The organism is Roseobacter sinensis (assembly GCF_025755255.1).
GTDB classification, from domain to species: Bacteria; Pseudomonadota; Alphaproteobacteria; order Rhodobacterales; family Rhodobacteraceae; genus Roseobacter; species Roseobacter sinensis.
In genome coordinates this window covers 1-113,454 of record NZ_JALIEB010000004.1, presented here as the reverse complement: position 1 = coordinate 113,454, position 113,454 = coordinate 1, and the positions used below count along the sequence as shown (strand labels likewise).

Below are 113,454 nucleotides of genomic sequence, written 5' to 3'. Positions count from 1 at the left end.
CGATGAAGCTGGTCGATGTGACCCTGACCACCGAATGGCAGGTGGGCACGGCCTCGCCGTCCTTCGGCTCGCGCGAGCTGAGCTATCTGCCCTACCCCGGCGAGATGGTGACCGAGCGCACCAACATGGGCTTCGTCTATGTCTCGCTCGAGGCAAAGCAGGTCACGGACCTGCGCAGTTTTCTCCAAACCCACCCTGCTTCCGGAAAGGACACCACATGAAGCACCTCTCCTTCCTTCTGGCGCTTGTCGCCACACCGGCCCTCGCACACCACGAGCCGGAGGTCGCTACCGCCTCGCCGGCTGGCCTCGTCGCCGGTCTGGTGCTCATGACCCTCGCGGCCACCGTCGCACTGCGCCTGCGTCGCGTACGGTAGCGCATGCCGCCGCCAGCCCGATCCGGCTGGCGGCAATTGCGGTTCACTCAGAACACCACGTTCATCATCAGCAGCGAGACGACAAGGAAGAGGATCGTCATGATCCCGCCGCTCTTCATGAAATCCGTCACCTTGTAACCGGCCGGCCCCATGATCAGCGCATTCACTTGATGCGTGGGGATCAGGAAGGAGTTGGACGTGGAGATCGCAACGGTCAACGCAAAGATCGCAGGATCGCCACCCGCCGCAACGGCAATGGAGACCGCAAGCGGCACCAGCAGCACCGTCGCCCCGACATTCGACATGATCAGGGTGAAGGCGGTGGCCAGCACTGCAATCCCGGCCTGCAAGGACCAGAGCGGCCAGCCGTTGAGCAGGGTCAGGATCTGCTGTGCGATCCACTCGGCGGTGCCCGTGGTCTGCACCGCCTGACCCAGCGGGATCAGACTGGCCAGCAGAAACACCGTGCTCCAACTGACGGCCGCATAGGCGTCGTCGATATCGAGGACACCGGTCAGGATCATGCCCACCGCCCCGGTGAGCAGGCACAGCGAGAGCCGCAGATCCGTAAACAGGATCAGCGAGATCGAAATGATGAAGAACAAGAGCGCCCAGCCCACCTTCTTGGGACGCAGCTCTTCCTGCGGGAAGTTGGTTGTGACCACCACGAAATCGCGGTCGCGGGTCAGCCGGGTCAGCGCCTCCCAGGTGCTGTGAATGACCAACGTGTCGCCTGCGTGAAAAGGCACCTCGCCTACGGCGGTGGGCGCATGGTCGTCGGTCTCCACATAGCTCATGGTCTCTTCGTCACGGTGGATGGCCAGAAGGCTGGCACCATAGGTCTTGCGGAACACCAGATCATGCGCGCATTTGCCGATCACGGACGAGCCGGGCGGGATCACCATCTCCGCCACTCCGGATTTGGTGGGGGCATAATCCTCGGCAAAGACGTCGAGTTGCGGGTGCAGAACATAACCGCCCTCGGCCACCATCTGGTCGATGACCTTCTTGCGTCCGAGGATCGCCAGCCGGCAGGGCGCGGTGATCTGGGTCTGGATGACCGGCGCGAACCAGCGCTTTCCCCGGTACGCGCTGCCAATGATATAGACGTGATAGCGCTGCATCACGTCGTCGAAGGTTTCGCCGACGCACGGGTGGCCTTCGGGTACTGAGATTTCAAAGATGTCCGTTTTCAGCCCGTAGATGTTCTTGAGGTAGTCCTTCAGGGAGGTTGCGCTGGTCGCCTCGCCCTCCTTGCGGCCTGCGGGCAGCACCCAGCGCCCGAAGACGACGAAATAGAGGATCCCCGTGATCACCAGCGAAATCCCGACGGGTGTGACCGAGAACAGCCCGAAGGGCGCCATCTGCTGGTCCTCGGGCAGCGCCTCGTTCGCGCTCAGCAGCAAATCGTTGAGCAGGATCAGCGGCGAGGAGCCCACCATCGTCATCGTCCCGCCGAGAATGGCGCAGAAGCCCATGGGCATCAGCAGGCGGCTGAGGGGCAATTCCGTCCGGACCGAAATCCGGCTGACCACCGGCAGGAAGAGCGCGGCCGCACCCACGTTCTGCATGAAAGATGAGATCACCCCCACGGTTCCAGAGATGATCGGGATAATCCGCGTTTCCGTCTTGCCGCCATGCTTGAGAATGACCGAGGCGACCTTGCTCATCAGCCCGGTCTTGTCGAGCCCCGCACCGATGATCATGACTGCGATGATCGACACCACCGCGTTCGAGGCCAGACCGTCGAAAAGGCGGCTGACATCGGCCAGAGAGCTCAGCGCAGGCAGCTGGCTGAGCAATCCGAGCAGCACCATGACCATGATCGCAGCCAAGTCGATGCGGACGATTTCGGAGACAAACAGGAAGACCGTAAATGCCAGCAGGCCGAGCACCACCGACATCTCCAGCGTAAGGCTTATGGGTTCCACTGCTCAATTCTCCCTTGATTTTTGTTACCATCCAAAGGTCGGTTTGCGCAATAATATGTCCGGGTCAGTACTCTTTTGCTGCGAATGGCCTATCTTGTGCGCCTCGGGTCCCTTCGGAGCATTGGGAGTACGCATACGTATGTTGTGTCCGATGGCTCGACCTGCTGAACCACTTTTGCCCGGAAGGCATGCAAGATGTTGAGAAAGATACTGGTTCCCGTGAGGGGAGATGGGCTGGTCGAGACAGTCCTGAGGCACGCCGCAACACTGGCGCAGTACCATCGGGCCCACATCGTTATCGCGCATTGCCGGGCGCGCGGGGAGGACCTGATGCCCTATGGCGTGCCAATGCCCTCCTTCGCCCGCAAGACGATGATGAAGCAGGCCCAGGAACTTGCCGACCAGCAGGAGCAGGCTCTGCGCGAGGATCTGCACAGGCTTGCCCAAACGCTGGATCTGGACGAGACCAAGGCGGCGACCGAGGCAGTCACAACCGTGGAATTCATCGAAGAGCACGGGCGCATGGCGGATGTGATCAAGCACAACGGCCGGTTGGCTGACCTGATCGTCGTGGCCAAGCCGGACCGGGACAGGAACCTGGGCACCAACTCTCTCAAGTCCGCGCTGTTCCAGACCGGGCGCCCGGTTCTCATGTGCCCGACCGGCGGCGCGGTCCCGACCGACTTCGGCGACCGGGTTGCCATTGCCTGGAACGGCTCGCTTGAGGCGTCGCGCAGCGTGGCACTCACACTGGACCTTGTTGCGGCTGCAGGCTCGGTTGTCATCCTCGCCGGCGGCAGCGGCGAGCCGCACGGCGCCACCGCGGAAGAGCTTGTCGACTACTACAAGCTGCGCAACATCTCGGCTGAGATCCAGCGCTTCGATGCGCAGTCACCGGGGGCAGTTTTGCTCGACAAGGCGAAGGCCTCAGGCGCGGGCCTTCTGGTGATGGGCGCCTATAGCGCGAGCCACGAACGCGAAACTCTTTTTGGCGGAAATACACAAGAGGTTGTAGATCAAGCTGACATTCCCGTTGTGCTGGCGCATTAAGACCTCAAGCGCAATAAAATAATGGTTGAAATCGGGATGGCGCAAGATAGTTACTTTCTCATCAGTGGCGCGGAGGGGTTTGGCGCCAACAGGCCAGGCCCAACAAGATAAATTGGAGGAGCTGATATGAGAGTCACGAAACGTCATCTTTTGGGTGGTCTTGCGGCCGGTCTTCTGGTCACTGCGCCGGGGTTTGCCTTTGCCGACGGATGGCAGCCAAGAAAGCCGATCGACTTCACCATCATGGCCGGGCCGGGCGGCGGCGCCGACCAGATTGCACGTTTCATTCAGTCTGTGGCCGAGAAGAAGGACCTGACAAACCGGCCATTGGTGCCCAACAACAAGGGTGGCGGCTCTGGCGCCGAGGCTCTGATCCATGTCAGCGGCACAAACGACCCCGACCACACGATCCTCGTCACGCTGAACTCGTTCTTCACCACGCCGCTGCGGCAGGCGAACCTCGGCATCGATATCCAGACCTTCACACCGATCGCCATGATGGGCGTCGACCCCTTCGTGCTCTGGGTGCATAAGGATTCTGGCATCACGACCTTCGAGGAATACGTCGAGGAAGTGAAATCCATGAACGGTGAATTCGTCATGGGCGGCACCGGAGCGGGTCAGGAGGATTCCATCGTGATCGCCTATATGTCCGACGCCTTCGATCTCGACATCAAATACATCCCCTATGACGGCGGCGGCGCCGTCGCCAAGGATTTGGCAGGCAAGCAGATCATGGCGACCGTGAACAACCCCGCCGAAGCCAAGGGTTTCTACGAGGCCGGCGACTTCGTGCCGCTGCTTGCCTTCTCGGACGAACGCATGCCGGCCTATCCGGATGTGCCAACGATCAAGGAGAAAGGGCACGATTTCTCGTACTATAACCAACGGGCGGTTGTGGGTGCCCCGGGCATGTCGGAGGACGCCGCGGCCTACTACCGCGATGTCTTCACCCAGATCTTCGAAAGCGAAGAATGGCAGGGGTATCTGGAGTCCGAAAGCCTGTCGCCGCTGTGGATGAACGCCGCAGAGCAGCAGGACTACTGGGGCCTTCAGGTCGAGAACCACAAGAAGCTGCTGGCCGCCCTCGGCGAGTAAGCCGGCCATAGTTTGACCACAAGAAGACGAGGGCCAGATGCGTAACGGCGAGATCGTAACCGCGGGCATTCTGGCCCTTTTCTCGCTCTACCTGATGTGGAAGAGCACAGAGCTGCCGGTGGGCTACATCGCTGGTCAAGGCCCCGGCGGCGGGGCCTGGCCGTTTTGGCTGTCGCTCATCATGCTGTTGTGCTGTGGGATGATCGCCTTCAACTGGTGGCGCGGGACCAGCCCGCCATCGCAATCAACCGAGCCGGTGCTGGACGCGCATGGCTGGCGCATGCTGATCATGGTGGGTGGCGGCATCGTGGTATTTGTCGGCCTCGTCAACATCATCTCGATGTATGGGGCGGTCGCGGTCTTCCTGCTGTACTACGTCAAATATCTGGGACGGCACGGGTGGGGCCTGAGCCTTGCGCTGGCGCTGATCACACCGCTGGTCTTTTTCTTCTTCTTCGAGGGCGCGATGCGGATCACCATGCCAACAGGCATGCCGTTCACCGACCCCGTGTTCGATATCCTCTACGAGATCATCTACTGACCGCCCCGCTTGTTAAGGACCTCGGCTGATCATGGACATCCTTGCGCTTCTCGCTGACGGCATGCTGCTGGCCTTGCAGCCCCTGAACCTCACCATGATCGTGATCGGTGTCAGCGTGGGCCTGCTGATCGGTGCCATGCCGGGTCTGGGTTCGGTCAACGGGGTGGCGATCCTGCTGCCGGTGACCTTTCTGGTTCCGCCCAACTCGGCGATCATCTTTCTCGCCGCGATCTACTATGGCGCGATGTACGGCGGGGCGATCTCCTCGGTGACCTTGGGCATTCCGGGCGCCTCTACGGCGGTGGCAACCACTTTCGACGGGCGGCCCCTGGCGCGGCAAGGGCGGGCGAGCCTCGCGCTGGTCACAGCCGCACTCGCCTCCTTCGTCGGCGGCACCATCGCCAATATGCTCTTCACGCTCTTCGCGCCCGCCCTCGCCTCCGTTGCACTGTCCTTCGGCCCGCCCGAGGTGTTTGCGCTGATGCTGCTGGCCTTCGCCACCTTCGTGGGTCTGGGCGGCGATGACATTCCGAAGACGATCTTCTCAATCTGTTTCGGCCTCGTTCTCGGCGCGGTCGGATTCGATCAGATTTCAGGCGCGCCCCGCCTCGTTCTCTTCGAGATGAACGGCTTTCTTCAGGGCATCGGCTTTCTGGTGCTCGCCATCGGCGTCTATGGGATCGGCGAGATGCTCTGGACGATCGAGCAGTCCCGCGGCGAGGTGAGCAAGACGACCCCGAAAATGACCGTGAAGGGCATGGCCGCGGACGCCAAGGAAGCCACGAAACGCGGTTGGAAGGGCACCTTCGTCGGATCTTTCCTCGGCTTTTTCGTCGGCGTCCTACCCGCGGCAGGTGCAACGCCGGGATCGCTCATGTCCTACGGGGTGGCCAAGATGATCTCGCGCAAGCCCGAGACCTTCGGGCAAGGCAACCCCGATGGCGTGGCAGCCCCCGAGGCCGCCAACAACTCCGCGTCGACCGGATCCATGCTGCCCATGCTGACGCTCGGCATTCCCGGATCGCCCACAACCGCGATCCTACTGGGTGGCATGGTGATCTGGGGGCTGGTGCCCGGGCCGCGGCTCTTCGTGGATGAGACCGAGTTCGTCTGGGGTCTGATCGGGTCCTTCTATGTGTCGAATGCGGCGGCGGTGCTGATCAACCTCGCCTTCATACCTCTTTTCATCTGGATGCTGCGGATGCCGTTCACGGTGCTCGCTCCGATGATCTTCGTGCTCTCCATCGTCGGCGGCTATGCCGCCACGCGCGACATGTTCGACATCTGGCTCATGGTAATTTTCGGGATCGGCGCCTTTTTCCTGCGCAAGTTCGACTATCCGCTGGCCCCCGCCGTTCTCGCGATCGTTCTCGGGCCTATCGCCGAGCCGACCCTGCGCCAGTCGCTGCTGCTGTCCTCGGGCGATCCGTCGATCTTCTTTACCCGGCCCATCGCCGGGCCGATCACGGTGATCGCGCTGATCCTGATCTTCCTGCCCGCGTTCAAACTGCTCCGCCGGCGGCGCACGGCAGATCAGGTATAGAGGCCGGCAACCCGCCCCCGCAGCTGGATCAGCCCGAGCACGGTGTCGATGGTCGGGGTCGGCGTGTCGGTGATCCGGCCCAACTCCTGCACCGAACCCACCAGTGCGTCGATCTCCATCGGCCGCCCGGCGTCGAGGTCCTGCAGCATCGAGGTGCGATGCGCGCCCACATCCGCGCCGCCCTGAATGCGCCGGTCCACGTCGATGGGGAACTTCACGCCCAACTTCTCGGCGATCTCCTGCGCTTCCAGCATCATGTTCCGCGCGACTTCACGCGTGCCGGGATCGGTGCAGAGCACGTCCAGCGTGGCATGGGTGAGCGCCGAGATCGGGTTGAACGACAGGTTGCCCCAGAGCTTCACCCAGATCTCGTCGCGCAGCTTGGGCCGCACCGGTGCCTTCAGGCCGGCCGCGCTTAAGGCTTTCGAGAGCGCCAGCGCGCGCTCGGATTTCGACCCGTCCGGTTCACCCAGCGAGAAGCGATTGCCCTCTATGTGCTTGACCACGCCCGGCTCGCTCACCTCGGCGGCTGGATAGACCACGCAGCCCAATACCCGGTCGGGGCCGAAGCCGTTCCACTGCGCGTCGCCCGGGTCGACAGTAGCCAGGCGCGTACCTTCCAGCGGCCCGCCGATCTTGTGAAAGTACCACCAGGGCACGCCGTTCACGCCCGAGACGACGGTCGTTTGCGGCCCGATCAGCGGCTGCATCCGGTCCACAACCGGCGGCACCGAATGCGCCTTCAGCGTCACGATCACATAGTCCTGCGGGCCCAGATCGTTCGGGTCTTCCGAGACGGTGACGGGCACGTTGGTCTGCCCGCTCTCTTCGATCAGCGTGAGCCCGTTGGACTGCATCGCCGCCAAGTGCGGGCCACGGGCGACGAGGCTGACGTCCGCCCCGGCTTGCGCGAGCTTCGCGCCCATGTAGCCGCCGATGGCACCCGCGCCGAAGATACAGATCTTCATGACGCCGCTTCCTTGACCAGCCCGAGCTTCTCGGCCAGGCCGATGCGTTGCAGCTTGCCCGTGGCGCCCTTGGGGATCTCATCGAGGATCACCACCTTACGCGGCACCTTGAAATCAGCCAGCCGTTCGGAGGCAAAGTCCCGGATCGCGCGCTCGCCGATGTCGGCCCCATCCCGCAGCACGATGGCGGCGGCGACCTCTTCGCCCAGCTTGTCATGCGGAACCGCGAAGGTGAGCGCCTGGGCCACATCTGGGTGCGCAGAGAGCACATCGTCCACCTCCAGCGGGCTGACCTTCTCGCCGCCGCGGTTTATGATCTCCTTCAGGCGCCCGGTGAGCGCCAGATAGCCATCCGCATCGAACGCCCCTTGGTCGCCTGTGCGGAACCAGCGCTTGCCCTCCGCCTCGAAGAAGGCGCCGGCATTGGCGGTCGGGTTGTTCTCGTAGCCCGGTGTCACGTTCGGCCCCGAAATCACCACCTCGCCCACTGCTGCAGTGTCGAGCAGCTGCGGCTCGGCCTCATGTGCAATGCGCACCTCGGGGCCGGCGGGCAGCCCGACGGCGCCGGGCTTCTGCACGCCCGGCGGCAGGGGGTTGGAACACATCTGATGCGCGGCCTCGGTCATGCCGTAGCCTTCGATCACCGGCGCGCCGAAGGTTTCGGCCAGCTTGGTCATCACCGGGCCCGGCAATGAGGCGGAGGAGGACCGCAGGAAGCGCAGCCGCGCAGCCTCGATCACATCGGTATTGCGCCCCGCACGCGACAGGATCGCCTGATGCATCGTCGGCACGGCGGTGTACCATGTGGGGTCGGCATCGCGCATCCAGCCGAAGAACTTGAGCGCATCGAAGCCGGGCGCGCACCAGACCTGCCCGCCCGACGCGAAGGTGGCGGAGACGGCCGCAACCAGTCCGTGGATGTGAAAGAGCGGCATCACGTTGAGACACCGATCCTCCGCCGTCAGCGCCAGGGAGGCCGCGATATTGCGCGCCGAAGCCGCCACATTCGATTGCAACAGCGGCACGATCTTGGGCCGGGAGGTCGTCCCGGAGGTGTGCAGGATCAACGCGATGTCGTCGGCACCCGGTTTCGGACCGCCGCGCGCGGTGGATGAGGCGTCCGCACGAAGCTGGAAGCTGCCCGCAGGTGCTGTCGCGTCCGCCTCCAGCCTCAGGATGGCGACGCCCAGCTTCTGGGCCGCAGCACAGGCCGGTCCATTGTCTCCATCCAGAAGAACGATTGCCTTGGCGTTCAGATCCTCGAGATAGAAGGCGAACTCCTCCTCGCGATAAGCGGGGTTGAGCGGCGCGGTCACGGCAGATTGCGCGATGGTGAAGAAGGCGGCGGCCATTTCCGGCCCGTTCGGCAGCACGATTGCCACCCGGTCACCCGTGCCGATGCCTGCCTCAGCGAGTGATACGCCGACCGTCGCCGACAGGTCGCGCAGGCCGTCATATGTCAGCCACGCCCGATCGGGCGCGCCGAGCGCGGGGGCATCGCCCGCATGGTCCGAAATGAGATCGCTTATCGTTTCCGGCACAGTCGTCCTCCCAAGATTGCCGCGTGTGTCGACATAGCCTGATGGTCACGAATCGCAATAGCTGCGTGCCGGATCGACGCCCGGCCGGGCTCGAGTCGCATGTCTCTCGCACTGGACGAATCGTGCAGATATGGACATATCTTCCAGGTTTCGCTAAGCCTTTCCTGATCAGACCTGAGAGGTCATCGCCCATGAGTCCATCGCCTTCCGTCTTGCGGCAAGCCGCGCTGTCCGTGGCAGCGCAACGCCGGATCGCCCCCTACCTGGCCGAGACGCCCTGCATTCCGTCGCGGCGCCACTTTACCGACGGCACGGGGCTGGTCTTCAAGGCCGAGAACCTGCAGCGCACCGGTTCGTTCAAGTTTCGCGGCGCACTGTCCAAGCTGACGGCGCTCGGCCCGGACACCCCGATCATCACCGCGTCATCCGGCAACCACGGGCTGGCGCTGAGCACCGCAGCGCAGATAACGGGCCACGCGTTGAGCGTTGTTCTGCCACACACCGTTGCACGGGAAAAACGCGACAAGATCGAGGCGCTGGGAGTAAGGACGATCCTTCACTCCGACGATTCAGGGCTGGCCGAGCAGCACGCGAGAGCCCTCGCCGAGACCGACGGAAAGATCTATGTCTCGCCCTACAATGACGAAACGGTCATTGCCGGTCAGGGCACCATCGGGCTCGAGCTTCTCCAGCAGGTGCCGAAGCTCGATGTCGTGTTCATCTCGATGGGCGGTGGCGGCCTGATCTCGGGGATCGGATCGGTGTTGAAAGCCTTTTCGCCAGAGACCCGGGTGGTCGGCGTCAGCACGGCAAACTCGGCCGCGCTTGATGCCAGCATCGGAGCAGGTCGGGTGGTGGAGGTGCGCCACCAGGAGACACTGGCCGATGGCTGCGCCGGCGGGATCGACGAGGGCACACTCACGCTGCCCCTCGCCACCGAAGTCATCGACGAGAGGGTCACCTGTTCCGAAGACCAGATCGCCGACGGTGTGCGGGCCCTGGCGTGGGAGGAAAAGATGCTGGTGGAAGGCTCGGCCGGCCTGGCGCTTGCCCCATGGCGTTTGGATCCGGCTCGCTATGCGGGGCTGGCCAGCGCGGTCGTCCTCTGCGGCGCGAATTTCGACCGAGACACGATCCTGCCCGTGATCGCCGCCGGCACATGATGCGCCGGTCCGGTTCGACGCACGCGAGCGTCGTGGACGCGGCCCGCGGGATCGCGCGGCTCTTCTCGCCCTTCTGCGAGGTCATCCTGCATGATCTGCCCTCCGGAACCATCGCCTCGATCGATGGCGCACAGTCGGGCCGGCAGGTGGGCGAGCCATCCTACCTCGAAGAGCTCGGCATCGCGGATTGGACGGAAAATGTGCACGGGCCCTACCGCAAGGTTCTGCCGGACGGCCGCGCGATCAAGTCGATCAGCGTGGTTCTGCGAGACGCAGGCGGCACGCCCGACGCGCTGCTGTGCGTGAACATGGATGTCTCTCAATTCGAAGGGGCACAGGGGCTCCTGGCTGCGCTGACCTCGATCCCTGCAACGGCCGCCACGCATCCACTGGCCAACGACTGGCTGGAGGATTTGCACCAGTTCATCGCCGAATGGTGCGCCCGGCAGGGCGTCCTGTTGAAAGATCTGCGCCATAGCGACCGCAAGGCGCTGATCTCCGAACTGCAGGGGCGGGGCATTTTCGACCGCAAGCGCGCGGCACAGGCAGTCGCGCGGGCCGTGGGCGTCAGCCGCGCCACCGTCTACCAGGATCTGAAGTCAATCTCGGCCGGGACACCCCGGCCAGAGTGAGAGGTGGCAAGGCGAGGTCGGGGCATCTGCGGATACGACGCCCCGACCTGTGACTCAGCGCTCCAGCGCGCCCACGCCGGAGAAGCGGAAGGCCTCCTGCTCCAGCGCGTCGATTTCTTCCAGGCTCATCTGATCATGCGCCACCGTGATCCGGCCAAGGAACACGAAGGGAAGCTCGTCGGCACGCCCTTCCATATCGGCCTTGATCGCCTCGGCGGTGGCAGCACCCACATCGTCACCCATCCGCATCGGTGTGGCGTCGAGCTCACCGCGGCGGATGGCTTCGAGCTCCAGCCCGGTCCCGCCCCAGCCGGTCGAGAAGATGTCCTTCTCCTTGCCCATCGCGATCTGCGCCTCGACCGAGCCCATGGCCATGGCCGTATTGGCGTTGTGGATGATCGTGGCCTCGGGATAGGCCTGCATGATCAGCGATGTGCCCTCGAAGCCGCCTTCGCGCTGGTACTCGCCATAGTGCTCATAGACCGTGGTCCAGCCGGCTTTCTCTTCCACGCAGGCTTTGAAATCACCCGAACGCTGGTTGTCGGTGATGCCGGGGATCCCGCGGTTCATCGCCATCGTGATGCCTTCGCCCAGACGGCCGATCATGTAGTCGCACATGGTCAACGCACCGGCAGCCGAGGAGAAATCGAACCACGCGTCAGGCTGGTTGGTGAGGTCCTTCAACGGCGTATGGAACGCCCAGACGTAAGTGCGGAACCCGTCATTGGCCGACAGCTTGTCGATGTTGTCGGCCTGAATGGCCAATTCGGAGGGGCCGAAGATGACGTAGTCATAGAGATCCGCATCCTGCTCGACCTGGTTTGCATAGGTCGACTGCAAGGAGTGCTCGATCTGGCGGCTGGCAAACTCGGTGGTCTCGTATGTGATGCCGAGCTCGTCGAGCCGCTTGGTCAGCGCCAGATAGTTGCGCGCCCAGAAGTCCGAGGTATCCGCCGACGGGTAGATCAGCGCGATCTGAATCGGCGCGTCCTGCGTGCCGGAGAAGGGCTGGGCAGCGGAGCCGACAACCTCTTGCAGCGCGTCAAGCTTGCCGTCCGCGTTCACCTCATCAGGCACCCAATAGTCGCGCTCGGCGATGTCGGGCAGCTCCTTCAGCGGCAACGGGCCTTGCGCAAGGGCTGCGCCCGTCAAGGCCAGGCCCGCCACGAGCGTGGTGCTCATCAATCGTTTCATTATGGTTCCTCCCTTTCAAAGAATGTGCGGAGCCGCCCGTCAGCGGGCACCTCCGCGAGTCCTGCCGGTCATCCGCTTGGGTTGGGATCACCGGCGAGCATTGCCCCGAGCGCCAGCAAAGCGATCAGGATGCCCAGCAAAGCGGCGCTGAAGCGCAGCATCTTTTGCCCGTCCGGCGTGCGCAGGCCGGACAGCCAGCCGCCTGCCCCGTCACGGTCCTTCTTCTGCATCCAGGCATAGAGCGCGACAGAGCTGACGATCACGACGCCCGACGCGACCGATTGCCAGAAGAACTCGATCCGCAGGGTCACCAGCGCGTTGATCATCATGCTGAGCAGAAGCACCCCCGCAAAAGAGCCCAGCATCGAGGCGCGCCCGCCAAAGAGCGACGTGCCACCGACGACAACCGCGGCAATGACGTGCAGGTTGAAATAGGGTGCGGACGTCGCCTGAATCGCGTTGAGCTTGCCCGTGAGCATCACGCCCGCGAGCGCTGCACAGGCCCCGCAGAGCACATAGGCGTAGACCTTGTGCCGGTTCACCGCGATACCCGTCAGCTCCGCTGCTTCGGGGTTCGACCCGATGGCAATGGTGTAGCGGCCAAAGTAGGTGCGGGTGAGCAGCACGTAGCCCGCGATCATCGTGGCGATCCCGATCAGCACCGGGATCGGGACGAAACCGGGGATCTGGCCCCGCCCCATCTCCGTCAGGAACTCAGGAAAACGCGCGAGAACCAGCCCCTTGGCGAGCACCAGCGCAAAGCCGCGATAGACAAGATCCATCGCCAGGGTGCCGATGAGATCGGGTACGTTGAAGCGCGTGATGATCAGCCCGTTGAGCAGCCCCATGAGCGCCCCCAGCATGATCGCGATGGGCACGGCGACATAGACCGAGAAGCCATACTGCTTGATCAGAAAGGCCATCAGGATGCCGGAGAGCGCGGCAATCGACCCGATTGACAGATCGATGCCGCGCAGCGTGATGACGAAGGTCATCGCCATCGCCATCGGCATGTAGAGCGCTGCATCCAGCAGGATGAGGTTCAGGTTCGTGGCGCGGAAGTACCGCGCAGGCTCGGCGATCCCCATGAAGACCAGGATCGCCAGGATCATCACCATCGGGCCGATGATCGCGATGTAGGGTTCCAGCCGCTCGGTCAGCGGCGCTTTTGCGGTTGCGGTTGTCATCAGGCGGCCTCCTCTGCGCCGACGATCAGGCCGAGCACCTCTTGCGTGTTGCTCTGGGCCGTCACCACGCGCCCGACGCATTGCCCGCGCCGCTGCACATGGATGCGATCCGAGACGGCAAAGACATCGTCGAGCGAATGGCTGATCAGGATCACGGCGAGCCCCTGATCTTTCAGGGTCTGGATCAGTTTCAAGGTTCGCGCGGTCTCTTGCGGACCGAGCGCGGCTGTGGGCTCGTCCATCACCAGCACACGCAGCCCCTCGTGGTAGACGGCGCGCGCGATGGCGACGGCCTGCCGCTGCCCGCCGGAGAGGCTCTCGGTCGGCGCGTCGAGCGACTTGAGCGTCACACCGAGCCGCTCCATCAGCACGCGTTCGGTCTCGCTGCGCATGCGCTTGTTGTCGAGCATGGGCACACCGAAGACCGTCTTGGTGAGCTCGTTTCCGAGGAACATGTTGGCGGCCGGGTCGAGGTGATCGGCCAGCGCGAGGGTCTGATAGACCGCGTCGATGCCCATCTCGATGGCTTCGGCGTGGCTCGCGAAATCCACCTTCTGCCCGGCCAGGAAGATCTCGCCCTCGGTGGGTTGATAGACGCCGGTCAGCACCTTGATGAGCGTGGACTTGCCCGCGCCGTTGTCTCCCACGATGGCCAGAACTTCGCCAGCATGGGCGTCGAGATCGACGTTCGACAGCGCGGTCACACCGCCGAAGCGCTTGGTGATCCCACGCATTTTCACAAGAGGGTCAGACAAGGGTGTCTCCTTGATCTTGATCGGATTTCAGTCGCACGGCGCCCCATGGTCCGCGATGTCGGGCAAGAGCAGGGTCTCCATCCGCAGACAGAGACCCCCTGGGAGTTGGAGCTTACTTGCCCCAAATCTCGGCGTAGGCTTCGCGGTAGGGAATGTCCGGATCGAAGGCATTGCCGTCACCCAGCTTAGCCAGACCTTCCGCCGTCACCAGCGCAGGCGCGGTGACGTAGCCCGAGCAAGCTTCGCCCTGGATCGCGCGGTTCAGCTCATCCACCAGCTGCCAGCCTTGCAGATTCAGCGGCTCCGCCACCGTGATCGCCTGATAGCCGCCCGAGCGAATCCGCTGGAAGGCCGCTTCCGAGCCATCCCCGGCCGAGCCCGCCTGCGGCCCCTTTTCCGGCGCAAGACCTGCCGCGGCGAGCGACGGGCCCATGAAGTCGAAGTAGAGGTCGTTGATCGCCAGCGCATGGGTCCAGCTGTCGCCGTACTTCTGCAGGAGGCTGGTGGTCAGCGGGCCCATCCGGCTCGATGTATCGGCGATGGGAGTGTCAACGTACTCCAGCACCGTTCCGCCCGCAGCCTCGACCGTCTCTTTCAGGCGGTCCGCCTTGTCGATCGCGATCTGGTAGGTGCTGTCGGTGAAGATCACCACGCCGATCTCCTCGCCGCCGTCTTCCAGCGCCCATTTCGCCGCCACTTCGGACACGGTCATGGCGTCGGTGGAGACATTGGCGAAGATCCCGCCCGGCGCGTCGCAGCCGATCTTGGGGCCGGAGTGCCAGGCGACCATCGGGATGCTGGCGGATACGACGCCTTCCAGGGCCGCCTGTTGTTCAACCGCATCGAAGCCGTTGATGATGATCCCATCGGGTTGCAAAGCCAGTGCCTGGCCGATGGCACCCGTACGCCCCTGGATGGAGCCGGCGCCATCGAGCACCCGCACCTCCCAGCCGATCCTCGCGGCGGCTTCTTCGACACCTTCGGTCACACCGAGAATGCCGCCGTTCTTAAGATCGCCCGCGACCACGACGATCGACTTGCCCTCCGCCGCCGCCGGCCCGGTTGTCGGACCGTCCCAGTCGGCGGCCAGACCCGGCGCCGCCGTCAGCATTGTGGTTGCGGCCAGTGCGGCCAGGAATGTTCTCTTCTTCATGGTTTCCTCCCTTGAAACAAAAAGACTTGGTTCAGCGCTTCTCGGCTCCCTTTCGGCGCTGTGCGTAGCCTGCGATCCCGATGGCGATCAGCAGGGTCACCCCGTTGAAGAGCGGCTCGACCCAGAAGGAGCCGCCGAATTGCTGGATGCCGGAAATGCCCACCGCAAGGATGGCGACGCCCACGATGGTACCCCAGACGTTCACGCGGCCCGGCTTGATCGTCGTGGAGCCGAGAAAGGCACCCACAAGCGCAGGCAGCAGGAATTCCAGCCCGACGCTCGCCTGCCCGATCCGCAGCTTCGCGGCCAGCAGAACACCTGCGAGCGCGGTCATCGTGCCTGAGGCCACGAAGGCGCCGATCACGTATTTCCGCGTCGGAATACCGTTCAGCTGTGCGGCGCGCTGGTTGGCCCCGATCGCATAGAGGTACCGGCCGAGGGGTGTGTATTCGAGCACCAGCCACATCACGACGGTGATCCCAAGCAAGTAGTACCCGGTGATCGGCAGGCCGAAGACGAAGGTGTTGTTCAGTGCGTAGAACCCATCCGGCAGCACGCCCACCATCTGCCGGCCACCGGTGTGCCACAGCGCGAGGGCATAGAGCACCGTCCCCGTGCCCAGCGTTGCGATGAAGCTGTCGATCTTCGCGACCTCGACGAGCAGACCGTTCAGGAACCCGGTCAGCGCCCCCAGCAGCAGCACCATGGCCACGGCAATCGGCCAGGGCAGGCCCAGCAGGGTCTGGAGGCTGATCGCGAGGATGTGCCACAGCACGATCCCGTACCCCACCGTCAGGTCGATCCGGCCGGCAGCCATAGGGATCATCGCGCCAAGGCTCAACAACGCGATGATGGCCTTGTCGCTTACGATGGCACGCAGGTTCAACATCGTGGGGAAGGTGTTGGGCAGCAGGATCGAGAACAGACCGATCAGGAAGATCGTCAGGATCACCAGCCCGTAGACCGGCAGGAACCGCATCAGCCGCTTGCCAAACGGCAGCCCCCGCAACTCGGCCTTCGTCGGCTCAAGCGCATTCGAGTCAAGCGATTGCATGGGGCGTGTCCTTTGTCTTGGTCATGTTGCCAGCCGAGGCCGACTGGATGAGGTTTTCGGTGCTGAGCCGGGTGCCGGACAGCTCGTCCACGATGGCGCCCTGGCTGAACACCACGGCGCGGTGACAGATGGTGGCGATTTCTTCGAAATCGGTGGAGACGACGAGGATGCCAACACCATCCGCAAGCGCACGGTTGAGCAGCGCATAGATCTCGGATTTGGCGCCGACATCGACGCCCGCGGTTGGATCTTCGCAGAGCAGCAGCGTGCGTCGTGTCGCCAGCCACCTGCCCAGAACAACCTTTTGCTGGTTTCCGCCCGACAGCGCCTCGATCGCCAGTTCGGGATCGTTCGGTGACAGGCCCAGTTCCGCACCGATGATGGCGGCCTGTTCCGCCTCGGCCCGCGGCGCCAGCATGTTCAGCAGCGGGCGCCCGAGGCCCGCGGGGTTGAGAAAGGTGTTCTCGCGGATGCTGAGGCTCATCGCGACGGATTCCTCCGTCCGGTCCTTTGCGACCAGACCGATGCCCGAGGTCATCGCGGTTTGTGGCGTCGACAGATCAGGCGTGGCACCACCTAGCGTAACCTCGCCCGAGAACGGCTTGAGCCCGAAGAGCGCGCGCGAGATCGCCTCGTGCCCGGCGCCGCGCAGCCCGACGAGCCCGACGATTTCATTCTGCCGCAAGGAAAAGTCGAACGGCCCGACCCCGCCGACACGAAAGTCTTTCAGCGCGAGGATCTCGGCCCCGGGCGCCTCTTCGGCCCGCACCGTCTCGCGCGTCTTGCGGCCCACGATCTTCTGCACAAGCTCCTCCGGGGTGGTGTGCTCGATGCTGCGGACACCGACCATTTCGCCATCGCGCAAAACGGCCACACGATCCGCGATCTCGAAGATCTCGTCGAGCCGGTGGCTCACGTAGATCATCCCCACGCCACGGTCCCGCAGCGGGCGGATCGCTGCAAAAAGGCGCCCGACCTCGTCGGCGGGCAAGGAGGCCGTCGGCTCATCAAGCACCAGAAACTCGCTGTCGACCGCCAGCGCGCGGGCGATGGCCACAAGCGACTTCTCGGTACGGCTGAGGTTTTCCACGCGGGTCGTTGGCTCAAAGTCGCAATCGACCCTCTTGAGGGCTTCGGTCGCGAAGCGCTCCACCTCGCCCCAACGGATCATCCCGTTGCGCTTGGAAAATCCGAGGGCAAGTGCGATGTTCTCGGCAACCGTCATCCACTCGATCAAGCCGAGATCCTGGTGGATGAAGGCCACCTTCTGCCGTTCGCCGAACCCGGCGGGCCGGTGCTGGTAGGGTGTGCCGTCGATGAGCACCCGCCCGGCGTCGGGCGTATGGATTCCCCCGAGCACCTTGATCAGCGTGGATTTCCCCGCCCCGTTCTCACCAAGCAGGGCCACAATCTCGCCCCGTCCGACCGAAAGCGACACGTCCTTCAGGGCGTAGGTCCCACCGAAGTGTTTGTCGATACCGTCGAAGAACAGACCCGCTTGCAGGTTCTGCATCTTAAGCTCCTCCCACGCCCGGACAGTTGAGTTACCCGTAACGTTCCGCTAATGCTTGTCCCAACGCTGAAATCTGTCAAGCCCGAAGTTACCCGTAACGTAGATCCGAGCTCATGAGCGAAAAGAAAAGCAAAACCAATAAGGTAAGCCTTTCTGAGGTCGCCCTGGCCGCGGGTGTGTCCAAGATGACGGCAAGCCGGGTTCTGCGTGGGGAAGGCGGCTATTCCGAGCGGACCCGCGCCACAGTGATGGAAAAGGTGGATGAGCTTGGCTATCTGCCGAATCGGCTGGCCACCGTCTTTGCCGGCGACAAGACCTCGACCTTCGTGGGTGTCTCGATCCCCGATCTCGGCAACGAGGTCTTCGCGCAAGTGCTTGAGGGCATCGACCGCAAACTTGGCGCCTTCGGTCACCAATCCGTCCTCGGGCTGACACAGCATACGCTTCGCGAGGAGGAGAACTGGATCCGGACGGTGCTGTCCTGGCAGCCGGCGGGGCTGATCCTGACCGGTCGGTACCACTCAAAGCGCGCGCTCGACATGCTGCGGAATGCGAATGTGCCGGTCGTCGAAATCTGGGATCTCAACTCCAGTCCGATGGATATGAGCGTTGGGATCAACCACTTCGACAGCGGGTTCGAAATGGGCCGGTTCATCGTGAGCCGGGGCTATCGCAAGGTCGGCTACGTCGGCACGTCGCATGACACGGCCAACGCGGCCTCTGCGCGGCTCGATGGGTTCTGCAAGGCCGTCGAAGGCAGCGGCGGCAGTGTCGCCCGCCAGCTCTGCCTGCATGACACTGCGACCTACTATCCCGGCTATTACGGCACCGAGCAGCTTCTTGGATCGACCCGGGGGATCGAGTGTATCTACTACCAGAACGACGCGATGGCCTTCGGCGGTCTTCAGTTCTGCGATGCCAAGGGCATGCGGGTGCCCGACGACATCGGTGTGGCGGGTTGGGGCGATCTGCCGGTTGCAGCGGTGATGCGGCGGCGTCTGACGTCAGTGCATGTGCCACATCTGAAGCTCGGGCAGGTCGCGGCAGAGATGATGCTGGCACGGCTCTCTGACGAGCCGGTAGAGGCCTGCCGCGACATCGGATTCCGCCTGATCCCCGGATCGACCGTCAAATCTGCGGAAACGCGCTAGGTCGGGGCGGCGACCAGGCTTGTGCCATCATGCCATGAGAGACCCCGCCCGGATCTAGCCGAGCTTCTCGACGTCGGCGGCATCGACAATCATCGCGATCTTCCAGAAGCGTTTGATCTGCTCCTCACAGACAGCGCGCTCCTCTGCCGTCGCGCCGCTGACATGTTCCACACGAAAGCCGAATCGCAGCATTTCGCTTGCCGCAGTATGGCTCAGGAAGATCGGCAGCACCCGCCGTTCGACCGCGATCGCGGCCAACCGGGAGGCGACGAACGCCGGGTCGTCCAGCGGCGCACGAATACGTATGCCGACCCGCGAGATGCGCTTGTCGGAGAGCGTCCAGAGCGCTGTCGCAGGTGCGCGCATGGCCGGGTCGAACCCGCCGCTCTCGGCCTTGGCCCCAGCGCCGAAGAGAGACGGGTCAAGGTCGCGCGGGGTGTGGGGCGACACATTCGCGAGAATGCGGGCGTAGTCTTGCTCCAGGATCATGCGGCAACCTCATTCTCGATCAGTTCTGCGGCATCGCGATTGCCCGGAGTCTGCAGGTTCGCCTCGCGCAGGGCGGCGCGGACCTCGTCAGCCTTTGAGCCGTCGAGAAACGCGCTGACTTCGCGCTCGAGCATCAGGAGTTCTTCGTCCAGTACCAGGGCGGCCAGATGACGGTCAGCGGCCGCCCGGGCCCTGCGTTCCTGATCGTCGAGGAACGGGGCCGACTGCGGAATGAAAATGGCGGGCACCCCGGCGTAGAGGATCTCGTGGAAGGAATTGTAACCGACGGCGGAAACGGTCAGATCGGCGGCCTGACACAGGTCGAGCGTATGCGCGGTTCGAACGACATGGCTGTTCTGCCAGCCAAACAGCCCATCCGCGACCATGGCATTGGGCCAGGCCACGATGAGGTGCAGGCAATCGGGCCGCCGCTCGAGCAGGCTGCACAGCCGTTGGGCCTGTGCGGTGCGTTCTGAGGCGACCCCTCCGCCGAGCATGGTCAACACGAGCGTCTTCACCGACCGGTCGAAATGCCGGCCCAGACGCTCGCGCAGCCCAGCGACCTCATCCGACGTCAGCCGCCCCTCCCGGACGATGGGGCCGACATTGCTGATATGCGCGCCGGTGGAATAGTCGGTATTGAGTTCCGGGAAGCACTCTTGCGGCACGATCACGCGCGAAAAGGCGCGCTCGCGTTCAAGCGCAGTTGGGTTGATCTGCCCGGCTTGCCACAACCCGCGCCGAATCCAGACGGCCGGAATCTGCAGATCGGAAATCGTGCGATAGACGGAATCAAACACGTAGCCGCCGTCAAAGACGAAGCCGTCGCCACGCTTCAACACGTTGCGCAGCCTCAGATAGTTTACGAGATCGGCGGCGAAGTCGTCTTCATGCTCCGTGCTGCGCGATATCATCGGAACACAACCAAACCCGCGCCGCTCGAGCAGGTCGATGCAGCTCGGGAACGCCGCGAACCGTCGGGTAACAGCGTCGGACATCGCCTCGGCGATCAGCGCGCAGCGCTGCGCGTGACCGAGGCCGTTTCCGTTTGTCGGAAAAAAGAGCGTCTGCGGCGCCTGCGGAACCGCCGCCGGCTTTGGCGGTGCGAGCTTCAGATCGCGGTCGAGCGCAGCCCCGTCGAACTGCGCAAGCCAGGGACTCTTCAAGGTACGGCGGCCGATCTCGAGCCGTTGGTCCAGAACCACATCGCTGAGATAGCCCAGCAGGCTGGCCAGATGGCTTGGCCCCTTCAGGACCGGAGCACCCGAGGTGGCGAAGCTGGCAGCGGTCGTACAGTCGATGACGACCTTCCCCGCGCCGGCCGCTAGAAGCGCCAAGGCAGCCATCCGCTCGCCGGGCACATTCGGCCCGAAAAACGCAACCACATCGACGTAGTTGATGATCTGCGCGGGTGGCAGCTCCACATACCCGATGACGGACAGCTCGGCATGACTAGACCGCCGGATGATGCCCTTTCCTCGGGCATTGGTCAGCACATGGAGATCGATCTTGGGGCTGTAGTTGAGCTCGGCAAGCCGGCTCAGCGCCTCGCCCGGCTCAAGCTCTTCGGCCGGCACAAAAACGAGCAGCCGCGTGACAGCGCCATCGCGCTGATCCGGTTCCGCACGCAGCGGCGTGCTCAGCGGTGCAGCCTGCCCGTCGAGCAGTAGGGGCCTTTGCGGGCCGATCAAATTGAGCACCTCGGGCTCCTGACCGGTGGCATAAGCAATCTTGGTCCGGGCGCTGATCTCTTCCTGGTAGGTCCGGAAATGCCCCAGGGCCCAGATGCGCGTTTCTGCGCCGCACTCCAGTGTCCGCAGCAGGTGCTGGCAGTCATCGCTGATTGCCTCCGACCCGATGACCAGAACGGTATCGGCGTCAATGTCCTCGTCATCGGTCAGCCACGGCGCGATCTCGTACTTCTGCTGTTGAAGCACGTCCTCGGGCAAGGCAGCGGGATGGATCGCAACAGGATGCCCGCGGCCTTCGAGCTGTGCCGCGAAGAGCAGCAGCGCGTCAAACTGCTTTGCCGAGACCTGACCGCTGCACAGTAGGATCATGCGTATACCCTCGCCGGGCCTGTCAGAAGCGTGCCGAACCGGTCCGCGAAGCAATCGGGCGAGAACTGCTTCAAGTGCTCCTGCGCCGCGCGGACGTCCGCCTCGTAGTCTTTGGGATGCGCGATGTAGGAGGCGATGATGTCATTCACCTGCTCCGGTTGGGCGGCGATGGCGGCTCCCGAAAACGTCCTCGCCGTCTCCGGATCGGTGATCGCGATCTTTCCTGCGGCAATGGCTTCGGCCAGAACACGACCGAAGCTCTCGCGCCAGGTCGGTGCGGTGAAATACACGAAGAAATCGATCTGATCGAAGTAGTCGGCCACCGGCATCGCGCCGAAGGGCCGTGCATCCCAGTGTTCCGGCACGAGGCCGGCCTTCAGAAAGGCATCCGCGCCCAGGATCAGGTTGCGCCTCGCCGTCTCTGGGAAGCACTGCAGCATGGCTGCCGGCCCTGGAAACTTCTCGAAGCCCGGTCTGGAATGGCGACCCCGCCTGTCAGCGGGGGCCGGATTGGGCGGCAGAAAGTCGAAGGCGCAGATGTTGAACCAGTCCTCCTCCAGCACCTCCCAACCGTGGGCAGGGCTGTGCTTCGCCGACCATTGCAAAACGGTTTCGCGGTTCCATGCCGAGATCGGCGCGAGCTCCCGGCGCAGGGCAACGGATGCGCGCGCGATCTGATCGAGGCATGTGGCGACGTCGAACCCCTCATGCCCGCCCGGCCTGACAAAATTCTCATGTGTCACCACGATCAACCGATCGGTCAGAATCCGCGTTCCCAAGCGGTCCTGAAACTTCAGGCAAGACGGGTTGTGCAGGATCACGAGATCAGCGCTGATGTCCACCGGATCCCACGTCAGGGGAATGTTCAGCCGCGCGCAGGCGCGGGCCAGTTGTGGCGCCACCGCCTGCCCCGAGAACATCGCGGTCGACAAGGCATAGACCTCGACTTTCGCAAAGGCGCTCACCACCTCAAGCTCTGCTGCAACAGCCGATGATGTCCCCCCGCGAAACCGCGGATCGATGACATAGGCAATCTTTGCCGGTGTGCTCACAGGCTGCACGGCCCCCTGGTCAATAGATGCTGGACGCCGTCCGGTCCGCCTCACCTGTCGTGCGATCCGGATCGGCATCGAAGGTGTTCAGGAAGCCGCGCTTGGTATCATCGACAAAGGACCGAAGCTCGACGGCCAGAGGGTCGTTCCCCGCGGTGAATTTGGGATTGGCCACGACATAGGTGTAAAGCGCCCGCCAGTCTTTGCCCGAGATCAGGCTTTCGATCGCCCGCAACTCCTGCAATGAGATATCATCCTGTGCACTGCCGGAAGATCCCATGAGAATGAGCATTGTTACAACGGCCACCAAACGATTGTTCGCCATACTGGAAATCCACAGCTGAAAAAACTTCGATCAAAGACTTTGTCGTCAATGCCACCACCAGCGGCATCGCAACGAATTAACACATCGTCGGGGCGCAACGCAAATCACGGTTAACGGCCCTTAACGCAGATACTCCTTGCTTCTCAAACTGTCCACGAGCCGGTTCTTGAGTTGCGTCCGTACGCGCGCCTGTTGCTCGGCCTTCAAGGCCGCCCGGCGCTGCGGACTCGCCGCCACTGTCCTTGGTTTGGGTGCGCCGACACGGGTCCCGGCCATCCAAACCTCGATACGCCCCGCAGGAGCCGCAATCCTCTCGCGCGTGAAATCCCGCGCGGCCCCGCCCAACTCCGCCGCGATCGCCCGGGCGACGGTTTCATCCGCGCGCGTGTAGTACCGGACATGGGTTTTCGAGACCCGGAAATTCACGCGGCTGGTCTCGGCCAGAGGAAACCCGGTTGTCGCCAGATCTCCGAGTTTCTCGTTCAGAGCGTCGGCGCTCACACTTGTCGGCGCATAAGCAAAAAGCGCGATCTGGCTTACGTCTTCGCCCGCGCCGCCGAGTTTTGCTGCGAGTGTCAGCGGGCGCTCCACCGGGCCGCCGATCTGCGGCAGACCGCGGAGCGGCTTCGGCTGCGCGAGCAGCGCCGCTGGCTGTACAACGCGCGGCACGGCGCCGAATTGGTCAATGGGCGCGACAGCCGTGACGGGCGCGGAAGCCGATGGGCTCAAGCTGGCGCGCAGCAGTGGCTCCAGCACCGGTCTGCCCATCGGAGCCTGCTGCACCTCGGGGCGCTGGTCTTCCTGAACATCAAAAAGAGCAACGATCGGGCCATGATCGGGCGGCACGACGGCTTGAGCCGGCAGCGCCGGCAGAGCAGCTTCGATCACCGGCCCGGACAGGGAGACGGCCAAGGCGCGCGCTCGGACGGGGCTGCGCTCCAGCACAGCTGGCATGGCTTCGGGAAAGGGCCGCGCAAGAGCCTTGGGCGGCTTGGACCAAACCGCGGGCGCGGGATTGGCGCTCACGGGCGCAAGCGACTTGGGCGTCTCCTGTGGGAAAGAGGTCCAGACGATGTTGGTGAGCGCGGCCTCGACCTGGGGGGCCGGCGACATGACGGCAGCCAAAGTGCCATCGCCGCTTTCGCCCAGCTGCGGTATCGCCGAGGGCTGGCTCGCAACGACAGCGGCCCTTGGCGTCGGCCTGGCGACATCGATGCCCGAAGGGACATCGGCATAAGCATCGACAGCGAGCGCGGCGGGTGCGACGGGAGAAACCTCCGGCGCCGTGTTAGACACTGCGGGGCGGTTCAGGTCGGACACCGACACCCAGCCCAGACCCACGACAAGCCCAAGGCTCGCAACCACACCGAAGCCAAGGCCAAAGAAACAGGCAAAGGCGATCATCACCGACAGCGGGACCGCGCGCCGCCGCCGCTGTTCAGGCTCGGCCATCTGCTCGGCGATGATGGGCACAGCAGGCACCGAAATATCCGGACGCACCCGGCCTCGTGGGACCGGTTTGGGTATATCCGATGGCTTGCCTGTCGAGAGCGGTGGCTTGCCGGTCGCGGGTCCCCCCTGCGGAACCGGCTTGTTTGTCTGTTCGAGGTTCGCTTTCTTCTTGGCCAGCTCGCGCGCGGCGAGGACTTTGGCCCGCTGGATCCGGGCCTCGGCCAGGCGCTCTTCCAAATCGGCCTGAAGCGCCGCCCGCTCGGCCGCCGTCGGTGCTTCGTTTTGCTTCAGCGATGAGTCAGATGTGTTGGGCCCTATACTGGCTGACATACACTACAGCCCCCAGACTGCACGTTAGTTAACAATAAGCGAATCTATTAATTTATTGTTCAGGTTTACAACCATTCCGATTGTTTTGCAAAGTCTGCGAGGAGGTCTTGCGGGGTCGGCCCCCCGACATCTGGCCGCGTCCAATTCGTGCCTTCTGCATCAAGCCTCTGATACAGTTCGACTTTCGGGTGTGGAGACAGATGGCGATCCCCGGCCTGACCTTTGTCAGACAGGTTTGTGGCACCACGGCTTTGCCCTGATGGCGCGGCAGATGCGGCGCATTAACGTGATGGATTGGTCGCGGCCAGCGAGATCTCGAACGCGCAGGTGTCACACCCTGGCTGCGCCCCGCAGCGGGTCTCGACACAGCGGCAAGCGGGATGAACCAGGGTTCGGTAAAGCCCTTCGAAGACCGCCGCATGCCAGGCGCAGAGCGGCGTGGTGCTGACCTCGCCTCGGATCACCGGATTGCTGAGGATCTCGAAACGCCAGGGGCTCTGTGCTGAAAACTCACCCGAGCCGGCAAAGGTCCACGCATGTGCGGCAATGGCTCGGGAGAGCAAGCGCACCGCACCCCAGGCCGGCAGCACGCGCATGAGATGTTGCGCGGCCTTCGGGATCCGATGGGCCAGAATGTACCGCGCCGTTGCGTCTCCGGCGGCGGCTGCCAGTTCGGGGGCGAGCACCGGTTCCTCTGCACGAATGAGACGGTGCAATCGCGCTGCGTCACCCTCAGGGATCATCGCGCTGCCATCCGGGACCTCGAGAATGCCCGCGGCTGCAAGCATCCGGTCAACCCGGTCTCGACCGCCAAGCCGCTCGATCTGGGGCAGCATCTGCAGCACCGCATTTGGCCCGATGAGGCCCTCTGCAGCGCCCGCCATGATCAGGTCTCCTTCATTTGCGCGTCGCTCCCGCCACAGGCCCGCACCTGGGCGCCATTGGGCATCTGAAAGCTCTCGCGCCGCACCACAGCCCGGTCTTTCATTTGGTCACGCACGGCTGCGCGCCGTTCGGCCGCGCGCGCGGCACGGTCCGCCGAGGCCTCCCAATCGTCCAGCTGCGCCTCGGCCAATTGCCGGGTGTCATCGAAATGAAAATCAACGGTGTTCTTGGTTTGTGGGCCCCAGTAGCCCGCCTTGCCCAGGTCGTAGAAGGTGCGCTGAAACCCGGCCTTGAGGAAGGCATAAAGGCAACCAAGCAGGTATCTCCGCCGAAACCCGGTGCCCCGCCAAGGATAATGGAAGAGCGCCTTGCGCGAATAGAACCGCCGATAGTTGTTCATCACGCCGTCCAGCAGCTCCCCTCGGTCCATCGCAGCCGGCTTCATGATGGGCGTGACGAAGTTATACTTCGAGAAATCGTATATCTGGACCTGGTCCTTCAACTCCTGAAACAGAGGCGTGAAGGGCCAGGGGGTATACATCGACCAGTTCGCGAGATCCGGCTGCCAGTCCCAGGCCATCCGGAAGGTCTCTTCCAGCGTCTCCGGCGTTTCATTGTCGAGGCCAACGATGAACTGCGCCTCGACCAGAATATCCGCTTCACGCAGCAGCCGGATCGCGGTCTTGTTCTCCTCGACCTTGGTCTCCTTGTTGAATTGATCGAGCTTCATCTGGGCCGCGGCTTCGGTGCCCAGCGACACATGCACGAGGCCCGCCGCGCGGTAGAATTTCAGCAAATCCCGGTCCCGATAGATGTCGGTGACGCGAGTGTTGATGCCCCATTTGACACGATCAGGCAGCCCGCGGTCGATCAGTTCCTGACAGAAGGCGACGAATTTCTTCTTGTTGATGGTCGGTTCTTCGTCCGCCAGGATAAAGAAGCCGACACCGTGGTTTTCGACCAGATCCTCGATCTCGTCGACCACGTCCTTGGGATCGCGCACGCGGTAGTCGCGCCAGAATTTCCATTGGCTGCAGAAGGAGCAGGTGAACGGGCAGCCCCGCGCGAGGTTCGGGATGGCCACGCGCGTGCCCAAGGGGATGTAGATGTACTTCTCCCAGTCGAGCACCGTCCAGTCCGGCTTGATCGCCGCGAGGTCCTTGACCGTGGAGGCGGCCGGTGTGGCCACGATCTCCTCGCCGTCCCGGAACGCCAGCCCGTTGATCTTGCGCCGGTCGGCAGGCCAGCGCCCGTCGCCGATGGCCAGCATCAGTGCGGTGCAGATCTCCTCGCCTTCGCCGCGGACGATCACGTCGATCCACGGGGCTTCCGAGAGCACCTGCTTGAACATGAATGTGGCATGAACACCGCCCATGACGCGCACCGCATCGGGCACACTCTCGCTGGCGATCTTGAGCACATCTTCGGCACGGTAGATCGACGGCGTAATGGCGGTCACGCCGACAACATCGGGCCGCAGCGCCTCCATCCGTTCCGCGAGGTCGGCGTCGCACAGATTATCGGTCATCGCGTCGATAAAGTGAATGTCGTCAAAGCCCGCTTGCCTGAGGTGACCTGTCAGATAGGCCACCCATGCCGGAGGCCACGTGCCGGCGATCTCGGCGCCGCCGGACCGGTAATTGGGGTGAACGAAGAGAATGCGCATGCTGAGCTCCCATATGTCAATTCAACTTGACATATTGAACGTCAGTTTTAGTTGACATAGATCAAACTCGCTTGGCTCCGCGTCGTGCGCCGATCATCCAAGCCGCATCAGACGACGCTGTCAGGCATCCCGCAAGCGCAGCACCGCAATCCAGGGGTAGTCCTCTCCGCGCTGGCGCCGCGGGTTCAACAGCCCGTTTCCGTCAACGCTTGGTCGCTTTGCCTTGACGGAATTCTCCACATTGCCGCCGACGGTCGTGATCACCCCCTCGTCCAGATCCACATCGGTGACGAAATCGGAGTGCGAGGGGTAGTAGCCGTCGATCTTCAGGTGATCGAGCGCGGCGGGAAGGTCGAAGCGCGAGGCCGTCCCTCGGCCATAGTGCACGATGTCTCCGGGCCGCGGCGGATAGAGCCGCGGATCCATCACTTCGAAGAGCGGAGAGTCGAGGCGGTTTTCGACGATGTCCTCGACATACTTCCAATGGGCCTGCGCGCCCTTGAAGCGCTGCGCGCTTACCGCCTGCTGGGAGATCACCCAGCTGATGAAAGCGGCCGACCAGGCCGGATTACCGGTGCTGCCATCAGCGAAGGTGACAACGGAGCGACCGTGATAGGGCAATCCCAGTACGGTCCAATAATCACCGATGCGTGCGAAATGCGTCTCTTCGTGTTCCTTGTGCTTGCCATTGTCGAACCGCGCAAGCTCTGCGGTCAGGGTCGCGATCAGCCCCGCGCGCAGGCCTTTGGCCTGGATTGCACCGGGTGCCGCGCCACGCGCGTCGAACACCGGGGAGCCGCCTTCGAAATGGATGGTATAGGGGCGCGGCAGCGGTGTTCCCGGTGCGAAGCCATGATAATGCACGTCCTCCCGGCTCTCATCGCCGAAGATCGCGACCGCATTCGCCACCACGTGGTTGCCCCACTGCGACAGGGCCGTCATGGACGACAGGAAGGGGTTGAGAAAATGCGTGGCCCCGCCCAGCAGACCGCTGCGCCCATTCACGCGACCCTGCAGATAGTCGCGCACGATCCCGGCGACCTGCGCCTCGGCCGGCTTCAGACCGGACCAGCTCCCCGTGGCATTGATCGCGGAGAACTGGAATGGCTGATCAACCACTGCTTGAATGCTCTCGGGAAAGGCCTTGTGAGCGACGCGGTTCAGGACCGTTTCGACGACCGCGCCCAGGCCGCCTGTCAGCTGGTCGTTGCCGTACTTTCCAAAGTGGCCCACTTCGCTTTGCGCAACACGGGCCAGCGCGTCGAAGTCCTGCGGCGTGATGTCGATGCGAAGATGATCACCGCTTGCCGGGGCGGCAGGTGTGATGGGTGCAGCAGGCGGTGGGGTTTGCGTCGCCTCCGGCTGGGCTGAGGGCTGCTGCGGCACGCCCTGGCTCTCCAGCATGCGCCTGAGACGGGCCACGACCCGCGCCTGCTTCGCCAATTCCGATGCGGCCAGCTCCTGCAAGGCGGTGACCGCCTGGGTGAGCCGGCCTTGGCGCCAGGCGTCGGACTGGGCCTTCAGCTTGATCGCAACCTCGCTCTTGGCGTTCAGTTCCTGCTGGAGCTGCTCGCGCTCGGCCCCGCTGCGCGCAGCAAGCTCCATCTGCAAGTCGATGATGGCGGTTGTGATCTGCGTGATTTCAGACCGATACGGATTCTCTGACATTGCCCTTCCCCCAAAGTCACCCCTTTAAAATCGCCTTAAAAAACACCCACGAGGGCCGTGTAGGCCGCGTCGATATCGGTGACGTGCCGGTCAATCCGGACTGCCGACTCCGAAAGCAGGCTCAGCCCGCTCTGCCCATCCGCCCCCGCCTCGACCCGAAGTCTGAGGATATCCAGGTCCTTGCGCGTCTGATCAATCAGCAGAACCCAGGTCGCCAACATGCCCCGGAAGGTTTCGAGCTTTTCAACGCTGCCACCCGAGAGGGCCGTGGCGAGCCGCGCGGTCTGGTACATGTCGGCCGTGTCATCCCGGATAATCTTCAGGAAAGCATCGACCGTCGCGGTGTTCTCCCGCACGTTTCGCACAAAGGCGTCCCGGTCAGCACGCGCCTGCGAGAGGTTTGCCAGCACCTGGGTCGCACCGATCACCGCGCGCACCTGGCCACCCGCACCGGGCCCGGCAACCAGCGTGGCGGTATTTGCCGATGCGGCGTTGAGTCGTTCGATCTCGTCCTTCTGCAAGCGCAGCGTGTCGTTGTCCGCATAGCGCGCCAGCACCTCGTTGAAGGTCGTGGCCGCTGCAAACCCTTCCGTGATGGTCAGGCTGATCGGCGACAGTGCCGTCGGCGCGTAGACATCAGCAAAGTCCGGATCGAAGGTTGCAGGGTCCGTTTGCCGGCGCCGGGACATCTTGTCGTATTGGTTGTAGGCATCCACAACTTGGAGCGACGCCTCGCGCGCAGCGTCATAGGATTCCGCATAGTCCTGAAATGCAGCTGATCCGGGAACGGTGCATCCGATTGCAAGAATGCAGACCAGCAACGTGGCCCATCGACGAATATCGACCATCTGAAAACGCCTAAAAATAGCTCAAACAATGTGTGGATGGTGACACAGCCCTGCGTTTCCCGTCAAGCGAGCGGACGTCTCCGGCCCAGCAATCGGGAGTGGCAGGCGTTGTCCGAACCCATGGCACCTGAAGCGTTCGACGCGCAACCGAGGTCCGTGTGGTATCTACCTATCACATTGAAAATAAGAGATTGTACCGCGCTGTTACGGCGCGATCGCGTCGAACCTCGGGCGCGTATTCAGCACAGTTTTCGCACCCCCACAGGCGCATACATTGGCCCAGCCGCAGCTGTCGCCGCTCGGACGACTCACCGTCAGACAGGGCGCACTAAACCGGCAGGACGGCAAGGTCGCGCCAGATGGGACCAGCGCTGTCAAACAGCAGCTTGATGCCCGCCAGCAGCAAGAATCCATAGACCAGCCGGGTGAAGACCGCTGGCGCGATCGCGTGGTGCAGGCAAAGGCCCAACCCAATACCAAGAAAGAGCATCGGCGCCAGCGTGAGGCTGACCGCAAGAGTGTCGCTTGTGAATTGGCCCATCAAACCGTACGCAACCGTCTTGACCGCATTCATGACGAAGAAGAACATCGTGTTGGTCCCGACGAAAACCGATTTCTCCATGTCCTGGCGCAGAAGAATGCCCTTGACCGGCGGCCCGCCCGCATGGGCGACAAAGCTGGCGAAACCGGACAGCGCGCCGAGGGCGAACACGGTGCCGGGCCGAGACCGCGTCACGGGCCTTGCGCGCCATCGGCTCACGGCGAACTGCGCCACGAAGAGAACCGCCAACACGCCAATGGCAAAGCGGATCACATCGGCACTCATCCACTGGAACGTGATACCACCTGCGATCAGCCCGACCGCCGCGCCCGGCAGCAACATCCCGACCACCCGCCCGTTCCAGAGCATCCGATACTTCCAAACGACGATCACATCCATCGCAAGCAAGACCGGCATCAGGATTGCAACGGCGAGTTGGGGCGGGATGTAGAGGCTCATCAAAGGCACCGACATCACGCCAAGCCCACCGCCAAATCCACTTTTCGACAGTCCGGTGATCAGAACTGCCGCGCCTGCAACGAGATAGAAGGAGGTGCTCAGATCCATCGAGGTCTCCATGCCATGCTTTCGACCTAAGCAATCGGCTGGAATACCAAAAACGGTTTTCTACGATAGAAAAAATCGTAAATTCAGATCAATGAAAGATTTGAACGCCCTTGAAAGCTTTGTGGTCGCCGCCGAAACGCTGAACTTCTCCGCCGCCGCGGATCGGCGCAACACGGTTCAATCCGCCGTCAGCGCGCATATCCGCAAGCTGGAGGAGGAATTGGGCTGCGCGCTCTTCAATCGGGGCCGCGGGAGGGCGATGTCACTGACGGCCGAAGGCGAAGCCTTTGTCGTCTATGCACGCCGAATCCTCGGGCTCTCCGACGAGGCGATCAGGGCTGTCCGGGCAGCTCGCACGCCCCGCCGCGTTCGGCTGGGCACCACCGTGACCCTCGCCATGTCCGCGGTCACCAAGGCCTTGCAAAGCTTCGCGGCACTTGAACCGGACGTGCAGATCCACATCCAATGCGAACGCAGCGATGCCCTGCTCGCGCTGCTGGACGCGGGCGAGATCGACATGGCCTTCATGATGGATCAAGGGCGCCGTCCGGGCCGTGAGTTCGTGGAAGCGACGGCGCTGGTCTGGGTGGGCACCGACGAGGTCCCGGGCACAACGACGGGGGACGTCCCGCTCGTCTTTCTCACCGATGGTCGGGACTTGCGCGGCTATGCCTTCGAAGCGCTGGACCGGACCGGGCGCGTCGGATATCTGGCACACCTGAGCCCGCATCCAATCGGTGTGCGGGCCTTCGTGCTCGCCGGTCTCGCGGTCACGGTGATGCCGGCCACCGCGGTGACCCCTCCGCTGGTCGATCTGGGCCACAGGCTGGAGCTGCCCCCGCTCAAGGACGTGGCCCTGTCGCTCTATTGCGATCCAAAGACCGCATCGTCCGAGGTCAAGACACTGGCCGCTGTTCTGAAGGAACAGCTGGTCGAGCCCCAACCCGTGGCATAGAGCTGTCCGTCGCCTGTGCCCTGTCAGGTCCCGGTCGCCTTTATCTCGGCCACATGGCGCGCCACCAGGTCCTTGTAGAGCGCACGGATGCGGCACGTGACCGGTCCCGCGCCGATGCCCTCACCAACAGGTTTGCCATCGATTTCGGCCACCGGTGTCTGCGCCCCGAACGTGCCGGTCAGAAAGGCTTCCTCGGCGCCGTAGGCCTCGTAGAGCGAGAAGTTTTTCTCGCGCACCGGGATGCCGTTTGCATGGCACAGGTCAATCACCTTCTGCCGGGTCACGCCGTTCATGCAGTAGTCGCCCGTCGAGGTCCAAACCTCGCCGCGGCGCACGATGAAGAAGTTGCACGCGTTGGTCGTGTTGACGAACCCATGTGGGTCCAGCATCAGCGCCTCGTCGGCACCGGCCTGCTCGGCCTGCAAGCAGGCGATCACACAGTTCAGCTTGGAATGGCTGTTGTATTTCGCATCCTGAGACATCGGCAGGCCGCGCACCTGCGGCACGGTCGCCAAACGGATGCCCCGGCTCTGTAGGCTGTCCACGGGCTTCGAGTGCTCGACGATCGCAACCACCGTGGGCCCGGATCGGCTGAGGCCGGGGTGCTGGAACGGTTTGGCCTTCACCCCGCGCGTGACCATGAAGCGACAATGCGCATCGGTTGTCATGCCATTCGCAGCCGCCGTGGCGTCCAGAGCCCGTCGGATCTCGTCCCGGCTCATCCCGATCTCCAGCGACACGGCTTTACAGGAGTCGAACAGCCGATCCATATGCGCATCAAAGAAGGCCCATACCCCATCGTACATTCGCAACCCCTCCCACATGCCGTCACCCAGCATGAAGCCGGAATCGTAGACCGAGACGCGGGCCTCCTCGCGGGGGACCAGGCTGCCGTTCAGGAAAATCTGCAGGCTGGCGTTGCGCGGATCATCCTCCGCGTCATGGGTCGAGTGGCTCTCAAGGGGCGGCATCATATCCTGGGGACCTCTCTGCGATGTCGGCTGCGGCGCGGGACTGTTCCCAGCCGCAGGCTTAGCCGATCATGTCGAGGTCGGGAAAGCGTGATTTCTCGCGGGACCGCATTCGCGCGCGCCTTGGGCCGGGATCTGCGCCGAAGAACCGCCAGCGACCCCGGATGCGGATCGCTGGCGGCCTGGGGGGTTCTGCGGATGTGCCTCAGGCGGCGCGGGCGGTCATATCCCGACCCTACAAGCGCATGCCGACGATCATCATGCGCATCGCATCCTCGGCCGCGCGGCGCAGCAGCTTCTCCCCCTTGTGGATCGCCTCGTCGAGCGAACAGGGGCGTTTGATGATCGAGGCAAAGGCGTCGATCCCATTGTCCAGCGTCTCCCGCACACCCTTGCCCAGGGTGCCGGCCAGCGCGATGGTCTGGATGCCCCGCTCTCTCGCGCGGCGCGCCACCTCACAGGGCACCTTGCCGTAGGGTGACTGGCCGTCCAACGACCCCTCGGCCGTAATCACGAGGTCGGCCTCGGCCAGCATCTCGTCAAACCTCAGATACTGCATCACCACATCAAACCGCGGGTGCAACGTCGCCCCGGCAAAGGCGACGAGACCTGTTCCCAGCCCGCCGGACGCGCCGGAGCCATTTGCATGCGCCAGATCGAGGCCTGTCTGCGCGCGAATGACCGAAGCGTAGCGCGCAAGCCCCGCCTCCAGCGCATCGACCTGCTCGGGTGATGCGCCCTTCTGCGGCCCGAACACGCGAGCGACCCCTTTAGGCCCCAGCAGGACATTGTGCCAATTCACGGCGACGTCGATCGTGACCTGAGCGAGCCGCGGATCAAGCCCGCTGGTGTCGATGTGGCTGAGCCGCGACAGCTCGTACCCGCCTAGTCCGATCTCTTCGCCCGCACAGTCGAGAAGACGCGCGCCGAGCGCCTGTGCCATGCCAGCGCCGCCATCGTTGATGCCACTGTCCCCGCACCCAACAAGGATCCGGTCCACGCCCTGATCGAGGGCGCGCAGGATCAACTCGCCCACACCGTAGCTGGTTGTGCGCCCGGGATCGCGCATGGTCTTGGGCACGAGGCTCAGCCCCGCTGCCGCCGCCATTTCAAGCACCGCGGTCCGGGGGCCCGGCCCGCCCATGATCCCGAAGAAGGATGAGACCGGGGCACCGACCGGGCCGGTGACCGTGGCCTCGTGCAGCCTTCCCCCGGTGGCGTTCACAAGCGCTTGCGTAAAGCCTTCGCCGCCATCGACCATCGGCGCTTCGAGCACCCGGGCGGCGGGCAGCGCGCTGCGGACGCCCTTACTGATAGCGCGGGTGACGTCATCAACCGAAAGCGATTCCTTGAAGCCGGATGGCGCAACCAAGATCGTGAAAGTCATTTTCTTATCTCCTTGTATTCGTGTCACAAAAGGAGAACGGTGAGGGCGCGTGTTTATTCCCCGCCCGACATATTATCTGCCTGTCCGGCGGGGTTTCGCCGCCTACCGCAGCCCGAGTTGATCGCCCAGACGGCGCATGCCGCGATTCACACCACGGGCGACGGTGGAGAGGTCCGCTTCCAGCTGTTCAAGGTGGTGCGAGACGCCGCTGCCCTGCCGGGGTCGAACGGTGCTTGCTGTTGCAGCCACCGGCTGCGGTTGCACCGGACGCATCACGGGCCGCAGGCTTGCCGTCGGGATCGTGGCTGCGCGACCAGCTGCGACCGGCTCGGCCATCGCAGGCTGCACGACGTTGAACGCTGTCGCTGTGGGCATCGGCCGATCAAGCTGTGCAGGCCAGAGGGTCAGCGCAACGAGGCACAGCGGACCTGCAACCGCCGGCATCAGCGGCAGAGCCAGGCGGAACAGATCCTGCTGGGTAAATGTGGGCTGATCGAGCGAGCCGTAGATCGCGACAGGTTTCGCACTCGCCATCATGGTCTGGCAGAACCCCGTGCCAAGAACAGCGACCATCACGATGAGCGCCGGGTCGTGTCCGAAGGCTGCAATGGGCAGCGCCACGGCGGGGATCAGCACGGCGGCCCGCGCGCTGCGCGACGTAATCACCAGATGGCAGAGCACGGCAACGCCGGTCATCACCATCACCGCGATCACCCGGTTTCGGACCAGTGCCTCGGGCAGAACGCCGAGCAGACCATCGGCCAGCCATTTGTCCACCCCGGTGCCGATCACCGCATCCGCGATCACAATCGTCGCGGTGAGATAGAGGATCAGCTCCATATCGACATCGCGGAAGATCTCCTTCGTCTTCCGGTCCGTGAACGGTCGCGACAACAACACCAATGCGCCGCCGAGCGAGATCACCACAATCGAAAGACCGTGCAAGTCGGTTGTCGTCCAAAGTGCAAGCAGCGCAACCAGAACCAGCGCCAGCCGCTTCTGCCGAACGGTCAGCGGATCCGTCGGAGGTGCAAGCGTCAGGGGCGTGTGGCACAGCTCCGCGGGCGTAAAGAGCCGGAGGATCAGTGCGGTGGCCAGCAGGCAGGAGACGAGCGAGACCGGCAGTCCGAGCAGAATCCACTCCAGATAGCCGATCTTCGGACCGCCCGCCGCTGCGATGGCATCGACCGCAATCAGATGCGCGCCTGCGCCCAGCAAAGAGCTGCCCGCCGAGAGCAGGATCACCGTTGGAAAGAGCAGCGCAAGCGGGCGGACAAGCCGCGGGTCCGGCACCTGACTGGAGACCGCTAGGAAGACCGGCAACAAGAGCGCGGCGCGTCCTGAGGTCGACGGGATAAAGAAGGCGGTCGATGCGATCAGGCAGGTGAGCGCATAGGCCATCGCCGCAAAACTGCGAAACGGAACCAGCGCCCGGCCGACGAGATGCTCCATCAGCCCGCTCGATTTCAGGATCGAAGCGATCACGAAGGCGCTCACCAGAAGCCAGACAAGCTCGCGCCCGAGCGCTGCAAAAAGCTTTGGTTCGGGGACGGTGCCGGTGAGCACCAGCCCCAGCGCCGCCGAGATCGCCACGAGAGAATCCGGCACGCGCGTCATCGTCCAGCCGAGGATGGCCAGCACGGTGATCGTAAGGGCCATGCGGCCCGCAGGGGCCAGCGCGTCGGGCGCGCTCCAGAGCAGGAGCGCCGCCGTGGCGGCCAGCGGAAGGGCAAGCAGCTCCGTCCGCGTCAGTGGGCAGATGGTCCCAAATGTCGGGGAGAGAGCGAGGCCGGTCATAACATGTCCTTCCGAAAGAGGTTGCGCGATGGACGGACAACGGGACGGACCGCCAATTATTCCGGCAGGCGCTACAAGACCGTCATAGGGTGGGCGCGCCTGGGCAAGCCTTCGCGCATCAGCGGTAAGCTGGTTCTGATCGCCCCCAACCGCGTGGCAGACGGCGTCTTGCGTGTGGTCTACTCCAGCAGCAAGGGCGGTGTGCCCGATGGTCCGCTACAGATCGGCGCAAACTGTACAAGACCCGACCCAAAGACCTCGTCCGGCCCTTCGTCGCCCAGATCGAGCGCGGTGGTCTTGAGGAAGGATTTTACCTCTGCAACCGTCAACTCAGGTCGCGAAGAGATCAGCATGGCGGCGGCGGCCGTGGCGAAGGGCGCGGCGAAGGAGGTGCCGGTTTTGGACCGCACGCCGCGGATCGACGCGGCCGTCCAGACCTCGACGCCGGGGGCCGCAAGATCCAGGTGGGGCCCGCGCCCCGCCCGACGATAGACGCGCCCCGACGCATCGACCGCCGTGACCGTCAGCACCGGTGCATAGCCGCCGGGAAACACCGGATCGGCGCGCGGTCCCTCGTTGCCGGCGGCGGAGACGATCAGGATCTGCGCCTCATGGAGGCGCATGACCATCTGTTCGAGAAGGACGTTATGCGGCCCGGCAAGGCTCATGTTGATGACGCGCACCTCCGCGACCGCGAGCTGATCCATGGCCTGCACCAGGCTGAAGACATCGCTCCGTTCGTCCCGCCCTGCCCGATAAAAGGCATCGACCGCGACAAGCTCCGCCTCTGGCAAGAGACCGTGCGCGCGGCCCGCGCGCGACCCGATAAGGATAGCTGCAACAGCAGTGCCGTGTTGCGCGCCCGAGGCCTCCTCATCCCCCCCGTCGAACGCGAGCACCGAGAGCCGCCCGCCGTCGAATGCCTCGTGATCAGGGTTGATGCCGGTGTCGATCAGGCCGATCCGCGCGGTGATCTGGCCGCAGCCCGCTGCCGTTGCACCCGATGGACGCAGACCGACAAGATCGAAAGACGCGCAATGCAAGCCTTCGCAGGCGCCGACAATGCCTTCGTTGGCCCGGTAGAAATGATTGAAATCCGCCGATTGGCCAGTCGGCAGCTGCTGGATCTGGTCAAGCGCCGCCTCAAGCGCGGTACCGGGCGGCACACGCAACCGGCGGACAGTGCTGCCGAGGGTCGCGATCTGAGCTTCCCGCAACACCTCATAGCCCAGCCCCGTCAAGGTCGCGAGATCGGCCTCCGAGAGATCGAGCACCACGATCTCATCCGCCGCCCGCTCGGGAAGCGGCGGCGCGGGTGCCGGGCGCGGGGCCTGTTGGGCAGGCGCTGGACGACCGAATAGACGGTCGAGGAAGTTGCCACCGCCCGATCCGCTGCGCTGCTGCTGGCTTCGGTCATCCCGGTCGTCATCGTCCCGGTCGTCATCCCGGTCATCATCATCGTCGCCGTTATCGCCGTTATCGCTGTCGCCATTGTCGCTATCGCCCCCATTGTCACCGTTGTCACCGTTGTCGTCATCGGCCCAGGCGATGGCTGATATGGGGCTGCCGACCCAGAGCGCAGGTAGGACAAAGGCGAAACCGCAGGATAGAAGGAGCAGGAAGAGGTACTGTCGCATTCTGGGTCTCCATCTCAGCCGCAACTTGCGGGTTTGGCATGCCTCATACGGCGCGTTGTTGCACCGCAGTTCGGGATTGCCTTAATGATAACGGGGCGCGCGACCCAATTATTCCACGATTTTTCGCTCGGGAGTCTAACACGGATGTCAGATACCTTCGCAGATGGCATCATCGCGCTGCTCCCGAACCTCCGAAGGTTTGCGCTGTCGCTGTGCCGGGCGCCGGATACGGCCGACGATCTCGTTCAGATTACGGTCGAGCGGGCCTTCGCCGCGCGGCATCAGTTCGATCCGGAGACACGGCTTGATGCCTGGTTGTTCCGCATTCTGCGCAACGCCTGGATCGACATGACCCGCCGCAGCAAGACCCGCGGCACTGAAATCGACATCGATGACGCGCCGGATGCCAGCACTGTCGACGGCACCAAGGTCACGGAAACCGCCCTGATGCTCAAGGCGGCCAAATCGGCCATCGACACGCTGCCGGAGGCGCAGCGCGACGTGATCATGCTGATCTGCGTGGAAGAGATGAGCTACAAGGAAGCTGCGGAAGTGCTCGAGACGCCTGTCGGCACCATTATGAGCCGTCTCTCGCGCGCGCGGATTGCCCTTGCAAAAAAACTCGGAATAAACCAGGACCCGGCACGTTCTTCTGAGAGCCATGGAGAAAGCTGAGATGCAACATCCTGAATTCACTGATGAAGAACTGATGGCCTACGCGGATGGGGAGCTTGCGGAAGAGCGGGCGACCGAATTGGACCTTGCCTTGGCGGAGAGCCCGGCGCTGTCCGACCGGCTGGCGCTTTTCGTCACCACCCGCGCTGTGGCCAAGGACGCCTGGACCCCCAGCCTGGAGGATCCGGTGCCCGCCCACCTGGTCGAGCATGTGCGCGCGCTTGCCGCCGAAACAGACGCGCCGCCGGCATCAGACGATACGGTTGTGGCCTTTCCGAAGCGGTCCGAAACGCCGGCCGCGACGCCCTTCTGGCGGCTACCCCTCGCTGCCGGGCTGGCAGCGGCCATCGGGCTGGGCGCCGGTCTCGGCCTCGCACCGCAACCGAACACCGGCACCGGCGGTATTGAGATCGCGGCCCTCACCGACAGCCGCATCGTTGACGCGCTCAATACGCTGCCGTCGGGCGCAGATCTGCGTCTCGACGACGGGGCGCGGATCGCGCCGATTGCGACGTTCTTCGATGGGGCGCAAAGCCTGTGCCGCGAGTTCGAATTTGATCGCGCGGATGGCATGACGGTCGTGTCTGTCGCCTGCCAGCGGGAGGGCCAGTGGGATGTGCAGATGGCCGTCGCCGCTACGGCCGCGACCGACACCGGCTATGCGCCAGCCTCCTCGCTCGATGTGCTCGATGCCTATCTGACGGCGAATGAGGCCGGTCCGCCGCTTGATCCAGACGCCGAAGCCGCAGCACTCGACGCACTGCGCTGATCCTCTAGAGAGGTTTGAAACGATCCAGCCGAGCCTCTGCTCGGCCGATTTTTTTATGTTTAAAAACAATGCGCTGAACGTTCATCTGGTGTTCATCTTCTTTTATCGAACCGTTCACTGGGCCAACAGGAAGCCGACAGACAGGCGTCTTAGATTGATTATCGAACGCACTAAACCAGAAGGATGACTGACATGACCGTTCACAGTTTCGATTTCGATCTGACGATGCTTCACTTGAATGCGAAGTGGGCCTTCACGACCCGCCGGGTCAACCACGAGGATGTGGCCGGCCTTGACCCCGCCGTCGACCTTGGCGTCGCCGGTGATCTGGTGCTCTGCGAGATCACCGAGATCAATCAGCATCAGAAGATTCAGCTCGCCAGCGGGCGCGCGTCGACCAGCTATCTCGGCGACAAGGTGGTGCTGTGCATCGGCGATCGCTACGCGCCCGACCAGTTCGAAGGAGCGGCCCGCATCACGAGCGGCGGCGCAGACCTGCTGGCAGGCGGCGGCGTGGTCGGCACGATGGAACACGCGCATGCCCGCATGGCAGAGCCGACGAAGCTGCGGCCCATCGCCCTGCTGACCGATCGCAGCGGCGAGGTCATCAACATCGCGCGCTATGGTCTGTCCGAACGGAAAATCCCCGAGCATGTCACCGTGATCGGCGTCTTTGGCGCATCGATGAACGCCGGCAAGACAACCGCGGCTGTCAGCCTGGCGCACGGTCTCGCACAAGCGGGCTTCGGCGTGGCTGGCGTGAAGGCCACCGGCACCGGTGCGTTCAGCGATTTCAACGCCTTCGAAGATGCCGGCGTCAGCGCCATGGACTTTACAGACGCCGGGATGCCCACCACCTACCGCATGCCGATGGACCGGATCGAAACAGGCTTCGAAACCCTGGTTGGCACGGCCGCGGAGAATGGCGCCGACATTGTCGTCGTTGAGATTGCCGATGGCGTCTTTCAGCAGGAGACACGGGAAATCCTCGCGGGGTCGCGGATCCGCGATCGGTTGGACGCGATCCTCTTTGCCACGCCGGACGCGCTCGGCGCGGTGGGTGGCACGCGGGTTCTTGCCGATCACGGTCTGAAGCCCTTCGCCATATCCGGCAAGCTGACCCTATCGCCGCTGGCGGTCATGGAAGCCCGGGCGGCGACCGGCATCCCGCAACTGTCGCGCGAAGACCTGTGTAATCCATCCGCGGTCATGTCCGTGGTAGGGCCTTTCCTGCGTCCCCAACAGGCTGCGGCCGCGGAAGACCCCCCGCTGATCCAGAAGATGACAGCCGCTTGATCGGGGCTCTGGGATCGGAGAGTGGGGGCCGCATTGACCGTGCGGCCCCCAAAGCTGCGCGCCTGCACCTCAGGAACGGGCTGGGCAACACGCGCAGCAGAACGCATAATCCCCCGAACATCGTGCAGTCCGAAGCATCGGAGACAGGATCATGAGCATCGCCATTTTGCTGCGCGGCCTCGCCGCCCTGATGCTGGTCATCGCGCTTGGCGGCACCGCCTTGGCGTATTGGAGCGCCCAGCGCGCCGCCTTCTTCAACGAGCGGATCAACCTGGCCCATGAATCCTACGAGTATCACCTCAAGCTGACCAGCAATACGTACCAGCTCTTCAAGCAATATGGCGACGCGATGCTGATCGGCGACAGGGACCAAGGCGCGGGCGAGGCCGAGCTGATCCGGCTGATCCGCCAGAACATCCGTTCGATCCGCGCGCTGATCGGGCGCGAGATCGACCTCGTGGGCGACGAGGAGATTGAGGAGCTTCAGCTGCTCGCCGAAATCGAGCGCAAGATCGAGGATCTGATCGCCCGTTTCGAAGTCGTGCGTCTGGACACTGGAGCCGAGCAGTTCGGGCACAACTGGGCCGGGATGTCGGTGATGCTCGACGACGACATCGACCGGGACTTTCACTCGATGATCGAAGCCGCACTCGCCGAGGAGCTGGAGGAAGTTCAAGAGACCCGGATCGCCGCCCAACGGCATCTGAAGACGGCCAACAGCCTGGGGCTCTTCCTCGCGGTGCTGGCACTGGGGGTGGTTGCGGTGGCGCTGTGGATCTACACGCGGCAAATCGTCCAGCCGATGCAGCAGCTCATGACCGGCGTGAACGCACTCGCCCAAGGACGGTTCGATCACCGCATGGCCCTGCCTGGCCGCACCGAGATCGCCGAGATCGGCGGCGTGATGGACGATATGGCCGCCATGGTCGAGGCACGGACCAAATCGCTCACCTCGCAGAACACCGCGCTGGAAGAAGCGGTACACGCCCGTACGGCAGAGCTTGAAAGCCTGCTGCAGAAATCCCGCCTCGCGGAAGAGGCGCGCCGCCAGATGCTCGCCGATGTAAGCCATGAGTTGCGCACGCCCCTGACGATCATCCAGGGGGAAAGCGATGTCGCCCTGCGCGGGGGCGACAAGACACCCGAGGAATACCGCGAAGCCCTGCGCCGCACGCGCGAGACGGCGAAACACACCAATCTGCTGGTCAACGACCTTCTGTTCATCTCGCGCGAGGAAGCCGGGCAGACCAAGCTCAAGCGCGAACGCGTTGACCTGAGGACTCTACTCGAGGAGGCGGTCGCCGTCTTTGGCCCCGATATCCCGGTGATCACTGATCTGGATCAGGCGGAGATATCTCTCGATGTGGCACGAATCCGTCAGTGTATCGCCGCGATGATCCAGAACGCGCGCCGCTATGGTGGCCCCGAGATCGTCGTGCGGCTGTTGCGGACCGGTGCGGGGTATCGCCTCAGCGTCGAGGACAACGGCCCGGGATTGCCCGATGGCGAGAAAGAGAAGGCATTCGAGCGCTTTTTCCGCGGCTCGAACGCCGCCGACCGATACGAAGACGGCGCCGGGCTCGGCCTGCCGGTCGTGCGCTCCATCGCGCGGGCCCACGGCGGAAACGCGCTGCTTGCTGACCGCGACGGCGGCGGACTTTCGAGCATCATGGACTTGCCGATCACGCCGCCCTTGCGCGTTGTTTCACAAAACTGAAACCGTCTCAAAAAAACGACCATACGACTGTGAACGGGGAATAACCTGCGCTGTCGCCCGTTTGCATGATAGAACGGGCGACGGCCGCGCGCCCGCAAGACACTGGAAGGCGCAGAGACATGAATATTCTATTGATCGAAGACGAACTGCGGGTCGCGGATTTCATTCGCCGTGGGCTCAAGGCCGAAGGCTGGGTGGTCGAACATGCAGAAGACGGCGAGACCGGGCTTGAGATACTTCAGGATCGCGGCTTTGACGTGATCGTTCTCGACTTGATGCTGCCCGGCATCAGCGGTCAGCAGGTCTGCCAGAAGCTGCGCGCACGCGGCAGCAAGACACCCGTCCTGATGCTCACCGCACTTGACAGCACCGACGAACGCGTTGCCGGACTTCGGCTGGGCGCGGATGACTACCTGCCGAAGCCTTTCGATTTCGACGAGTTGATCGCCCGCATCCACGCGCTGCACCGGCGGGTCACAGGCTATGCCAGCGACGATGACGACGGCAAGCTGCGGCACGAAGGCCTTGTTTATGACAGCGTCGCCATGGTGCTGACGGTGGATGGAAAGGTCGTCGACCTCTCTGCAAAGGAGCGCGAGTTGATCGCGATCCTGATGGGGAGCAGGAACCGCGCCCTCAGCCGCGAACGCATCCTGAATTCGGTCTGGGGAACACATGAAGACCCGATGACAAATGTAGTTGATGTCTACATCGGGCGCCTGCGCAAGAAGCTGGGCCCCTACGGCTCGCTGATCACGACCGTGCGCGGTGCCGGCTATCGCTTCGGCTGAGCCGGTCGGTCCACATTCTTACACGCAAACAAAAGCGCGTCTCGGGGATGGGAGCCTACCCCGAGACGCGCTGGTGCCCGCATCAGCTAGGTCAGATCCGTGTCGACCAGCAGATCGTCCGGGGCACCGGTCTCGACGATGCGACCGTCCTCGACACGCCACAGCACATCCATCATCCGCGCGATCCGCATGTTGTGGGTGATCAGCAAGGTGGTCGCATCGCAGTCTTCGATCAGCTTCTGCACCAGCGCTGGACCATCCTGGTCGAGCGCATCATCAGGTTCATCCATCAGCAACAGCCGCGGCTTGGACAGCGCGGCGCGGGTCAGCAGCACCCGGCGCAACTCGCCCGCCGAAAGGTTCCGCCCGGCTTCGGCAACAGTTCCGTCGAGGCCACCGAGGCGGCGAACAACCTTGCTCAGGCCGAAGTCGTCCGCCAGTTCGAGAATTTGCGCATCGCTGGGCCGTCCCTGCACGCCCATCGTCAGCGCGCGGCGCAGCGATCCCTTCAGCACCGGCGACCGCGCACCGATGAGCGCAATCGTCTCGCGTCGCTCCCGCGGGCTGAGGGCTGCGGGTGAAAGATCACCCATCAAAACCTGACCGGCCTCCGGGTGTTCGAGTCCTGCCGCGAGGCTCAGCAGCGTGGATTTGCCGGCCCCGTTCCCACCGATGATCCCGATCCGCTGACCGGGGAGCGCTGTTGCCGTCATATCGGTGAGCGCGCCTGCAGAAACATCTGCGAAGATCAGGTTGGGCAGGGCCGGCGGCAAGGTCACGTCCTCATCCCGCTCGATCTCGAGCTTCGGCACCATCAGCAGGTTGAGACACTTCTCGCGCGCGATCCGCCAGGCGCGATGACGGTCCCAAACCCCGGCGAGCGCGCGCATCGGTTGCAGCATCAGACCCACTGCCGCCAGCGCCCCTGCCGCCTCCGCGGCCGGCAAATCGCGCCAGAGCGCCACGCCGAACACACAGGTGGCCGCTATGCCCGAGATCACATCGGGGATCGCCCGCAATAGTGCAGCACCGCGCGCACGGATCAGGGCAGCATCGACGAGCTTCTCTGTCCGGGTTTGAAGCCTGCGGGTTTCGATCTGCATTCGACCCAGAAGGCGCAGCTCCGGCGCGTGCGGGATCCGCTCGCTCATGTCAGCGGCCAAACGGGCGCGGCGCGACCGCAACCGCCGGTGCGCGGGACCAAGCCGCGGCCCGAGGAGGGCCGAGAGCACGAGCCCTGCCGCAACCGGCACCGCCACTGCGAGGCCGATCTCGGGGTTCATGTAAAACAACACACCGGTGGCAATCGGCAGCACGATCAGCGCCGAGATCAGCCGTGCGAGACCCAGGCTGACCCAGGCGCGCACGGCCGTGAGGTCGCCCACGAACCGCAATGCCAGCGCCCCGTTGCGCCGCGCCGCAAGATCACGCGCCGAGACCCGCGCCATATGCTTGAAGAGTTTCATGCGCAGGGCCGCGGCAAAGTGCTGCCCCACTTTCTCGGCGGTCAGCCGTTCGTAGAAGCGCAGCGCGCCAATGATGAGGCCGGTTGCTGCCAGGGCGCAGAGCGCCAGCCATGGCAACGCGGCAGCAGGCGCGCGAAAGGCGGCAAAGACATCGCGGGTGGCGAAGGCGGCAAGCCCTGTGGCCGCGGCCTGCCCCAGGGCAAGCACAACCAGCAGCGCAACGCTGCGACCTCGACCGCCGCCGAGAATCCTGGGAAGCGCGCTCATGACACCACCTCCAGTCGGCCTTGCTGATGCGCGCAAGCCCGGCGTTCGGCTGGGGAACAGGTTCCGGTGCAAGCGGCGGGCTCTGGCACCTCTGGGAGGACGATCCGGTCGAGGCCGCCGCGCCGCACACAGGTTTCGAAATCGTGACCGCAGTTTGGCAGCACGTGCAGCTCGATATCGGGACGAACCTTCAGCTCTTCGGCGGCCTGCCGCACCGCCCGGGTCCAGCGAGCGGCCCGCGCGCGGCGATGCAAGCCTTGCTGCGCATCAATGGCCGGTCCACTGCGGGTGTTCTTGTCGCGCGCGCAGTCCTTTTCGCCAACCGTCACCCGCATTGGGATCGCGAGAAACCGGTCGAGCCCGGCCACCATCCGATAGCTCCACTCGTCCGCGTGATCCGGCCGCGGCCACAGGCCGTAGAGGTAGGATTCCGCATCGGGGAAGGTATACCAGCCGGGAGACGCAATGCTCAGCCGCGCCACCCGCTCAGGGTGCAGCAGGGCAAAGCGATGCGCGAACTGAGCACCACCAGAGAAGCCGAAAAGCGCGATCTGTTCGGTCCGGACCACGCCCTCTCGCCGCAGCCGGAGCAGGAGGTCGAGAAGCGCGAGGTCAGCCCGCCCGCAGAGAACCGCCTGCTGATAGCCCAACCAGTTCTCCTTGTCGAAGATCGGTGCGATCACGGGCCGGCCCTGCACCGCAGCGCGGCGCGCAAAGAGCGTCGCCTGCAGATCGGCGCCGCGCCGGATGCCATGCACCGCCACAAGCGGGGTTGCATCCGGCGCGATGACCTGAGGAAGCGCCAGCCAGCACGCCAGACCTGACGGGCCGGTCGGCGGCCGATAGACCAGCCGGTAGGCCTGCGGATATCTGAGCATGGTGTTGGATCGAATACACATGGGTGGCACTCCCTTTTTTGCCTGACCGTCAGGCGGCGCTGCCCAGAACATCCTCGGCGAGGTGTGACGGCAGCATGTCGAAGATCATATGGACGCGGTCCTGATCCCCGTCGTTGTTGGCTTCATGCATCTGGTCGTTGTCGAACCACCACAGCTCGCCCTGCTGCATGCGCACCTCTTCGTCACCGGCCTTCATCCAGGAGCCGTGGGTCGAGGTAAGAACGAGGTGATAGCGGTTGCGCACGCGGTAGTACTCGCCACGGTCGATATGCGGGTAGACCCGCTTGCCTGCCGGCAGGCAGACGATCTTGGCACGCCCGAGGATGCTGGCCTGCTCCTTTGCAAAGCTTTCCAGGAACGCCCGCGCGACGGGATACTGCGCCGAGCCGGTCGTCCAGCGGCTTTCGTGCACGTCTCGGCGCGCGCGCCCGCGGATCGCCGATTTCCGCAGACCCCTCAGCGGGATCGCCTTGGCCTCACGCTGAACGGCGATCTTGTCCTGCCGACCGGTCGACAGATCCCAGGCGTCAGAGATGCTGCCGATTTCCTCCAGAAACGGCGCTGGGTCGATATCTGATTTTAAGCATTTGAAGTATTTCATGTGGAACTCCTCTCAAGTTCGGCGACATGGGAACCGCACGTGATAAAAAGCGGCCGCAGCCCTCTCGCAGGGGAGCCACGGCGCTGCACCAAAGATGAGACCGGTGACGCTCCCAATCAATCAAGATATTGATTTTAATGGTAATTTCATAACGCCTTAACGGTGCTTTCACCGAATGTTCATCTTGGTGAAAAGACAGGCTGTTGCATCTGCGCACACTCTCGCCGAACCGCTTGCGCGGCGGCTCCAATCACCACTCGTAGAGTTCGATCTCCGCTGCCGTGAGCGCATAGCCGATGTCGGCGAGATCCGTCGATTGCAGCTGCGTGCGCATCGTCCCGGTGACCCAAACGGCTTCCCAAAGCTGATTGCCGGGCCACGGGATCTCGGTTGTCACGAAGACGAGTTGGTTGGGCGGTGGCGGCGGCACGTGAATGCAGGCGCCAACGTAGGGCACAAGAATGAACTCCGACACCCCATTCGCGCTGACCTCCATCGGGATGATGTAGCCCGGCATCCGGATGTAGGCCCCGTCGAGCGCCGCGTTCAGCTTGGTGGCATTGGCGTCATAGATCGGGTTCCAGGTGTCGTTGACCACGTCCATCTCGCCTTCGCCGATGATCTCGGCATAGGGCACGCCAGGCGGGATCAGATCGTCCCACGCAACGGCGCGCGGCGCTGTCGCCAGGGCGGTGGCGGGCCAGGTCGCACCCGCCAGGCCGGCGGCGATGAGATTTCTGCGGGTCAATCGGGTCATGTCCGCACCATCATACCATCGGCCAGCGACAGGCGATAGGCCCGCAGCGCCGGCACGAGGCTCACAATTGCGCCAGCAGCCACCACTCCGACCAGGACCAGGACTTCGCGCAGCGACGGCGGCTCGATGGGCAGCCAGAGACCAAAGGCGCTGTCGACAATCGGCTGCGTAAGACTCAGGACACCGTAAAGCAGGCCAAGCCCGAGCATGGCGCCCACCGCCGCGGTCAGCGCCGCTTCCAGCACCAGCAGCCCCACGATGGTGCGCGGCCGCGCGCCCATCGCGCGCAGAATGGCCATTTCGCGCCGCCGTTCGTTCAGACTGGAGAAGATCGTGGCCATCATCCCGATCAACGCGGTGACCACCACCATGGCTGAAACAGCGAGCAATGCGGTTTCGGCCACACCGACAATGGCCCAGAGTTCCTGCAATGCGACGCCGGGCAAGACCGCCAGCAGGGGCTCCTGCGGAAATTCGTTGATCGCACGCTGAAGCGCGAAGGTCTGGAGCGGGCTGCTGACGCCGACCAGCGCCGCGGTCACCGCCTTCGGTGTCAGATCCATCTGCCGGATCGTCTCCACCGGTGTCGCCTGCCCCGGTACCTGCGCCCCATTGCGCCAATCCACGTGGATCGCCTCGATCGCCTCCATGCTGACGATCACGGTCCGGTCGACCGGCGTACCGGTCTTCTCCAGAATGCCTGAGATGCGAAAGGGTTGGTCCTTGTGCTCGGTGAAGGAGGCGATGCCATGCGCAACGACAATCGGGTCGCCCAGCCGATAGCCGAGCGTTGCCGCCACATCGGCACCGATGACCGCATCGAAGAGATCGGCCATGCGCGCGCCGTCGGCCATGGCCAGGCTGCGCCCGCCGCGATACTTGTAGCGGTCGAAAAACGCATCGCTGGTGCCCATGACCCGGAATTGCCGGTGGCTGTCACCCAGCGAGATCGGTACGATCCAATCCACCTGCGGCTGCGCCGCGATGGCCTCATAACTCTGCCAAGTGATGTTGTTCGTCGCATTCCCGATGCGGAACACCGAGTAGAGCAGCAGTTGAACCGAGCCCGAGCGGGCACCCACGATGAGATCCGTGCCCGAGATCGTGTCGGCGAAACTGGCCTTTGCGCCGGTGCGCACCTTCTCGACCCCCAGAAACAGCACCACCGACAGCGCGATTGCGAGCACGGTCATGCCGACCGTCAGAGCCCGCGCGCCGAGCGAGCCGATGGCAAGCCGCAGGATCACGCCGCCTGCCGCGCGATCTGGGCGATGTCCTGCATGTGCAAGACGCGATCGAAACGGTCCGCCAGCCGCGGATCGTGACTGACCATCAACAAGGTCGTCCCGTGCCCCCGAACCTGCGCGAAGAGCAGATCGAGAAAGGCCGTTTGCGTGCCCGCATCAAGCGCGGAGGTCGGCTCATCCGCGATCACGATGGGCGGACGCCCGATGAGCGCCCGCGCCACGGCGACCCGCTGCTGCTGCCCGACGCTGAGCGTGGCGGCTTTGGCCGATGTAATCCCGGCCGGAAGCCCCAGCGCGTGACACAACTCAACCGCTTCCGCCCGCGCATCACCGGCCCGCGCGCGACGCTCGGGCGCAAACCGGATCGGCAGCAGGATGTTGTCCAGGACCGAACCGAAGGGCAGCAGGTTGAACTGCTGGAAGATCATTCCGATCCGTTCAGCGCGAAACCGATCATGCGCGCCGCCGGAGAGGGCCGCGATATCCTGTCCGTACACCTCGACACGGCCCGAATCCGCAAGAACCGTGCCACAGATCAGCGACAGAAGCGTCGACTTCCCCGAGCCGCTTTCCCCCAGCAGCAGAACCGTCTCGCCCGGCATCACCTGCAAGTCGGGCACCGACACCGAAAACCCTGACCGCCCGGCCCATCTGAAACGCACCTCGTGCAGCCGCAACATCGGCCCGGACCCCGTCACCGTCAGAACATGCCGCGCAGGTTCAACTCTGGCGCGGACCGGGTCACCTCCGCCGCCTGTGCGCCTGTCTCCGATACGATCTGAACCTCCAGTTTGCGCGCGTTCTCGAACGTCTCGAAATAGGCAAAGCCGATCTCCGACAGCGCGTCGGGATTGGCGCAGTTCAGCACGTAAGCCGCATGGAATTCCGCATGCTCGGCTTCGGCCGCATCGTGGTCATGCTCTGCATGGGCGTGGTCATCGTGGCTGTGACCGTGGTCGTGGTCGTCGTGAGTGTCAGCCCCCTGCAGCTTCGCGCTAGCTTCGACCACCGTGCACTCTGCCGTCGCGGGAACGACGAAAAGATCGAGCGGGCGCGCCAGCGTGGCGACGGCAGCATCGATCGCCGCGCGTTCTTCCGCGGTCTTGGCGGCGTATTCGAACCCGACGATGTCGGCGCCCGGCGCATGAAGCTCCAGCGCCAGCGTCGTTCCCTCCATCGCCATGTTGAGCTGGCCAACGCCATGTTCGTGCGCACCGAGTTGACGCGTCTCGTCAGCGAGTGCGGGGCTTGCAAGAAGAACCAGAAAGAGAGGAAAACCGTGTTTCATGTCAGACCTTTCCAAGGCAATGTATGTCGCCGCGTCACGCGGCACAGTTTCCGCATTGACCGCGGAGTTCGAAGATATGGCGGGCGGGTTTGAAGTTCGTCGCTGCAATCAGCGCCGTCAGCTCGGGCAGCAGCGGGCCACCGTCATGTTCTTCGACGACACCGCAGCTTTCACAGATCGTCAGCAGCGCCATGCTTTGTGCATGATCGCAGCGGCACGGGACAAAGGACTTGAGCGATTCCAACCGGTGCGCGCGACCTTGCTCTGTCAGCGCGGCCAGTGCGCGATAGACCGTCGGCGGCGCGATCTCGGGCTCGTCCCGCTGCAGTTCCTCGAGGATCTGATACGCGGTCATCGGCGTCTCAGATGCGGTCAAGACCGACAGAATGTCCGACTGACGTGTCGCGGCCTGCTTGCGCATGGGGTGCCTCCGCCTTCTCCCGTGATTTTGTTATTTTATAAAATAACAGTCATCAAGCAGGAAGTGCGCGAGGTGAGGCGCATCGGCCAGCATCGGCAAAGGCTGGCCGACTGTAGCCCACCAAACTGGCGGTTCGGCAAGCTCCGTACACCCGGTGGCAGGCCACCGGGAAATGACGCAAAAGCTGTCACTTCGGCCTTGCGGTTTGGCGACAGCACACTCTAATGTCACGGGCCGACAACTTGTGGACGAATTGGGGGTAAATTCGGCGTCAACACTCGGTTTTTGACTTGAGATTGCGGCCTGTCCGCACAATTCACACTTTGTTGAAAACACCCGATCGGGCAAGGTCGGTACCAACATTGGAGGAAAATGAATGAAATACTCAGCTTTCGCGCTTGCGAGTTTGCTTATCTCGACCGCAGCCTTTGCCGAAGAAGACCGCACCGGCTGGCCTGACAGCTTCACTGTCGCCACCGCATCCCAGGGCGGCACCTACTTCGCCTACGGCTCGGGCTGGGCCAACCTGGTCGCGGAAGAGCTCGGCCTGACCGGTGGCGGCGAGGTGACGGGCGGCCCGGGTCAGAACATGGCACTGGTCCATACCGGCGATACGCAATTCGGCATGACCACCATGGGTCCGGCGGCCGAAGCGATCCGCGGCGAAAGCCCGATTGCGCCCGGCCTGCAAATGACCAATGCCTGCGCGATGTTCCCAATGTACCAGACGCCGTTCTCGGTCACGGCGCTGTCGTCGTCGGGGATCACCTCGATCTCGGAGATCCCGGATGGCGCGCGGATCGGGTTCGGCCCGGCAGGTTCCACCTCCGATACCTATTTTCCGCGGATGATGGAAACGCTGGGCGTCAACTTCGACCGCCGCAACGGCTCCTGGTCTGACCTCGGCGGACAGCTGCAGGACGGGCTGATCGACGTGATCGCCTTTGCGGCGGGTGTTCCGGTGCCGGCGGTCAGCCAGCTTGAGGTCCAGACCGATGTGAACATCATCGAGTTCACCGAGGAGGAACAGGCCACCATCATGGAGGCGTTCCCCGTCGCGCAGTTCGACATTGCGGCCGACACCTACACCACTCTGACCGAGGATGCGCGGTCGGTCTCGATGTGGAACTTCGCCATCGCGAACTGTGACCTGCCCGAAAGCTTCGTGCATGCGGTGGTCGATATCATCATGTCCGACAACGAGCGGATGGTGAACATACACCGCGCGGCCCGCTCCACCATTCCGGAGAACTGGGACAAGAACAACGGCGTCATCGCCTGGCACCCCGGTGCGGCGCGCTGGTTCATCGAGAATGCGGGCGCCGACATTCCCGCTGATCAGATCCACGGCGGCTGATCGAACGGGCTCCGCAGACCCTGCGGAGCCCTTTTTGCACGCCGTTTGGCGTCTTTCCGAAGTCCCTTACAAGATGCGGCGGCCCTGCCTATGACATCCGATCCTCAAAGCGCCTCTCCCCTCGATACAGCGGTCGTCGACGAAGAGCTCGTCGAGAAGAATCGCAGCGTTTTTTCCGGCACGTTGAAACTCGCTGTTGCGATATTTGCCGGGCTCTACGCGATCTTCCACATGGCGGTTCTGAACGGGTGGTCGATCCGCGACTGGACCGGTGTCGACATACCGGGACTGCCGGTCTTCCCGATGGAAACCTGGAACTTCCGCATCGTGCACATCGCCGGTGCGCTGATCCTGGGGTTTCTTCTCTACAGCGCGCGTCCGTTTCGCGATGGGCCGGGCCGTCATCCCTTGGACTGGCTGGCCTGGGCGGCGATGTTACCCGCGCTCTTTGCTCTTGTCACGGCCGTGCGTTTCGCGTCTGACATCGCAGGTGGAACACAGTGGAACGGGGTCGATCCCGGGATCCGGTCTGCCGAAATCTGGCAATACGGCGTTCCACTCGTGGTGGCGACTGCGATCGGGATCGTTGTCGGCTGGATGCGACCCCGCGACCGCGCCGCGGTTGTTCCGGCCGATATCCTGCTGTCGATCTGCGCGGTTGCAGTGGCGAGCTATCTGATCACGATCTACGGCACGCTGATGCGCAATGCCACCGGCACGCCGTTTGCCCCCATCGGCATCAGCCTCGCAGCTGTGGCTGGAACAGCGCTGATTATGGAGCTCACCCGCCGGGTCGCAGGGCTCGCACTGGTGGTTATCGCCGGGATCTTCCTGGTCTATGTCTTTGTGGGCGACCTGCTGCCGGGCTTTCTGAACGCGCCGAACATCGAATGGGCGCGCTTCTTCAGCCAGGTCTATACGGACGCGGGGATCCTCGGGCCGACCACAGCGGTGTCCTCGACCTACATCATCCTTTTCATCATCTTCGCGGCCTTCCTTCAGGCCTCGAAGGTGGGCGAGTACTTCGTGAACTTTGCTTTCGCCGCGGCAGGCCGCGCCCGGGGGGGTCCCGCCAAAGTGGCGATCTTCGCCTCCGGCCTCATGGGCATGATCAACGGGACCAGTGCGGGCAATGTGGTCGCCACCGGATCGCTCACCATTCCGCTGATGAAGCGCGTGGGCTACCACTCCAAGACGGCCGGGGCTGTCGAAGCGGCAGCGTCCACCGGCGGGCAGATCATGCCGCCGATCATGGGCGCGGGTGCCTTCATCATGGCCGAGATCACCGGGATCCCCTACACCGATATCGCCATCGCCGCGATCATCCCCGCGGTGCTCTACTTCGTGTCGGTCTATTTCATGGTCGACTTCGAAGCGGCAAAGCTGGGCATGCGCGGAATGCGCGACGACGAGTTGCCAAAGCTCGCGGACATGGCGCGCAAAGCCTTCCTGTTCCTGCCCATCTTGATCCTCATCGGGGCCCTCTTCATGGGCTACTCGGTGATCCGCGCTGGCACGCTCGCGACCGCCGCCGCCGCAATCGTCTCCTGGCTGACCCCCTTCCGCATGGGCCCCCGTTCCATCGCGAAAGCGTTTGAGCTGGCCGGGACGATGTCGATCCAGATCATTGCCGTCTGCGCCTGCGCGGGCATCATCGTGGGCGTCATCTCGCTGACCGGCGTCGGCGCGCGCTTCTCCTCCGTCTTGCTGAGCATCGCGGATGCGAACCAGCTTCTGGCGCTCTTCTTTGCCATGTGCATCGCCATCCTGCTCGGGATGGGCATGCCAACGACCGCGGCCTATGCGGTGGCGGCCTCTGTCGTCGCGCCGGGTCTGGTACAGCTTGGGATACCGGCGCTGACCGCGCATTTCTTTGTCTTCTACTTCGCGGTCGTCTCCGCCATCACGCCACCGGTTGCCCTTGCTAGCTATGCGGCGGCGGGCATCTCCGGCGCGAACCCGATGGCAACGTCGGTCACCTCCTTCAAGGTGGGCATTGCTGCCTTCATCGTGCCTTTCATGTTCTTCTATCACTCCGCCATCCTGATGGAGGGCACCTGGCTGCAAATCCTTCAGGCGGCCGTGACGGCAATCCTCGGGGTCTTCTTGTTGTCGTCGGGTGTGCAAGGCTGGTGGGCCGGGCGGACCGCCGGGGTGCTGATCCGGGTCGTCCTGCTTACTGCGGCGCTCTGCATGATCGAAGGCAGCCTTCTGACGGATCTGATCGGTGCCGCCATCGCAGCAGCCCTGTTCTTCTGGGCACGCATGCGGCGGGGCAGCCCCGAACCTGCGCAATAACCGGATACTTGGCGACGCCGCCGCTTCAGCGCAGCGGTTGCGGGGCACGCTGCGGCGCGACACAACGGCGGCGATCCACCGCACTCGCGAAGCAACCCTTCGCCAATAAGCCGCTTCCTTCTAAACCCTTGGAAAGATTTTATAATGCCCAGATCGGGCGACCTTCAGACTCCGGCCATTTCCCCGCTTGGGACCGGCCATGTGGGCCGCTCACAGGAAGGTGTTTCCGAGAGCGGCGCTCATGTGCAACAACATGCTGGAAAACACCGACGACGGGAGCGGCAGTCATGCGCATATACGACATCTTGGGAATAGCGGCTGCGGTCTGCATCAGTTTTGTGGCAGCAGCTTCGGCCCAGGATGCGGTGCCGCGCCCGGCGAAAGTCACAGTGGTACAGGCGACCGAAGAGACGGTATCGCGCAGCTACCCGGCAACCGTATTGCCGTCACAGGAGATCGAATTGTCCTTCAAGGTCTCCGGTCAAGTGGTGCAGCTCCCGGTCCGGGCGGCGTCAGAGGTTGAAGCGGGTGATGTGATCGCGCAGATCGATCCACGCGATTTCGAGAACCAGCTTCGCCAGTTGCAAAGCCAACGCGCCCAGGCACAGGCCCAACTTGACGCGTTGAGAACAGGCGCCCGCGCAGAAGAGATCGTGGCGCTGGAAGCCGCTGTGGCCTCCGCCCAAGCGCAGGTCGATCAGACCCGCGAAGCGCTCACACGGGCCGAAGAGCTGCTGAACAGGGGTGTGTCGACACGCGCCCAAGTCGAGGAATCGCAGGCCCAGTTTCGCGTGGCCGAGGCCAATCTTCGCGCTCAGCAGGAACAGCTGCGCATTGGGCAGGTCGGCGGCCGCCCCGAGGACATCGCCGCAGCCGAAGCCGGGCTCGAAGGCATCGATGCCCAGATCAAGATCGCGCGCGACGCACTGGCTGACGCGACTTTGACGGCGCCGTTCGATGGGATCGTCGCGCGACGCGACATCGAGAACTTCACGAACGTGCAGGCCGGCCAATCCATCGTTCTCTTGCAGGGTCTCGATGTTGTCCATCTCGCGTTCGACATTCCTGGTCCGGATGTATCGGAATTGGCCCGCAACGGCCCCGATCAGATCAGGAACATAGCGGTTTTCGATGCTCTGCCCGGGCAGCGGTTCGATGCCGAACTGGTCGAGTTTTCGGTTCAGGCCGACAGCGCGACCCAGACCTACCGCGGCCGGGTTGCCGTCACGGTGCCGGAAGGGTCTGTCATCCTGCCCGGGATGGTGGCGCGGGTGATTTCATCGACAGCGGGCGCCGATGCGCAGATCAGCGCGCCGCTCTCCGCCATCGCCTCGACGCCCGACGGTGCGCCGTTCGTGTGGCTCGTCGATGAGGACGGCCAGGTCGCGGCGCAGCCCGTGACGCTCGGCGAAGCAAGCGGAGCAGAAGTCGTCGTGAGCGAAGGTCTGTCGGACGGCGCGATGATTGTGTCTGCCGGTGTCAGTGAACTCATCGACGGCATGACGATCCGTCCGGTCACCGCAGTCGGGAACTGAGCCCATGGATCTTGCCCGGTTCGCTCTCGAGAAGCGGTTGATTTCGGCCGTCTCGACACTGCTCATTCTTGTGGCAGGGTATTTCGCCTATACGGCGCTGCCGCGCTTCGAAGACCCTGAATTCGTTATCCGTCAGGCACAGATCATCACGCCCTATCCTGGCGCCTCCGCCGAAGAAGTCGCGGAGGAAGTGACCGAAGTCGTCGAAAACGCACTTCAGCAGCTGCGGGGCATCGACGGGGTCCGCTCCGTGTCGTCGCCGGGCATCAGCACGGTCACGGTCGAATTCACCATTGCCTCCACACCGGACTATCCGGAGCTTGATCAGAAGTTCTCGCAGATGCGTGCGAAGATCTCGGACGCCCAATCGCAACTGCCGCCGAACGCGCTGGAAAGCCAGGTCTATGACGACTTCGGCGACGTCTATGCGCAGTACTACGCGATTGTCGGAGAAGGCTTTTCGCTGTCCGATCTCTACCAGTATGCCAAGGACCTGCAGCGAGAGCTGGTCACCGTGGAGGGTGTCTCGAAGGTCGTTCTCACGGGTGTCCAGAACGAGGTCATCTATGTCGAATACTCCCCCGCTCGGCTGACGGAGCTCGGTCTGGCACCAGCGCAGATCGGGCAACTCCTTGAAGGACAGAACCTCGTCACGCCGGCGGGCTCCGTTGTCGCCGGTATGGCGCGGCTGTCGGTGCGCCCCGAAGCCGCTGTGGGCTCCGTCGAGGCCATCGAGAACCTGCTGATCACTAATACCCAAATGGGCACGTCCTTCCGCCTCGGTGACATCGCGACTGTGTCGCGCGGGTTGGAAGAGCCGGCGCGCACTTTGCTCTATCGCGATGGCCAGCCCGCTGTCGGCATCGGCATCTCGAACCAATTGGGCGGGAACGTTGTCAATATGGCCAATGCCGTGAGAGAGCGCATCGCAGAGCTGGAGAGCGAAAGACCAATCGGGATCAACATCCTGCCGATCTCGGACCAGGGCGCGAGCGTCAAGGCCTCGGTCGACGACTTCGTGGTCAATGTCGCGCTCGCCCTGGCCATCGTGGTTGGCACGCTTCTGGTGTTCATGGGGCTGCGGTCCGGCATCCTGATGGGCGGGATCCTGTTGGTGACGGTCGCAGGCACGCTGTTCGGGATGTACCTCTACGGCCTCGACATGCAGCGGATCTCGCTGGGGGCGTTGATCATAGCCCTGGGCATGCTCGTGGACAACGCCATCGTGGTTGTCGAAGGCACGCTTGTCCGGGTGCAGCGCGGCGAAGAGGCGGGCCCAGCCTCGCGCGCCGTGGTCAAACAGACCATCTGGCCGCTATTGGGCGGCACTGTGGTCGGCATCCTCGCCTTCTCGCCCATCGGGTTTTCACCGGACAATACGGGCGAATACGCGGGCTCGCTGTTCTGGACGATTGCCATCGCTTTGCTGTTCTCCTGGCTCGTCGCGATCTGGCTGACGCCGTACTACTGCGTGTTGCTCTTGCAGAAGGACAAGGCGGACACAGCGCCAAAGGAGAATTCCATTCTGACCGGCTATCGCCGCCTTCTGGCGCACGCGATCAAGATCCGCTGGCTGACGGTGGGCGGTGTGGTGGCGCTCTTCGCCTCTGCGGTCGCGATGTTCAGCCAAGTGCCGCCGGGGTTCTTTCCAAACTCGACACGCGCACAATTCGTCATCGACTACTTCCTGCCGGAAGGGACGGACATCACCCGCACCCAAGCCGACATTCTGGAGATCGCCGACTACACCCGCGGACTGGACGGCGTGACTGGCACCAATACCGTGGTCGGGAGCGGTCATCTGCGGTTCATGCTGATCTACGAGTCAGAGAACAGCAATCCCGCCTATGGTCAGATACTCGTCGATGTCGCCGACTACGAAGACATCGACGGTCTGCGCACCCATCTCCAGGGGTATCTCGACGAGACCTACCCGGAAGCCAACCCCAAGGTCTGGACCTTCGTCCTTGGGCCAGGCGGCGGCTCGAAGATCGAAGCACGGTTCTTCGGTCCGGATCCGGCCGTCTTGCGGGCTCTGGCAGAACAGGCCAAGAGGATCATGTCGGACGCAGGCGCGGTCGCGGTCAAAGACGACTGGAAGGAACAAATCCAGGTCGTCCGCCCCGTGATCGATACCGAGAGTGCTCGGCGCCTGGGGCTGACGCAGGGCGAGATCTCCAACGCCATCTACGGCCATCTGACCGGCACCACCCTGGGCGTCTACCGGGAAGAGGACGACCTGCTGAACATCGTCATGCGGCCCGTCGAGGAGGCGCGCAACGACGTTGGCGCGCTCCGCGATGTTCAGATCTTCAGCAATGCAACAGGAAGCTATGTTCCGATCGGCCAGGTGGTCAACCGCTTCGACATCGTGTTCGAGGCGGGCAACCTGCGCCGGATAGATCGGGAACTTGCGATCACCGCCCAGTCGGACAACGCGCCCGGCATCCTGTCCGGCGATCTCTTCGAAGACATACGCGAGCCCATCGAGGCAATCGACCTGCCGCCTGGGTATGGCTTTGAGTGGAAGGGCGAGTATGGCAACAGCCAGGAGGCCAATGCCGGTCTGGCCTCGACCATGCCCCTTGGCTTTGGTGCGATGTTCATCGTGGTGCTGTTCCTCTTCAACGCTTGGCGACAGACGATCATCATCTGGCTGGCGGTGCCACTGGCGCTGATCGGGGTGATCTACGGCCTCGCAGGCACGCAGACGCCACTGGAGTTCATGGCCATCCTCGGCATCCTGTCGCTGACGGGGATGCTGATCAAAAACGCGATTGTTCTGATTGATGAGACCGACAGCCAGATCGCCGACGGCAAGGCGCGCATGTCCGCCGTGGTGGATGCGGCGGTCAGCCGTGTGCGGCCTGTGTCACTGGGCGTGCTGACAACCGTGCTGGGCGTCGTGCCGCTGTTGTGGGACCCGTTCTTCAAGTCGCTCGCGGTGGTGATCATCTGCGGTCTCAGCTTTGCTACGGTCCTGACCCTGATCATCGTGCCGACGCTTTATGCGATCTTTTTCCGTGTGAGCGACGACGAACGGGAACAGAAGGCCTAGGTGTCCGGCAGCGATCAGGCACGTCCGGCGCGCGGTTTGTTGCATCCGGCGACTTGTCTTGAGACAGGCTGAACCATGCTGAATCGGATGCTTGCCCTCGTCTGCCTGTTCTGCGCGGCATGCTCGGTGCCGCCGGATCGCGTGGCCTTTTCAGACCCGATCCCATCTGCCAGCGTTCAAAAGATCTATGTCACTACGAGCCGCCTTCCCAGTACCGAACCAATCGATGCACGGCAGGATCGAAACGCCAGGGTCAACTTCGCCCGGTTCGATGTCTCAATCCCTCCGACCCATGAACTTGGGCAGATCGAATGGCCGGACGGTCCTGTCGACCCTGAAACCGATTTCGCGGTCGTCGGGCAACAGGATCTGAAGACGAACGAAGGCTTTATCCGCACGCTGCGGGGCCTTTAGGATCATTCCGCAGATAAGATGAGGCACAGTCCTCCGCTGTACACACCTCCTATCATCACATGAGAAACGCGACATCTCGCCTTGAGCTGCGTAAATCCGAGATGCACAGCTGCGATGCCCGGAGGCGCAAGATCGGTGCGAAACAGTATGTCGGGCACGCGGCGTCGCGCGTTCAGTCACGCTTGAGATTACCCATCTCGCGGAAGCCCCGGACCAGAAGATCAAAGACGACCCTGATGCGTTTGCTGGTCTGGAGTTCCCGATGGGTCACAAGCCAGATCGGGAACTGAAAGGGCGGAAGCTCTGGCAAGACACGCTCTAGGGAAGGGTCTGGATCGCACAGCGCGTCGGGAAGCACGGAGAGGCCGAGGTCCGCGCGCAAGAGCTGCCAAACGACAACGCCGCTCTCGCTCGACATCACGAAGTTTTCGGGCCGCAGTGGAATGCCGAGATTGTGCATTGGTGCGATCAGGCGGGTCGGATCCGGGTTGCCGACAAAGTCATGGTCTGCGACGTCCCGTGGGGTGCGCGGCCGCCCCGCCCGGTCCAGGTAGGCTTTCGAGGCATAGAGACCCGCGTGGAAATCGCCCACGTGCCGTGCGATCAGATCTGGCTGTTCGGGGCGGACATGGCGGATGGCGATGTCGGCCTCCCGCTGAATGAGGTTTTGCAGGTCATTGGACGCAACAATGTTGACGCGGACACCTGGATTGCTGTCGCGCAAAGGCGCGAGCAGGCCCGGCAGTGTTTGAGCGGACAGCAGGTCGGTTGCTGTAACCGTCACAAGACCAGAGATATCCTCCGAATGCGCCGTCGCCGACATGGATATGCGTGTTGCCGCCTCTCCCATCACACGCACATGATCGAGCAAGTCGCGCCCCGCTTCAGTCAGAGTCGGCCCGCGCACGCTGCGTTCGAAAAGCGTGACGCCAAGTCTCTCCTCCAGTTCCGAGATCTGGCGCCCAATCGTTGGCTGTGTGGTCTTCAGCGCCCGTGCCGCACCGCTGAACGAGCCTTCCTCAGCCGTGGCCAAGAAGGCACGAACCTGATTCCAGTCAAAGGATATTGCGGCCCAGTTCATGCATGCACGTATAGCTGATGTAGAGATTTGGGCAATTATCCAACCAAAGACACACAGCTAAGTACGCCACAACACAACGAGGCGCACCATGCACACCACATTGCCACAAAACCACCCGGCCTCTTTCTGGGACAGAATTGCCCCGAAGTACGCGAAGAAACCCGTTAAGGACCCAACGGCCTACGCGGAAAAGCTTGAAACGGTTCGGGAGTTGGTGAAGCCCACCGATATCGTTCTGGAACTGGGTTGCGGGACCGGAACGACCGCGATCAAACTCGCGCCGTACGTCGCGGCCTATACGGCGACGGATGTGTCGCCTGCCATGATCCGCATTGCCGAAGAGAAAAACAGCTCCGCCCCTGTGAGCAATCTTCGTTTCGCCGTGGCAGACGCGTCACGCGTCGCTGGCGAAAGGCCCTTTGACGTCGTATTGGCCTTTAGCCTGCTTCACCTGGTGGACGATCTGCCTGTTGTCCTTCGTGCGGTTCACGATCAGCTGCGTCCCGGAGGGTTCTTCCTGTCAAAGACCGTTTGCCTCGGCGAGGGCAACATCGCCATTCGTGGCCTGGTTCGCGCCCTGACCGCTGTCGGTGTAGCGCCGAAGGTCAGGTCTCTGACAAAGGATGACCTGCTCGGCGCCTTGGACGACGCCAGGTTCGAGATCGACAGCTGCACCCAGTTTGGCAGCGGCCGGATCACTCCCTTCATTGTCGCGCGTCGCCGCGATTGATCTCCAAAGATTGCCGCAAGCCACCCGTTTCACCGACCTCCCGAACGCGGCGCGCAACGTGGCGCCCGCCCCTCTTGCTTTCGAAAGACCGCCCCATGCGCAAGATCGATCCGCACACCAAGCTCTCCGTCCTCTGGCTGTTCATCCTCTTGAACATCATCTTCAAGGACCTCCACCAATTCGTCATGCCGGGCGTCATCGCTCGCCTGATGACCGGCGAATTCAACGGTGTTCCGATCACCGAAGAGCTGATGCTGTTCGGTGGGATCGTCGTCTCGGTCCCGATCGGCATGGTGCCGCTGTCGCACCTCGTGCAGCGTCGGTCCCTCAGGCCGCTGACCTACTGCGCCGCAGCGCTCACCACCGTCACGATGGTCCCGCCGCAGCCGGTCGATCTTGACGACATGTATCACTTTGGCCTGCAACTGGTCGCGGTGGGCGCCATCATATGGACTGTCTGGCAATGGCGCGAAGATGTCACCGCACAAGCGGCCGCTTCGGCGCCGAAGGCTGTTTCGCGATGACCCTCGTCGATTACAAACCTCCAGACCTCGTACCGCTCTATGATCGGCTTGCGTCATCCTATGACAGGCTGCACAGACGCTGGCTGCGGCATGCCGGGGGCGAGGCGCAGGCCGCGCTGGAGGCCGCGGTTCGAGCCTTCGCAGCACCTGACGCCCGGTTGCTGGATGCAGGCTGTGGCACCGGTGCCTTCGCACGGAGACTTGTTGCCGAGGGATTTGCGCCAAACCGCCTCACGTTGCTGGACCCCTCCGAGGCAATGCTGCAACGCTGCACCGACATCCCGAGCGACAAGGTTCTGGGGCGGCTTGAAGCGATGCCGTTCGAGGATCATACTTTTGACGTTCTGACCTGCGCCTGGGCGCTTGAAACATCGACCGATTTGACGCTAGCGATCGCCGAGATGTTTCGGGTCCTGCGCCCGGGGGGGTTACTCTGCCTCGCGTTCTGTGCAGATCAGCCACCGCGCGGGGTGATGGACTGGATCATAAGCCGCACGCTACAACTCCGCGGAACGGGTAGGTTTCTGTCGGTGCGCGGTGTGACGGCATTGATCGAGGCGCAGGGCAGCTCGCGGGTTGTCTCGGTGCCTCTGACTGGCCCGGTGGCAACGGTGATCGCGCAACGGGCGCAGGTGGAGGGCTACTCGGTCCTGCCTGCCCGCCCGTAGCGCAGCCGCTCATCTTCCATCGCCGCCTGCCATTCTGTCCTGAGCAGGTCCATCCGACGGGGAATTTTCTCTTCCAGGATCTCCCCCGCGACAATCCGTTCCGTTCGAAAATAGCGAAAGCCATGCCGCAGCTCGCACCAGGCTGCTACAATCCGGCCCTCATCGCGATAGCCCAGAAGGATCGGCCAGATCACGCGCTTTGTTGACGCACTACGTGAATCGCGATAGGTCAGCGCAATTTTGACCCGCCGCCGGATGGCCCGCCGGATCTCCGATGCATCCAGCGCTTCGGCGGGTTGCGCGACAGGTGCGACACTGACCACTGGCTCCACAAAGGATGTCTCGAAGCGGGCAGGTGTCACGGTTTCGATCTTGGTGAGCAGTTTCTCAGCCGCAAGAGCCAGGTCAGGCTCCCCACGGGTGCGAACCCACTGCGCACCGAGGATCGCGGCTTCGATTTCATCAGACGTCAGCATCAGCGGCGGCATGTGAAATCCGGCCTCGAGAACATAGCCGACGCCAGCTTCGCCTTGGATCGGAACACCTTGTGCCATCAGCGCCGCGACATCGCGGTACACCGTCCTCTTTGTGACACCAAGTTCATCGCCAATGGACTGCCCGGACATCGGGTTTTTCGCGCGCCGGAGGATCTCGATGATCTCAAAAAGCCTGTCGCCGCGTCTCATGCCGGTCTCCTCGCGTTGAGACTAACCATGCTGACATGATGGTGACAACACGCTGTCAGCAGGGGGCGGCTAGGGATGAACCGTCAGATCAGAGCGCGAGGAACATCTCATGACCATCACCGGAAGTTGCGCGTGCGGAACCGTCCGCTTTGCCATAGAGGGCAGGCCGTCTGCGCTGGGGACCTGTCACTGTTCGCGATGCCGAAAGCTGGGTTCATCAACGATTCTCTTCGTGACGCGGGACCAGTTCCGCCTGCTGAGCGGCGCAGACCATATCAAGACCATATCGCCGCGACCGCCCTACACCTACACCCGGTCGTTCTGCCGTGCATGCGGCACGGCTTTGGGCGAGCCCTTGTCGCCAGACGCATCCTTTCCGATCAACGCCCATTGCCTCGATGATGATCCCGGCGTGGCGCATGGCTTCCATGAGTTCACGGAAGATAGACCGGCCTGGGATAGGCCGGTGACGACAGAGGAGATAGCCCAATGAAAAGACCCCCGCCGATTGCTCGGCCGGGGCTCATGTTTTTCTAACAAGGCGCGCTGCTCACCTGGGACAGCGCATTGGGGCCGAAGCAACCGGGGTTACCAGTCCTCGCGGACCACCACGCGGGTCTTGATGGGCAGTTTCATCGCCGCGAGGCGCAGCGCTTCGCGGGCGACGTCGTCGTTCACGCCGTCGATCTCGAACATCACGCGACCGGGTTTGACCTTCGCCGCCCAGCGGTCGACGGAGCCCTTGCCCTTACCCATCCGAACTTCGATGGGCTTGGCGGTCACTGGCACGTCTGGGAAGATCCGGATCCAGACCCGGCCCTGACGTTTCATGTGGCGCGTCATGGCACGACGGGCTGCCTCGATCTGACGGGCCGTGACCCGCTCGGGCTCAAGCGCCTTGAGACCATAGGTGCCGAAGTTCAGGTCAGACCCACCCTTGGCAAAACCCTTGATCGAGCCCTTGAACTGCTTGCGGAATTTCGTGCGTTTTGGTTGTAGCATCTGTCATTCCCCCTTAGCGACGGCCGCCGGCACCACGCGGTGCAGGACCATCCTGGAGTTCCTGTGCTTTACGGTCACGCGCGGAGGGGTCGTGCTCCATGATCTCGCCTTTGAAGATCCAGGTCTTGATCCCGATGATCCCGTAGGCGGTCGTGGCTTCCACATGTGCGTAGTCGATATCGGCCCGCAGTGTGTGCAGCGGCACGCGACCCTCACGGTACCATTCGGTCCGCGCGATCTCGGCCCCGCCCAGACGGCCCGCGACGTTCACGCGGATGCCAAGAGCGCCCATGCGCATGGCGTTCTGCACCGCACGCTTCATGGCGCGGCGGAACGACACCCGACGCTCAAGTTGCTGCGCGATGCTCTCACCCACGAGGGCCGCATCCAGCTCGGGCTTGCGCACTTCAACGATGTTGAGGTGCAGCTCGCTGTCGGTCATCTTGGCGATCTTCTGGCGCAGACCTTCGATGTCCGCGCCTTTCTTGCCGATAATGACACCGGGGCGGGCCGTATGGATCGTCACGCGGCACTTCTTGTGCGGACGTTCGATGATCACACGGGCCACACCGGCCTGCTTGCATTCTTCCTTGATGAATTCACGGATCGCGATGTCTTCCAGCAGAAGATCACCGTATTCTTTCGTATCGGCGTACCAGCGGCTGTCCCAGGTGCGGTTCACCTGCAGGCGCATGCCAATCGGATTGACTTTGTTTCCCATTAGGCTTGCTCCTCTACCTGACGCACCAGAATCGTGATTTCCGAGAACGGCTTGATGATCTTGCCGAACCGGCCACGTGCGCGCGGACGTCCCCGCTTCATGGTCAGGTTTTTGCCCACATAGGCCTCTGCGACGATCAGCTCGTCCACATCAAGGTTGTGGTTGTTTTCCGCGTTCGCGATTGCTGACTGAAGGCATTTCTTCACGTCCAGTGCGATCCGTTTCTTCGAGAAGGTCAGGTCCGTCAGGGCCTTGTCCACCTTCTTGCCCCGGATCATCGCGGCCACGAGGTTCAGTTTCTGCGGGGACGTGCGAAGCATGCGCAGCTTTGCCATGGCTTCGTTGTCCGCCACCCGGCGGGGGTTCTTATCCTTGCTCATTTGCGCTTCGCCTTCTTGTCAGCGGCGTGACCGTAGTAGGTCCGCGTGGGCGAATACTCACCGAACTTCTGACCGATCATGTCCTCGGTGACATTCACCGGGATATGCTTGTGGCCATTGTAGACGCCGAATGTGAGGCCCACGAACTGGGGCAGGATTGTCGAGCGACGCGACCAGATCTTGATCACTTCGTTGCGGCCGCTTTCGCGGGACGCTTCGGCCTTTTTCAACACGTAGCTGTCGACAAAAGGACCTTTCCAAACAGAGCGTGCCATATGTTAGCGCCCCTTCTTCTTGGCGTGCCGCGAGCGCAGGATGAGCTTGCTGGACGCTTTTTTCTTGTTTCGGGTCTTTGCACCCTTTGTCGGCTTGCCCCAGGGGGTCACCGGGTGACGGCCACCAGAGGTCCGGCCTTCACCACCACCATGCGGGTGGTCGATCGGGTTCATCACGACACCACGCACAGAGGGGCGGATGCCCTTGTGGCGCATGCGGCCCGCTTTACCGTAGTTCTGGTTCGAGTTGTCGGGGTTCGACACAGCACCAACCGTCGCCATGCACTCCTGACGCACGAGGCGCAGCTCGCCAGAGCTCAGACGGATCTGAGCGTAGCCACCGTCGCGGCCCACGAATTGCGCGTAGGTGCCGGCGGCACGGGCGATCTGACCGCCCTTGCCGGGCTTCATCTCGATGTTGTGCACGATTGTCCCGATGGGCATGCCCGAGAAGGGCATCGCGTTGCCGGGCTTGATGTCGGCCTTGGTCGACGCAATCACCGTGTCACCCACCGCGAGGCGCTGCGGTGCCAGGATATACGCCTGCTCGCCGTCGTCATATTTTACGAGCGCGATAAAGGCGGTGCGGTTGGGGTCGTATTCGATGCGTTCGACGGTCGCCGACACATCGAGCTTGTTCCGTTTGAAGTCGACGATCCGGTAGAGGCGCTTGGCCCCGCCGCCTTTGCGGCGCATCGTGATCCGTCCGGTGTTGTTCCGTCCGCCGTTCTTGGTCAACCCTTCGGTGAGGGATTTGACCGGGCGGCCTTTCCAGAGCTCCGAACGGTCGATCAGTACCAGCCCACGCTGGCCCGGCGTCGTCGGTTTGTACGACTTGAGTGCCATGTTGTCTGTCTTCCGTTTTGCTAACGGCGTCATCTGACGCCTATGGTATGAAGGCCCCCGTAGGTGCCCGGGTGTTCGATGTCGCGCACGACAAATACAGCAGCCCCGGACGAATCCGGGGCTTGCCGATGCGTTCGTTTAAGAGAGTGCGCTCTTGGGGTCAAGCCGGGAGGGGCCGAAACCTGAGGTTTTTCAGCGGGTCATCCCCGTCTGCCCCGGCCCACTCCAGCCTTTGGCGCCTATTCGCCGCGCAAAACCCGCGCTGAGCTTCTGGCTTCCTTACGTCGCCAAACGGATGCTAGGCTCTGAGAGGTCTTGGGTGGAGGGAATACCATGAGCTTTGTGAAGGCACTTGCCGCGGTTGCTGTCGGTTTTGCGGCGGCCAAGGGGATGGACAAGTACAAGAAGATGGGCGGCATGGCCGGTCTGCAGGATGCCATGCAAGGGGCGGGCAACAGCAACATAGCCGACCAGCTCGGCCGCATGGCCGATCAGTTCGGCATCCCCGGCGGCTCGGCGCAGGTGAAAAGTCTGTTTGGCCAGATGGGCCAGGCGACCGCAGGGGCGACCGAAGCGGGGGCCGCAGGCTTGGGCGGGCTGATGGCCAGTATGCGCGGTGCGGCCGAGGCCGGCAGCCAGCAGTCGGCTGCGATGATGGATGCCATGTTCGGCAATACACCGGTCGGCGACGCGATGGAGCAGCAGGCCAAGCTGATGATCCGCGCGATGATCCAGGCGGCGAAGGCCGATGGCGAGATCGATGAAGAAGAACAAGCCGCCATCGTCGACCGACTCGGCGACATCAGCGAGGAAGAGCGTGAATTCGTGAAGGCTGAGCTGCAAGCGCCCGTCGATCTGCCGAGCCTGATCCAGGAGGCTGGCACAGTCGGGCGCGAGCAGATCTACTCCACCTCGCTGGCGGCAATTCGCATCGACAATCCCGCAGAGGCTCAATACATGCGACAACTCGCGACGGGCCTCGGCCTGACCGACGAACAACGCGACGCGATCCACGCGCGGATGGGTGTGGCGGCGCCGAGCTGACCGTGAACGGCCCGCTTCGGCTTCTTGGCCGGTCGGGTCCCTTCTGGGGCTCGCCTCCGAACAGGGGCGTCACCCTCATTGGAACGTGGAAAGCCGCATGTCGGTGTTTTGCCGACATCGCGTCTGTGCACACGTGAGGTAGCGGCTGGCCCAGTCAAAGCCGGGGCGATCACGAACGCAGAGCGCTACCGACCCTGAGAGATATGCGCGGACCTCGACCCACCGGTCCAGCATCGAATATCAGCGTTTGACGTTGGATTTCTTCGGCGTCCCGCTGCCCCTTGTTGGTGTTTGGGCAGCGGCGGTTTCGCCGGCCGTGCTTGCTTTCTGCTCAAGGCGTGCGGCACGGAGGCGGGCCGTTTTCATCTGCCGCTTCTTTGCCTCGCCTTCGGTGATCTCCCGAACGATCCGCGTGGTCTTGTCGAGGTTCGTTTCCGCGGCCGGCTTGAGGGGTCCGAACAAGGTGTCCTTTTTCGGTCTGGGCATTTTCACGACTCCTTTTTCCGGGCTTTCGATCGCCATCCGGCACAAAGACCAAAGTTCGAACACGAGGTCACGCAGGCAGGGCCCGGCATCGCGATGCGCCCGCGCCGGAAAACCACGAGATGTCAAGGGCTGACGAAACCAATTCCGTGCCTCGCCGCGGCATAAAAAAACGGGCGCTTCGTCTCAGATACGCCCGTCCATAGTATAGTCATGTAGCGGACCCCGGTAACGGGGTCGGCGCATCACGCAAGTGCGATGTTTGCTGCGCTGTCGCGGCCATCACGACCGGCTTCGATATCGAACGTCACCTTCTGGTCGTCTGCCAGACCGGTCAGACCGGCCCGCTCGACCGCAGAGATGTGCACGAACACGTCCTTGCTGCCGCCATCGGGCGCGATGAATCCAAAACCTTTTGTCGTGTTAAACCATTTGACTGTGCCAGTGGCCATTGTCGTTCTCCTTGTTTGATGCCCGCGAAATGCGGCATGTCGGCTAAGTCAGAGCAAGATCGAATAGACTGAGCCTTAAGGAGCAATTTAACCGATAGCGTTAACGTCGCAGGTCACATGTGGGCCTTTCCGCAGGCAATTGCAAGGCCTATCTGGGTACCGGCACCGGGGCGCCGTGCCGGACGCACGGCTTTCGGACGAGGCGGCAGACCGCACCGGCAGCACCGCCTTCGCGCCGCACAGAGAGCCGCAGCGGTCATGTTCAGCGACCGCTGCGATGCGGCTCGGGACGGCGGATCCGAGGTCCGAGACACCCAGTCCCTTGCAATGGAAAACCCCGGCCTGTTTCCAGACCGGGGTTTTCACTTTTCAGCGGTCTCGCGGCTCAAAGGCCAGTGGAGACGTCGATCGTGTTGCCCTCTTCGAGGGTCACATAGGCTTTCTTGACGTCTTTCCGCTTGCCCATCTGGCCACGGAAGCGTTTGACCTTGCCCTTGGTGATGGTCGTGTTGACAGCTTTCACCTTTACGCCAAAGAGCGCCTCGACGGCCTCCTTGATCTGGGGCTTGTTGCTGTCCATCGCCACTTCGAAGACCACGGCACCATTCTCGGACGTCATGGTGGCCTTCTCGGTGATGATCGGCTTGCGGATCACGTCGTAGTGTTCGGCTTTCGCGTTCATTTCAGGCGTGCCTCCAGTGCTTCGACACCCGCCTTCGTGATCACCAGCGTGTCGCGGCGGAGGATGTCATATACGTTTGCGCCCATCGTCGGCAGGATATCGAGGCCCTCGATGTTCCGCGCCGCCTGTGCGAAGTTCTCGTTCACCGAGGCGCCGTCGATGACCAGCGCGCGTTTCCAGCCCAGGTTGGCCACCTGTTTGGCCAGCGCGGCGGTTTTGCCGGTCGCGGCGGCCTCGTCCAGGATCACCAGCTCGCCCGCTTTTGCCTTGGCGCTGAGCGCGTGGCGCAGGCCGAGCTTGCGGAACTTCTTGGTCAGCTCATGGCCGTGGCTGCGCGGGGTCGGGCCTTTGTAGATCCCACCCTTGCGGAAGATCGGCGCGTTGCGGTCACCGTGGCGGGCGCCGCCGGTGCCCTTCTGGCGATAGATCTTCTTGGTCGAGTAGCTGGTTTCCGAGCGTGTCTTGACCTTATGCGTACCGGCCTGCGCGTTGTTGCGCTGCCAGCGCACGACGCGGTGCAGGATGTCGGCGCGCGGCTCCAGGCCAAAGAGGTCCTCGCTCAGCTCAACCGACCCGGCCTTCTTGCCGTCGAGTTTGATGACATCGAGTTTCATGCGTCACCTTCTTTCTTCTCTTCGCCGTCTTCGGCAGGTGCCTCATCCGACTTCTCGGCTGCGATTTCCGCTTCCGCAGCCTTCAGCGCTTCGGCTTCGGCGGCGGCTTGCTCTTCGGCGAGACGCTTGGCTTCGGCTTCGGCCTCTGCGGCAGCAGCGGCTGCGGCTTCTTCCGCGGCCTTGGCGGCGGCTTCGGCGTCGGACTTCAGCGCAGCGGGCAGGATCGCGTTCTCAGGGAACGGTTTCTTGACCGCATCCTTGACCGTCACCCAGCCTCCTTTCGAGCCCGGAACCGCACCCTTGACCATGATCAGGCCACGGTCGGCATCTGTGCGCACAACCTGCAGGTTCTGCGTGGTGACACGAGCGGCCCCCATGTGACCGGCCATCTTCTTGCCTTTGAAGACCTTGCCCGGATCCTGACACTGACCGGTCGAGCCGTGCGAGCGGTGGCTGATCGACACGCCGTGCGAGGCGCGCAGACCGCCGAAGTTGTGCCGCTTCATCGCACCGGCAAAACCCTTACCGATGGAGGTGCCCGCCACATCGACGAACTGGCCCTCGAAGTAGTGGTTCGCGGTGATTTCCTCACCGACGTTGATCAGGTTCTCGGCATCGACGCGGAACTCGGCCACCTTGCGCTTCGGTTCCACCTTGGCGGCGGAGAAGTGGCCACGCATGGCCTTGGAGGTCCGCTTGGCCTTGGCTGTACCCGCGCCGAGTTGCACGGCGGAATAGCCGTCTTTCTCAGCGGTGCGTTGGGCCACGACCTGCAGCTTGTCGAGTTGAAGCACGGTTACAGGGATCTGCTTGCCGTCTTCCATGAAGAGCCGGGTCATCCCGACCTTTTTTGCAATAACGCCTGAGCGCAACATGATTGAAACCCTCCCTGACGCTTACGATTGCAGCTTGATCTCGACGTCCACGCCAGCGGCGAGGTCGAGCTTCATCAGCGCGTCCACGGTCTGGGGGGTCGGATCAACGATATCCAGCAGGCGCTTGTGCGTGCGGATCTCGAACTGGTCACGGGATTTCTTGTCCACGTGGGGGCCACGCAGAACGGTGAATTTCTCGATCTTGTTCGGCAGCGGGATCGGGCCGCGAACGGAGGCACCTGTGCGCTTGGCGGTGTTGACGATCTCCTGTGTGGATGTATCCAGCACACGGTAGTCAAACGCCTTGAGGCGGATGCGGATGTTTTGGCTTTGAATGGCCATCTGTCTTTTCCCTTACTCGGGTCTCAAACGGAGAGGAAGAGCAGCCTTATTGCCACCCTTCGTCGCGTTGCTTTCTTTTGGAGCGCCCGGAAGCGCTCCGCAATCTGGTCCCGGTCTCGACCGGATGCTGTGGCGCCGCTCTCGTCATTGCTGCGCAACGACTGCCGCGGGGGCCACCCACTGGGTTTGTTTCCGTGATTACTCTGTAATCTTGGAAACAACCCCTGCGCCGACGGTGCGGCCGCCTTCGCGGATCGCGAAGCGCAGGCCCTGTTCCATCGCGATCGGCGCGATCAGCTCGACGCCGAAGGCCACGTTGTCGCCCGGCATCACCATCTCCGTGCCCTCGTTCAGCTGAACCGTGCCGGTCACATCCGTCGTGCGGAAGTAGAACTGCGGGCGGTAGTTCGCGAAGAACGGCGTGTGGCGGCCACCCTCATCCTTGGTCAGGATGTAGGCCTCGGCCTCGAACTTGGTGTGCGGCGTCACGCTCCCTGGCTTGCAGAGCACCTGACCACGCTCCACGCCGTCGCGGTCGATGCCGCGCAGCAGGGCGCCGATGTTGTCGCCCGCTTCGCCACGGTCCAGCAGCTTGCGGAACATCTCGACACCGGTGCAGGTCGTTTTCTGGGTGTCGCGAATGCCGACGATCTCGATCTCGTCGCCCACGTTGATCACGCCCCGCTCGACACGCCCCGTCACCACGGTACCGCGGCCGGAGATCGAGAACACGTCCTCGACCGGCATCAGGAAGGGCTGGTCCACCGCGCGCTCGGGCGTCGGGATCCACTCGTCGACAGCCGCCATCAGCTTGCGGATCGATTCCTCGCCGATCTCGGGATTGTTGCCTTCCATCGCCGCCAGCGCCGAGCCGGGGATCACGGGAATGTCGTCGCCGGGGTACTCGTAGGAGCTGAGCAGCTCGCGGATCTCCATCTCGACGAGCTCGAGCAGCTCTTCGTCATCCACCTGGTCGACCTTGTTCATGTAGACAACCATCGTCGGGATGCCCACCTGGCGGCCCAGCAGGATGTGCTCGCGCGTCTGCGGCATCGGGCCGTCGGCCGCGTTCACCACCAGGATCGCGCCGTCCATCTGCGCCGCACCGGTGATCATGTTCTTGACGTAGTCCGCGTGGCCGGGGCAGTCGACATGTGCGTAGTGGCGCGCGTCGGTCTCATATTCCACATGCGCGGTCGAAATGGTGATGCCGCGCGCCTTCTCTTCCGGTGCACCGTCGATCTGGTCATAGGCCTTGAAGTCGCCGAAATACTTCGTGATCGCCGCCGTCAGCGTCGTCTTCCCGTGGTCAACGTGACCAATCGTGCCAATGTTTACGTGCGGTTTCGTACGTTCAAACTTTGCCTTTGCCATGGTGGCCTCCTTAGGTGTTCGTGTGGATGGCCGCGCCACCCGGTGTTGGTGTTCGCCGCCCCGTCCGGGGCGACCGAATTAAGCGAATTTTGCCTGGATCTCGTCGGAGATATTCTGCGGCACCGGATCGTAGTGATCGAACTGCATTGTGAACTGCGCACGCCCCGAGGACATCGAGCGCAGCGTGTTGATGTAGCCGAACATGTTCGCCAGCGGCACGAAGGCGTCAATCGCGATGGCGTTGCCGCGCGGCTCCTGACCGGACACCTGCCCGCGACGGGACGTCAGGTCGCCGATGATGCCGCCGGTGTATTCCTCGGGCGTGACAACCTCGACCTTCATGATCGGCTCCAAGAGCTTCGCGCCGGCCTTCTTCATGCCTTCGCGCATCCCCATACGGGCGGCGATTTCGAAGGCCAGAACGCTGGAATCCACATCGTGGAACTTGCCGTCGATGAGTGCCACCTTGAAGTCGATCACCGGGAAGCCAGCCAGAGGACCCGAGTCCATCACCGATTTGATGCCTTTTTCCACGCCGGGGATGTATTCCTTCGGCACGGCACCACCAACGATACGGCTCTCGAAGGAGTAGCCTTCGCCCGGATCGGTCGGGGTCAGGATCATCTTCACTTCCGCGAACTGACCGGAGCCACCAGACTGTTTCTTGTGGGTGTAGGTGATCTCGGCTTCCTTCGAGATCGTCTCGCGATAGGCCACCTGCGGCGCGCCGATGTTGGCCTCGACCTTGAATTCGCGCTTCAGGCGGTCGACCAGAATGTCGAGGTGCAGTTCGCCCATGCCCTTCATGATGGTCTGACCGGACTCGAGGTCTGTCTCTACCCGGAAGGAGGGGTCTTCGGCGGCCAGACGCGCGAGACCTTGAGACATCTTCTCCTGGTCGTTCTTCGTCTTCGGCTCGACCGCGATCTCGATCACCGGATCGGGGAAGGTCATGGTTTCCAGCACCACCGGATCGTTCTTATCGCAGAGCGTGTCACCGGTGGTGGTGTCCTTGAGCCCCGCAAGCGCGATGATGTCGCCGGCGAAGGCCTCGTCGATCTCCTCGCGGTTGTTGGAGTGCATCATCATCATGCGGCCCACACGCTCGGGCTTGCCCTTGGTGGAGTTCAGGAGCTGGTCACCTTTCTTCATCACGCCGGAATAGATGCGGGTGAAGGTCAGCGAGCCCACGAAGGGGTCGTTCATGATTTTGAAGGCGAGGCCCGCAAACGGCATCGCGTCATCCGCGCGGCGGGCGATGTTGCGTTCTTCGTTCTCGTCGCCCGGCTTGAAGCCCATGTAGTCGACAACATCGAGCGGGCTCGGCAGATAGTCGATCACGGCGTTCAGAAGCGGCTGCACGCCCTTGTTCTTGAAGGCGGAGCCACCGAGCACGGGTACGAAATGCAGCGCCAGCGTGCCCTTGCGCAGCAGTTTGCGCAGCGTCTCGATGTCGGGCTCGTTGCCTTCGAGGTATTCCATCATTGCGTCGTCGTCTTCTTCGACGGCCGCTTCGATCATCTTGCCGCGCCACTCGTCCGCCTGGTCTTTCAGGCTGTCACGGATGGGCTGCTTGATCCAGGAGGCGCCGAGGTCTTCGCCCTTCCAGACCCACTCTTCCATGGTCACAAGATCGATCAGGCCTTCCAGCTCGTTTTCCGCGCCAATCGGCAGAGCCACGGGCACCGCGCGGGCGCCGGTGCGGTCTTCGATCATGCGCACGCAGTTGAAGAAGTCGGCGCCGATCTTGTCCATCTTGTTGACGAAGACGATCCGCGGCACCTTGTAACGGTCGGCCTGGCGCCAGACGGTCTCGGTCTGCGGCTCCACACCGGCGTTCGCGTCCAGAACGCAGACGGCACCGTCGAGCACCGCGAGCGAGCGTTCCACCTCGATGGTGAAGTCCACGTGGCCGGGCGTGTCGATGATGTTCATCCGATACTTGGTGTCGGACGTACCCTCATTGGTGGGCTCTTCCTGACGCTGCCAGAATGTGGTGGTCGCAGCGGAGGTGATGGTGATGCCACGCTCCTGCTCCTGCTCCATCCAGTCCATTGTGGCTGCACCATCGTGCACCTCACCGATGTTGTGGGACTTGCCTGTGTAATACAGGATACGTTCGGAACAGGTGGTTTTGCCGGCATCGATGTGCGCCATGATGCCGAAGTTGCGGTAGCGTTGGAGCGGATAGTCGCGGGCCATGGGGCTGCTTCCTCGGATGTATCTAAAACGGATCATCGCGCCCCAAGGGGCGCGACAGTGTTACCAGCGGTAGTGGCTGAACGCTTTGTTGGCGTCGGCCATCTTGTGTGTGTCTTCGCGCTTCTTCACCGCGGTGCCGCGGGACTGAACAGCGTCGAGAAGTTCACCGGCCAGGCGCTCTTCCATCGTGTTCTCGTTGCGCGACCGGGAGGCCTTGATGAGCCAGCGGATCGCCAGCGCTTCGCGGCGCTCGGGGCGCACTTCGACGGGCACCTGATAGGTGGCCCCACCTACACGGCGGGAACGGACTTCGACGCTGGGCTTGATGTTGTCGAGCGCTTCGTGGAAGACCTCGACGGGCGCGCGCTTGATCTTGTCTTCGACCCGGGTCAGGGCGTTGTAGACGATGCGCTCTGCGACCGACTTCTTGCCGTCGATCATCAGGTTGTTCATGAATTTGGTCAGCACCAGATCGCCATATTTGGCGTCGGGCAGGACTTCGCGTTTTTCGGCTGCGTGGCGACGGGACATCTTGGTCTCTCCTTACTTCGGACGCTTCGCGCCGTATTTCGAACGACGTTGCTTGCGGTCTTTCACGCCCTGGGTGTCGAGCACCCCGCGCAGGATGTGATAGCGTACACCCGGAAGGTCCTTCACACGGCCGCCGCGGATCAACACAACCGAGTGTTCCTGCAGGTTGTGGCTCTCGCCGGGGATGTAGCTGATGACCTCGAAGCCGTTGGTCAGGCGGACCTTGGCGACTTTCCGCATCGCGGAGTTCGGCTTCTTCGGTGTCGTTGTATAGACGCGCGTACATACGCCACGCTTCTGCGGGCATTCCTGCAGGTGCATGGACTTGGAGCGTTTGACTTTTGGCTGCCGCGGCTTGCGGATCAGCTGTTGGATCGTTGGCATTCCGGTTCTTTCCCCGTGTTGCTCACATATGTGTGCACGAGGACGACCCCCATGCGGTTGAAACTCTCTCGCAGACGCGTCCGCCTGCGGCTCTGCGCCAGAGGCGCTATGATCTGCCTGCGCCAAGAGCGCCGCGTTGTGCATGCACCCATGGTGCATTGTTCCACATGCACCCATGGTGCAATGCCAAAAGACCGCTCCGTTTCCGTACCGAGGAAAACGACGCGGTGGGTTTACAGAGGATCGGGCCGATAAGGGGCCGGATCGTGACCACTTCAGTTTTGATTTCGGCGCGCAGAGCGGACCCCCGGCGACGAGATGAGCGGCGTATAAAAGGAGTCGGAGAGGCTGTCAACAGCACCTGACTGGAATTCCGTGCCAGCAGTGAGCCTATTGTATCCAGCGCCCGCGCGGTGCGATCAGAGGCTGCGGTGGGCGAGCTGGCGCTCGCGGATGACCGTGTAGGCACTGGCCCCGACAATGATGCCGGCACCGAGAAGCGTGACCGTCGGCGGCCACTCGCCGAACGCGATCCAGCCCAACAGCAGCGCCCAGAGCAGACCGGTATAGCGGAAGGGCGCGATGAAGGACACGTCGCCTTGGCGCATGACCTGAACGCTGAAGTAGTAGCCCCCCCACGATGAAGACCGAAGACGCTGCAATCAGAGTACCGAGCCGCGGCGTGACCGGCACCCATGTGATCGTGAGCGACGCGACCCCCGCCGCCAGCAGCACGCCGAGCGAAGCACAGAAGGTCACAAGAAGCGACGGCGCTTGCGACGAGATCCGCCGGGTGATCAGGTCGCGCGCGGTCACGCAGACAACCGCGATCAGCGCGTAGACCGACCAGAGGGTGAAGCCCTCCGCGCCGGGTTTGACGATCAGCAGCATCCCGCAGAACCCCACCGCGATCGCCGTCAGACGCCGCCAACCCACCGCCTCGCGGAAGATCAGCGCCGACCCGAGCGTGACCGTCAGCGGCAGGATCTGCAGGATCGCCGTGATATTCGCCAGCGGCATGTTCAGAAGGGCGGTGATGAAGAAATACGCAGCACCGACTTCCGAAAGCGAGCGCAGGGCGATCCAGACCCAATCGCCGCGCGCGACACGCCCGCGGAAAGCGCCGCGCGACCACGCCAGCGCAGCAATCAGAGCCGTAGCGATCAGCCCGCGCAACACCAGCAGTTGGAACAGGGGCACGGCACCACCCGTGGCCTTGATCAGCGCGTCATTGATCGTAAAGCACGCCATGGAGGCCATCATCAGAAGCGCGCCGGTGACATTTGGGGAAAAGCCGGGCCGTTCCGTCTCCATCGTCATCAGATCTGTCAAACCCTTCGGGAAGCCACCGCGCCGCCCCGCTCAGTGCCCTGTGAAAACAAGGGTCTGCAGAGGCAGCAACAGCGACCGAATGCGCAGCCCCGCCGCGTGAACAACCCCAACCGTATCGACGACATGCAGGAAGATCCTCTGTCCAAAGCCAAGCTCTGGGTCCTCAAGCAGGGCGTGATTGTAGGTGTAGGCATTGGCGAGGCAGCGGCTGCCCGGCGGGATGTCATCGGTCTGACCGGGATAGATCGGCTCCAGAAACGCGGTGATGGTGCCCGGCGCGCCCATGTTCTGCGCGTCGCCCAAGCGGTCAGAAGGGCGCAGCTGCCCTGCCGCGATCACATCCTGTACTTCGGTGATGACCATGGGCACGACGGTGAAGGGTTTGGAGACACACATGATCTCGGCGACGCCGCCCGCCTTCACGACCTGCGCAGAGATTTGCGGGAAGCCCGCCTGAAACCGGTTCCGGCCCGCTTCCGAGGGCACGAGGATCCCGGCAGGCCGCAGCACGGGGCTGACGATATCGCCCACCCGCAGGGTGAACTGCTCGATGGTGCCATCGACGCCCGCATAGACGGTGAGCTTTTCGATCTCGTTCACCGCCTGGGCCAGTGCGGCCTCGGCCGTCGCACGCTGGGCGGGCAGTTGCACGGAGATCTGTGCATCGACAGCCTCGACCCCGGCGCGGGCCGCATCGACCTGACCCTGCTTGACGCCCAACTCGTTCTCCAGCAGCTGCACATCCCGGTCACTCACCGCTGCCGAGCCGCGGTTGCGCAGTTCGCGCTGTCGCTCGAGGTCTTCGTGGGTCTGTTCAAACGCTGCGACAGCCTGATCCACCGCGGCGACAGAGGCCGCGCGCTGCGCCTCGGCCAAGACCAGCGCTGCCTCGACCTCGGCGATCTGGCGGCGCGCGGTCTCGGCGGCGGCCTCCTGGCTGCTGCTGTCCAGCCGGAAGATCGGATCGCCCGCCGCGACCTCTGAGTTGATCTCCACATAAACGTCAGAGACGCGCCCGCCCTGCTCCGACAGGATGGTCACGGTGCGGAAGAAGGACGCGACGTTCGAGGTGCTGGGGTGGTAGTAAAACACGATGGTGATGAGCGTGATGGTCAGCATGGCACAGAGCGTGATGCCCCAGCGCAGCTCGTACCAGACAGTGAAGAAAGTAATCTCCTGCCCCCAGCGCTTGCCCTGAAAGCGGCGGCGCAGCAGGTAGTCGGGCAGGATCGTGACCAGCGAGCACAGGATGACCTCAAGCATCGCCTAGCGCTCCCGATTGACGAGGTTTTGCAGCGACTGCGCCATTGAGTTCAGCGGGCTGACCAGATCGGGCGGCCGGAAGGCGGCCAGCACCAGGGCGATGATCCAGAACAGGTTGTTGTGAGTGAAGAGCGCCAGCATCGCGAGGATGCTGATCAGCTGCAACTGCGCGCTATTGCCTTTGTGGGCCATGCGTTCGGGCAGAGCGTGCAGGGTGAAATAGGCGATGCCGAGCAGCAGGATCAGGATCAGCACGAAAAAGACCATCAGGGTGAAGAGCCCGTCGCTGCCATCCGCGCTCGCGAAGTACGGTGGCAGCTGATGCGGGGTCATGGGGTGCTGCGTCTCGGACATGGTCGATCCTGTCGGTGTCGTACTTATGGCGATTCCCGGACGCTAACCGCGAATGCGGCATCGCGCCATAGATATCCCGCAGGGTGCAGAGCAAAACCGGCCCGCGTGACCCAAGAAAAAACCCCCGACGCGGAACACGCCGGGGGCCCATGATGGAAGGTTTGGGCGAGGGTCAGCCGCGGCTGTCCTCCTCCGGTGTCATCACCTGGTCGAAGACGTCGCCGCCGACCATATCGTCGGCCGCCGGCGCAGCGAGCGCGGCGGCGGCCTCGGCCTCCTCGCGACGCGCTTCGATGACGACGTTGTCGCGTTCCTGCGCGATGCGGCGGACCTTCATGGTCGCCCCGCCGGTGCCCGCCGGGATCAGACGGCCCACGATCACGTTCTCCTTCAGACCCACGAGCTTGTCCTTCTTGCCTTGGACAGAGGCCTCGGTGAGCACGCGCGTCGTCTCCTGGAAGGAGGCCGCCGAGATGAAGCTGCGGGTCTGCAGGCTTGCCTTGGTGATGCCCAGAAGGATCGGTTCGCCCTGTGCGGGTCGCCCGCCCTTGGCAATCGCCTTCTCGTTGGCCAGATCGAACTCCTGCTTGTCCACATGCTCGCCTTTCAGCAGCGTTGTGTCGCCCGAGTCCTGGATCTCCCACTTCTGCAGCATCTGGCGCACGATGACTTCGATGTGCTTGTCGTTGATCTTCACACCCTGCAGGCGATAGACATCCTGCACCTCGTCGATCATGTAGTCCGCCAGCGCTTCCACACCGAGAATGGCAAGGATGTCATGCGGCGCGGGGTTCCCGTCCATGATGTAGTCGCCCTTGTGGACAAAATCCCCCTCTGCGACGGGGATGTGCTTGCCCTTCGGCACCATGTACTCGACCTTGACGTCCGGGTCGTCGGCAGACTCGATCGCGATACGGCGCTTGTTCTTGTAGTCCTTGCCGTAGCGCACATAGCCGTCGATTTCGGCGATGATCGCGTGGTCTTTCGGACGCCGCGCCTCGAAAAGCTCGGCCACGCGCGGCAGACCACCGGTGATGTCCTTGGTCTTCGCACCTTCACGCGGAATCCGCGCAACCACGTCACCCGCCTTGATCTCGGCACCGTCCTCGATGGAGAGAACCGCATCCACAGACATCGGATAGGTCACCGGATTGCCCGCCTCGTTGCGCACCGGCTCGCCGCTGCCATCCACCAGAATGATCTCGGGCTTGAGCTCGTTGCCCTTGGCCGCCGAGCGCCAGTCGATCACGATCTTCTGGGTCATGCCGGTGGCGTCGTCGGTCTCGTCCTTCACGGCAATGCCTGAGACAAGGTCGACGAACTTCGCCGTCCCGCTCGCCTCCGCGATGATCGGCAGCGTGTAGGGATCCCACTCAAAGAGCTTATCTCCCCGCACGATGTCCTGGCCATCCTTGACGAAGAGCTTGGAGCCGTAGCCGACCTTGTGGCTGGCACGCTCCTCACCGTTGTCGTCCTGAATGATCAGCTTCATGTTGCGGCCCATGACCATGGTCTCGCCCGAGGCGTTCTCCAGCGTCTGAGCGTTCTCGAAGACGACCTTGCCAGTGTGGCTCGCTTCGAGGAAGGACTGCTGGCCACCCTGAGCGACGCCACCGATGTGGAAGGTCCGCATCGTCAGCTGTGTACCAGGCTCACCGATGGACTGTGCGGCGATGATGCCGACGGCCTCACCGGTGTTCACCATGGTGCCGCGGGCGAGATCGCGCCCGTAACACATGGCGCACACGCCTTCCTCAGCCTCACAGGTCAGCGGGCTGCGGATTCGCGCGGAGGTCACGCTGGCCTCTTCGATGGCATCCGCCATGCGTTCGTCCACCAGCGTGCCAGCGGCGACCATGACCTCGTCGGTGCCAGGGCGCAGAATGTCCTCGGCCACGACGCGGCCCAGGATGCGCTCGGACAGAGAAGCGACAACCTCGCCGTCATTCACAGCCGCATTGGCCGTGATCGACGCCTCGGTGCCGCAGTCGTTCATGCGCACGATGCAGTCCTGTGCCACGTCCACCAGACGCCGGGTCAGATACCCGGAGTTCGCCGTCTTCAGAGCGGTGTCCGACAGACCCTTGCGCGCACCGTGCGTGGAGTTGAAGTACTCCAACACCGTCAGGCCTTCCTTGAAGTTCGAGATGATCGGTGTCTCGATGATGTCGCCGTTGGGCTTGGCCATCAGGCCGCGCATACCGCCCAGCTGTTTCATCTGCGTCACCGACCCCCGCGCGCCCGAGTGCGCCATCATGTAGACCGAGTTCGGCTCCATCTCGGCGCCGTTCTCGTCCTTCTTGCTGGCCGAGATCGAGCCCATCATGGCCTCTGTCACCTTGTCGTTACACTTCGACCAGGCATCGACCACCTTGTTGTACTTCTCGCCCTGGGTGATCAGACCGTCCATATACTGCTGTTCGAAGTCTTTCACCTGGTCGCGCGTCTCTTCGACGATCGGCCATTTGGTGTCGGGGATCAGCATGTCGTCCTTGCCGAAGGAAATCCCGGCCTTGAACGCCTCGCGGAAGCCCATGGTCATGATCTGGTCACAGAAGATGACAGATTCCTTCTGGCCGCAGTAGCGGTAGACGGTGTCGATGACCTGCTGCACTTCCTTCTTGCGCAGTAGGCGGTTCACCAGCTCGAAGGGCGCCTTGGCATTCAACGGCAGGAGCGCGCCGAGACGGATGCGGCCCGGCGTGGTCTCGTAGCGCTTCATCACCTCGAGGCCATTCTCGTCGATCTGCGGAATCCGCGCGGTGATCTTCGAGTGCAGGTGCACAAACCCGGCATCAAGCGCGTGCTGCACCTCTTCCACGGAGCCGAAGACCATGCCTTCGCCCGGCATGCCCTCGCGCTCCAGCGTGGTGTAGTAAAGACCCAGGATCATGTCCTGCGAGGGCACGATGATCGGCGCGCCGTTCGCGGGCGACAGCACGTTGTTCGTGGACATCATCAGCACGCGCGCTTCCAGCTGGGCCTCAAGGCTCAGCGGCACGTGAACGGCCATCTGGTCGCCGTCGAAGTCGGCGTTGAAGGCCGAGCAGACCAGCGGGTGCAGCTGAATGGCCTTGCCTTCGATCAGCACCGGCTCAAACGCCTGAATGCCCAGACGGTGCAGCGTCGGCGCACGGTTCAGCATCACGGGGTGCTCGCGGATCACCTCATCGAGGATGTCCCAGACCTCCGGGCGCTCTTTTTCCACGAGCTTCTTCGCTTGTTTCACGGTGCTAGAGAGGCCCTTGGCCTCCAACCGCGAGTAGATAAAGGGCTTGAAGAGTTCGAGCGCCATCTTCTTGGGCAAGCCGCATTGGTGCAGTTTCAGTTCCGGCCCGGTCACGATGACCGAGCGGCCCGAGAAGTCCACGCGTTTGCCGAGAAGGTTCTGGCGGAAGCGACCCTGCTTGCCTTTCAGCATGTCAGACAGCGATTTCAGCGGGCGCTTGTTGGCCCCGGTGATCACGCGGCCACGGCGGCCGTTGTCGAAGAGCGCATCGACGGATTCCTGCAACATCCGCTTTTCGTTGCGCACGATGATGTCGGGCGCGCGCAGCTCGATGAGCCGCTTGAGGCGGTTGTTCCGGTTGATCACCCGGCGGTAGAGGTCGTTGAGGTCCGACGTCGCAAACCGGCCCCCGTCGAGCGGCACCAGCGGACGCAGCTCTGGCGGGATGACCGGAATGACCGTCAGCACCATCCACTCCGGGCGGTTACCGGATTCAAGGAAGCTTTCCACGACCTTGAGACGCTTGATGATCTTCTTGGGCTTCAGCTCGCCGGTGGCCTCTTTCAGGTCCGCACGCAGCGTTTCCGCTTCCTGCTCCAGATCAATCGCGGCCAGCATCTCGCGGATCGCCTCAGCCCCGATGTTGGCCGTGAAGGCATCCATGCCATAAGCGTCCTGCGCGTCCATATACTCTTCTTCGGTCATCATCTGACCGTATTGGAGATCCGTCAGGCCCGGCTCGATCACCACGTAGTTCTCGAAATACAGAACCCGCTCCAGATCACGCAGGGTCATGTCGAGCATGAGGCCGATGCGGGAGGGCAGCGACTTCAGGAACCAGATGTGCGCGACGGGCGAGGCCAGCTCGATATGGCCCATGCGCTCGCGGCGTACCTTTTGCAGCGTGACTTCCACCCCGCATTTCTCGCAGACAACGCCGCGATACTTCATGCGCTTGTACTTGCCGCAGAGGCACTCGTAGTCCTTGATCGGCCCGAAGATGCGCGCGCAGAAAAGACCGTCCCGCTCCGGCTTGAAGGTCCGGTAGTTGATGGTCTCGGGCTTTTTGATCTCCCCGAAGGACCAGCTCAGGATACGTTCCGGCGAGGCCAGCGACACCTTGATTTCGTCAAACACCTTGGGCGGCGTGAGCGGGTTAAACGGGTTGTTGGTCAGTTCCTGGTTCATATCAGGCTCCTTCCAGAGCGTTAATCAGATCAGAACCACAGCAATAAACATCGCCGCGACTCCAAAAATTCCATGTATTGCGGTGACGGCAACTGCGCGCCCAATGATCGGCCCGCGATTTGGCGGGCTGAATGCACTTCGCAATCGTGTCAAAAACGAATTCCCGTCGAAGGCACTCTGGCACCGGTAGATGATCCAAAGCAACATGACGGTGTTCGACAGGATGATCAGCCGAAAGCTCACCAAGAGGAAGCTCAGCTGATCCGATGGATTTCCATCCATTTAGCCGACTCACTCATCCTCCTCCGCATCGAGAAGCTCCATGTTGAGGCCGAGGCCGCGGACCTCTTTGACCAGAACGTTGAAGCTCTCGGGCACGCCCGCTTCGAAGTTGTCCTCGCCCTTGACGATGCTTTCGTAGACTTTCGTCCGTCCGGCCACGTCGTCCGACTTCACGGTCAGCATCTCCTGCAGGGTGTAGGCGGCGCCGTACGCTTCCAGAGCCCAGACCTCCATTTCCCCGAAGCGCTGGCCGCCGAACTGCGCCTTACCGCCCAGCGGCTGCTGGGTGACGAGGGAGTACGGCCCGGTCGAGCGCGCGTGGATCTTGTCATCCACCAGGTGGTGCAGCTTGAGCAGGTACTTCACGCCAACGGTCACAGGCCGCGCAAATTGCTCGCCGGTGCGCCCGTCGAAGAGGATCGACTGGCCCGATTCCGAGAAACCAGCACGCACCAGCGCGTCATTCACGTCACCCTCTTTCGCACCATCGAAGACCGGCGTTGCAATCGGCACACCGCGTGTGACGTTGCTGGCCGCCTCGATCAGCGTCTCCTCGTCGAGACCGGCGATGCCCTCGGCGTAGACGTCCTCGCCATAGGCGTGGCTCATCGCGTCGCGCACAGGGGTCAGGTCACCCGACCGGCGATACTCCTGCAACGCCTCGTCCACGTTGAGGCCCAGACCGCGCGCGGCCCAGCCCATGTGGGTCTCGAGGATCTGCCCGACGTTCATGCGCGAGGGCACGCCCAGCGGGTTGAGGCAGAAATCGACGGGCGTGCCATCGGCGAGGAACGGCATGTCCTCCATCGGCACCACCTTGGAGATCACACCCTTGTTGCCGTGCCGACCGGCCATCTTGTCGCCCGGCTGAAGCTTGCGCTTCACCGCGACGAAGACCTTGACCATCTTCATCACGCCCGGGGGCAGATCATCGCCGCGGCGGACCTTCTCGACCTTGTCCTCGAAACGGGCATCGAGCGCGCGCTTCTGGATCTCGTACTGCTCGTTGAGCGCCTCAACCACCTGCGCATCGGCCTCGTCCTTCAGCGCGAGCTGCCACCACTGACCGCGGGTCAGCATCTCCAGCAGCTCTTCGGTGATCTCGGAATTGGCGGGCACGCCTTTCGGGCCTTTCACCGCCACCTTCCCCAGGATCATCGACTTCAGACGCGCATAGATGTTGCGGTCGAGGATCGCGAGCTCGTCGTCCCGGTCGCGGGCCAGACGCTCGACTTCCTCACGCTCGATCTGCAGCGCACGCTCGTCCTTTTCCACACCGTGGCGGTTGAAGACACGCACTTCCACGACCGTGCCGAAGTCACCCGGCTTCACGCGCAGCGAGGTGTCGCGCACGTCGGAAGCTTTCTCGCCGAAGATCGCACGCAGGAGTTTCTCCTCCGGCGTCATTGGGCTTTCGCCTTTTGGGGTGATCTTGCCCACGAGGATATCGCCCGGCTCCACATCGGCGCCGATGTAGACAATACCCGCCTCGTCGAGGTTGCGCAGCGCTTCCTCACCAACGTTCGGGATGTCACGGGTGATCTCTTCCGGCCCAAGCTTGGTGTCACGCGCGGCGACTTCAAACTCCTCGATATGGATCGAGGTGAAGACGTCATCCCGCGCGATCCGCTCGGAAATCAGGATGGAGTCCTCGTAGTTGTAGCCATTCCACGGCATGAAGGCGACGACCACGTTCTTGCCAAGGGCCAGTTCACCCATATCGGTGGACGGACCATCGGCGATCACCTGGCCTTTCAGAACGGTGTCGCCCACCTTCACCAGCGGGCGCTGGTTGATACATGTGTTCTGGTTCGAGCGCTGGAATTTGCGCATGCGGTAGATGTCGACGCCCGCGTCACCCAGCTCCAGATCCTCCGTGGCGCGGATCACGATCCGGCTGGCGTCGACCTGGTCGATCACACCGGCGCGTTTCGCCATGATGGCCGCCCCCGAGTCGCGCGCCACAACCTCTTCGATGCCGGTGCCGACCAGCGGCGCCTCGGCTTGCAGCAGCGGCACAGCCTGGCGCTGCATGTTCGAGCCCATCAGGGCGCGGTTGGCGTCGTCATTCTCCAGGAACGGGATGAGCGAGGCCGCGACCGAGACCAGCTGCTTGGGCGACACGTCGATCAGGTCGACCGAGTCGCTGGGGGCCAGCGTGTATTCACCCGCCTGGCGAGTGTTCACGAACTCGTTCACGAATTTGCCGTTCGGATCGATCGCCGCGTTGGCCTGCGCCACGGTATGGCGCATCTCTTCTGTGGCCGACATGTAGTGCACATCGTCCGAGACCACGCCGCCTTCGACCTTGCGATAGGGCGTTTCGATGAAGCCGTACTTGTTCACACGGGCAAAGGTCGCGAGCGAGTTGATGAGGCCGATGTTCGGCCCTTCCGGTGTCTCGATCGGGCACATGCGGCCATAGTGTGTCGGGTGCACGTCGCGCACCTCGAAGCCCGCGCGCTCGCGGGTCAGACCGCCCGGCCCGAGCGCCGACAAACGCCGCTTGTGCGTCACTTCCGACAGCGGGTTGGTCTGGTCCATGAACTGCGAAAGCTGGCTGGAGCCGAAGAACTCGCGCACGGCGGCCGCGGCCGGTTTCGCATTGATCAGGTCCTGCGGCATAACCGTGTCGATCTCGACGGACGACATCCGCTCCTTGATCGCACGCTCCATGCGCAGCAGGCCAACGCGGTACTGGTTCTCCATCAGCTCACCCACGGACCGCACCCGGCGGTTGCCGAGGTGGTCGATGTCGTCGATGTCCCCGCGGCCGTCGCGCAGATCGACGAGCGCCTTGATGCAGGCCACGATGTCTTCGCGGCGCAATGTGCGCACCGTATCCTCGGCATCGAGCGCCAGACGCATGTTCATCTTGACCCGCCCCACGGCCGAGAGGTCATAGCGCTCGCTGTCGAAGAACAGCGTGTCGAAGAGCGCCGAAGCGGCCTCGACGGTGGGCGGCTCGCCCGGACGCATGACGCGGTAGATGTCCATGAGCGCGGTGTCGCGGTTCATGTTCTTGTCCTGCGCCATGGTGTTGCGCATGTAGGGACCGACGTTCACGTTGTCGATGTCGAGCACGGGGATCTCGGTGATCCCGGCGTCGACCAGCTCTTTCACCGTGCCGCCGACAAGCGTGCCGTCCTTGTCGTATTCCAGGGTCAGCTCATCCCCGGCTTCAACGTAGATCGCGCCGTTCTCTTCGTTGATGATGTCCTTGGCGACAAATTTGCCGGCGATATGATCGTAGGGCAGCAGCAGCTCCGTCACCGAGCCTTCGTCGATAAGCTGCTTCACGGCGCGTGGCGTGACCTTCTTGCCCTTCTCGAAGAGCACCTCGCCCGAGGCTGCATCGACCAGATCGAAGGTCGGCCGGGTGCCGCGCACGCGATCCGGGAAGAAGGGCGCCACCCAGCCCTTGTTCTTTTCAAGCTTGTAGGTGATCGTGTTGTAATAGGCATCCATGATGCCTTCCTGGTCGAGCCCAAGGGCATAGAGCAGCGTCGTCACCGGCAGTTTGCGGCGGCGGTCGATGCGCGCAAAGACGATGTCCTTGGCGTCGAATTCGAAGTCCAGCCAGGAGCCGCGGTACGGGATGATCCGGCAAGCAAAGAGCAGCTTGCCCGAGCTGTGCGTCTTGCCCTTGTCGTGATCGAAGAACACGCCGGGCGAGCGGTGCATCTGGCTGACGATCACACGCTCGGTGCCGTTGACCACAAAGGTGCCGTTCGGCGTCATCAACGGCATGTCGCCCATGAAGACGTCTTGTTCCTTGATGTCCTTCACGGATTTGGCGCCGGTGTCCTCATCCACATCGAACACGATGAGGCGCAGCGTCACCTTGAGCGGCGCCGAATAGGTCATGTCGCGCTGCTGACATTCCTCGACGTCGTATTTGGGCTTTTCCAGCTCGTACTTGACGTATTCAAGCACGGAGGTTTCGTTGAAGTCCTTGATCGGGAAGACCGACTGGAAGACACCCGCGATGCCCTCGCCGTCCGTCGGGACATCGGCGTCGCCGGAGTTCAGGAAAAGGTCGTAGGAAGACTTTTGCACCTCGATGAGGTTCGGCATCTCCAGCACTTCGCGGATCTTGCCGTAGTATTTGCGTAGACGTTTCTGGCCGAGGAACGTGTTTGCCATGCGAAGTCGCACTCCATATCTTTGTCTGTTCGCGCAGCGGGGGGGCGGCCCGTCGCGAACGCTCAAAGATCGAAAAGAAGATCTATCCCTGCGTGCTTGCCCGAAAGCACGCGCCCGATCATAATCTCTCCGGAAAAAGCCGCTCGGGTGGGTCTGGGGCGGCTTTTTGCGAAAGATTTCAGGGGTATGTGAGTGTGCCTGCTCCTGCCTGTGTCAAAGACGCAAAAAGCCGGGCGCGAATCATCGCTCCCAGCGGAAGTCATCACATAGGCCGTGATTAACAAAAGCACAACAGTGCGGGCGGAGAAAAGTGGTTTTTTGGTTTTGGTGGCCGGGATGATGTCCCAATCAATATTCGCAGCGAACCCGCGTTTGGAGACCCACAAGAGAAGACTGGTCCAAAGCCCCGTGCCTCGGGTGCAAAGCCACCGACTCAATCATGCGTAAGGTTTACTGCTTACTTGTTGACGGTGGCGTTTCGTGTGTTTGCGGGTGTGCAGATGAACAAATGGGAGTTAAACAGGACGTCGGAAACATTGTCAGATTATCGAGCGTTTATGCTATGCGGCCGATAAAGCGCACCATGCTGTCAACAGCAGCAAACCCTGATCAAAGGCACTTTTCGATTTCGTTGACGACCAAACTCTCTACGCTGGCGCTGTTTATGACACTTGCGAACCCAATCACTGCGAGTGAACTCTCGGATTCTGACAGGATTCTGGTCACCGAGTTTGAGCAACAGAGTGGCATACCCTTTGAAGATTTTTTCTCCACCATAGTGCATCAGCGATCTCAGTGTACGATTGAACCTGATCCATGCCAACGACCAATGCGCAAACTCACGACGAGCTACGATTTGGTTCTAAGTGCCGTTGAAGACATGCCCGGTGTGGAGGCGGTCAATGCGATTGAGGCAGCAGTCCTTCAAGTCTTGGATGACGTTATTGTTACGACTGGTATAGTGCCTACATTTCAAGAAGAATTTGGCGACTACGACCGTGGGTACATAAATCTACTGATGGTTGACCAGAGGACCTTTAAAGCATCGCCGGAAACATATCTGCGAAAATACATTTTACGTCCTGAATTTGGCGATCCGCACATCAGGCAAGTGGCTTTTCGATCTTTTGTGGATGAGCAATACGCTTGCATCATGATCTTGAAAGGCGACGATACGGGGAATCTTAAATACGCAGATATCTGGATAAAAAACGATGTGTCAGAGCGTTCGATGCGAAGATGCGTTTCTGAGAAATTCTTCAATGCCCTAGGAATAGATCAAAGGGAAGCAGACAATGGCATTGTGTTCGACTGGCCTATAGCCGACTTTGACGTGCGACAGGGTCTTAGCCCACTGCATCTGCTATTGCTAAAATTGCTCTACCGCGAGGAATTCCAACCAGGTCAAAGTCAGGACGAAACCCGTGCAGAGATCGAGGTCATCCTATCTGGTCAATAGAAGCTCGAAATATCGCCCGAGTGTGGCGCAGCCCGTTTAGTACCAACTAGTCCAAGAAATCGCCTTAGGCTAGATGACCTATTTGTAGACGGCATCCCATCAACAGAAGACATGCGTATATGACAGCAGCCACACCGCGTGCGTTCCTAATGAAAGTTTAGAACCGATAAGTTCGGTTCAACAAAAAACAAAAAAGGCGCCTCGTTTTCGAAGCGCCTTTCGTGTTCGTAAAAGCGTCAGGCTTAGGCCAGTTCGACCTCGGTGCCAGCTGCTTCTAGCTTGCCCTTGATCTCTTCGACTTTGTCTACGTTTTCCCTGATCTTGCCGCTCGCTTGAACAAGGTGCTTGGCTTCTTTCAGGCCCAGATCGGTGATACCCCGCGCTTCCTTGATCACATTGATCGTTGAAGCGCCTGCGTTTTTCAGGACAGATCGGGTTGTGACTTTTCGCCCTCGGCTTCACCGGTCTACTCGGACGCCCTGAGCAGAAATACCTTAGGTAGCACGCCCAGCCGATTCCTCTGCACGCGCTCTTTTGACATGAACCGGGCTCGATCCCTATGGTCGGGTTTGTGTGACGGATCAACGCGGGGTGATCATGCAGTTTCACCTCAACGGCTTCAGAACGGGCGATCCCTCCATCGCGGAGAACGTGCCCGGCGCAGATGACCGCCCCAGCGCCGTCGATGTGCTAATCGTGGGCTGCGGACCAGCCGGATTGACGCTTGCGGCACAGCTTTCGATGTTTGCGGATATCACGGTCCGGATCGCCGAGCGCAAACCCGGCCCGCTCGAAGTGGGGCAGGCCGACGGTATCGCGTGCCGATCCATGGAGATGTTCCAGGCCTTCGGTTTTGCCGAGAAGGTCATGAAGGAAGGATATTCGGTCAACGAGGTCACCTTCTGGCGCCCGTCCCGATCAGGGCACGGGATTTCTCGCGCTGACCGCATTCGGGATGTGGAAGACGACCTCTCGGAGATGCCCCACATCATCCTGAGCCAAGCCCGGGTTCACGACTTCTATCTCGAGGTCATGCGAAAGGGACCGCGCCACCTGGTGCCCGAGTACAATCGCGAATTGATCTCGGTCGCGCGATCCGACGAGACCGACTACCCGGTGATCGCCAAGCTCCGCTGTCTCGATCAAGGCGATGAAGAGGAGGTCATCCGCGCGCGCTATCTTGTCGGCTGTGACGGTGCGCGCAGCCGCGTCCGCGCGGAGATGGGCCATGTCTTGAAGGGACAGACGGCCCGACAGCTGTGGGGGGTGATGGACATCCTGCCTCGGACAGACTTCCCGGACATCCGGCTCAAATGCGCAATCCAGTCCGAAGAGGCCGGCAGTATCCTGATCATCCCACGCGAGGGCGGCTACATGGTGCGCCTCTACATCGAGCTTGATGCCTTGGCCGAGGGCGAACGCGCGGCTGATCGAGGGGTCACGCCCGAGCTGCTCATTTCCAAAGCGCAGCAGATCATGCAGCCCTTCCGAATTGAGGCCGCCGAAACGGCCTGGTGGTCGGCTTACGAAATCGGCCAGCGCCTCTGCGATGCGTTCGACGACGTCTCCGAGAGCGAGCGGGGCAAGCGCGGTCCACGCATCTTCATCGCGGGAGATGCCTGTCACACCCACAGCCCGAAGGCCGGCCAAGGCATGAACGTGTCGATGGCGGACGGCTTCAACCTGGGCTGGAAGCTGGCAGCAGTCTTGCGCGGCCAGGCGAGACCTGCGCTTCTCGACACGTATTCCCAAGAACGGCGCGCAACGGCGCGGGAGCTGATCGACTTTGATCGGGATATGGCACGCCTGTTCAGCGCCAAGCCGAAAGATACCGCGGAGGCCGAGATGTTTCAGAAATACTTTCAGAAACACGGGCGCTACACCGCGGGGGTCGAGACCTGCTATGCGCCATCGCTGATCACGGCTGCGCCCCATCATCAGGACCTTGCCCGCGGCTACGCGGTCGGGCAGCGCTTCCACTCGGCGCCGGTCGTGAGATTGGCCGATGCCAAGCCAATGCAGCTTGCCCATGCGTTCACGGCGGACGGCCGCTGGCGCATCGTCCTCTTCGCACCTGAGGGTGACGATGGGACAGGTGGCGGACCCGTCGCAACTGTCTGCAGCGTTCTGAGTGATCCCGACGGCCTTCTGATACGCCATACGCCGCCCGAGCGGGACATCGACAGCGTCATTGATGTCAGAGCGGTGTTTCCGCAGCACCACCGCGACATGAAGTTCACAAGCCTGCCCGCGCTCCTGCGACCGGAGAAAGGGCGCCTGCGTCTCACCGACTACGAAAAGGTCTATTGCGCCCAGCACCGCGGACAAGACATTTTCGATCTTCGGGGCATCGACAGAAACCGTGGTGCGCTGGTGCTTGTCCGACCGGATCACCATGTCGCGGGCGTTTTTCCGTTGAATGCCCTAGCCGACCTGGAAGCGTTCTTGGGGAGACTCCTTACACCGGTCTGAAGTCCGACTGCTCAGCTCGAAACCTGCGCCTCAGTCTGTCTTTCAAGCCGGTGGCTGCGGCACTTAAGACGCAGGTCCATGCCCCGCGGCACGGCATTGCCAAGCGCGCCTTTCATCACCTATGCGATCCGATGCCATGCGAGATCACAGGTCGCGGGCGTGTTGCACAACGGCCGATGCGCCCGCGCGGCCCCCCATGCAAAGCGATCTTCTGGTGACGTTCTCACTTGAACAGCGTCGGGTCGACGCCCAGCGATTTGATCTTTGAGTAGGCAGTTGTCGGTGCGATGCCAAGCATGGCGGCCGCCCCTTTCTGACCCGCCACCTTGCCTTTGGTGCGGCGCAATGCGTTTTGCAGGTTCTCGCGTTCCAGACTGCGCAACTCCTCATTCGTCAGAACGACATCCGAGCGCTTGCTCAGCCGGTTCTCCTGGCGCTGGAAATCGAACTTCAGTCGCCCGCCTTGCGCCAGGATGGCGGCGCGTTCGATGACGTTTTCAAGCTCACGCACGTTCCCCGGCCACTCATATTGTTTCAGCGCGTCGATGTTCGACTTCGAGAGCCGCGTCGCAGGCAGGCGCAGACGGCGCGTTGTGCGGTCGAGGAAGTGCTTGGCGAGATAGGGAATGTCCTCGGGGCGCTCGTGCAGCGGTTCGCAGGTGATCGAAAACACATTGAGCGCAAAGTAGAGGTCTTGCCGGAAGCGCCCAGCACGCAGCTCTGCCATCAGATCCCGCGAAGTTGTAGCGACCACCGTGAGGGAAACCGGCGTCTGGGTGCTGTCGCCGAGGCGCTGAAAGTGACCACGCTGCAACACGTCGTAGAGCTTTGCCTGCACACCCTTCGGCAGCTCGGCGATTTCATCCAGATGCAGCGTTCCGTTATGCGCCATGATCAGCTTGCCGGTGTTGTCCCGGGTCGCCCCGGCAAAGGCGCCCCGACGATAGCCGAAGAGCTCCGCCTCCAGCTCGTGCGCGGAGAGATGATCGCAGCTGATGCGCACGAGCGGCCGCCGGGCGCGGTCGCTGGCCTCGTGAATGGCCGAGACGGTCAGGCTCTTGCCCGAGCCGGGCGGACCCGAGACCAGCACATGGGCCTTGTTGCGCGCCGCCAGATCAATGCGCGCGTTCAGCGACTTGATTGCCGGCGAGACCCCCACAACCCCGGTGTGCGACCGGGCGGAGCGGATTTCGGTGAGCAGATAATCATTCTCCTGCTCCAGCTTGACCTTCAGCTCTTCGACCTGCGCCAGTGCTTCGCGCAGCTTGCGTTCGTTTTCCTTTCGCTCAGTCACGTCGCGAAAGATCACCACCGCGCCCGCCAGCACGCCGTGATCGTAGATCGGGGTCGAGACATATTCGACCAGGATGGGCTTGCCGTCCTTTCGCCAGAAGACATCATCGTCGACACGCTTGGTCTCCTCTTGCCGGAAGGAGGCGTAGATCGGGCATTCATGCGCAGGAAAATGCTCTCCGCTCAGGTGCTTGTGATGGATGGTGGCGTGCAGGTCACGCCCGATCAGATCCTCCGAGGACCAGCCCAGCATTTCCTGTGCGGCCCGGTTCACGAAGGTCGCCTGGCCCATGGCGTTGATGCCGTAGATGCCTTCACCCGCTGCCTCGAGGATCAGGTGGTTTTGCGCCTCAACCTCGCGGAAAAAGCCATAGATGTTCTGCCATTGCGAGAGGCCCGCCCTTTGATGCGCGTTCTGCTCGGCCACCCGGCTGCGGTGGTCGTGTTCGTCGAGGTCGAGACAGCTGATCAGCACCAGGTCAGGCTGGTATTGCACACCGTAGGTTTGCAGGCGCAGCGCAGCACCATCCGCCCCAGACAGCGACAGGCTGCGGTCGATAAAGGTTCCGAAATGCGCGACCGCGTCGAAGAACACCGCTGCAGTCGAGATATCGCACTGCAAAAGCGTTGAGAATGCCGCGCCGACCGCCTCTCCCCCGAGGAAGCGACGTGCGGTCTCATTGGCAGACAGGACGCGATCGCTCCGTGTGTTCACGAGAAGCGTCGGCAGGGGGTGGTGGCGCACCAACCGCTCAGAATCGGGAAGATCAAGCATGTCGGGCAGTATCGCAGCGGCGCCCGCAACTGCCTTTACGAGAAATCGTAATTCACGAGAAATCGTGAGATGTGCTCAGAAATTCATCAATGGTTTCAACACAGTGACGGTTTCTGTGCACCTGTCAGACCGCATTTTCCCCGGAAGCTCGACGTGGGACAGTTCAGTAAACGCTGACAGGAGATGGACATGACGATCAAAAGCCTAGGCAACCCGTTTTCGGAAAAGACCGATCTGAGGCATGGCGCTGAGTGCGGCTGCGAGGGGTGTCTGGCGGGTCATGGGCACGATCACGACCATGTCGAACCGCATCAGATGTCATCTGAGCAGATGATGGAGCGCGCGGTGGAAAGCGCGATTGTCCGCTCCGTCTTCGGACAGAGCGACATCGGTCGCCGGTCCTTCATGGGCATGATCGGCGGGGCTACGGCAGCGGCAACCCTCGCCTCGGTATTCCCGCTGGAGCAGGCGAAGGCGGCAATCCTCGACGAGCTTGGCCCGCCCGAGAAAACCGACCTCAACATCGGTTTTGTGCCAATCACCTGTGCAACGCCGATCATCATGGCGCAGCCGTTGGGTTTTTACGAACGCTATGGTCTAAACGCCGAGGTCATCAAGACCGCCGGCTGGGCGGTCGCGCGCGACAAGTCGCTGTCGGGCGAGTATGACGCCAGCCACATGCTGACACCGATGCCGCTGGCGATGACGCTGGGCGCGGGCTCGGTTGCCACGCCCTACATCATGCCGGCGGTGGAGAACATCAACGGGCAGGCGATTGTCCTGTCGAACGAGCACCTCGACAAGCGCGATCCGCAACAGTGGAAAGGCTTCACCTTCGGGGTGCCGTTCGAATATTCGATGCACAACTTCCTGCTGCGCTACTACGTGGCGGAGTTCGGGCTGGACCCCGACAAGGACATCCAGATCCGCGTGGTGCCGCCACCCGAGATGGTCGCGAATCTGCGCGCCGGGAACCTCGATGGCTATCTCTCGCCCGACCCGTTCAACCAGCGCGCGGTCTTCGAGGGCATCGGCTTCATCCACATCCTGACCAAGGAGATTTGGGAAGGGCATCCGTGCTGTGCCTTTGCCGCCCCTCTGAGCTTTGCGCAGGAGCTGCCCAACACCTATGGCGCGCTGCTGAAGTCGATCATCGATGCCACGCAATACGCCTCGAACCCCGACAATCGCATCGAGATTGCCGAGGCGATTTCGCCCACCAACTATCTCAACCAACCGGTGACGGTCGTACAGCAGGTACTCACGGGCACCTATGCGGACGGTTTGGGCGAGGTCCAGAAAGTGCCCGACCGGATCGACTTCGACCCCTTCCCCTGGCATTCGATGGGTGTCTGGATCCTGACGCAGATGAAGCGTTGGGGCTATATCGAGGGGGATATCGACTACAAGGCCGTGGCCGAGCAGGTGTACCTCGCTTCGGATGCCAAGAAGGTGATGACCGACCTGGGTTATGACGCGCCGGACATCACCTACAAATCGCATACCATCATGGGCAAGACCTTCGACCCGGCTGAGCCGGAAGCCTATGTCGACAGCTTCGCGATCAAGGCGGGCTGATGAAAACACTGTCTGAAAACCGAAAGGCGGCCCTTCTTTCGATCCTGATCCTGATCGTGAGCTGCCTGATCTGGGAAGCGTCGATCCCCGCGCAGAAGGCCGTGGGGGAGCTGACCGAATATGAGTTGCTCACCGGCGGCGGGCAGCCCAAGGCGGGAGTGCCGCCGCCCAGCCAGGTGCTGGCCAAGGCGTGGGAGCAGCTGTCGAACCCCTTCTATGACGCAGGCCCCAACGACAAGGGGATCGGCATCCAGATCGGCTATTCGATCTACCGTGTGTTGACAGGGTACCTGCTGGCAGCCGCCATCGCGATTCCGCTGGGGTTCCTGATCGGCATGTCTTCGGTGGCCTACAAGGCGCTGAACCCGTTTATCCAGGTGTTGCGGCCGATCTCGCCGCTCGCGTGGATGCCGCTGGCGCTCTTTGTCATTCAGGACAGCGAAATGAGTGCGATCTTCGTGATCTTCATCTGCTCGATTTGGCCGATGCTGATCAACACGGCCTTCGGCGTGGCCGGGGTCCGCGAGGATTGGGTGAACGTGGCGCGCACACATGAGTTGAGCGCGCTGAAGACCGCCTTCACCGTGATCCTGCCCGCCGCCGCCCCCACCATCGTGACGGGCATGCGGATCTCTATCGGCATCGCCTGGCTGGTGATCGTTGCGGCCGAGATGCTCGTGGGCGGAACTGGCATCGGCTATTATGTCTGGAACGAGTGGAACAACCTCGATCTGACCTCCGTCATCTTTTCCATCCTCATGATTGGCGTCGTGGGCATGCTGCTGGACTCGCTGTTCGGCCTGCTGCAACGCACCGTCGCTTATACGGAATAGGAGCGCCTTCGTGACAAAGCCCTTTCTGAGCATCGAGCACCTCACCCAACGCTATCCCGACGGGCAAGGCGGCGCGTTCACCGTCTTCGAGAACGCCAGCTTTGGCATCGACAAGGGCGAATTCGTCTGCATCCTGGGCCATTCGGGCTGTGGGAAATCGACGATCATGAACATTCTCGCCGGTCTGGCCGAGCCCACGGGCGGGGTGGTCAAGATGGACGGGATGCATGTCTCCGGCCCCAGCCTCGACCGGGGCGTGGTGTTCCAGAACTATTCGCTGTTGCCCTGGCTTTCCGCGCTCAAGAACGTGACCTTCGGCGTCTCGGCGCGCTTTCCAAGCTGGGGTAAGGCACGTGTGATCGAGCATTCCACGGCCTTTCTCGCGAAGGTGGGCCTGACCGGCGACGCGATCCATCGCAAGCCGAGCCAGCTCTCGGGCGGTATGCGCCAGCGGGTCTCCATAGCGCGGGCCTTTGCCAATGAACCGAAACTGCTGTTGCTGGATGAGCCCTTCGGCGCGCTCGATGCGCTGACTCGCGGCACGATTCAAGACGAGTTGATCAAGGTCTGGAGCGACACGGATCAGACCGTCTTCATGATCACCCATGACATCGACGAGGCGATCCTGCTGGCCGACCGCATCCTGCTGATGACCAACGGGCCGATGGCGCAGGTGGCCGAAAGCGTCGAGATCACCATTCCGCGTCCACGTGTGCGCAATGACATTGTCGAGCATCCGAATTACTATGCCATTCGCAATCATCTGGTGCACTTCCTCGCCCAGCGGTCGGCGGAGCTGTCTGGTCAGGCACAAACACCGGACCAGCAGCCCAAGCCGGTGCGGATCGATATGACGGAAGATGCCGATAGCGAAGACCCCGAGCCCGCCACGCCGATCCTGCGGGCGGTGGAGGGGTGAGACCATGACCGACACGCTGCCCCGCCCGCCGCTGCCGCCGTTTTCCTATGAGGAAGCCGTAGCGAAGGTCCGCATGGCGGAAAACGCCTGGAACACGCGCGACCCGGCCAAGGTGGCGCAGGCCTACACACCCGACACGCGCTGGCGCAACCGCGCGGAGTTTCCGCGCGGCCGTGCCGAGGTGCAAGACTTCCTGACCCGCAAATGGGCCAAGGAGACAGGCTATCGCCTGATCAAGGAGATCTGGGCGCATGAGGGCCGCCGGATCGCCGTGCGCTTTTGTTACGAATGGCACGACACGGCGGGCCAGTGGTACCGCGCCCATGGCAATGAGAACTGGGAGTTCGACGATCTGGGCTACATGGCCGTGCGCCACGCTTCGATCAACGATGTGCATATCGCGGAGGACGACCGCCTGTTTCACTGGCCCGAGGGCACACCCCGGCCTGACGATCACCCCGGACTGACAGAGTTAGGACTATAGAATGAAGGACACGATCCCAATGACCGAGATGACCAAAGAGGATGTCACCGCGATGATCCTGTCTGCCAAGAAACAGGCAGGCCTGACGTGGGAAGAGATCGCGGAAAAGATCGACATGTCCCCGGTCTGGACCCACTCCGCGGCAATGGGGATGAACGCCTTCCCGCCGGAAAAGGCCGAGCTGATGGTGGCCACGATGGGGCTGCCACAAGAGGCTGCGAGCGTGCTCGCCGAATGCCCGACCAAGATCTGGGAGCAGACAGTGCCGACCGATCCCTGCATCTATCGCTTTTACGAAATCGTTGGCGTATATGGCCCAACACTGAAGGCGATCATCCAAGAGAAGTTTGGCGACGGCATTATGTCGGCCATCGACTTCGACATGTCCGTGACCCGCGTGGAGCATCCGAAAGGCGACCGCGTCAAGGTCGAGATGTCAGGGAAATTCCTGGGCTACAACAGCTGGTAATCAAGCGCGTTTCGCGCAAGGCACACCGGTTGCACCCGCGGGTGGCGCTGCGCCGCCTGCGCCGCCTGCGCTGGGTGAGCGATCCAGCGAATGCGAGCCGCAAAGCCGACCTCGCTGGGCCGCGCGACCAGCTTCGCTCAACGGAGCGCCAACAATGCGCGACCCGCTTTCCATGAGACCATCCAAGCTGGTGAACGCTCCGCCCTGCAGCACGTGCCCTATCCAATTCGGTGCAATTCAAAGGGCGTGACTCGGCAGAAAAAATCCACGAACACGCCGTGCGTGACACCGGGACGTTGCTGTACGGCGAGAGTCGCGGATGCTGATGATTGGAACCGACCCAATCAGAAGAAACCACCGGCGTGTTTCGTTCCGGGCTGGCATGGCCGCCGCCGAGACGTCCTTCGGGCCAGAGCTTCACGGCGGTCCGGGCACCGCTTCGGTTTCCACGCAATAATCAAAGATGGAGCCCGCGGTGGTGAGCCAAATGCTGTCGCGGTGCTGGCAAACGTGCTGCAGCGCGCGCCGCAAGTGGCGCAGGCGGTAGGGTTGACCTACGAGGTAGGGGTGAAGTGCGATCCCCATGACCAGGGGCTGAGCCTTCGATTGCTCAAACATCTCGTCGAAGGTGTCGATGATGATGTCGGCAAATACGTCTGCACCGTCTTTGCGCGCCACGATCGAGGGAATGTCGTTGGCTTCCTGCGGGTACGGGATCGACAAGAGCGGGCCGTGTTCCGTGCGCATCCAGACCGGCTGGTCGTCCATGCACCAATTGAGCGTGTAGCCGTACCCCGCTTTCTTCAGCAGATCCGGCGTCACTCTGCTCTCGGCGATCCAGGGGGACAACCAGCCCTTCGGGGCCTTGCCTTCGGCCTTGGTCAGAACCTCTGTGGCCTCCAATATCAGGGCGTCTTCCTGGTCGGGTGGCAGTTCGCTCTGGCGTTCGGAATTGGTTCGGCCGTGCCCCACGACTTCATCGCCGCGCGCACGGAAGGCCGCCATGAGATCTGGCGCATAGTCATACATGACCGAATTCGCCAGCACGCTCGCGGGCATGTCCAGCACGTCGAACATCTCGAGCATGCGCCACGCGCCGACCCGGTTGCCATAATCGCGCCAGGCGTAGTTCAGCACGTCCGGCTGCGGCCCGCCAGGCGCAAGTTCGGCACCCAGACCTTCACCGAATGCGAAGTGCTCCAGATTGAGGCCGAGGTAGACCGCCAGCCGCTTGCCGCCGGGCCAGTCAAAGTCGGGCCGTTTGGCGATAGCGCTGTAGTCATAGCGCCCGTGTGTCGGCAATTGAATCATAGAGGAGCCTCGGACAATCCCGCCTTGTGGAGCAGGATCTCAGCACTGTCATTCCAGACATGGGTGCTGACAATCTGCCCGTTGCGCACGACAAAACTGTCCATGTAGCGGTTTGTCTCGAAACCCGTCCCGTCGTGCCATTCTCCGTAAAGATAGCCGGTGTTGTAGACATGCACATCCCCCGTGGCCGGATCGTGGGCGGCATCGGTGCGCAGGAATTTCTTCTTGACCCATTTATAGCGTTTCGCGTTGAACGCCGCGGTCTGGTCCGGCCCCGTGAACTTGCGACCGCCCGTAAAGGTGATGTCGAAGTCCTCCGACACATAGGCCCGCGCGCCCTCTGGATCGGGCACCATGGAGCGTTCGAGATAGGCCTCGACGATCGCCTTGGCCGCGCTTGCGGGGTCTGCTTTCTGGTCCATGTCTGTCCTCTTTCTGTCAGGGGAGATGGGCGCCACACTGGCGCTGGCAAAAGCCTTTCACGACCTCGGCGGCAGCGGCGTTCATGCGGCGCGCCGCGGCGTTGGCATGGGTGATCCGTTCAGCCGCGCGGCGCGCCTCGGCGCACAGTTTGCGCTCATCCACGGTCAGCACGCGGTCATCGGCGAAGACCATTTGCCCACCGATCATGACCTCGCGCACCGCCGCGCCGGTTTCCGCCAGCACGATCTGGTTCAGCGTGTCGCGTTGCGGGGTATAATGACAATAACTCCGATCCAGGAACACGAGATCCGCCGCCCAGCCTTCGGCAATCTGCCCGACCTTGTCGAAGCCCATGAGTTGCGCGCTGCCCCGGGTGGCCATGTCGAACGCCTCGGAGGTGCGGACCCATTGGTCGCTGTCAAGCGCGGTGGCACGGCTCAGTGTGGCGGCAAGGCGCATCGCCTCGAACATGTTCTGCCCGTCCGAGGTGTTGCTTGCATCGGTGCCGATGCCCATGGTCACGCCTGCATCTGCGAGCCGGCGCAAGGGGGCCACGCCCGAGCCGAGCCGCAGGTTGCTCATCGGATTGTGCGAGACACCGCAGCGATGCGCGGCCAGCAGGGACATCTCGTCGTCCGATAGCCATACGCCATGCGCGCCGCTGAAGCGCTCGGACAAGACACCAAGCCGGTGCAGGTGCTCCGTCAGCGAGGTGCCGAACTTCTGCTGCGCCATGATCTGCTGCAGGCGGGTCTCTGCAAGATGGGTCTGCAGCGGGAGACCCAGCTTGCCGGAGAGCGCGGCACAGGCTTTCAGAAAATCATCCGAGCAATGCAAGGGGATCGTCGGGCCGAGGCCGGGGCGCACGCGATCTGCCGGAACCGGCCAGCTTTGCAGCGCCGCGTCGCAAACCGCCACAGTGCTGTCCCAATCCGGGAGTGTCAGCGCCGCAACCGCGTCTTTCAAAGGGCCATCAAAGCTGTCGAGCAAACCCGGCAATGCCTGATAAATCGTCTGATCCGCAATCATCGGAGCGACGACGGCGCGCAGCCCAACATCGTGATAGGCCTGTGCGACCGCATGCGCGCCCTCGACGGTCGGGCCGGGCAATTCGATGAAGAGATCGAAACAGGCGGTGCAGCCCTTGCGGATCAGTTCGACCGCCGAAAGCTGCGCACAAAGCGCCAGATCGTCGTGGCTGCGTCCCAAGTTCAGCCAGGCAGAGCCCGCCAGAAAGGTCTCGAGAACGGCATCGTCGGGCACGCCCCCGCGGGCCAGCGCCCCATGAGAATGCGTGTGCCCATTGACAAGGCCCGGAATGACGATGCGGTCCGACGCATCGACCGTCCGCGCATCCGCGACGGTTTCGACGCTCGGAAGGATAGCGGTGATCGTGTCACGGTCGATCAGCAGCGAAAGGTCATCAAAGCGGTCGTTCTCAAGCAGAACCTGCCCGCCGCGGATCAATGTTTTGGTCATTTGTCCGTGATCCTCAGACACCCAGCGGGCGTCCGGGTCACTACCCGGACGCCCCCATCCGATCAGTTGATCGTCACCTCGAAAGACCGTTCTTCGGCCGGCGGCAGGAACGAGCGGTCGAAGATTTCGGACGCTTCCGGCAGACGGTCGAGCTCATAGCCCTTGGCGACAATCTCGATCGAGCGGGTCAGACGTTCATCGACCAGATCACCCATGCCGATCTCGTTCACCTCCGGCGCGTTCATCAGGTTGGTCAGCGCAAACTCCAGGCGCGCGCGCTCAAGCTCAGGGTCAACGAGGTTATCGAAGGCCATGATCGCTTCGACCGAGCTGTCCTGGTTGGCGGCAACTTCCATCGTGGCCTTGTTCACCGCGCGGACCAGCCCTGCGACCGCTTCGGGATTTTCCGTCAGCAACGCGCGCGAGACCATCAGACCGTTGGAATAGAGGTCCATGCCGTAGTCTTCAAAGTTGAACCAGTTGAAATCCTTTGCGGGATCCTGGCGGTTGGCGATCAGGTTGAACCAGCTGGTCGAGGTGAAGACGAAAGCCCCGTCGATGTCGCCGCGGATCATCATCGGCTCTTGCAGGTTCGGCGCCATATTTTCCTGAGCGACCTTGCCAAGGTCGACACCGTTCAACTCGGCAAAAACGGGAAAGAGGCGTGTCGTGGGTGTGCCTTGCGCGCCGCCCAGCGTCTTGCCCTCGAAGTCGCTTGGCGCTTCGATGCCTGCGGTCTTAGGCGTCACGATGGCAAACGGCGGACGATTCCAGAGCTGATAGACCATCACCGGCGCTTCACCGGGACGGGCTGCAGCGTTCTGGATGATGGCGTTGATATCACCGAAACCGGCATCATAGGCACCACCCATGATGCGCGTCACGGTCGCCGCCGATCCCTCGCCCTGATCGATTGTGACGTTCAGACCTTCGTCTTCGAAGTAGCCCTTGTGCAACGCCAGAAGAAACGGCGCGTCAGAGCCTTGGGTCTTCCAGCCCAGCGTGAAGCGGATATCCGTCAGTTCCGCAACCGCGGGGACGGCTCCGACCAATAGTGTGAGGGCAGCACCGAACAGAGTGTGTTTCATGGGAACATCCTTTCAGGTTGGAGGAAGAGTGACGACGACGAGTGGTTATGTGACGGCAATGTCGTTGCCGCGCGTGGCCCAACCGGTCACCCGACGTTCGAGCAGGGAGAAGACCGCGTAAAGCGCCACGCCCATCAGCGCGAGGATGATCAGGCCGGCAAAGACCAGTGAGACCTGGAAGTTCGACGACGCCGTCATCATCACGTTGCCGATGCCCATGTTGGACGCGACTGTCTCCGACAGCACCGCGCCGACAAAAGACAGAGTGATCGCGACCTTCAGCGAGGCAAAGAAGTAGGGCATTGCGCGGGGGAGCCCGACGTTCCAGAGGATCTCGGTTTTTGACGCGCCGAGCGTTTTAAGGACGTCCTCCAGCTCGGGCTCCGTCGTGGCCAGTCCAGTGGCGATGTTCACCACGATCGGGAACACGCAGATCACCATGGCGGTCAGAACGGCGGGCGTCGTGCCAGAGCCGAACCACAGCACGAAGATCGGCACAACGGCCACTTTCGGGATTGACGAAAACCCGACCAGAAGCGGATAGGCCACCGCGTAGGCGATCTTGGAGGTGCCAACTAGCACGCCCAATGTGACACCAATCACCACCCCGAGCGAAAACCCGACCAGCGTTGAATAGAGGGTCTGGAGAATATGCGGCCAGAGCACGGGGAACCGGGTCCACATCGTCACGAGGATCTCGGACGGGCGCGGCAGCACCAGGTCCGACACATTGAGAAGGATGCACAAGACCTCCCACGCGAGGAAAAATCCGACGATCAGGGAGGTGGACAGGAAGCGGATGCGTTGCGTGTCGGTCATGGGTCGCCTTACGTGCTGCGGACCTGCGCGATGAGCTCGCGCAGGTTCTGCGTCATTTCGACGAATGCGGGGCTGTAGATCATGCCGATGTCACGCGGCTGCGGGATGTTGACCGGCTCGTCCGAGATGATCCGCCCGGGGCGCGCACTCATCACGCAAATCCGGTTTGCGAGATACCCTGCTTCGCGCAGATCATGCGTGACCAGCAGCACCGTGGGCTTCCGGTCGAGGTATAGATCCTGCATGATCTGCCAGAGTTCTTCGCGCGTGAACTGGTCCAGCGCGCCAAAGGGCTCGTCGAGAAGCAGCAAGTCGGGCTCATGCACCAGAGCCCGGCACAGGTTGGACCGTTGCAGCATCCCGCCCGAGAGTTGCCAGGGATAGTGTTGGGCAAAGTCCTTCAGCCCCACCTGCGCCAACAAGGCGTGCACGCGGTCGCGAAAGGCGCCGGTCTTGTCCTGACGGTAGGTCTCCTTGAACGGCGATACGATCTTGAGCGGCATCATGACGTTTTGCTCGATCGTCAGCCAGGGCAGCATTGTCGGGTTCTGGAACGCCATGCCGATGCGCAGCTCCTTGGCCCTGGCCTCCTTGCCGCCAACCAGCACAAGCCCTTCGCTGGGCTGCAAGAGATTGCTGACAAGCTTGAGAATGGTGGATTTGCCGCAGCCGGACGGTCCCACCAGCGCCAGAAAGTCACCGCGTTCCATTTTAAGATTGGTGGGCGTCAGGGCTGTGACGGCGTTTGCACCGGATCCGAAAACCACCGATGCGTTCTGAAGCTCAAGCGCGGGCCGGGAGTGCACGCTGGCAGTCTGCACCGGCTGCGCGTCGCGCGCGGGAATGTTGGACGACATGTTCATGCCAAGAGGCGTAGCAGCGCGACCCGGCGGCGAGTGTAATCGCTAAGTAAACGCTTGTTGAATTATTCGATGATTGTCCATTTTTGAGGCAGAATTCCGCTGCAATGGGCAAGACATCTGCATATGCGAAAGTATACAGACCGGGCCGATATGGTCTTTTCAAACGGACGATTCGCCGCCTCGAACCGCGGAAACGATCATGTCGACAACGTGCTGTCGCCGTTTGCGTCGCCAGGTCTCACAGGACAGATCCGTTCCGAAGGTCGCTGACAACGTGTGCCCTGCATTGATGTGATGCGCGCTGAGCGCAACGATACTGACATAGAGCTGCAGCGGGTCCACACCGGGGCGAAATACGCCAGTCGCGCTGCCGCGGGACAGGACGTCAGCGACCTTCTTCAGAAATGGAGCGGACATTTTCTGAATTTCCGGCATCTGCGCAACGAACCGTCCCCCCAGCAGGTTTTCACTGCGCGTGATCGCCAGAAAGACCGGGTTGTTCTCGAAGAAATCGAAGGTGGTTTCGACCAACCGGGTGATCGCCTGCTCCGGCGGCAGCGCTTCAAGACGCAGCTTCTCTTCCTGTGCCCGGATTTCGGAGTAGATGCGCTGAAGAGCCGCCATGTAGAGACGGTCCTTGTTGTCAAAGTAGTGGTAGATCAGCCGGGCGTTGCAGCCGGCACTCGACGCAATCTTTTGGACCTTCGCGCCATCATAACCGTTCTCCGCGAACTCCACCAACGCAGCTTCGAGGATCTTGCCCCTGGTGCGTTCCGGATCTCGCGTCCTTACGGGATTGTCGGCGGCGGCGGCTTTTTGCATGACAGACCGCTAGCAGCCGGCAAGTCGGTGTCAAGCCCGACGCCCGGACGCATTCTGTGCAAGTCTTCGCCTCTGCGCAGTCCCGGCTCCCGATGCAGTTGAAGCGCACATCAGGCGGTCACCCGGCGCGATCTCCCAAGGTTTTTGCGGATGTCGGCGGCACCCGGTCCCAACCTCGTGCCGATCCTCTCCGCACTGAACGACGCGGTGACCGACGGTGCTGGGCCGCCGGCGAGCATCGCCGGGCGCGCGGTGCTTGGCAATGCGGGGTTCGGACCGATCGGCCCGATCCGTGCGGTGATTGTCCTCTTGACGATAGGGTCGCTGCCTTTGACCCGTCCGTCCTATGGCGGCGCGGCAGCAAGCACGCTAAGGCTTTTGCTGTCTGTCTGCTGAGATCAACGAGGGGCGACAAATGCGGGATGTAACCCAACTGAGTGCTCTGGAGCTTTCCGCTAAAATCGAGCACGCCGAACTCACCTCGGTTCAGGTGACCAGCGCGTTCCTCGAACGGATCGAGGAATTCAATCCGAAAATCAATGCAATCGTGGGTCTGCGTGCACGCTCAGATATTCTCGCCGACGCGCGTCGTGCCGATGAGAGCGCGCGGCGCGGGTGGCTGCACGGCATACCACTTGCGATCAAGGATCTGGCCGAAACGAAGGGTATGCGCACGACGTTCGGCTCACCGCTTTTCGCCGAGCATACGCCAACGCACGACTCCTTGATGGTACAGCGCATAAAGGACGCCGGCGCTGTCCTCATCGGAAAGACGAATACGCCCGAATTTGGTTTGGGCTCGCACACATTTAACCCGGTCTACGGGGCGACACGCAATCCTTATGCCCTGGATCTCAGCGCGGGTGGATCGTCCGGCGGGGCCGCGGCAGCACTTGCGGCCCGGTTGGTGCCTGTCGCCGATGGCTCTGACATGATGGGCAGTCTACGAAACCCGGCGGCCTTCTGTAACGTCTATGGGTTCAGGCCAAGTTGGGGTCTGGTTCCCGCCGACCCGACGGGCGAGATGTTCTTGCAACAGCTTGCGACCTCTGGCCCGATGGGACGCTCACCGGCAGATATCGCCGCGCTCTTGCAGACCATGGCGGGCCCAGATCCCCGCATACCCTACGATACCGGTGTCCCGCCAGACTTTCGTGACCTGAGAGGTTCGGTCTCAGGAAAGCGAATTGGGTGGCTTGCCGATTGGCAGGGCGCATACCCTTGTGAAGACGGAATACTGAGCCTGTGCGAAACCGGCCTTTCTGCTTTTGACCAGCTTGGATGCAGTGTCGAGCCCGTCATGTCCCCATTTGATGCAATGGATTTGTGGTGGTCGTGGCGCACTCTTCGCGCGTGGGCCAATGCTTCTAAAATGAAAGAGACCTATGACGATCCGGATCAACGCGCGCTCCTGAAACCCGAGATGATTTGGGAGATAGAGCAAGGGCTGTCGCTGAGCGCGCGCGATGTTCACGATGCAAGCACCGTAAGATCAGCGTGGTTCCGCAAATTCATCGAGCTTTCGTCCAGATATGACGCCTTCGCTCTTCCATCTGCACAGGTTTGGCCGTTTCCGGTCGAGTGGACCTATCCCAAGAGGATAAATGGAACAGAAATGGATACCTACCATCGCTGGATGGAAATCGTTATCCCCGTGAGCCTGATCGGTTTGCCATGCCTGGCCATTCCGGCGGGGTTCAGCGCGCAAGGTCTTCCAATGGGGTTGCAGCTCTTTGGACCCAGAGGGTCGGACCGTCAAATCCTGACGCTTGGGCACGCCTATCATACGTTTCATGATTGGACCGAACAGGCGCCGGATCTTTGACGCGGTGTTCAAGAGGCGTCGTCCCGTCTGTTTGAGAACCGGCACAAAGCCAAGCGACCGCAATGCGCAGCATTGCTCAATTTGCCTCCAGCTGCCATTGGACGCAGCGCAACATCTTCTTGTTTAGTGAGTTTTGCGGTCTTCGCTCATTCGTCTGGAAAAGACATTCGTTGCGTTTGCGGGATCCTACCCCCGGTTCCGGCGTAGCGCGTTCGAGCGCACCCACAGCAATCGATGGTCGCTGCAGGTGCCGGAAACGGGGGTACGACATCTGTGTTTTGTGCCGAAACACCTGGTGGACTCGGCCCCGCGAGACCGATAGGCAAAGAGCCTGGCGTGTCCCGTCGGTGTCGGCGTCAGACCTTCGCTGATTACAGCGCCTCTGCAGCCCGGAGATCCCTGAACCACCTTTTCAGTGGACCGCCGCGATACTCACGAACACGCACCCGTCAGATTGAAAGGCGATCTGCAATCATCTGCTTCAGTCAGACCTGCGCGTCCGCGATCGCATCCGCCCAAACCCGCTGAGACCGGCGATTGCAGCGACGAGCATCCAGCCAGCTGCAGGCAACGGAATTGGCGTGACAGGTGGCGCAGGCTCGCCTGGCCCGCCGCCGACATCGGAAACATCGATGGGGTCGAATTCATCAAGCCCCAAAGCGACGAGAAAGCCGGTGGCGACAGTCGGATCTTCGCCCGGGATCGGCACGAAGATCGAGGACTCGATCACCTGAGTCGCCGAAATGGACGTGAGCTGACTGAAGTCTTCGCTGAAGTTGAGGAAGAAGTTCATGGTCGTTATGTTGCTCGTCCCGTCGGGCCCATCGGTGACATAGCGGAACCCGTTGAAGTCCACATACTGGCTGGTACGGAACGGCTGTGGATCGATGATCTCGCCATCCGGCCGTCGGATGGGATCGAGCGGTGAATTCCAGTTGAAAACGGCGCCCCGCGCCTCGCCAGACCTTTCGACGTCGCGCGTTTGCGGATTGCCGACGGTTACCGAGATGTTGTCGCCAATGACCGGGGGGGAACCCTGGCCGACCGGAGGCGGCGCCGAGAAGTTTGGATCGAACGGCGTGCCTGCGACCGGCATCTCGAACGTGTAACCTGCCGAGGACCGAACCGGATCGATGAAACCCTCGCCGGGGATCCACTCGAAGTCTCCGGTCAGCCGCACTGTCCCATCATCGACAGAAACGGTTGCGGCCTGTGCCGATAGCGCGACCGCCGAAAGAACGCCGGCGCAAAAAAGGATCTTCATGTCGAAATCTCCTGTAAGAACTGTCTACCAACTCCGGACCCTGCGGATCCCGTCCCGTACGGGACGCCGCGAGGCACCGGACAGGACAAACGCTACGACCTCGCCCGCGGCAGGCGCGTCACCCGAACGGGTGAGCAGCCGCGTTCCTCTTGAGCTCGGCGATGCGGATTGGCAGCAAGCTGCCGGCGGGTGCGCGCAACCGGCGGCAATTTGCCAAAGGGCCTGACGGGGAGACGCCGCGACAACGGTCGCCTGCCCAAAACCCTGGCCCGCAATCGGTACGCGTCGATCCCCGGACGACCGGATGGACCGATGCGGACCTGAGCAGGCGGGAGCGTGTGGGACGTCAGGGGGCATCCGGCCGAGGTCACGCGCCCTCCCCTTTCCCGGCTGTGGCATCCATCATGGTCTTGAGCCGATCGAGAACCAACTCCCAGTGTTGAAAGAAGAGCAGGTACCCGGCACCCTTGATCCGTTCGAAGTGGACATGAGGCCATTCCACTTCCCATTCATTCACGGTTTCCGGAGGCGCATGTTTGTCCTCGTCGCCCGTCAGGAAATGCGTCGGCACCGAGCGGCAGGCCTTCACGACGTTGCTCCAGTCGAGCGTTTTGGCAACCACCTCGCGGGCAAACGCATCGTGCGCGCTGTGCGCTTTTGAAAGGGCGATCTCGGATCCTGACAAGATCGCCTCCAGCGTCTCCGGCTCTTCGATTGTTGCAAGATCGGCGGGGCTGTCCCCATAGACTGCATGCAGAAAGCTCCGACGCCCCACACGTCGCGCCAGGCTAAAGCCGGCTTTGACCATGAAGGGAAAGACCGTCGGCGCGTAGCGCGCATTGGCCGTGATGAACCGATGCCACTTGCCCATGCGTTCATATTGTTTCGCCTTGGTCATCGGCAGCGTCCCGGCGCTCATCAGAATTCCGGTGATGCGGTCGGGCCGATGCGCTGCGATATGGTGCGCATACCAACTGTCGTTGCCGAGCGAGATGATCGGACAGCGGTAAACATCGAGGTGATCGAGCAGCGCATGCACATCTGCCGCCAAGGCCGGGCCATAGGCGACGGCTGCGACCTCACGCGGCAGGGCTGTCGATGCGCCGAACCCCGCCCTGATCGGGACGATGACCCGCAATCTGCGCCGTGCGGCTTCGGCTTCGGCTTTGGCGGGCCAGCGCACCAGGCCGTAGTCGAGCGGCAGGAAGAGAACAGGTTGCCCGTGGGGGTCGCCAAGAATGAGGTAGTCAAAGCGACGTCCTTCGGGTCGCTTCAGGGTATGGAACGGACGCGGCTCGAGCCGCGCGCTGCCGCTACTGCTCTGGGGAGCCGTTCGGCTGACGGCTTCTGTGACGGCGACGATATTCATCAACGACAGGCAGACCCGGATCAACTCGGCCTGCCCTTGGGTCTGGGTCTTCTGAAAGATGGCCTTGAGTTGGGTCCGGATCGTTTCGATCGATCTGCCGCGCTGCTCTGCAATCTCCTTTATGGTCGATGCTTCGACGAGGCCGCGGATCACGATGATCTCCGACGGCGTCAGGCCAAACGCCTCGGCGAGGATGCTGTCGAGCGTCACGGGCCATTCGAATTCGGACGTTACGATCAAGGCGAAGGGATCGGCCCCGGGCAGAACGCGGATCTGAAGAAGCGCCGCGCGATTGGAGTTCGTCGAGCGAACTCGAATCTGAAGCATCTGCGGTCCACGTCCGGCAAAGGCCCTCCTCAGACTATGCTCCAGATGTTCGCTGGCCTCGGCGTCGAACGGCAGGTCTGATAGCGCCATACCCAACTGCACGCCCTGCCAGACTTCCGCTGCCGGGTTTGCGGCGCTCACGCGAAGCGACGGATCGACAATGAAGGCCGCCGCGGTCCGGAACTCAACCAGTAGGGTTTCGCGGGCGTCGCTCGATGGCTCCGTCCGATCGAGAAAGACGTTGGCTCTTCTGCTATGCGCTTCGATCTCCTGATCCGAGAATATTCGCCCCTGATCAATCGAACCGGGTCGCACGTCACTGACCCGTTTCTCCCACAGATCGAGCAATTCCTCGTAGCGGGCCGGGTCGAGTGCGACATCGTAAAGGCGGCTGATAATTTCGGAACGGGCGCCGACGGGCGGCGCCGATCTTTTCTTCGTCATACAATACTCCAATTACTCGCGAAAGCGCGCGAAAATTCGCGCGCATGAAATCAAAATCGTCTTGAAGATGTGGAAGCATACCGCTTTTCCCGGCGGCTCGAAGATCATCCGGGGCTGTAAAATAATTTTTCACGATAGATTGGCAGATTGCTGCTTTTCGCGCCGCATCATCGGCGGGTTACCGCTGAAAAACCGAGCCTGCCAAATTCTCTTTCGTTCCATTCACCCATTCGGGTGACGCGCCGCTCCACGGCGAGGCCGTACTCTTTCGAAACGCGCAGTGATTGCCTTGTCTTCGGAGAGGGTCACGCCCTCGTGAGCGCTGCGGCTATCTACCAAGTGTTTGTAAAGTATAGAGGTTTTCATGAAGTATGTTCTGAGCTCAGTCGCTCTCTCCGTGTTCGTAACGACGGCGTCCGCCGCATCGCTGACAGTCGAAAACGATACGATCAATGTGAGTGGAGAGTTTACCTGGACCGCTGGCGAGGGGGACGTTGATCCGGTACGTGGCTCGACCACGTACACCTTCGAATTGCCACTGACAGGCACTCCGTTCGACGCCGAATTCACCCCGCCGGCCGGTGCACCGCAGCAGGTCCCTCACACGATTGGTCACGGATTGCCCGTTTCGATCGGCGATCCCCAGACCTGCGACACCCAACGCGAGGGCGAGGTGACGGCCTACCTGTTCAATTGGCAAGGTCCGCGTGTTCCAGTTCTGCGCCCCGACGACACGGCCATCGAGCCACAGCCCGTGCTGACGGATCAGTACATCGGTTTGGGGGGCCTTCTTTACGTCTCGGATGGGGCCGATGGGGCCAACAACGTCGGCTACATGAATTTCTTCCTCAACTTCAACGAGGACTACAGCCAACTGCTTTCAATCTCCGCCACCCAGGTCGTCGAGTCGTCGACCTTCGCTCCACACCCGGATGGCGAAACCGTGAGTGAACTTGGCATCCTCGTTGCGCTGGCGGTGGACGAATTCGATCCCATCAGTACTGCGGATGTCCGCCACCGGAAATGAACTGCCGCCAAAGTGGAGGACGGACCAGAGGTGCCTTTGCGACCCGACCCCCCGATCGCAGCACCTGCCGTTCATTCACGCGACACCCCCGCTCCGTCATCGCCGCGGATGACGGCCTGTTCAAAGGAAGCATCATGGCTCGTGCACTCTACCATCTCGCTCGCATTCGGGCGTCTCTCAGTCCAAACAAGAAACGTCTCAAGCAGACCCTGACCGCCCAGCGTCCAAGGCCGTCTGGTCCCGCGCAGTCGCTGGACGTGCTTCCGGACAAGCTGGTCTTTGATCGCTCTGATTGGGTATCCGCCTGGGTTGATCCATCCAACTGCACAATAAGCCCCTGCGGGACGGTGACGGCGTGTCGTGCGATTTCAACCGAAGGGCGCTTGCTCTGGCTGGTGCGCAAATCCGGGCTCAGACGCGCCTACCACTCGCGCGAAAAGGAAGCCGAGGCTGCAATCGCAGATGCCCAGACGGCCTGGCAAAGACGTCATGATCAGAAGATCTTCAAACCGCAGGTGCACACCATCGTTTCCGATCTGCGATGGCTGCGCGTTCGGCATCCGGTCTTGATCGATGATGCCTATCGCTCTCCGCTGTGCGACGAAGGCATCGACGGCTTCCTGCGCACGCTCCGTATTTCAGGGTTCCGATCCTATCCCGGGTGGCTGGTGGGCTGGTTGTTCACGATCGACAGACAAGTCGGTTTCGTCTTGTGGGAAGCACATCTGCGCGTCTCCGCTGCGGCAGCCGACAAGAAGCCAAAAGATCGGAAAGATCGAATTTTTTCGAAAGAGAAGCCCGGCTCGATCTGACGCCGCAGTTCTCAATTTCCTCACCGAAGTCGGAGTATTCACAGTGCTGCGCCGTGCTGCATGTCGCACCATATCCACCGCGTCCTCCGGCCTGTACAGAGGGTTCAGTGTTCCGGTCGCACTCGGGGCCTTCACATCGGTGATGGCCTTGATCCTTTGGATCGTCATCCGCCCCGATCACGCCGTATCTGCCCTGAGCGGCGGGAAGGACTTCACGCTCGGTTTCTTTCGCGCCTGGTTCATCTATGCGGTTGGCGGTTTTGTGGTCTTCTGCCTTTGCGTCGGTGCCCTGCCCATCTCGGGCCGGATCATACTCGGCTCGGATGATGAGAGACCGGAGCATTCAACCGCCGCTTGGCTTGCCATGATCTTTTGTGCGGGCATCGGGGCCGGCGCCTTGATTTATTCCGTGAGCGAACCGCTCTCGCATCTGACGGTAAACCCAAGCGTGATCGACGGCTCCATGGAAGCAAACACCGTCGCAAATGCCTCCAGGGCTCTGTCTTACACCTACTTGCATTGGGGTCTGTCAGCCTGGGCCTGTTACACCGTTCTGGGGCTTGCGATGGCCTTTTTCAGCTACCGCCACGGGATGCCGCTGACCATCCGCAGCGCGCTCGGTCCCGCACTCGGAAAATTCTATGACGGACCAATCGGCGACGTCATCGATGTCTTTTCAATCTTTGCCATCATCGTCGGGATCGCAACCACGCTGGGTTACGGCATGGGTCAGTTGGTCTACGGTGTGCACAGCATCACGCAATTGCCGTTTTTCATCTGCGAGGGGGAAAGGCCGGACCTGATCTGGCAGCTTGTGGGGCTTGCCTTGGTCGGCGTTACCGCGACGGTTTCTGCAATGCGCGGAGGTATCAAATGGCTTTCGGTTCTCGGCGCATGGCTCTTCCTGGCCGTCTTGGTCTGCTTCTCGCTCGCCGGCCAGAGCGGCGACAGCCTCGTCAGGCTCGGTGGATCGCTCTGGTCCTACATCGGTGGTCTGCCCATCAACGCAACCCGGGTCTCCGCGCCCGACGGCAGCGAATTGGGCCAGATCCTGGCCACATGGCAGACCGACTGGACGATCTTCTACTGGGCCTGGTGGATCGCTTTCGCTCCATTCGTCGCCCTCTTTCTCGCACGGATATCCCGCGGGCGCAGCCTGCGCTCATTCGTTTTTGGGTGTATGCTCGCTCCGGTCGGGGTCTGCGTGATCTGGTTCGCCTTCGTCGGAGGTGCTGCGCTTGATGTCCAACTCGATCCCGAGGCGACAGTGGACCTTCAAGGGGTCGTCGCCTCCGCGCAAATCTACGAGACAATCCGGGCTATCGCGCGCCCGGGCTTCGCGACCTATTGGAGCGCGATGTTTGTGGCGCTTCTGACACTGCTGATGATAACGACCTTGAATGCCGGGATACTCGCCATCAATTCAATCGCCGCTGCCGGGGCCGAAACACGCTCTGTCCCGGTTCACGTCCTGACCTGGGGCTTTGCCGTGACCACCATGATCGGCAGCCTCATCTTTGCGGGAGGCACCGATGCAGTCCGGAACGCAATGATCGTGGGAGCGCTGCCGTTCTCCTTCGTCATAGCCCTTTCCGGCATTTGCGTTGCACTGTCGCTGATGATGGAACTCCGTCGGCGGTGGCACGCGGATCGTCAGGGGGGGTGAATTGATTTGTGCAGCTCCGGCCATCGCGGTTTGACCTCGATCTTGGTTTGTGAAGACGACCGCAAACGTCGGAGCTCTGCTTTCGCGGCAATTTTCTGCTTTACTCCCCTGCCTGAGGCGAAGCCGGCCGGAGATCGAACCACCTTGATCGCTGCCGAGGCGTTACGCCGCATCGCACCGCCAATCCGGCAATCTTGACCGCACGTTCAACTGAACCAATGAGGAGTGATGGGAAATGACCAGAGTATGGATTGGGATTAGCGCGACGCTTCTAGCCGCCGTTTGGCTGGGTATGCTGATAGGTATCTCGTTCCTGGCAACGCCGGTGAAGTTTCAGGCCCCGACGCTCGAGCTTGCAAACGCGCTGGACGTCGGCCGTGTGACCTTTGGTCTGTTCAGCCGAGTCGAATGGACCATTGCGGCGATACTTCTGGCCCTCGTCGCATATCTGCGCTTTTCCGCGTGGTCCGCGGCACTGCTCGCCGTGATCATATGTGCGCTTGTCCTGCAGGGTACGTGGCTTCTACCTGTGCTGACCGAACGGGCGGAGAGGATCATTGCAGGAGAGGTGTTCAACTCTTCAAATCATCATCTGATTTACATCGGTTGTGAGGCGGTCAAGGCGCTTGCCCTCGCTACCTTCGCTGCCATCGGCGCGAGTAGATGGCTTCGGGCCGAAAGAGGTGGGCAGAGTGCTTCGCAAGCTTAGGAGATGAATAGAAAAGCGAGTTTCTATGGTTTCGCTGCCCTTGACGTTGCCACTATCTCCAACCAACGCAACCTCACGGCATCTCGGCCCTCCGCGGTCTTTGCCAACCGCATTTGAGCGAAGGTAGTTTGAAACCTGGTTCTCAATTCGCGCTGTGTTGAGGGCTGCCGCTCTCCCACGTCTACCGAACCGGGTAGAGAGTCGCATACCTTGGCCAAGCTGACTGGAGGCGGGCTGGCGTCGTCAAGTAGACTGTTAAGCAGTTATGCGGACGTGGTCTAAACTAGATCCAGGACTAGACGGCGTTGTGTCCTAGCCACAGAACAGTTTCCTTAAAGTCCGCCTTTTAGCGCAGACCAATCATTACTTCCGCGTCAGCTCCGGGAACCGCGCGCGGTCGATCCACTGCTTCCCATCCTTCTCGATGGCCCATCGACTATCGAAGGTTTTGGAGGCCGCCGGCACTTCGTGCGGGGGGTTGGTTTCCTTGAGCTTGAGGCGCTCGCCACGATGTTCGACCGTCTTAAAGCGCTTGTCGCTGTCTGCATTGGTCATAGCCGTGATGGGGTCTTCTGTACGATCTTGCCATATCAAAGCTCCACGCGGCGCTCTACGTCCGTCCAGTGACGGTTTTCCGGCAGCGTCTTTGCGCGCTGCGCAATGTCCCGGATTGTGACCGGGACATAGCCCCAGACATCGACCCCAACATTGACCGCTTTCTTGCTTCCTAGCCATTGATCGTGGACATGGCCGAAGAGGTGGAGCGCATTTTCCTCGCTCTGTGCCAGGTGATCATCGGGTAGTGATTGACCGTTGTTCATAAGCCAAGCCTGCTCTCGGACAATGGCGCCAGTTACATCTCTGGTGAACTGGCCGATTGGCTCGAAGACCAGCAGAT

Annotated in this window: 103 protein-coding genes and 2 pseudogenes (1 of these 105 only partly in view); 38 read left to right on the top strand and 67 right to left on the bottom strand. The window is 62.5% G+C overall.

Annotated elements, in window-relative coordinates; genetic code table 11:
* Both MUB52_RS07885 and MUB52_RS07880 read left to right on the top strand, forming a co-directional pair.
* Window positions 1–221 carry the 3' portion of a hypothetical protein gene (locus MUB52_RS07885; RefSeq protein WP_263843664.1) on the top strand. The gene continues 211 nt to the left of window position 1, outside the view, so the window shows 221 of its 432 coding nt (coding positions 212–432); its start codon lies off the left edge, out of view; it ends in the stop codon at window positions 219–221.
* Window positions 218–376: a hypothetical protein gene (locus MUB52_RS07880; RefSeq protein ID WP_263843663.1), complete on the top strand. Its 159-nt coding sequence runs from the start codon at window positions 218–220 to the stop codon at window positions 374–376. The genes MUB52_RS07885 and MUB52_RS07880 overlap by 4 nt, the downstream gene beginning before the upstream one ends.
* A gap of 47 nt (window positions 377–423) precedes the next feature.
* Here the strand turns inward: MUB52_RS07880 and MUB52_RS07875 are convergent, their stop codons facing one another.
* Window positions 424–2,307 carry an SLC13 family permease gene (locus tag MUB52_RS07875; RefSeq protein ID WP_263843662.1) on the bottom strand — a complete coding sequence of 628 codons (1,884 nt, stop codon included), beginning with the start codon at window positions 2,305–2,307 and terminating at the stop codon, window positions 424–426.
* A 195-nt stretch (window positions 2,308–2,502) separates the two neighbouring features.
* Between MUB52_RS07875 and MUB52_RS07870 the strand changes: the two genes are divergently transcribed.
* From MUB52_RS07870 to MUB52_RS07855, 4 genes are all read left to right on the top strand, one after another.
* Window positions 2,503–3,357, top strand: coding sequence for a universal stress protein (locus MUB52_RS07870; RefSeq protein ID WP_263843661.1), 855 nt, complete (start codon window positions 2,503–2,505; stop codon window positions 3,355–3,357).
* Between the two features lie 126 nt (window positions 3,358–3,483).
* On the top strand, window positions 3,484–4,455 hold the full coding sequence (locus MUB52_RS07865) for a Bug family tripartite tricarboxylate transporter substrate binding protein (protein WP_263843660.1): 972 nt from the start codon (window positions 3,484–3,486) through the stop codon (window positions 4,453–4,455).
* A gap of 37 nt (window positions 4,456–4,492) precedes the next feature.
* A complete protein-coding gene (locus tag MUB52_RS07860) occupies window positions 4,493–4,996 on the top strand; it encodes a tripartite tricarboxylate transporter TctB family protein (RefSeq protein WP_263843659.1) in 504 nt (167 codons plus the stop codon).
* Between the two features lie 31 nt (window positions 4,997–5,027).
* Window positions 5,028–6,539, top strand: coding sequence for a tripartite tricarboxylate transporter permease (locus tag MUB52_RS07855; RefSeq protein ID WP_263843658.1), 1,512 nt, complete (start codon window positions 5,028–5,030; stop codon window positions 6,537–6,539).
* Here the strand turns inward: MUB52_RS07855 and MUB52_RS07850 are convergent.
* Window positions 6,530–7,507, bottom strand: a complete 978-nt coding sequence (locus MUB52_RS07850; protein ID WP_263843657.1) for a 2-dehydropantoate 2-reductase — start codon at window positions 7,505–7,507, stop codon at window positions 6,530–6,532. The genes MUB52_RS07855 and MUB52_RS07850 overlap by 10 nt on opposite strands.
* The gene (locus MUB52_RS07845; RefSeq protein ID WP_263843656.1) at window positions 7,504–9,048 is read right to left on the bottom strand and encodes an acyl--CoA ligase; all 1,545 of its coding nucleotides are present in this window, start codon (window positions 9,046–9,048) and stop codon (window positions 7,504–7,506) included. Before MUB52_RS07845 ends, MUB52_RS07850 begins: the two co-directional genes overlap by 4 nt.
* 191 nt (window positions 9,049–9,239) lie before the next feature.
* On the opposite strand from MUB52_RS07845, the gene MUB52_RS07840 reads away from it, so the two are divergent.
* Window positions 9,240–10,211, top strand: coding sequence for a pyridoxal-phosphate dependent enzyme (locus MUB52_RS07840; RefSeq protein ID WP_263843655.1), 972 nt, complete (start codon window positions 9,240–9,242; stop codon window positions 10,209–10,211).
* Window positions 10,208–10,843: a helix-turn-helix transcriptional regulator gene (locus MUB52_RS07835; protein ID WP_263843654.1), complete on the top strand. Its 636-nt coding sequence runs from the start codon at window positions 10,208–10,210 to the stop codon at window positions 10,841–10,843. Before MUB52_RS07840 ends, MUB52_RS07835 begins: the two co-directional genes overlap by 4 nt.
* 54 nt (window positions 10,844–10,897) lie before the next feature.
* On the opposite strand, the gene MUB52_RS07830 is transcribed toward MUB52_RS07835, so the two are convergent.
* From MUB52_RS07830 to MUB52_RS07805, 6 genes are all read right to left on the bottom strand, one after another.
* Complete coding sequence (locus tag MUB52_RS07830) at window positions 10,898–12,037, bottom strand: substrate-binding domain-containing protein (RefSeq protein ID WP_263843653.1); 1,140 nt, start codon at window positions 12,035–12,037, stop codon at window positions 10,898–10,900.
* A gap of 68 nt (window positions 12,038–12,105) precedes the next feature.
* Window positions 12,106–13,224: an ABC transporter permease gene (locus MUB52_RS07825; protein ID WP_263843652.1), complete on the bottom strand. Its 1,119-nt coding sequence runs from the start codon at window positions 13,222–13,224 to the stop codon at window positions 12,106–12,108.
* Window positions 13,224–13,979 (bottom strand): ATP-binding cassette domain-containing protein, encoded by a 756-nt coding sequence (locus MUB52_RS07820; RefSeq protein WP_263843651.1) that lies wholly within the window; start codon window positions 13,977–13,979, stop codon window positions 13,224–13,226. The genes MUB52_RS07825 and MUB52_RS07820 overlap by 1 nt, the downstream gene beginning before the upstream one ends.
* Window positions 13,980–14,091: 112 nt before the next feature.
* The gene (locus MUB52_RS07815; protein ID WP_263843650.1) at window positions 14,092–15,132 is read right to left on the bottom strand and encodes a substrate-binding domain-containing protein; all 1,041 of its coding nucleotides are present in this window, start codon (window positions 15,130–15,132) and stop codon (window positions 14,092–14,094) included.
* 31 nt (window positions 15,133–15,163) lie between these two features.
* Window positions 15,164–16,186, bottom strand: coding sequence for an ABC transporter permease (locus MUB52_RS07810; protein ID WP_263843649.1), 1,023 nt, complete (start codon window positions 16,184–16,186; stop codon window positions 15,164–15,166).
* Entirely contained in the window at window positions 16,173–17,699 is a 1,527-nt protein-coding gene (locus tag MUB52_RS07805; protein ID WP_263843648.1) for a sugar ABC transporter ATP-binding protein, read from the bottom strand. Before MUB52_RS07805 ends, MUB52_RS07810 begins: the two co-directional genes overlap by 14 nt.
* 113 nt (window positions 17,700–17,812) lie before the next feature.
* On the opposite strand from MUB52_RS07805, the gene MUB52_RS07800 reads away from it, so the two are divergent.
* On the top strand, window positions 17,813–18,850 hold the full coding sequence (locus tag MUB52_RS07800; protein ID WP_263843647.1) for a LacI family DNA-binding transcriptional regulator: 1,038 nt from the start codon (window positions 17,813–17,815) through the stop codon (window positions 18,848–18,850).
* A gap of 54 nt (window positions 18,851–18,904) precedes the next feature.
* Here the strand turns inward: MUB52_RS07800 and MUB52_RS07795 are convergent, their stop codons facing one another.
* The 10 genes from MUB52_RS07795 to MUB52_RS07750 all read right to left on the bottom strand — a co-directional run bounded on the left by MUB52_RS07795 (window position 18,905) and on the right by MUB52_RS07750 (window position 30,733).
* Window positions 18,905–19,339 carry a hypothetical protein gene (locus tag MUB52_RS07795; RefSeq protein ID WP_263843646.1) on the bottom strand — a complete coding sequence of 145 codons (435 nt, stop codon included), beginning with the start codon at window positions 19,337–19,339 and terminating at the stop codon, window positions 18,905–18,907.
* Window positions 19,336–21,399 carry a glycosyltransferase gene (locus MUB52_RS07790; RefSeq protein WP_263843645.1) on the bottom strand — a complete coding sequence of 688 codons (2,064 nt, stop codon included), beginning with the start codon at window positions 21,397–21,399 and terminating at the stop codon, window positions 19,336–19,338. The genes MUB52_RS07795 and MUB52_RS07790 overlap by 4 nt, the downstream gene beginning before the upstream one ends.
* Entirely contained in the window at window positions 21,396–22,451 is a 1,056-nt protein-coding gene (locus tag MUB52_RS07785) for a hypothetical protein (RefSeq protein ID WP_263843644.1), read from the bottom strand. Before MUB52_RS07785 ends, MUB52_RS07790 begins: the two co-directional genes overlap by 4 nt.
* Window positions 22,452–22,470: 19 nt before the next feature.
* Entirely contained in the window at window positions 22,471–22,776 is a 306-nt protein-coding gene (locus tag MUB52_RS07780) for a hypothetical protein (protein ID WP_263843643.1), read from the bottom strand.
* Between the two features lie 120 nt (window positions 22,777–22,896).
* Window positions 22,897–24,558, bottom strand: coding sequence for a hypothetical protein (locus MUB52_RS07775; protein ID WP_263843642.1), 1,662 nt, complete (start codon window positions 24,556–24,558; stop codon window positions 22,897–22,899).
* A 281-nt stretch (window positions 24,559–24,839) separates the two neighbouring features.
* Window positions 24,840–25,442 carry a bacteriochlorophyll 4-vinyl reductase gene (gene bchJ / locus MUB52_RS07770; RefSeq protein ID WP_263843641.1) on the bottom strand — a complete coding sequence of 201 codons (603 nt, stop codon included), beginning with the start codon at window positions 25,440–25,442 and terminating at the stop codon, window positions 24,840–24,842.
* 2 nt (window positions 25,443–25,444) lie between these two features.
* Window positions 25,445–27,109, bottom strand: a complete 1,665-nt coding sequence (bchE, locus tag MUB52_RS07765) for a magnesium-protoporphyrin IX monomethyl ester anaerobic oxidative cyclase (protein ID WP_263843640.1) — start codon at window positions 27,107–27,109, stop codon at window positions 25,445–25,447.
* Window positions 27,110–27,229: 120 nt separating this feature from the next.
* Window positions 27,230–28,777, bottom strand: a complete 1,548-nt coding sequence (locus MUB52_RS07760; RefSeq protein ID WP_263843639.1) for a DUF2272 domain-containing protein — start codon at window positions 28,775–28,777, stop codon at window positions 27,230–27,232.
* 35 nt (window positions 28,778–28,812) lie between these two features.
* The gene (locus tag MUB52_RS07755; RefSeq protein ID WP_263843638.1) at window positions 28,813–29,625 is read right to left on the bottom strand and encodes a hypothetical protein; all 813 of its coding nucleotides are present in this window, start codon (window positions 29,623–29,625) and stop codon (window positions 28,813–28,815) included.
* A gap of 328 nt (window positions 29,626–29,953) precedes the next feature.
* Window positions 29,954–30,733, bottom strand: a complete 780-nt coding sequence (locus MUB52_RS07750; protein WP_263843637.1) for a sulfite exporter TauE/SafE family protein — start codon at window positions 30,731–30,733, stop codon at window positions 29,954–29,956.
* 91 nt (window positions 30,734–30,824) lie between these two features.
* On the opposite strand from MUB52_RS07750, the gene MUB52_RS07745 reads away from it, so the two are divergent.
* Window positions 30,825–31,688, top strand: coding sequence for a LysR family transcriptional regulator (locus MUB52_RS07745; protein WP_263843636.1), 864 nt, complete (start codon window positions 30,825–30,827; stop codon window positions 31,686–31,688).
* A 23-nt stretch (window positions 31,689–31,711) separates the two neighbouring features.
* Here the strand turns inward: MUB52_RS07745 and MUB52_RS07740 are convergent, their stop codons facing one another.
* From MUB52_RS07740 to MUB52_RS07725, 4 genes are all read right to left on the bottom strand, one after another.
* Entirely contained in the window at window positions 31,712–32,662 is a 951-nt protein-coding gene (locus MUB52_RS07740) for a D-amino acid aminotransferase (RefSeq protein WP_263843635.1), read from the bottom strand.
* A gap of 232 nt (window positions 32,663–32,894) precedes the next feature.
* Complete coding sequence (locus MUB52_RS07735; RefSeq protein WP_263843634.1) at window positions 32,895–34,046, bottom strand: glycerate kinase; 1,152 nt, start codon at window positions 34,044–34,046, stop codon at window positions 32,895–32,897.
* Window positions 34,047–34,148: 102 nt separating this feature from the next.
* A complete protein-coding gene (locus MUB52_RS07730; RefSeq protein WP_263843633.1) occupies window positions 34,149–35,843 on the bottom strand; it encodes an SLC13 family permease in 1,695 nt (564 codons plus the stop codon).
* Between the two features lie 179 nt (window positions 35,844–36,022).
* A complete protein-coding gene (locus tag MUB52_RS07725; RefSeq protein ID WP_263843632.1) occupies window positions 36,023–37,480 on the bottom strand; it encodes a S8 family serine peptidase in 1,458 nt (485 codons plus the stop codon).
* A gap of 144 nt (window positions 37,481–37,624) precedes the next feature.
* Between MUB52_RS07725 and MUB52_RS07720 the strand changes: the two genes are divergently transcribed.
* From MUB52_RS07720 to MUB52_RS07700, 5 genes are all read left to right on the top strand, one after another.
* Window positions 37,625–38,155 carry an RNA polymerase sigma factor gene (locus tag MUB52_RS07720; protein ID WP_263843631.1) on the top strand — a complete coding sequence of 177 codons (531 nt, stop codon included), beginning with the start codon at window positions 37,625–37,627 and terminating at the stop codon, window positions 38,153–38,155.
* A 1-nt stretch (window position 38,156) separates the two neighbouring features.
* Complete coding sequence (locus tag MUB52_RS07715; RefSeq protein WP_263843630.1) at window positions 38,157–38,924, top strand: anti-sigma factor family protein; 768 nt, start codon at window positions 38,157–38,159, stop codon at window positions 38,922–38,924.
* Window positions 38,925–39,116: 192 nt separating this feature from the next.
* On the top strand, window positions 39,117–40,220 hold the full coding sequence (locus MUB52_RS07710) for a P-loop NTPase family protein (RefSeq protein ID WP_263843629.1): 1,104 nt from the start codon (window positions 39,117–39,119) through the stop codon (window positions 40,218–40,220).
* A 151-nt stretch (window positions 40,221–40,371) separates the two neighbouring features.
* Complete coding sequence (locus MUB52_RS07705; protein WP_263843628.1) at window positions 40,372–41,937, top strand: sensor histidine kinase; 1,566 nt, start codon at window positions 40,372–40,374, stop codon at window positions 41,935–41,937.
* 119 nt (window positions 41,938–42,056) lie between these two features.
* Window positions 42,057–42,728, top strand: coding sequence for a response regulator transcription factor (locus MUB52_RS07700; protein ID WP_263843627.1), 672 nt, complete (start codon window positions 42,057–42,059; stop codon window positions 42,726–42,728).
* Between the two features lie 86 nt (window positions 42,729–42,814).
* On the opposite strand, the gene MUB52_RS07695 is transcribed toward MUB52_RS07700, so the two are convergent.
* From MUB52_RS07695 to MUB52_RS07660, 8 genes are all read right to left on the bottom strand, one after another.
* Window positions 42,815–44,461: an ATP-binding cassette domain-containing protein gene (locus tag MUB52_RS07695; RefSeq protein WP_263843626.1), complete on the bottom strand. Its 1,647-nt coding sequence runs from the start codon at window positions 44,459–44,461 to the stop codon at window positions 42,815–42,817.
* Window positions 44,458–45,360: an alpha/beta fold hydrolase gene (locus MUB52_RS07690; protein WP_263843625.1), complete on the bottom strand. Its 903-nt coding sequence runs from the start codon at window positions 45,358–45,360 to the stop codon at window positions 44,458–44,460. Before MUB52_RS07690 ends, MUB52_RS07695 begins: the two co-directional genes overlap by 4 nt.
* 28 nt (window positions 45,361–45,388) lie before the next feature.
* Window positions 45,389–45,961, bottom strand: a complete 573-nt coding sequence (locus tag MUB52_RS07685; protein ID WP_263843624.1) for an aspartyl/asparaginyl beta-hydroxylase domain-containing protein — start codon at window positions 45,959–45,961, stop codon at window positions 45,389–45,391.
* A 250-nt stretch (window positions 45,962–46,211) separates the two neighbouring features.
* Complete coding sequence (locus MUB52_RS07680; RefSeq protein ID WP_263843623.1) at window positions 46,212–46,718, bottom strand: DUF3299 domain-containing protein; 507 nt, start codon at window positions 46,716–46,718, stop codon at window positions 46,212–46,214.
* The gene (locus MUB52_RS07675; protein ID WP_263843622.1) at window positions 46,715–47,965 is read right to left on the bottom strand and encodes an ABC transporter permease; all 1,251 of its coding nucleotides are present in this window, start codon (window positions 47,963–47,965) and stop codon (window positions 46,715–46,717) included. The genes MUB52_RS07680 and MUB52_RS07675 overlap by 4 nt, the downstream gene beginning before the upstream one ends.
* Window positions 47,962–48,645, bottom strand: coding sequence for an ABC transporter ATP-binding protein (locus MUB52_RS07670; protein ID WP_263843621.1), 684 nt, complete (start codon window positions 48,643–48,645; stop codon window positions 47,962–47,964). Before MUB52_RS07670 ends, MUB52_RS07675 begins: the two co-directional genes overlap by 4 nt.
* Window positions 48,646–48,665: 20 nt before the next feature.
* On the bottom strand, window positions 48,666–49,253 hold the full coding sequence (gene zrgA / locus MUB52_RS07665) for a zinc uptake protein ZrgA (RefSeq protein ID WP_263843620.1): 588 nt from the start codon (window positions 49,251–49,253) through the stop codon (window positions 48,666–48,668).
* 34 nt (window positions 49,254–49,287) lie between these two features.
* On the bottom strand, window positions 49,288–49,674 hold the full coding sequence (locus MUB52_RS07660) for a Fur family transcriptional regulator (protein ID WP_263843619.1): 387 nt from the start codon (window positions 49,672–49,674) through the stop codon (window positions 49,288–49,290).
* Window positions 49,675–50,050: 376 nt separating this feature from the next.
* On the opposite strand from MUB52_RS07660, the gene MUB52_RS07655 reads away from it, so the two are divergent.
* The 5 genes from MUB52_RS07655 (at window position 50,051) to MUB52_RS07635 (ending at window position 58,336) form a co-directional block, all read left to right on the top strand.
* The gene (locus MUB52_RS07655; protein WP_263843618.1) at window positions 50,051–51,031 is read left to right on the top strand and encodes a TAXI family TRAP transporter solute-binding subunit; all 981 of its coding nucleotides are present in this window, start codon (window positions 50,051–50,053) and stop codon (window positions 51,029–51,031) included.
* A 90-nt stretch (window positions 51,032–51,121) separates the two neighbouring features.
* Window positions 51,122–53,329: a TRAP transporter permease gene (locus MUB52_RS07650; protein ID WP_263843617.1), complete on the top strand. Its 2,208-nt coding sequence runs from the start codon at window positions 51,122–51,124 to the stop codon at window positions 53,327–53,329.
* A 287-nt stretch (window positions 53,330–53,616) separates the two neighbouring features.
* On the top strand, window positions 53,617–54,864 hold the full coding sequence (locus MUB52_RS07645) for an efflux RND transporter periplasmic adaptor subunit (RefSeq protein ID WP_263843616.1): 1,248 nt from the start codon (window positions 53,617–53,619) through the stop codon (window positions 54,862–54,864).
* A gap of 4 nt (window positions 54,865–54,868) precedes the next feature.
* The gene (locus tag MUB52_RS07640; protein ID WP_263843615.1) at window positions 54,869–57,922 is read left to right on the top strand and encodes an efflux RND transporter permease subunit; all 3,054 of its coding nucleotides are present in this window, start codon (window positions 54,869–54,871) and stop codon (window positions 57,920–57,922) included.
* 75 nt (window positions 57,923–57,997) lie between these two features.
* A complete protein-coding gene (locus tag MUB52_RS07635) occupies window positions 57,998–58,336 on the top strand; it encodes a hypothetical protein (RefSeq protein ID WP_263843614.1) in 339 nt (112 codons plus the stop codon).
* A 172-nt stretch (window positions 58,337–58,508) separates the two neighbouring features.
* Here the strand turns inward: MUB52_RS07635 and MUB52_RS07630 are convergent, their stop codons facing one another.
* Window positions 58,509–59,417, bottom strand: coding sequence for a LysR family transcriptional regulator (locus MUB52_RS07630; RefSeq protein WP_263843613.1), 909 nt, complete (start codon window positions 59,415–59,417; stop codon window positions 58,509–58,511).
* An 88-nt stretch (window positions 59,418–59,505) separates the two neighbouring features.
* On the opposite strand from MUB52_RS07630, the gene MUB52_RS07625 reads away from it, so the two are divergent.
* The 3 genes from MUB52_RS07625 to MUB52_RS07615 all read left to right on the top strand — a co-directional run bounded on the left by MUB52_RS07625 (window position 59,506) and on the right by MUB52_RS07615 (window position 61,339).
* Window positions 59,506–60,147, top strand: coding sequence for a class I SAM-dependent methyltransferase (locus MUB52_RS07625; protein WP_263843612.1), 642 nt, complete (start codon window positions 59,506–59,508; stop codon window positions 60,145–60,147).
* Window positions 60,148–60,242: 95 nt separating this feature from the next.
* Entirely contained in the window at window positions 60,243–60,671 is a 429-nt protein-coding gene (locus MUB52_RS07620) for a DUF6326 family protein (protein WP_263843611.1), read from the top strand.
* Window positions 60,668–61,339, top strand: a complete 672-nt coding sequence (locus MUB52_RS07615; RefSeq protein WP_263843610.1) for a methyltransferase domain-containing protein — start codon at window positions 60,668–60,670, stop codon at window positions 61,337–61,339. Before MUB52_RS07620 ends, MUB52_RS07615 begins: the two co-directional genes overlap by 4 nt.
* Here MUB52_RS07615 and MUB52_RS07610 read toward each other — a convergent pair.
* Window positions 61,312–62,025, bottom strand: a complete 714-nt coding sequence (locus MUB52_RS07610; RefSeq protein WP_263843609.1) for a helix-turn-helix transcriptional regulator — start codon at window positions 62,023–62,025, stop codon at window positions 61,312–61,314. The two genes, MUB52_RS07615 and MUB52_RS07610, sit on opposite strands and share 28 nt — an antisense overlap.
* 109 nt (window positions 62,026–62,134) lie before the next feature.
* On the opposite strand from MUB52_RS07610, the gene MUB52_RS07605 reads away from it, so the two are divergent.
* Window positions 62,135–62,518 (top strand): GFA family protein, encoded by a 384-nt coding sequence (locus tag MUB52_RS07605; protein WP_263843608.1) that lies wholly within the window; start codon window positions 62,135–62,137, stop codon window positions 62,516–62,518.
* Window positions 62,519–62,613: 95 nt separating this feature from the next.
* On the opposite strand, the gene rplP is transcribed toward MUB52_RS07605, so the two are convergent.
* From rplP to rplB, 5 genes are read right to left on the bottom strand one after another with little or no spacing between them, the layout of a single operon-like run.
* Complete coding sequence (gene rplP, locus MUB52_RS07600; protein ID WP_263843607.1) at window positions 62,614–63,027, bottom strand: 50S ribosomal protein L16; 414 nt, start codon at window positions 63,025–63,027, stop codon at window positions 62,614–62,616.
* 13 nt (window positions 63,028–63,040) lie between these two features.
* Window positions 63,041–63,748 (bottom strand): 30S ribosomal protein S3, encoded by a 708-nt coding sequence (gene rpsC / locus MUB52_RS07595; protein ID WP_263843606.1) that lies wholly within the window; start codon window positions 63,746–63,748, stop codon window positions 63,041–63,043.
* Entirely contained in the window at window positions 63,748–64,128 is a 381-nt protein-coding gene (gene rplV, locus MUB52_RS07590; protein ID WP_263843605.1) for a 50S ribosomal protein L22, read from the bottom strand. The genes rpsC and rplV overlap by 1 nt, the downstream gene beginning before the upstream one ends.
* Window positions 64,125–64,403: a 30S ribosomal protein S19 gene (gene rpsS, locus MUB52_RS07585; RefSeq protein ID WP_263843604.1), complete on the bottom strand. Its 279-nt coding sequence runs from the start codon at window positions 64,401–64,403 to the stop codon at window positions 64,125–64,127. The genes rplV and rpsS overlap by 4 nt, the downstream gene beginning before the upstream one ends.
* A 3-nt stretch (window positions 64,404–64,406) precedes the next feature.
* Complete coding sequence (gene rplB, locus MUB52_RS07580; RefSeq protein WP_263843603.1) at window positions 64,407–65,249, bottom strand: 50S ribosomal protein L2; 843 nt, start codon at window positions 65,247–65,249, stop codon at window positions 64,407–64,409.
* Between the two features lie 333 nt (window positions 65,250–65,582).
* On the opposite strand from rplB, the gene MUB52_RS07575 reads away from it, so the two are divergent.
* A complete protein-coding gene (locus MUB52_RS07575; RefSeq protein ID WP_263843602.1) occupies window positions 65,583–66,293 on the top strand; it encodes a tellurite resistance TerB family protein in 711 nt (236 codons plus the stop codon).
* 240 nt (window positions 66,294–66,533) lie between these two features.
* On the opposite strand, the gene MUB52_RS07570 is transcribed toward MUB52_RS07575, so the two are convergent.
* The 16 genes from MUB52_RS07570 to rpoB all read right to left on the bottom strand — a co-directional run bounded on the left by MUB52_RS07570 (window position 66,534) and on the right by rpoB (window position 86,026).
* Complete coding sequence (locus MUB52_RS07570) at window positions 66,534–66,815, bottom strand: hypothetical protein (protein WP_263843601.1); 282 nt, start codon at window positions 66,813–66,815, stop codon at window positions 66,534–66,536.
* Between the two features lie 206 nt (window positions 66,816–67,021).
* A complete protein-coding gene (locus MUB52_RS07565) occupies window positions 67,022–67,228 on the bottom strand; it encodes a cold-shock protein (protein WP_263843600.1) in 207 nt (68 codons plus the stop codon).
* Between the two features lie 385 nt (window positions 67,229–67,613).
* Complete coding sequence (locus tag MUB52_RS07560; protein ID WP_263843599.1) at window positions 67,614–67,910, bottom strand: 50S ribosomal protein L23; 297 nt, start codon at window positions 67,908–67,910, stop codon at window positions 67,614–67,616.
* Window positions 67,907–68,524, bottom strand: coding sequence for a 50S ribosomal protein L4 (gene rplD, locus MUB52_RS07555; RefSeq protein ID WP_263843598.1), 618 nt, complete (start codon window positions 68,522–68,524; stop codon window positions 67,907–67,909). Before rplD ends, MUB52_RS07560 begins: the two co-directional genes overlap by 4 nt.
* Complete coding sequence (gene rplC, locus MUB52_RS07550; RefSeq protein ID WP_263843597.1) at window positions 68,521–69,399, bottom strand: 50S ribosomal protein L3; 879 nt, start codon at window positions 69,397–69,399, stop codon at window positions 68,521–68,523. The genes rplD and rplC overlap by 4 nt, the downstream gene beginning before the upstream one ends.
* Before the next feature lie 21 nt (window positions 69,400–69,420).
* Window positions 69,421–69,735, bottom strand: coding sequence for a 30S ribosomal protein S10 (gene rpsJ, locus MUB52_RS07545; protein WP_263843919.1), 315 nt, complete (start codon window positions 69,733–69,735; stop codon window positions 69,421–69,423).
* 204 nt (window positions 69,736–69,939) lie between these two features.
* Window positions 69,940–71,115, bottom strand: coding sequence for an elongation factor Tu (tuf, locus tag MUB52_RS07540; protein WP_263843596.1), 1,176 nt, complete (start codon window positions 71,113–71,115; stop codon window positions 69,940–69,942).
* A gap of 78 nt (window positions 71,116–71,193) precedes the next feature.
* Window positions 71,194–73,317 (bottom strand): elongation factor G, encoded by a 2,124-nt coding sequence (fusA, locus tag MUB52_RS07535; RefSeq protein WP_263843595.1) that lies wholly within the window; start codon window positions 73,315–73,317, stop codon window positions 71,194–71,196.
* Window positions 73,318–73,377: 60 nt separating this feature from the next.
* Window positions 73,378–73,848, bottom strand: coding sequence for a 30S ribosomal protein S7 (rpsG, locus tag MUB52_RS07530; RefSeq protein ID WP_263843594.1), 471 nt, complete (start codon window positions 73,846–73,848; stop codon window positions 73,378–73,380).
* Between the two features lie 12 nt (window positions 73,849–73,860).
* Window positions 73,861–74,232 (bottom strand): 30S ribosomal protein S12, encoded by a 372-nt coding sequence (gene rpsL, locus MUB52_RS07525; protein ID WP_007118826.1) that lies wholly within the window; start codon window positions 74,230–74,232, stop codon window positions 73,861–73,863.
* A gap of 390 nt (window positions 74,233–74,622) precedes the next feature.
* Window positions 74,623–75,552, bottom strand: a complete 930-nt coding sequence (locus tag MUB52_RS24190) for a DMT family transporter (RefSeq protein ID WP_450103979.1) — start codon at window positions 75,550–75,552, stop codon at window positions 74,623–74,625.
* A 42-nt stretch (window positions 75,553–75,594) separates the two neighbouring features.
* Complete coding sequence (locus tag MUB52_RS07515) at window positions 75,595–76,827, bottom strand: HlyD family secretion protein (RefSeq protein WP_263843593.1); 1,233 nt, start codon at window positions 76,825–76,827, stop codon at window positions 75,595–75,597.
* 3 nt (window positions 76,828–76,830) lie between these two features.
* On the bottom strand, window positions 76,831–77,181 hold the full coding sequence (locus MUB52_RS07510; protein ID WP_263843592.1) for a hypothetical protein: 351 nt from the start codon (window positions 77,179–77,181) through the stop codon (window positions 76,831–76,833).
* A gap of 172 nt (window positions 77,182–77,353) precedes the next feature.
* Window positions 77,354–81,598, bottom strand: a complete 4,245-nt coding sequence (gene rpoC / locus MUB52_RS07505) for a DNA-directed RNA polymerase subunit beta' (protein ID WP_263843591.1) — start codon at window positions 81,596–81,598, stop codon at window positions 77,354–77,356.
* Between the two features lie 24 nt (window positions 81,599–81,622).
* Window positions 81,623–81,880 (bottom strand): hypothetical protein, encoded by a 258-nt coding sequence (locus MUB52_RS07500; RefSeq protein WP_263843590.1) that lies wholly within the window; start codon window positions 81,878–81,880, stop codon window positions 81,623–81,625.
* A 9-nt stretch (window positions 81,881–81,889) separates the two neighbouring features.
* On the bottom strand, window positions 81,890–86,026 hold the full coding sequence (gene rpoB / locus MUB52_RS07495; RefSeq protein ID WP_263843589.1) for a DNA-directed RNA polymerase subunit beta: 4,137 nt from the start codon (window positions 86,024–86,026) through the stop codon (window positions 81,890–81,892).
* A gap of 439 nt (window positions 86,027–86,465) precedes the next feature.
* Here rpoB and MUB52_RS07490 point away from each other — a divergent pair, with 439 nt between their 5' ends.
* Window positions 86,466–87,485, top strand: a complete 1,020-nt coding sequence (locus tag MUB52_RS07490; protein ID WP_263843588.1) for a DUF2927 domain-containing protein — start codon at window positions 86,466–86,468, stop codon at window positions 87,483–87,485.
* Window positions 87,486–87,727: 242 nt separating this feature from the next.
* On the opposite strand, the pseudogene MUB52_RS07485 reads toward MUB52_RS07490, so the two are convergent.
* A pseudogene (locus tag MUB52_RS07485) lies at window positions 87,728–87,948 on the bottom strand (ribosomal protein L7/L12); the annotation flags it as partial.
* A 110-nt stretch (window positions 87,949–88,058) separates the two neighbouring features.
* On the opposite strand from MUB52_RS07485, the gene MUB52_RS07480 reads away from it, so the two are divergent.
* Window positions 88,059–89,957, top strand: coding sequence for an FAD-dependent monooxygenase (locus tag MUB52_RS07480; protein WP_318527407.1), 1,899 nt, complete (start codon window positions 88,059–88,061; stop codon window positions 89,955–89,957).
* A gap of 223 nt (window positions 89,958–90,180) precedes the next feature.
* Here the strand turns inward: MUB52_RS07480 and MUB52_RS07475 are convergent, their stop codons facing one another.
* A complete protein-coding gene (locus tag MUB52_RS07475) occupies window positions 90,181–92,025 on the bottom strand; it encodes a sigma 54-interacting transcriptional regulator (RefSeq protein WP_263843587.1) in 1,845 nt (614 codons plus the stop codon).
* Window positions 92,026–92,214: 189 nt separating this feature from the next.
* On the opposite strand from MUB52_RS07475, the gene MUB52_RS07470 reads away from it, so the two are divergent.
* The 5 genes from MUB52_RS07470 to cynS are packed head-to-tail and all read left to right on the top strand — an operon-like array spanning window position 92,215 to window position 96,308.
* A complete protein-coding gene (locus tag MUB52_RS07470) occupies window positions 92,215–93,603 on the top strand; it encodes a CmpA/NrtA family ABC transporter substrate-binding protein (RefSeq protein WP_263843586.1) in 1,389 nt (462 codons plus the stop codon).
* Window positions 93,603–94,436 (top strand): nitrate ABC transporter permease, encoded by an 834-nt coding sequence (gene ntrB, locus MUB52_RS07465; RefSeq protein WP_263843585.1) that lies wholly within the window; start codon window positions 93,603–93,605, stop codon window positions 94,434–94,436. Before MUB52_RS07470 ends, ntrB begins: the two co-directional genes overlap by 1 nt.
* A gap of 10 nt (window positions 94,437–94,446) precedes the next feature.
* Complete coding sequence (locus MUB52_RS07460) at window positions 94,447–95,355, top strand: ABC transporter ATP-binding protein (RefSeq protein WP_263843584.1); 909 nt, start codon at window positions 94,447–94,449, stop codon at window positions 95,353–95,355.
* Between the two features lie 4 nt (window positions 95,356–95,359).
* A complete protein-coding gene (locus MUB52_RS07455; protein ID WP_263843583.1) occupies window positions 95,360–95,839 on the top strand; it encodes a nuclear transport factor 2 family protein in 480 nt (159 codons plus the stop codon).
* A gap of 1 nt (window position 95,840) precedes the next feature.
* On the top strand, window positions 95,841–96,308 hold the full coding sequence (gene cynS, locus MUB52_RS07450) for a cyanase (RefSeq protein ID WP_263843582.1): 468 nt from the start codon (window positions 95,841–95,843) through the stop codon (window positions 96,306–96,308).
* Between the two features lie 417 nt (window positions 96,309–96,725).
* On the opposite strand, the gene MUB52_RS07445 is transcribed toward cynS, so the two are convergent.
* From MUB52_RS07445 to MUB52_RS07415, 7 genes are all read right to left on the bottom strand, one after another.
* Window positions 96,726–97,619, bottom strand: a complete 894-nt coding sequence (locus MUB52_RS07445) for a polysaccharide deacetylase family protein (RefSeq protein WP_263843581.1) — start codon at window positions 97,617–97,619, stop codon at window positions 96,726–96,728.
* Entirely contained in the window at window positions 97,616–98,041 is a 426-nt protein-coding gene (locus MUB52_RS07440; RefSeq protein ID WP_263843580.1) for a nuclear transport factor 2-like protein, read from the bottom strand. Before MUB52_RS07440 ends, MUB52_RS07445 begins: the two co-directional genes overlap by 4 nt.
* Window positions 98,042–98,057: 16 nt before the next feature.
* Entirely contained in the window at window positions 98,058–99,521 is a 1,464-nt protein-coding gene (locus tag MUB52_RS07435) for an amidohydrolase family protein (RefSeq protein ID WP_263843579.1), read from the bottom strand.
* Between the two features lie 62 nt (window positions 99,522–99,583).
* Entirely contained in the window at window positions 99,584–100,609 is a 1,026-nt protein-coding gene (locus tag MUB52_RS07430) for an ABC transporter substrate-binding protein (RefSeq protein WP_263843578.1), read from the bottom strand.
* Between the two features lie 45 nt (window positions 100,610–100,654).
* Complete coding sequence (locus MUB52_RS07425) at window positions 100,655–101,428, bottom strand: ABC transporter permease (RefSeq protein ID WP_263843577.1); 774 nt, start codon at window positions 101,426–101,428, stop codon at window positions 100,655–100,657.
* Between the two features lie 8 nt (window positions 101,429–101,436).
* Window positions 101,437–102,291 carry an ABC transporter ATP-binding protein gene (locus MUB52_RS07420; protein WP_263843576.1) on the bottom strand — a complete coding sequence of 285 codons (855 nt, stop codon included), beginning with the start codon at window positions 102,289–102,291 and terminating at the stop codon, window positions 101,437–101,439.
* A 159-nt stretch (window positions 102,292–102,450) separates the two neighbouring features.
* Window positions 102,451–103,113 carry a TetR/AcrR family transcriptional regulator gene (locus MUB52_RS07415; RefSeq protein ID WP_263843575.1) on the bottom strand — a complete coding sequence of 221 codons (663 nt, stop codon included), beginning with the start codon at window positions 103,111–103,113 and terminating at the stop codon, window positions 102,451–102,453.
* A gap of 150 nt (window positions 103,114–103,263) precedes the next feature.
* Here MUB52_RS07415 and MUB52_RS07410 point away from each other — a divergent pair, with 150 nt between their 5' ends.
* Together MUB52_RS07410 and MUB52_RS07405 are read left to right on the top strand one after the other, a co-directional pair.
* A complete protein-coding gene (locus tag MUB52_RS07410) occupies window positions 103,264–103,509 on the top strand; it encodes a hypothetical protein (protein WP_263843574.1) in 246 nt (81 codons plus the stop codon).
* 19 nt (window positions 103,510–103,528) lie between these two features.
* Window positions 103,529–104,938 carry an amidase gene (locus MUB52_RS07405; protein ID WP_263843573.1) on the top strand — a complete coding sequence of 470 codons (1,410 nt, stop codon included), beginning with the start codon at window positions 103,529–103,531 and terminating at the stop codon, window positions 104,936–104,938.
* A gap of 481 nt (window positions 104,939–105,419) precedes the next feature.
* On the opposite strand, the gene MUB52_RS07400 is transcribed toward MUB52_RS07405, so the two are convergent.
* Window positions 105,420–106,202 (bottom strand): VPLPA-CTERM sorting domain-containing protein, encoded by a 783-nt coding sequence (locus MUB52_RS07400; protein ID WP_263843572.1) that lies wholly within the window; start codon window positions 106,200–106,202, stop codon window positions 105,420–105,422.
* A 367-nt stretch (window positions 106,203–106,569) separates the two neighbouring features.
* On the bottom strand, window positions 106,570–108,342 hold the full coding sequence (locus MUB52_RS07395; RefSeq protein WP_263843571.1) for a helix-turn-helix transcriptional regulator: 1,773 nt from the start codon (window positions 108,340–108,342) through the stop codon (window positions 106,570–106,572).
* A 364-nt stretch (window positions 108,343–108,706) separates the two neighbouring features.
* Between MUB52_RS07395 and MUB52_RS07390 the strand changes: the two genes are divergently transcribed.
* The 4 genes from MUB52_RS07390 (at window position 108,707) to MUB52_RS07375 (ending at window position 112,556) form a co-directional block, all read left to right on the top strand.
* The gene (locus tag MUB52_RS07390) at window positions 108,707–109,369 is read left to right on the top strand and encodes a hypothetical protein (protein ID WP_263843570.1); all 663 of its coding nucleotides are present in this window, start codon (window positions 108,707–108,709) and stop codon (window positions 109,367–109,369) included.
* 383 nt (window positions 109,370–109,752) lie between these two features.
* Complete coding sequence (locus tag MUB52_RS07385; RefSeq protein ID WP_263843569.1) at window positions 109,753–110,181, top strand: hypothetical protein; 429 nt, start codon at window positions 109,753–109,755, stop codon at window positions 110,179–110,181.
* A 43-nt stretch (window positions 110,182–110,224) separates the two neighbouring features.
* The gene (locus MUB52_RS07380; RefSeq protein ID WP_263843568.1) at window positions 110,225–111,847 is read left to right on the top strand and encodes a BCCT family transporter; all 1,623 of its coding nucleotides are present in this window, start codon (window positions 110,225–110,227) and stop codon (window positions 111,845–111,847) included.
* A 235-nt stretch (window positions 111,848–112,082) separates the two neighbouring features.
* The gene (locus tag MUB52_RS07375; RefSeq protein WP_263843567.1) at window positions 112,083–112,556 is read left to right on the top strand and encodes a DUF4149 domain-containing protein; all 474 of its coding nucleotides are present in this window, start codon (window positions 112,083–112,085) and stop codon (window positions 112,554–112,556) included.
* Between the two features lie 363 nt (window positions 112,557–112,919).
* Here MUB52_RS07375 and MUB52_RS07370 read toward each other — a convergent pair whose 3' ends face one another.
* Window positions 112,920–113,111, bottom strand: coding sequence for a hypothetical protein (locus MUB52_RS07370; RefSeq protein WP_263843566.1), 192 nt, complete (start codon window positions 113,109–113,111; stop codon window positions 112,920–112,922).
* A gap of 35 nt (window positions 113,112–113,146) precedes the next feature.
* Window positions 113,147–113,454, bottom strand: a pseudogene (locus MUB52_RS07365) (hypothetical protein); the annotation flags it as partial.

What these genes read in the sequence shown, in the direction of transcription:
- MUB52_RS07415 (WP_263843575.1), bottom strand. Translation starts at nt 103,113, where the DNA reads ATGCAAAAAGCCGCCGCCGCCGACAATCCCGTAAGGACGCGAGATCCG.
- MUB52_RS07440 (WP_263843580.1), bottom strand. Translation starts at nt 98,041, where the DNA reads ATGGACCAGAAAGCAGACCCCGCAAGCGCGGCCAAGGCGATCGTCGAG.
- MUB52_RS07710 (WP_263843629.1), top strand. Translation starts at nt 39,117, where the DNA reads ATGACCGTTCACAGTTTCGATTTCGATCTGACGATGCTTCACTTGAAT.
- MUB52_RS07420 (WP_263843576.1), bottom strand. Translation starts at nt 102,291, where the DNA reads ATGAACATGTCGTCCAACATTCCCGCGCGCGACGCGCAGCCGGTGCAG.
- MUB52_RS07865 (WP_263843660.1), top strand. Translation starts at nt 3,484, where the DNA reads ATGAGAGTCACGAAACGTCATCTTTTGGGTGGTCTTGCGGCCGGTCTT.
- MUB52_RS07715 (WP_263843630.1), top strand. Translation starts at nt 38,157, where the DNA reads ATGCAACATCCTGAATTCACTGATGAAGAACTGATGGCCTACGCGGAT.
- MUB52_RS07640 (WP_263843615.1), top strand. Translation starts at nt 54,869, where the DNA reads ATGGATCTTGCCCGGTTCGCTCTCGAGAAGCGGTTGATTTCGGCCGTC.
- rpsL (WP_007118826.1), bottom strand. Translation starts at nt 74,232, where the DNA reads ATGCCAACGATCCAACAGCTGATCCGCAAGCCGCGGCAGCCAAAAGTC.
- MUB52_RS07650 (WP_263843617.1), top strand. Translation starts at nt 51,122, where the DNA reads ATGACATCCGATCCTCAAAGCGCCTCTCCCCTCGATACAGCGGTCGTC.
- MUB52_RS07455 (WP_263843583.1), top strand. Translation starts at nt 95,360, where the DNA reads ATGACCGACACGCTGCCCCGCCCGCCGCTGCCGCCGTTTTCCTATGAG.
- bchE (WP_263843640.1), bottom strand. Translation starts at nt 27,109, where the DNA reads ATGCGCATTCTCTTCGTTCACCCCAATTACCGGTCCGGCGGCGCCGAG.
- MUB52_RS07780 (WP_263843643.1), bottom strand. Translation starts at nt 22,776, where the DNA reads ATGGCGAACAATCGTTTGGTGGCCGTTGTAACAATGCTCATTCTCATG.
- MUB52_RS07805 (WP_263843648.1), bottom strand. Translation starts at nt 17,699, where the DNA reads ATGCAGAACCTGCAAGCGGGTCTGTTCTTCGACGGTATCGACAAACAC.
- MUB52_RS07615 (WP_263843610.1), top strand. Translation starts at nt 60,668, where the DNA reads ATGACCCTCGTCGATTACAAACCTCCAGACCTCGTACCGCTCTATGAT.
- MUB52_RS07735 (WP_263843634.1), bottom strand. Translation starts at nt 34,046, where the DNA reads ATGACTTTCACGATCTTGGTTGCGCCATCCGGCTTCAAGGAATCGCTT.
- MUB52_RS07575 (WP_263843602.1), top strand. Translation starts at nt 65,583, where the DNA reads ATGAGCTTTGTGAAGGCACTTGCCGCGGTTGCTGTCGGTTTTGCGGCG.
- MUB52_RS07840 (WP_263843655.1), top strand. Translation starts at nt 9,240, where the DNA reads ATGAGTCCATCGCCTTCCGTCTTGCGGCAAGCCGCGCTGTCCGTGGCA.
- rplC (WP_263843597.1), bottom strand. Translation starts at nt 69,399, where the DNA reads ATGTTGCGCTCAGGCGTTATTGCAAAAAAGGTCGGGATGACCCGGCTC.
- MUB52_RS07745 (WP_263843636.1), top strand. Translation starts at nt 30,825, where the DNA reads ATGAAAGATTTGAACGCCCTTGAAAGCTTTGTGGTCGCCGCCGAAACG.
- MUB52_RS07880 (WP_263843663.1), top strand. Translation starts at nt 218, where the DNA reads ATGAAGCACCTCTCCTTCCTTCTGGCGCTTGTCGCCACACCGGCCCTC.
- MUB52_RS07690 (WP_263843625.1), bottom strand. Translation starts at nt 45,360, where the DNA reads ATGTGTATTCGATCCAACACCATGCTCAGATATCCGCAGGCCTACCGG.
- bchJ (WP_263843641.1), bottom strand. Translation starts at nt 25,442, where the DNA reads ATGGCGGGCGCTGCAGAGGGCCTCATCGGGCCAAATGCGGTGCTGCAG.
- MUB52_RS07635 (WP_263843614.1), top strand. Translation starts at nt 57,998, where the DNA reads ATGCTGAATCGGATGCTTGCCCTCGTCTGCCTGTTCTGCGCGGCATGC.
- MUB52_RS07720 (WP_263843631.1), top strand. Translation starts at nt 37,625, where the DNA reads ATGTCAGATACCTTCGCAGATGGCATCATCGCGCTGCTCCCGAACCTC.
- MUB52_RS07375 (WP_263843567.1), top strand. Translation starts at nt 112,083, where the DNA reads ATGACCAGAGTATGGATTGGGATTAGCGCGACGCTTCTAGCCGCCGTT.
- MUB52_RS07695 (WP_263843626.1), bottom strand. Translation starts at nt 44,461, where the DNA reads ATGAGCGCGCTTCCCAGGATTCTCGGCGGCGGTCGAGGTCGCAGCGTT.
- MUB52_RS07755 (WP_263843638.1), bottom strand. Translation starts at nt 29,625, where the DNA reads ATGGTCGATATTCGTCGATGGGCCACGTTGCTGGTCTGCATTCTTGCA.
- rplD (WP_263843598.1), bottom strand. Translation starts at nt 68,524, where the DNA reads ATGAAACTCGATGTCATCAAACTCGACGGCAAGAAGGCCGGGTCGGTT.
- MUB52_RS07825 (WP_263843652.1), bottom strand. Translation starts at nt 13,224, where the DNA reads ATGACAACCGCAACCGCAAAAGCGCCGCTGACCGAGCGGCTGGAACCC.
- MUB52_RS07605 (WP_263843608.1), top strand. Translation starts at nt 62,135, where the DNA reads ATGACCATCACCGGAAGTTGCGCGTGCGGAACCGTCCGCTTTGCCATA.
- MUB52_RS07855 (WP_263843658.1), top strand. Translation starts at nt 5,028, where the DNA reads ATGGACATCCTTGCGCTTCTCGCTGACGGCATGCTGCTGGCCTTGCAG.
- MUB52_RS07700 (WP_263843627.1), top strand. Translation starts at nt 42,057, where the DNA reads ATGAATATTCTATTGATCGAAGACGAACTGCGGGTCGCGGATTTCATT.
- MUB52_RS07815 (WP_263843650.1), bottom strand. Translation starts at nt 15,132, where the DNA reads ATGAAGAAGAGAACATTCCTGGCCGCACTGGCCGCAACCACAATGCTG.
- MUB52_RS07740 (WP_263843635.1), bottom strand. Translation starts at nt 32,662, where the DNA reads ATGATGCCGCCCCTTGAGAGCCACTCGACCCATGACGCGGAGGATGAT.
- MUB52_RS07430 (WP_263843578.1), bottom strand. Translation starts at nt 100,609, where the DNA reads ATGAAACACACTCTGTTCGGTGCTGCCCTCACACTATTGGTCGGAGCC.
- rpsS (WP_263843604.1), bottom strand. Translation starts at nt 64,403, where the DNA reads ATGGCACGCTCTGTTTGGAAAGGTCCTTTTGTCGACAGCTACGTGTTG.
- MUB52_RS07680 (WP_263843623.1), bottom strand. Translation starts at nt 46,718, where the DNA reads ATGACCCGATTGACCCGCAGAAATCTCATCGCCGCCGGCCTGGCGGGT.
- MUB52_RS07625 (WP_263843612.1), top strand. Translation starts at nt 59,506, where the DNA reads ATGCACACCACATTGCCACAAAACCACCCGGCCTCTTTCTGGGACAGA.
- MUB52_RS07620 (WP_263843611.1), top strand. Translation starts at nt 60,243, where the DNA reads ATGCGCAAGATCGATCCGCACACCAAGCTCTCCGTCCTCTGGCTGTTC.
- MUB52_RS07705 (WP_263843628.1), top strand. Translation starts at nt 40,372, where the DNA reads ATGAGCATCGCCATTTTGCTGCGCGGCCTCGCCGCCCTGATGCTGGTC.
- MUB52_RS07730 (WP_263843633.1), bottom strand. Translation starts at nt 35,843, where the DNA reads ATGACCGGCCTCGCTCTCTCCCCGACATTTGGGACCATCTGCCCACTG.
- MUB52_RS07570 (WP_263843601.1), bottom strand. Translation starts at nt 66,815, where the DNA reads ATGGCGATCGAAAGCCCGGAAAAAGGAGTCGTGAAAATGCCCAGACCG.
- MUB52_RS07610 (WP_263843609.1), bottom strand. Translation starts at nt 62,025, where the DNA reads ATGAGACGCGGCGACAGGCTTTTTGAGATCATCGAGATCCTCCGGCGC.
- MUB52_RS07475 (WP_263843587.1), bottom strand. Translation starts at nt 92,025, where the DNA reads ATGCTTGATCTTCCCGATTCTGAGCGGTTGGTGCGCCACCACCCCCTG.
- rplB (WP_263843603.1), bottom strand. Translation starts at nt 65,249, where the DNA reads ATGGCACTCAAGTCGTACAAACCGACGACGCCGGGCCAGCGTGGGCTG.
- rplP (WP_263843607.1), bottom strand. Translation starts at nt 63,027, where the DNA reads ATGCTACAACCAAAACGCACGAAATTCCGCAAGCAGTTCAAGGGCTCG.
- MUB52_RS07390 (WP_263843570.1), top strand. Translation starts at nt 108,707, where the DNA reads ATGAAGTATGTTCTGAGCTCAGTCGCTCTCTCCGTGTTCGTAACGACG.
- MUB52_RS07795 (WP_263843646.1), bottom strand. Translation starts at nt 19,339, where the DNA reads ATGATCCTGGAGCAAGACTACGCCCGCATTCTCGCGAATGTGTCGCCC.
- MUB52_RS07760 (WP_263843639.1), bottom strand. Translation starts at nt 28,777, where the DNA reads ATGTCAGAGAATCCGTATCGGTCTGAAATCACGCAGATCACAACCGCC.
- MUB52_RS07870 (WP_263843661.1), top strand. Translation starts at nt 2,503, where the DNA reads ATGTTGAGAAAGATACTGGTTCCCGTGAGGGGAGATGGGCTGGTCGAG.
- rpsC (WP_263843606.1), bottom strand. Translation starts at nt 63,748, where the DNA reads ATGGGAAACAAAGTCAATCCGATTGGCATGCGCCTGCAGGTGAACCGC.
- MUB52_RS07800 (WP_263843647.1), top strand. Translation starts at nt 17,813, where the DNA reads ATGAGCGAAAAGAAAAGCAAAACCAATAAGGTAAGCCTTTCTGAGGTC.
- MUB52_RS07775 (WP_263843642.1), bottom strand. Translation starts at nt 24,558, where the DNA reads ATGTCAGCCAGTATAGGGCCCAACACATCTGACTCATCGCTGAAGCAA.
- MUB52_RS07435 (WP_263843579.1), bottom strand. Translation starts at nt 99,521, where the DNA reads ATGACCAAAACATTGATCCGCGGCGGGCAGGTTCTGCTTGAGAACGAC.
- MUB52_RS07400 (WP_263843572.1), bottom strand. Translation starts at nt 106,202, where the DNA reads ATGAAGATCCTTTTTTGCGCCGGCGTTCTTTCGGCGGTCGCGCTATCG.
- MUB52_RS07560 (WP_263843599.1), bottom strand. Translation starts at nt 67,910, where the DNA reads ATGAACGCGAAAGCCGAACACTACGACGTGATCCGCAAGCCGATCATC.
- rplV (WP_263843605.1), bottom strand. Translation starts at nt 64,128, where the DNA reads ATGAGCAAGGATAAGAACCCCCGCCGGGTGGCGGACAACGAAGCCATG.
- MUB52_RS07670 (WP_263843621.1), bottom strand. Translation starts at nt 48,645, where the DNA reads ATGTTGCGGCTGCACGAGGTGCGTTTCAGATGGGCCGGGCGGTCAGGG.
- MUB52_RS07515 (WP_263843593.1), bottom strand. Translation starts at nt 76,827, where the DNA reads ATGCTTGAGGTCATCCTGTGCTCGCTGGTCACGATCCTGCCCGACTAC.
- MUB52_RS07410 (WP_263843574.1), top strand. Translation starts at nt 103,264, where the DNA reads ATGTCGGCGGCACCCGGTCCCAACCTCGTGCCGATCCTCTCCGCACTG.
- MUB52_RS07630 (WP_263843613.1), bottom strand. Translation starts at nt 59,417, where the DNA reads ATGAACTGGGCCGCAATATCCTTTGACTGGAATCAGGTTCGTGCCTTC.
- MUB52_RS07835 (WP_263843654.1), top strand. Translation starts at nt 10,208, where the DNA reads ATGATGCGCCGGTCCGGTTCGACGCACGCGAGCGTCGTGGACGCGGCC.
- fusA (WP_263843595.1), bottom strand. Translation starts at nt 73,317, where the DNA reads ATGGCCCGCGACTATCCGCTCCAACGCTACCGCAACTTCGGCATCATG.
- MUB52_RS07510 (WP_263843592.1), bottom strand. Translation starts at nt 77,181, where the DNA reads ATGTCCGAGACGCAGCACCCCATGACCCCGCATCAGCTGCCACCGTAC.
- rpsG (WP_263843594.1), bottom strand. Translation starts at nt 73,848, where the DNA reads ATGTCCCGTCGCCACGCAGCCGAAAAACGCGAAGTCCTGCCCGACGCC.
- MUB52_RS07685 (WP_263843624.1), bottom strand. Translation starts at nt 45,961, where the DNA reads ATGAAATACTTCAAATGCTTAAAATCAGATATCGACCCAGCGCCGTTT.
- zrgA (WP_263843620.1), bottom strand. Translation starts at nt 49,253, where the DNA reads ATGAAACACGGTTTTCCTCTCTTTCTGGTTCTTCTTGCAAGCCCCGCA.
- MUB52_RS07810 (WP_263843649.1), bottom strand. Translation starts at nt 16,186, where the DNA reads ATGCAATCGCTTGACTCGAATGCGCTTGAGCCGACGAAGGCCGAGTTG.
- MUB52_RS07490 (WP_263843588.1), top strand. Translation starts at nt 86,466, where the DNA reads ATGCGTAAGGTTTACTGCTTACTTGTTGACGGTGGCGTTTCGTGTGTT.
- MUB52_RS07850 (WP_263843657.1), bottom strand. Translation starts at nt 7,507, where the DNA reads ATGAAGATCTGTATCTTCGGCGCGGGTGCCATCGGCGGCTACATGGGC.
- MUB52_RS07660 (WP_263843619.1), bottom strand. Translation starts at nt 49,674, where the DNA reads ATGCGCAAGCAGGCCGCGACACGTCAGTCGGACATTCTGTCGGTCTTG.
- MUB52_RS07445 (WP_263843581.1), bottom strand. Translation starts at nt 97,619, where the DNA reads ATGATTCAATTGCCGACACACGGGCGCTATGACTACAGCGCTATCGCC.
- MUB52_RS07830 (WP_263843653.1), bottom strand. Translation starts at nt 12,037, where the DNA reads ATGAAACGATTGATGAGCACCACGCTCGTGGCGGGCCTGGCCTTGACG.
- tuf (WP_263843596.1), bottom strand. Translation starts at nt 71,115, where the DNA reads ATGGCAAAGGCAAAGTTTGAACGTACGAAACCGCACGTAAACATTGGC.
- MUB52_RS07645 (WP_263843616.1), top strand. Translation starts at nt 53,617, where the DNA reads ATGCGCATATACGACATCTTGGGAATAGCGGCTGCGGTCTGCATCAGT.
- MUB52_RS07425 (WP_263843577.1), bottom strand. Translation starts at nt 101,428, where the DNA reads ATGACCGACACGCAACGCATCCGCTTCCTGTCCACCTCCCTGATCGTC.
- MUB52_RS07405 (WP_263843573.1), top strand. Translation starts at nt 103,529, where the DNA reads ATGCGGGATGTAACCCAACTGAGTGCTCTGGAGCTTTCCGCTAAAATC.
- MUB52_RS07370 (WP_263843566.1), bottom strand. Translation starts at nt 113,111, where the DNA reads ATGACCAATGCAGACAGCGACAAGCGCTTTAAGACGGTCGAACATCGT.
- MUB52_RS07395 (WP_263843571.1), bottom strand. Translation starts at nt 108,342, where the DNA reads ATGACGAAGAAAAGATCGGCGCCGCCCGTCGGCGCCCGTTCCGAAATT.
- rpoB (WP_263843589.1), bottom strand. Translation starts at nt 86,026, where the DNA reads ATGGCAAACACGTTCCTCGGCCAGAAACGTCTACGCAAATACTACGGC.
- MUB52_RS07790 (WP_263843645.1), bottom strand. Translation starts at nt 21,399, where the DNA reads ATGATCCTACTGTGCAGCGGTCAGGTCTCGGCAAAGCAGTTTGACGCG.
- MUB52_RS07655 (WP_263843618.1), top strand. Translation starts at nt 50,051, where the DNA reads ATGAAATACTCAGCTTTCGCGCTTGCGAGTTTGCTTATCTCGACCGCA.
- MUB52_RS07750 (WP_263843637.1), bottom strand. Translation starts at nt 30,733, where the DNA reads ATGGATCTGAGCACCTCCTTCTATCTCGTTGCAGGCGCGGCAGTTCTG.
- MUB52_RS07565 (WP_263843600.1), bottom strand. Translation starts at nt 67,228, where the DNA reads ATGGCCACTGGCACAGTCAAATGGTTTAACACGACAAAAGGTTTTGGA.
- MUB52_RS24190 (WP_450103979.1), bottom strand. Translation starts at nt 75,552, where the DNA reads ATGACGATGGAGACGGAACGGCCCGGCTTTTCCCCAAATGTCACCGGC.
- cynS (WP_263843582.1), top strand. Translation starts at nt 95,841, where the DNA reads ATGAAGGACACGATCCCAATGACCGAGATGACCAAAGAGGATGTCACC.
- MUB52_RS07500 (WP_263843590.1), bottom strand. Translation starts at nt 81,880, where the DNA reads ATGGATGGAAATCCATCGGATCAGCTGAGCTTCCTCTTGGTGAGCTTT.
- MUB52_RS07725 (WP_263843632.1), bottom strand. Translation starts at nt 37,480, where the DNA reads ATGCGACAGTACCTCTTCCTGCTCCTTCTATCCTGCGGTTTCGCCTTT.
- rpoC (WP_263843591.1), bottom strand. Translation starts at nt 81,598, where the DNA reads ATGAACCAGGAACTGACCAACAACCCGTTTAACCCGCTCACGCCGCCC.
- MUB52_RS07470 (WP_263843586.1), top strand. Translation starts at nt 92,215, where the DNA reads ATGACGATCAAAAGCCTAGGCAACCCGTTTTCGGAAAAGACCGATCTG.
- ntrB (WP_263843585.1), top strand. Translation starts at nt 93,603, where the DNA reads ATGAAAACACTGTCTGAAAACCGAAAGGCGGCCCTTCTTTCGATCCTG.
- MUB52_RS07860 (WP_263843659.1), top strand. Translation starts at nt 4,493, where the DNA reads ATGCGTAACGGCGAGATCGTAACCGCGGGCATTCTGGCCCTTTTCTCG.